This is a genomic window from Staphylococcus shinii, from assembly GCF_017583065.1.
GTDB lineage: Bacteria > Bacillota > Bacilli > Staphylococcales > Staphylococcaceae > Staphylococcus > Staphylococcus shinii.
In genome coordinates, this window is record NZ_JAGEVL010000003.1 from 1 (window position 1) to 115,343 (window position 115,343).

The following is a 115,343-nucleotide window of genomic DNA, read 5'->3' on the forward strand; positions in this document are numbered from 1 at the left end:
TCAAAACTGAATACAATATGTCAATGTTATTCCTATTTCATCTTCGTAAGAAGATGTTTCCGAATATATCCTTAGAAAGGAGGTGATCCAGCCGCACCTTCCGATACGGCTACCTTGTTACGACTTCACCCCAATCATTTGTCCCACCTTCGACGGCTAGCTCCATAAATGGTTACTCCACCGGCTTCGGGTGTTACAAACTCTCGTGGTGTGACGGGCGGTGTGTACAAGACCCGGGAACGTATTCACCGTAGCATGCTGATCTACGATTACTAGCGATTCCAGCTTCATGTAGTCGAGTTGCAGACTACAATCCGAACTGAGAACAACTTTATGGGATTTGCATGACCTCGCGGTTTAGCTGCCCTTTGTATTGTCCATTGTAGCACGTGTGTAGCCCAAATCATAAGGGGCATGATGATTTGACGTCATCCCCACCTTCCTCCGGTTTGTCACCGGCAGTCAACCTAGAGTGCCCAACTTAATGATGGCAACTAAGCTTAAGGGTTGCGCTCGTTGCGGGACTTAACCCAACATCTCACGACACGAGCTGACGACAACCATGCACCACCTGTCACTTTGTCCCCCGAAGGGGAAGGCTCTATCTCTAGAGTTTTCAAAGGATGTCAAGATTTGGTAAGGTTCTTCGCGTTGCTTCGAATTAAACCACATGCTCCACCGCTTGTGCGGGTCCCCGTCAATTCCTTTGAGTTTCAACCTTGCGGTCGTACTCCCCAGGCGGAGTGCTTAATGCGTTAGCTGCAGCACTAAGGGGCGGAAACCCCCTAACACTTAGCACTCATCGTTTACGGCGTGGACTACCAGGGTATCTAATCCTGTTTGATCCCCACGCTTTCGCACATCAGCGTCAGTTACAGACCAGAAAGTCGCCTTCGCCACTGGTGTTCCTCCATATCTCTGCGCATTTCACCGCTACACATGGAATTCCACTTTCCTCTTCTGCACTCAAGTTTCCCAGTTTCCAATGACCCTCCACGGTTGAGCCGTGGGCTTTCACATCAGACTTAAGAAACCGCCTACGCGCGCTTTACGCCCAATAATTCCGGATAACGCTTGCCACCTACGTATTACCGCGGCTGCTGGCACGTAGTTAGCCGTGGCTTTCTGATTAGGTACCGTCAAGATGTGCATAGTTACTTACACATTTGTTCTTCCCTAATAACAGAGTTTTACGAGCCGAAACCCTTCATCACTCACGCGGCGTTGCTCCGTCAGGCTTTCGCCCATTGCGGAAGATTCCCTACTGCTGCCTCCCGTAGGAGTCTGGACCGTGTCTCAGTTCCAGTGTGGCCGATCACCCTCTCAGGTCGGCTACGTATCGTTGCCTTGGTAAGCCGTTACCTTACCAACTAGCTAATACGGCGCGGGTCCATCTATAAGTGATAGCAAAACCATCTTTCACTTTAGAACCATGCGGTTCCAAATGTTATCCGGTATTAGCTCCGGTTTCCCGAAGTTATCCCAGTCTTATAGGTAGGTTACCCACGTGTTACTCACCCGTCCGCCGCTAACGTCAAAGGAGCAAGCTCCTTATCTGTTCGCTCGACTTGCATGTATTAGGCACGCCGCCAGCGTTCATCCTGAGCCAGGATCAAACTCTCCATAAATGAATTATGATGTTTGATTAGCTCATAAAATACTAATTTGTGTTATCTCTAACACTGTTTTGAACCAACGATTTAATGTTGTGTTCGGAATTAACGTTGACATATTGCAATTCAGTTTTCAATGTTCATTTCTTCAATCACAAGAAACAATTTTACTCTCTTTGACTTAGAAAGTCAAGAAGTTTTTTAAAATTATTTTTTGTATTTCATTTGTATGTTTGTCGTTTTGTTTCGTCCGACAAGTAAATACTATACACGCTTAAAAGTCTTTTAACAACGGTAAAATTTACACTTAAACACTTTTAAGGGTTATCTTATTAACCAAAAACCAAACTTTAATTTAGAAATAATGATTAATGTACCTTTTTTAACTGTTATTTCTATTAGTAAGGTATCAATATCTGTAAAAAAAGCTCTATATACATACTTTATTTTTATTTTACATTTTCTTAATTTTATTTATAAAAATAAGGCTATCCCAAAAAGGAATAGCCTTATACTCTATTTACTATGCGCTTCATGCATTGCTACATCTCTGTTCTACCCATTATAGCTTTAGATAATGTAACTTCATCTGCGTACTCTAAATCTCCACCTACAGAAAGACCTTGTGCTAAGCGCGTTACTGTAACACCTATTGGTTTTACTAATCTTGATATATACATAGCAGTGGACTCTCCCTCTAAATTGGGGTTCATCGCTAGTATCAACTCTTTAACCTCTTCGTCTTTTAAGCGCTCTATCAAACTAGGTATATTAATGTCTTCAGGTCCAATTCCGTCCATTGGCGATATAGAACCGTGCAACACATGATACAACCCTTTATATTCACGCATCTTTTCCATTGCAATAACATCTTTATCATCTTCTACTACACAGATGACAGTTCTCTCTCTTTGCTTATCTTGGCAAATATAGCATGGGTCTTGTTCTGTGATATGGCCACATACACTGCAATAAGTTAGTTCTCGTTTAACATCTACAAGTGCTTTGGCAAATTGAACAACATCGTCTTCTTTCATATCTAATACATGAAACGCCAGACGTTGAGCCGTTTTAGGTCCAATGCCTGGCAGTTTCATGAAACTGTCAATAAGTTTCGAGATTGGTTCAGGATAATGCATGCGATCACATTCCAGGAATGTTTAAGCCTTGCGTATGCTTACCTAAACGTTCTTGTGTAAGTTCGTCAGCTTTATTCATCGCTTCATTTGTAGCAGCAATCACTAAGTCTTGTAACATTTCAATGTCGTCTGGATCTACTGCTTCTTCTTTAATTTCTACGTCTAGCACTTCTTTATGGCCTGATACCGTTACAGTTACCATACCGCCACCAGCTGTACCTTGCACTTTTTCTTCTTTAAGCTTCTCTTGTTCTTCGCCCATTTTCTTTTGCATTTTTTGCATTTGTTTCATCATTTGTTGCATATTTCCGCCACCGCGCATAATTATATCCTCCTTAAAACTTTTACATCACTTTGTTGTGATTTATCTTTTGTCTCATTATACATGCCTTTTCGAACATTGTCATGTATCACTCTTCATCTATAACATTTACAGTACTTTCACCGAATAAGTCTTTTGCTTTTTGAACGACATCTACTTCCTCAGGGGTTTGAGTCGTAGTTTGTTCGTCATTTCCCGCTTCTGTTGTTGAACCAGTTTTTCTATTTTGAAGATATTCCGTTCTCACTCTCATCCATTGATCTGCTGGCACTCCAACTACTTTAACTGTTTTATCTATAATATTACAAACGACGTTTTCGATGTTCTCTCGTTTTTCATCATCTTTATTAACAATTTCACAATGAATCTCTTCTTCAAACTTGATAAGCACATGAGTCTCACTAGCTGCAACCGGTTCAGAATTTTGCAACAAGCTAACTAAAGATTTCATATCATTATTTTTTGCATGATCGACAACTTCTTGCCAATGATCTTTCAATTGTTTGATATCATCTTTATTCGCTTTATCTAAAACTTTGGCAATTTGTTGCATTGAAAAGGCATTTTTAGATTGCCCACTCTTGCTAGAAGTACGCTTTGTTTGCTGCGGTGGTGTACTTGTTGCTATTCCATTTGCTCTAATTGATTTAAGTTCATTTTCAAGTTGTTCCATTCTTTGTAGCAATACATCATTATTAGGCTCTGTTGCAACACCTGTTGTAGCAACTGTTTGAACATGCTCCGGAGTTTCTTTAATCATTTCAGCTAATTTCACTAATAACACTTCAAAATGTACGCTTTGATTCACACTGAATCGGATTGAAACAAGTGTATCGTTAATAATATCTATCATTTTATAGAGTATATCTAACTCAAAATGCATCAATGCATCATATTCAGTTTCTACATTAGAAGTTTTATTCATAATCGTATCTCTAACAAAATAAATCATATCATTAATCAAGCGATTAACTTCTTTACCTTGAGACACAAATTTATGATATGTTGCAAAGGCATTTCTTACATCACCATCTACAACTTCTCTAAACAATTCATTTAACGCATTTGCATCTACACTCCCCGTGACATTCAAAGCATCTTCTAAGGTTAAGTGTTCATCACCAAACGCAATAGCTTGATCCATAATACTTAACGCATCACGCATACCACCCTCTGAAGCTTTTGCTATAAAGTCTAATGCCGACTCATCGTAAACAATTTGTTGTTCGTCTGCTACAAATTTCAATCTCTCTACGATTTCATTTTGACTAATCGCTTTAAAATCGAACCTCTGTGACCTCGAGATAATTGTAGGCGGAATTTTGTGGGGTTCTGTTGTCGCTAATATAAAAATTGCGTGTGCTGGGGGTTCTTCTAACGTTTTAAGCAATGCATTAAACGCACCAGTCGTGAGCATGTGCACCTCATCTATGATATAAACTTTAAATTTCGATTCACTAGGTGCATATTTAACTTTATCTCTAATATTTCGAATTTCATCTACACCGTTATTACTTGCGGCATCAATTTCAATAACGTCTGAGTTTGTACCACGAGTGATACCTTTACAGATTGCACATTCATTACAAGGCTCACCATCTGTACGCTCGAGACAATTAATAGCTTTGGCAAACACTTTGGCGATACTTGTTTTCCCAGTACCTCTAGGCCCACTAAATATATAAGCATGTGATTGTTTACTTTTTGAAATCGCATTGCGTAATGTTTTAGTAACATGTTCCTGTCCTACAACATCGTCGAAACTTTGTGGTCGGAACATTCTATATAAAGCTTGATAATTCACTTTCGCACCTCCAATTACATTCATCATTCATTATAGCATTGTATTTTCCACTTTGAATATTAGTTAAAAGCTTCAGAATAAATTACATCACCTTTTGGTTGTTCAAGTAATTGATCCCATAAAAATTTAACCATAAAGTATTTCGAAGGCACATCAAATGGACTATAAATCTCAAAATCTTGCGCTTCTTCGTAACCAAATTTACCATAATACGATGGGTCACCCAATACAATAATTGTACTATAGTCTTGTGCTTTAGCACGTTCTTCAGCAGCTTGAATCAACGCTTTACCTATACCTTTGCCTCTATAATCTAATAATACAGATAATGGAGCCAATGCTAAAGCAGTATAACGGTCATCTCCATTTACAATCGTAATTTCAGATAACATGATATGACCTACGACTTCACCATCATCATTCTTAGCTACCACTTCTAATTCGTAATTATATTCAGGCGCCTTTCTCAACTTCTCCACTAATTCTTGCTCATCGTGATTTGATTCTGCCACATCTAAAAAAGCCGCTTCAATAGCATCTAAACTTGTCTCATAATCATTTTCAGTTAAAGTACTTAAGTAAATTTGCATGGCTATCCCCTCAAAACGTTTAGTTTTATTTTTAAACATTATAACATCAATAAGCGCATTTCATTTGGTCGGATACTAAAACAACTTTACAGCATTTCTTATATTTTAATATAAAAAAAGAGCGACCGCTATCAAAAGATAAGTCGCTCTTTATATATATGTATATTTGGGTTTACTTAATTTTTAAAATTAAAACCGTGAACCTTCGCTTTGAATACGTATCACAAACGTAACCAAAGTCGACAGCTAAATCTCGGCAACCCTACGGCACATACGATGATCCACTTAATGCTGCTTCCGTCAGGACCTGACATGGTTCATGGGTTCATATTGCATAGGACCGAGATCTTCAAACACTACGTGCTTTGGGCAGACTTCACAAAAACGTATCCTTAGCAAAGGAATTCAGTCTCGCGTAAAGCGGATTTCGAGTACAGGGAACCGCTACCTCCCCACCTATCACGGCAAAATATATCATACTATATTCTTCTATCTGAATGCAAGCATTAGCTTTCATTTAATAAATAGATTATTAGAAGCATTCACAAAACGGTCATCTTGTTAATTTACATTATATTTTATGACGTCTTGAGAAATCTTTAAATTTAAACTCTGTCGCTAAATGTCTAGAAATATTATATTGAAATTGTGTAGTATCTTTTAGATGTACAATTCCTCGTACAGTAGCTGTATACGCCGGGGATACATTACCAAACATCTCGTACTCCAAGTCACCGAATGCTTCAAATGTTATAGCTTTATTAGAATAACTAATATCTAATCCTAATACATTTTCTACATATTCATACAAAGACGTTTTTGCAATCTCGAACGTCAAACCTGGAATAATAGCCTCTATTAAATAATCTTCATCGATTATTTTCACTCTATCATTAATTTTTCTAGTACGAATAACGTGCCACAGGACTTTGCTTTGAGAAATATTTAACGCTTCTTTTACTCTTGGCACATCGCCTGCTGGTATTTTTTCTAAAACTTTCACTTCTGTTTCATGCTGTAACCCTAAGCCCTGTTGCACTTCTCGAAAACTCGTTAAATCTGCAAGTGGAAATTCTGTTAGGCCTTGATAGATTACAACCGATCCTTTACCACGTATTTTTTGTATCATTCCATCTCTCACTAATAAATTCAGCGCTTTACGGACAGTTTCACGTGACGCATCATAAGCTTCTACTAATTCATATTCTGACGGCAATTGTGTACCATAAGATATGCGAGATTCGATGATGTCCGTTCGTAAAGTTTCATATATTGTAATAAACTTTTTTTGTGTCATATGAGCTCACTCACTACCCTTTTATAAATTATTGTGCTACAACAATTGTACCGAAGCCATCTATCAGCCCATCAGAGATGTTGCCATGTTGTATCATCACTTGTCCTTCAATATCTAGATCCTTAGGTATAGAAACACGTTCTTTCGAAAAGTTCGCCACTACTAACCAAGTCTCATCTTTATAATGACGTTTATATATAAATAATTCGTCATCTTCCATATATAATGGTTCTATACTCCCATAAGTTATAATATCGTATTCATGGCGTAAGCGAATTAAATCCCTATAAGTATGCAAAACAGAGTAATTATCTTCAATAGCAGCTTTAACGTTGATTTGGTCAAAATTATCTGGGATGTCTATCCAAGGTGTTCCTGTAGTAAAACCTGCATTTTTCTCGTTCGTCCACTGTACAGGTGTTCGTGAGTTATCTCTAGATTTTTGACCTAATATTGTTAGTATCTCATCTTCATCATAACCAGCACGCTTCATATTATTAAAAGCGTTTAACGATTCTATATCTCTATATTGATCAATACTACCAAAACCAGGATTCGTCATACCTATTTCTTCCCCTTGATATATATACGGTGTTCCTTGCATCATATGTAATACAGTTGCCAGCATCTTAGCGCTTTGTTTGCGCAACGTTTCATTACTATCATTCCCAAAACGTGAAACAACTCGTGGTTGATCATGATTGCACCAAAAAATCGCATTCCAACCGCCGCCTTCATATATTCCCAGTTGCCATTCCATTAATATATCTTTTAATTTATGAAAGTCTAATCTTGCATTCGACCATTTTTCACCATTAACGTAATCCACTTTAAGATGATGGAAATTGAAAACACTACTCAATTCTTGACGCTCAGGAGACGTATATTTTATACAATGTTCAATTGTTGTCGAAGACATCTCACCCACAGTCATTAAGTCTTTACCACCAAAAGTATGCTCATTCATTTCATGTAAATATTCATGTACACGTGGACCGTCCGTATAGAATTCTTTACCAATTTTTTCTGAATTTTTAAATTCACCTTTTGAAATTAAATTAATAACATCGAAACGGAAGCCATCTACACCAAAATCTATCCAGTAATTGATGATATCGTATAACGCGTGCCTCACATTTGGATTATCCCAGTTCAAATCCGCTTGTGTTACATCAAACAAATGTAAATAATATTCATCTGTTTTTTCATCGTATTTCCATGCATTTCCTCCAAATTTCGATTCCCAATTTGTCGGTGGTTGTGCATCGGAGGATCTTTTAAAGAAATAGTAATCTCTAAATTCACTGTCGCTATCTGCGTATGCTTGTTTAAACCATTCGTGTTCTGTAGATGTATGATTTATTACGATATCCATCATTACCTTTAAATTACGTTTATGAGCTTCTTTAACAAGTGTTTCTAAGTCCTCTATCGTGCCGAATTTTTCATTTATTTTATAATAATTACTAATGTCATAACCATTATCGTTCATTGGAGATTCATACACAGGCGTTAACCAAATGTAGTCTATACCTAAATACTGTAAGTAATCTAACTTTTCAATGATTCCTTTCAAATCACCTTCACCGTTACCTGTCGTGTCATTAAATGATTTCGGATATATTTGATAAACTACTGACTTTCTCCAATCACTTTGACTCATAGAATTACCACCTTTACTTATATTATTTAAAGAAGAAAAACCCGCCAAGTCGTTTTAGCGAGTTTAGTTGTATTGCTTTAGAGTGCTTATTCTTCTACCATTTCTTTTGCTTTATCTTTACTAAATTTTGACAAGAACACCGTTAGAATTGCCGGAACCACCATTGCCAAGAAGGTACATACAAGGTAGATACCCCAATACTCACTTTTAATTGAGATGAAAGCAGGAACGCCACCGACGCCAACACTACCAAGCACGCGTGTTGCGCCAATGATTGCTCCTAACACACAAGATGTTGATATCGCTGCGACAAACGGATATTTCAATGGTAAATTGACACCAAATAATGCAGGTTCTGTCACTCCTAAGAAACCTGAAACACCAGAAGTCATTGCCAAACCTTGTTCTTTGCCCATTTTACGTCTTCTATAAACAAACCAAGCGCCGAACGCTGCTGACCCCTGACAAATATTAGATATCGCCAAAATCGGCCATAAGTATGTTCCACCGAGCTCACTACCCATAAGTTGGAAATCAACAGCTAAGAACATATGATGCAATCCAGTAATAACAAGCGGTGCATACAGTAAACCATAAATAGCGCCACCTAACCAACCAGCATGTTCAAAGAGGAACGTTACGCCATTTGTAATACCAGTACCTAGCCATAACGCTACAGGACCAATAACAATAAACGCTAAGAAACCTGTTATTAGTAATGCAATTGGACCAACGACTAACATTTTAATTGAATCATGAATATATTTATTTAAGAATTTTTCAATTTGCGCTAAAACATATGCTGCAAGCAAAATCGGCAACACTTGCCCTTGATAATTCAGTTGCTTAATTTCTAAACCAAAAATGTCCCATGTCGGAATGTTACCTTTTGCAATATCATACTGCGAAACAAGCTGTGGGTTCATTAAAATCAAACCTAGTACCAAACCCAATATTTGACTTCCTCCGAATACACGCATACTACTCCAACCAATTAACGCTGGTAAAAATATGAAAGCTGTACTAGCGATTACATTAATAATATTTGATATATCACCTAATTGCGGAAATTGTTCAACAAGCGGTTTCGGACCAAATAAGTCTTCCATTGTAAGTAAGTTATTAATCCCCATAAGCAAACCAGCAGTTACGATTGCTGGCAAGATTGGTATAAAGATATCTCCCAATAGCTTAATCAATCTTTGTAGAGGGTTCCCTTTCTTGGCTGCCGCCGCCTTTGCATCATCTTTGGACGATTCGCTAATCCCTGTTTCTGCTATCAATTGCTTATAGACTTCATCTACCGTTCCCGGTCCAATAACGATTTGATATTGGTTGTCCGCCTTGAACTGACCTTTCACTAAATCGTTATTACTCAGTCGGTCTTTGTCTACTTTATCATCGTCTTTTAAGACAAGTCGTAAACGTGTGACACAATGTGTTGCTGTGTCCAAATTATCTTTGCCCCCAACAGCTTCGACTATATCTTGCACATCTTTCTTTTTAACGGCCATGACACTCCACTCCCTTATCCTTTTAACATTAAAGAAATTATAACTTGTCTATACAAGTTTTGCAAAGGCTTTCATTTAAATTACACAGACTTTTCATCTCATCAATATACACCCATACAAAACTGTACCATTAACAAAAGTTTAAAGAAGCAATAAAACACTATTTGCGCACTCATCAACTAAACTGATTAACTTTTCATTTAAAGCTTAATACTTTTTGTTGGAACAGTATTTCATTTTAAATTTCACATTCGATAGTTTAATGATATGTATAATTTTCCGGACAGCTTATAACGCACAATGCATTCTAACTTAATAAGCACATCAAAAAAGACAAGTACTCAATACGATATTGAATACTTGCCTCATCTATTCATTAGTCTTGGTTTTAAAAATATAATGGCGGAGGAAGAGGGATTCGAACCCCCGCGGGCCGTTAAGCCCCTGTCGGTTTTCAAGACCGATCCCTTCAGCCGGACTTGGGTATTCCTCCAAACACAATATTCATCATATTATAGCCATTTGTAAAAGTCAATCAAAATTACAAAGTTACACTAATGTTTTTTCATTTAAATAAGAATCTACAGAATCTGCAACCGCTCTGCCTTCTTGGATTGCCCAAACAACTAAGCTTTGCCCTCTTCTAGCATCACCTGCAGCGAATATATGAGGTTGATTTGTTCTAAAATCTTTATTATCAGCTACAATTTTATTGCGTTCTGTTTGAATATTAAAAGCATGTGGCACGGTAGTTTCAGTACCTACAAAACCAATTGATAGAAGCACTAAATCCGCTGGCCAATGACGCTCAGTACCATCTACAACTACCATACCCTCGTCGGTTTCTTCGAGTATTTGTGTATAGACGCCTTTGACATTACCAATTCTATCCACGTCATAGCGCATCGTTTGCACACCGTAAGCACGTGGCTCAAAACCAAAGCGTGATTGATATTCTTTATGCGCATAATCCATTTTAAACACAGGCATTGCTAACGGCCAATACGTATTCTCATCAAATTCGATTTCTTCTGGCTGTTTTGTATATTTATTAAATTGTACGATTGATTTACAATTTTCACGCAATGCAGTAGCGACACAGTCAGCACCTGTATCTCCAGCCCCGATTACGATCACATTTTTACCTTCAGCAGAAATAGATGGTTCATCGATTTCACCGTTTAAATATTGGCCTTGTTCTGTTAAATAGTCCATCGCAAAGTGAATACCTAATCCCATTCTGCCCTCTAAAGGTAAATCTCTCGCGTTTTGGGAACCAGTACACAAGATAATAGCATCAAATTGCTCGCTAAGCGTCTCTTTGCTAATATCCACACCAATTTCTGTGTCTGTTTCAAAACGTATGCCAGATTCTTCCATCACTTTTATACGACGACGTACTACATCTTTATCTAATTTCATATTAGGTATACCATACATCAACAAACCTCCCGCTTCGTGTGCACGTTCATAGACTGTTACGTTGTACCCTAATTTATTTAATTCATCTGCAGCAGTTAAACCAGCTGGACCACTGCCTACTATAGCTACAGATTCGTCCTTACGATGCTCTGGTACTGTCGGTTTGACCCAACCATTTTCAAAAGCTTCATCTATAATCGTTCTTTCAATCCCTTTAATAGCAACTGATTCACGATTGATCTTCATTACACAAGATTGTTCACAAGGTGCTGGGCAAACACGCCCTGTAAATTCAGGGAAATTGTTCGTTTCATTCAACCGTTCATAGGCAGTTTTGAAATCTTGTCTATAGACAAGGTCGTTCCATTCTGGAATATAATTACCGATAGGACAACCAATGGTTTCTCTACCAAACGGTTCTCCAGTCTGGCAAAATGGTGTACCGCAATCCATACAACGAGCACCTTGTTGTGCCGCTTCATCTTTCGTAAATCTTTGTTGAAACGCGTCGTGATTCTTCAAACGATCAACCAAAGACAATTCATGTAATTGTTGTTTGTCATAATTCATAAACCCTTTGAATTCACCCATAATAAATCCCCCTTCTACAATTAATATACGGCAGTCAATCGTTGCTCTGGTTCTATATAAGTGCGCTTATCATTAAAAGCGTTTAATAAAGCTTGATCAAGTTCTGTTGAATTTTTCTTTTGTAAGTCGATCTTTTGCATCATTAGCTTGTAATCCTTAGGAATAACTTTAACAACTTTATCTGCAACGTACTCAAAGTTAGCCAAAATGTTTTTCGCCTTCGTACTATTTGTATACTTCACATGTTCTTCTAACATAGTTTTCAAAACATCATATTCTTCTTCTACAGTAATGAAGTCGAAATCCAAGCTATCTAATTTATTTTCTGATTTAAATTGTTCTATATTAGATGGGAAAATGTAACTCACACCGCCACTCATACCTTGGCCAAAGTTTTTACCTACATCACCTAACACCACAACTCTACCACCAGTCATATATTCAAGACCATGATCACCAATACCTTCAACAACTACTTGCACACCACTATTTCTAATACAGAAACGTTCACCAGCTTTACCACTTATAAAAGCTTTACCATGTGAAGCACCATAAAAACAAACATTACCCACGATAATTTCGTTTTCACGTTGCTGGTTCGGCGCTTTAACGATTACTTTACCACCAGATAAGCCTTTACCTACGTAATCATTAGCATCTCCCGTGTGGTGAATTGTTAAACCACTTGGTGTATAAGCCCCTAAGCTTTGTCCTGCGTGACCAATAGTCTCAGCGTAAATTGAATCTTCTGGTAACCCGTCCTTCCCATGCACTCTTGTAATCGCGCTACCAGTAATAACACCGACATCGCGTTGTTCATTTTTTAATTGATATCGCCCACTAAATGATTGGCCGTTTTCAATCGCAGCTTTAGCATCTGGGTAAAATGCTGTTAAATCAAAACCTTCATCGAGATGATGATTTTGTTCTATTTTTTTAAATCTTTCACCTTCATGTTGATATAATAACGCTTCAATATTCATCGATGCAGCTTTAGGACGGCTGCTAGCTAGATTATCTTTACGTGTTAATAAATCAGTTCTACCTACAAGTTCATCTACAGTTCTCAACCCAAGTTCAGCTAGTATTTCACGCAATTCTTCAGCAACGAAGTGCATGAAGTTGACTACATGATCAGCTTTACCATTAAATAGCGCTCTCAAATCTTGATTCTGGGTAGCGATACCTACTGGACAAGTATCCTTATGACACACACGCATCATAATACATCCAAGTACTACTAATGGCGCTGTCGCGAAGCCAAATTCCTCAGCGCCTAACGCACATGCATAAGCAACATCTTTACCTGTAAGTAACTTTCCATCGGTTTCTACTTTCACTCTTGATCTCAAACCATTCATCATTAAAGTTTGATGCGTTTCTGCTAGACCAATTTCCCATGGCACACCTGCATGTTGAATACTCGTTTTAGGTGAAGCACCTGTACCACCGTCATAACCACTAATAACAATCTTATCAGCGTATGCTTTAGCAACCCCAGCTGCAATTGTACCTACACCAGTTTTGGAAACAAGTTTCACCGTAATGTTTGCATCTTTATTTGCATTTTTTAAATCGTGTATTAATTGTGCTAAATCTTCTATTGAATAAATATCGTGATGCGGCGGTGGTGATATTAAACCTATACCTGGTGTTGAACCCCTTACTTCAGCTATCCACGGATATACTTTAGTACCTGGTAATTGTCCCCCTTCTCCTGGTTTAGCGCCTTGCGCAACTTTTATCTGAATTTCTTTAGCGTGTTGTAAGTAATCGCTCGTCACACCAAAACGACCGGATGCAACTTGTTTGATTGCACTAGAACGGTTTCGTCCTTCTTCATCGACAATATAACGTTCTGGATTTTCTCCACCTTCACCGCTATTACTTTTACCGCCCATTTGATTCATCGCTTCAGCTAATGTTTGATGCGCTTCTTCAGAAATAGAACCGTAACTCATCGCACCTGTATTGAAACGTTGAACAATAGAACTTGCAGGCTCAACCTCACTAATATCAATAGCTTCTTGCTTTTTAAATTCCATCAAATGGCGAACGTGATCGGTACGTTTGTGATTAACTTCATGTGAAAATGTTTTAAATTTTTCATAATCATTTAATCTACATGCATGTTGCAACAAATGAATAGATGTCGGATTAAAGGTGTGATGTTGACCTTGTTTACGCCATTGGAATGTACTTCCTGATTCTATATATTTATTTATAGGTGTTTGTCTTGCTTTATTTTCTTCATCTATCATATTTATAGATATACCTGAAAGCTTAGTTTGCGTACCCGTAAAATATTTTTCAACAACTTCAGAAGATAATCCTACTGCTTCAAAAATTTGTGCCCCTTGATAACTTTGAACAGTAGAAATCCCCATTTTAGCCATAACTTTTATTACGCCTTCAGATAGTGTATCCGTATATGTTTGAACATTTTCAGAAATATCCCCTTCTAAACGTTGGTTTCGTACCAACTGTTCAATTGTACGTTGTGCTAAATAAGGTACTATTGCGTTTGCACCATATCCTAACAAACAAGCAACATGATGCACTTCTCTTGTTTCTCCCGATAAAGCTACTATACTCGTACGCATGCGTAACCCTTCTCTAATTAACAACTGATGTATATGACTCACTGCTAACAGCATCGGCATAGCGTAACCATCATTTGTACTCACTAATTCACGATCATCTAATACGAGGATTTCCTTTCCTTTTTCAACAGCTTGAATCGCTTTATCTCCTAATTCATCTAAAGCTTCCTCTAAATTATTTTGATAAACCGTAGATAAATGCATAACACTAAATCTACTCTGCTCAATAACTTCTAATTGCGCTTCTGTTAACACTGGTCGTGCTAATTGAATACGATTCAACACGTCTTCATTCGGATTCAATAAATTTCCTTCGCTACCTAAATAAGATAGTTCACTTGTAACTATTTTTTCACGGTAAGCATCGATAGGCGGGTTCGTGACTTGCGCAAACAATTGTTTGAAATAATTAAATAGTGTTTCATGCTTTTCATTTAAAGCCGCAATTGGAACATCGTAACCCATTGCACCGATTGGATCTTTCTTATTTTCGACAATTTCCGTCAGATATTTATCCATTTCTTCTTTTGTATAAACGAACTGTTTTTGTAAACGTGTTAAACTTTCATCGCTCCATTCAGAATTTTTATACGATACTTTAGCTAAACCTAAATCTACCTTGAATTGATTCAACCAACTTTCATATGGATGTTCATCTGCAATACGCGCTTTCAATTCGTTATTTTCTATTACTTTGTTTTGTTTAAAATCGACTAGCAATAACTTCCCTGGGTTTAATTGACCTTTAAACGCTACATTATCTTCTGGTACATCTACCACACCGACCTCCGAGGAGAATACGATATAATTATCTTTCGTAATTGTATAGCGTCCTGGTCTCAAACCATTTCTATCCGTTAACGCCCCTATCTTATCTCCATTACAAAAGGAAATCATTGTAGGACCGTCCCACGGTTCCATCAAATAACTATAAAACTCATAGAATGAACGAACATTAGCATCATTAGCTTTATTGTATAACCAAGGTTCCGGTATCATCAGCATTGCAGCTCTCTCAGGTTCCATAGCTAATGATAAAAATTCTAACGCATTATCTACAATGGCAGAGTCACTACCATCTTCATCTACAATTTCTTTAACCTTATCTTTATCATCACCAAATATTGTTGCTATTAAATCATTTTGTCTTGCTCTCATCCAGTTCACATTACCTTTTATAGTGTTAATCTCACCATTATGCATGAGCAACCTGTTAGGATGTGCACGTTTCCAACTTGGAAAAGTATTCGTACTAAAACGCGAATGTACAAGTCCTAACTTTGAAACATAAGTTTCATGATTTAAATCTTGATATAAAGCTTTAATTTGGTCTGAGCGTAGCCAACCTTTATACACAATTGTTCTATGCGATAAGCTTGTAAAATATAAATTCAAACGCTGTTGATTAGCGTAATTTTCAATTTGTTTACGCGCTAAAAATAATTTTCTTTCTATGTGTGAAACATCATTTAACGCAACGAACACTTGTTGTATATGTGGCATCGTTTCAACTACGTGTGATGCAATTGCATTCGTATCTACAGGAACATCTCTATAACCAATGACGCTTAAACCTTCTGCTTCAAAGTGGGCCTTAAATTGTGCTTCATGTTGAGATCCAGCTATCTTCTCATTAGTAAAAAACATTCCAACTGCGTATTTACCTTCAGCCGGTAAATCAAAATCAACTTTTGTTGCAAAATATTCATATGGTACTTCCGTCATAATACCGGCACCATCGCCAGTAATACCATCTGAGCCGATCCCTCCGCGATGATCTAACCTACGTAACATTTCTAATGATTTTTCTACAATCTCGTGATTTCTCTGATTATCCATATTGGCATAAAATCCTATACCACACGCATCATGTTCTTCGCGCCCATCATATAAGCCTACTTTTTCACCATATTCAAGCATGACCCTCACCTCTTTTACGAAAATTCTGAATATTGAATTAAGTAAGTAAACTATATAGCAGTTGATTAATCTGTTCAATATATAAATTAGATGATATCATTCTAATTATTAGAATGATTTGGAATAGGAGTTATTAACTATGGAAATCAAACAATTAAAATATTTTATAGAAGTAGCTAAAAGAGAGCATTTGTCAGAGGCTGCACTAGAATTAGACATTGCGCAATCTGCTATCAGTAGACAAATCACACAACTCGAAAAAGAACTACAAGTTACATTATTTAAAAGAGAAGGTCGTAATATCCACCTTACCGACGAAGGTAAACATTTATTTACAGAAGCGACTAAGATTATCGATCAACTTGATGAAACTATACGCTTATTCCATAACCAATCCGAGTCGAATCATTTTATCATTCGCATCGGGTATGTTGAGAGCTATATTTCCCAAGTGCTAACTTTATTAATACAAGCCTTTGAAAATAAAAGCGATTCAGTAGTAGAACCCATTCTAATGGAAGAAAGTGATATACTCAATGCTTTACTCACTGATCAAATCGATATTGCGTTTACAGAGTTAACACAAACGCTCAAACAGAATTCTTCATTAAAGATTAACCCTTTATTCGAAGAGAATTTTCATATTTACGTTCCAAAAGACGATCCAATTACTATGGCAACTAATCCACCGTTAATTCAATTTTCAAACAAAATGATATACGAGCTCTATGCCTTACCTTCCAATATCAGGCAAACATTGGAAAAAGTAGTCGAAACTCCGATACGTACAGTTACTCATACACAAATCGCACAATATTTACTTAATAAAGAACGTGGATATATCATCGCACCTTCATATTATCTGCTAGATAAAAACCCACAAAAATGGGTAGATGTTTCGCTAGAACACACAGAACTGAGACGTACAATTTGCAGTGTCGTCCGCCCAGATAATCGTAAAAACGATTTACAATTAATGCTTACAACTATTGAACAATTATTAAGCCGTAGTGCGACTTACCATTAGCCTAGCGTTAAAATTACAACCTATAAATCTTTGAATTCAATAAAACTGGGGCGTATAATCACATTGTCTAAAAATAGAGAGGATTGAGTCAGCTTGAATTCAACTAAAAAAATATTGAAGCGCCCTTTTAATTGGGTTGTCTTTGTTTTTTGCATTATATTTTTAGGAGTTTTTATTTTCACTTTCATGAACGCTAAATTTTATGACATACCTATAGGTCAAATTACCAGTATTGAAAATAAATCTACATCCCAAATCACAGATGAACATCATAACAAAGATACAAAACACAAAGAACAGTTAACAATCAAAATACTCAACGGAAAATACGAAGGTAAAACAACTACCATTCAACATCAATATATTGAGTCACAAGCAGACAGCGAAGCATATTCAACTAATAACAAAGTCCTACTACATATTGATGACAAACTCAATAGCGCATATATCACGGAAAAGAAACGCGATAGCCTAATTGTTGCCATTACAGGATTATTTTTATTAACTGTATTACTAGTAGGTAGAAAAATCGGTCTACAATCTATTTTATCATTAGTAATTAATACAATAGTCGTCGTCTTAGCCATTTATATTCATAATCAATACCCTAGCATCAGTTTATTCGGTTTGATGAGTATAGGCATTTTCATTTCAACAATCCTAACTTTAATATTGGTTACAGGATGGCAATGGCGTACACTTGTTACAATCATCAGCACATTACTCGGGACTTTCATCTGCGTCGGAATCACGCAATTAGTCATACATTTCACTGATGGTTCCGGTATAAAGTTTGAAACAATGAGCTTTTTAACTTTGCCACCTAAAGAAGTATTTCTCGCTTCTGTGTTAATTGGTACCTTAGGAGCTGTAATGGATGTCGCTATAACTATCGCAAGTGGTATGGCAGAAATCTTACGCCGTACACCAGACATCAGCATGACGCGTTGGGCGATAGCTGGACGCAATATTGGGCAAGATATCATGGGCACTATGACTAATATCTTACTTTTTTCGTATTTATCAGGCAGCTTACCAATGCTACTCATTTACTTAAAAAATGCAAATACAGTTACATATACCATTTCTATGAATTGGTCACTTGAAATTTCTCGGGCAATCACAGGGGGTATTGGCATCGTACTAACAATTCCAATCACAATCTTATTGATGCAACTATGGTTTAGAATGAGAGGTGCTAATCAATGAGCGCTATTACAATTTTAGGACTAATATTATTCGTATTAATGCTTATATTCGGCGGTAAAAAGGGTCTTATTTCTTATATGACGCTATTCTTGAACTTTGTCATTCTTTTGATCGCAATTGTCATTATTATATTCGGTGCACCGATTTATCTCGTTACACTTATCTTCTGTATTATCATCGCAGCGTGTAACTTATTTATATTAAATAGTTACAACACTAAAACCAAAGCTGCGTTTTACGCGACTATTTTGACTACAGTGATACTAATCTTGGCAATTTATCTTTCTGTTTCAATCGGTGATTTACAAGGCTTTACGACAGAAGAACAAGACGAGACTTATATTTTTTCAATGAATATTGGTATCGACATGATCAAATTCATGGTCTTTACAATTGTGTTAGCAGTCATTGCAGCCGTGATTGATTTAGCGATTACCATAAGTTCTCCAATGTGCGAATTAAATGAAACGAATCCTGAATTAACTCAGAAAGAATTATTTCATTCTGGCATGCGTGTTGGTAGAGAAATATTAGCAACTTCAGCCAATACCATTTATCTGGCTTATTTTGGTGGCCAACTGACATTATTTTTCTGGTTCTTCAAACTTAATTATTCATTTGGCCATGTAATTAATTCGAAAATTTTTGCGCAAGAATTTATTTCAATTCTTTTAGGCGGGATTGCCGTTGCTATTAGCATTCCAATTACAGCTTGGCTAACTGCTATCTTAATAAAAAGACAAAATATTTCATCTTCACAAAATAATCAACAATCATAACTTGAACCTATCGGGATTAGAACATGCACTTATGCCTATGTCTCGATAGGTTTTTAATATATACAAACTTTCAAACTTGCCTCTCACTTTCCCAATCGTAAAAACCAAAACTTAAGAGCGTCTATTCAATTTATTCAATTCGCCACTGAAATATGCATTTTCCCCATGAACTACATAGTCTAGACCTTGTTCTTCTTCAACTTTATCCGCAGCAAGTTCGCTAAATAGACCAATTACTTTTGCAATAATATATGTAACTAACCCACTAAATATAATCGTTACGACTACTGCCAATATTTGAACCATTACCGCCTGTATATTACCGCCAAATAGCAAACCATTTGAAATGCCATCATTAACTTTTTGTGATTGGAATACACCCGTTAATATCGCACCGATAACACCACCGATACCATGGATTCCAAATGCATCTAAGGCATCATTATATTTTAATTTCACTTTGATATAATTAATCGCAAAATAACAACATACGCCACCTATTAATGCAATTAATATAGCGCTTGTATAATCAACAAACCCTGCTGCAGGTGTGATTGCTACTAAACCTGCTAGCATTCCAGACAACATACCGATTAAACTTGTCGTCTTTTTCATCCAATATTCTATAATCGACCAACCTAATGAGCCTGCGCTCGCTGCTAACACAGTATTAATAAATGATGTCATTGCGATATGATCAAATGTTAACGCACTCCCTACATTAAACCCATACCAACCAATCCATACGAATATGCCACCTATTAATGAAATAATAAGGTTATGCGGTGGTCGTTTATCAAAGTTTTTACCTGCACCTATCATCACTGCTAACACTAGTCCTGAAACACCGGAAGTGATATGTACTACTGTCCCACCGGCATAATCTATCGCACCAAGTTGATCAATCCAACCGCCGCCCCACACCCAATGCGCTACAGGGCTATATACTAAAATCACCCATAAAAGCACAAAAATAAGATAAGGTATAAACTTCATTTTTTCTGCAATTGAACCAGATAATATCGAAACAGCAATTGTACAAAACATCATTTGGAATAACATAAACAATCCCAGTGGCACATGTGGAGCTATTTCCGTTTGCGTATCAAATCCAACATGTTGTAACCCCAAATATGTAAAATCACCTAAGATTGTATTTCCTGAACCGAAACTCAAACTAAAACCGAGTATTACCCATGCGAATGTCACGACTATGATAGCAGACATACTTTGCATAACTGTGTTCAAAACATTTTTAGACTGCACTAAGCCTCCATAAAACAAACTCAATCCAGGGGTCATCAACCATACTAATAACGTACAAAGAAATAAAAATAATGTATCATTCATATTCATAGCACTCACTCCTTTGTAGAAGATCATACCCCCTAATAAATTGGATCGCAAAAATGCGTCACATAAAATAACATACTGTGTTAATTTATGTGACGCACACATTCACTTTTTATAAATTCTGCTTCAAAATATATACAGGTCGGCCCTCTAAAAATGATGTTCCTACGTTTTGATAGCGACATTGTTGATATAATTTTTGAGCTACTTCATTATCCGTATTTACCGTCAAATAGATTTCATTAACATCAGGAAAATATTGCCTTAAATAGTTTGGTAACGATTGAATGACTTTTTTACCATAACCATGACCTCGATAATTCGAATCAATGCTAAATGATCTGAAAAATATCGCGTTTTTATTGTTTGAATAGGGTGCAACGCCATCCCCTTCATGCAATGTAAAGAAACCAACGCATTCCGACCTCGCATTATATACCAATGTTGGGTGGCGTTCCTCATCATTAGTAGCGAGCGTAATATTTTCTTCGGGGGTTTTTGTAAACTTTCTATCTTCCGCTGTAATATTGAACTGCTTTATATCTGAAATAAGCACTTCTTCGTAAGGAACAACGTTAATAGTCTCCTGTTGATTTGATTGCGCATCAATCCATGTTAAAACTGCTGGTGCAATTTTATAGCTTTCTGATTTATGTATCCATTGCATATCTGTAATTTCTTGGTCTGGTTCAATTGAATCCCAATTTATATTTTCTGTTGTATAGTAGCAATTCAGTTCTGTTTGTGTGTTTTTCTGAGGATATGCTTCTCCAACAACCGTTTTAAGATAAACAAAAGAAGACTCTGGTAAATCAAGTCGTAATTCTTCTTGTATTTCTCTTTTTAATGCTTCTGTATGTGATTCATTCTCATCTATCTTGCCACCGGGAAAATAATATTTTTCTCTATTTCTAGCTTGAACAAGTAGTAAATACTCATTAGATTCAATCACTAAACAAACACATTTAATCATTTTTTTATCACTCCATCCCCAATATTAGCAATCTTACTATTTTTATATGAATATCGCTTATGTTATCATATTTCAATATTGTATACATCTTATATTTTAAGCAACATTAGACACTTAAACACCAATCGTAAGTTTATAAAGTGTTATAATATTAAAATAAAGGTGCATTTTTAACAATGGAGGGTTTAACCAAATGGCTAAGAAAACAAAGATCAATCGCATTTCAAATGCTGTTAATTTTGTAGGTATTGCAGTAGAAGGTTTTAATTGGTATGCCTATCAGTCAAGAAACAAAAAATTAATCTATGCTAGTATGGCAATTACTAGCGTTGGCGCAGTATTAGATTTCTATACTGCTTTAAAATCACCGCGTAAATTCGCCAAAATATTTTCAACTTTCACACTTGCAAGTACGCTATTCACAACAGCAAAACGAGTTAAATCTTTACGCAAAGAAAGTGTATAATAGAGCATTACACTTTTCATTAATATTTTGTAACTTCAATTTCGCAAGTCTTGCATTATACTAATTTATTTTAAATGCTCATATAAAAAGCTCGTATTACAGTATGAAATATATAACTGTAGTACGAGCTTTTACTATATTTATTTAGTGAATATATTTATATGATTTAACTTGTGACGCTGGAATTGTTCTATACGTAACAGTACCAGGTGCAGCAGAATAATTCATTTCAGATACAGTGATGCTACCGTTCGAATTTACTGATTCTACAAAAGCAACGTGACCATAATACCCTAAATCAGACTGTAAAATAGAACCTACTGTTGCATTATAATCAATAGTATAACCATCAGCTGCAGCACCAGTGTCCCAATTATTGGCATTCCACCAATAAGTACTGATACCTTTACCGATTTGTGCACGTTTATTAAATACATGCCAAGTACATTGGCCCCAATCATATAAGTTAGAATGATTAAATATAGGTGACTTGTAGCCTGATGATCCTGTAGAACCCGTTGAACCAGAACTGCCAGTAGATGCCGTACCTGATACTTTCAATTTTTGACCAGGATAAATATTAAAATTCGACAAACCGTTTAAGCTCATGATTTTTTGGTATGTCGTTCCATATCTCGCAGCTATTGCTGATAATGAATCACCACTTTTAACTGTATATGTTGTTGTACTTCCACTACTTGTATTTCCTGAAGTATTCGAACTACCAGTAGATGTCGTACCTGATACTTTCAATTTTTGACCAGGGTAAATATTAAAATTCGACAAACCATTTAAACTCATGATTTTTTGGTATGTCGTTCCATATCCCGCAGCTATACCTGATAGTGTGTCTCCTGATTTAACCGTGTATGTCGTCCCAGTTGATGTGTTTGAAGTTGTATTGGAGCTTGATGTTCCTGACACCTTCAATGATTGATTTGGAAAAATAACATTTGAAGTCAAATTATTCAATGACTTCAATTTGTCCACTGAAACATTAAATTTATTCGCTATTGACCATAATGAGTCACCACTCTTAACTTTATAAGTTGTAGCGGCATCTGCGTTTGTTGACGAAACTGCTGCTATGGCACTTGTGCCTATTACAGTCGCAATAATTTTTTTACGCACTTATGTAAACCTCCTAATATATCTCTATTACACTTCGTGTCTATACTCACTCTTTTATTATACAATGTAAAAATGTACATTAATATATTATTTAGATGACATTATGATTACAAACAAGAACATAAAATATAAAAATTGTAATATACAACTTATTTAGGAACGTTCAAAGGTTAATATATTTATATTATCAATACCAAAATAATCATCTAATATCGCCAAATAATTATCACTTGTCACAGTTTTCTTCACTTTTTCACCGTGCTCTGTAATAGTTAGATGGGAATTAGACAATGTTATACGGCCAGTATCAGTCGCTTTACTTACTATTAATTTTTTCACAAATATAGAACTAGGATTGTGTTGGTTATAGGTAATACCCGCTTCAAAGTCTGAAATAGTTTTAGGTACATCCATCGCTCGATATTGAATTTGCCATCCACCATCCTTATACTTACACATCTCAATGGTTTGCGTATCTATATAAGAAGCTTTGAAATAACCATTTATATCACTGATGACTTCTTGAGGATCAGATAAAGGCATAGCCTCTTTAGGTACATCCGCGTACCCAACATCTACTAAATAATTTTGTTGATTTATCGTTACCTTGAGCGCCATGTGAGACCCTATCATTGCCCATCCATCTCCCGTATTAATCGTCGCGGATATCAACTCGACGTCAAAACCTTTTCCAACCAAATAGTTTTTGAAAAGACGATTTTGTTCATAACAAAAACCTCCCCTATGTTCTTGAATAATTTTGTGGAGCATAGCCTCATCATTTAATGCAATAGGTTGCTTATTTTGAACATTTATATTTTCAAAAGGAACATGCGAAACATATTGATGAATATAATGGTTTAATGATAATAAATCATTTTGATTATATTTTTCTGTTTCAACTTCTAAATAATTTTCTAATTGACTGAAATCTGTCATTTTAATTCCCTCCGTCCACACTATCCTGTAATACACATACATTTTAATCCAATAACATTACTGAAAACAATTTTTAGATTTTAAAAAATCGATTAATTCCTGATTTTTTGCAATAATAAATACAGGGATGACAAAATGTATAGGGCATGATAAGTTTGACATTATTCGGATATACAGATAATGTATACTTTCGATACTTTTTAAATAACATCAGAAATCAACACAACTTTATACGTTCTTAAAGTTTTTCATTATAGACGTATGACTAACTATTAAAAATTCTGATTTTTCTAAAATTATAAAAAAATATATCTAGGAGGTCATCACTTGGCTAAAGAACAAGAACAACAAACGAATCCACAAGACTTACGTATACGTAGTAAAGTAATTAGTGAAGGGGTCAGTAGAACACCAAACCGTGCTTATTTACGTGCACTCGGATTTGAAGATGAAGATTTTCAAAAACCAATGATTGGAGTTGCCAGTACTTGGAGCGAAGTTACTCCATGTAACATGCATATTGATGGTCTAGCACGCGCAACAAAACAAGGCATTAGTGAAGCAGGTGCTTCGCCGTTAATTTTTAATACCATTACAGTTTCAGACGGTATCTCTATGGGGACAGATGGTATGCGTTTTTCATTACCTAGCCGTGAAATTATTGCTGATTCCATAGAAACAGTTGTTAGCGCCGAAAACCTTGATGGGGTTGTAGCTATAGGTGGCTGTGATAAGAACATGCCTGGTTGTATGATTGGAATTGCTCGCTTGAATTTACCTGCTGTATTCGTTTATGGCGGAACTATTTTACCCGGAAAATTAGATGGCAAAGATTTAGATGCCGTATCTGCATTCGAAGGCGTTGGACAATATAATAATGGAGAAATTGATAAAGAGGCATTACATAAAGTAGAATGTTCTGCGTGTCCTGGTGCTGGGGCATGTGGTGGTATGTTTACCGCTAACACGATGTCATCAGCAATTGAAGCGATGGGTATGAGTTTACCAGGGAGTGCTTCTCATCCTGCGGTTTCTACAAATAAATCTAAAGATAGTAGAGCAGCAGGAAAAGCTGTTTATAAATTACTTGAAAAAGGCATTTATCCAAAAGACATAATGACTAAAGAAGCCTTCGAAAACGCAATTACTGTTGTAATGGCATTAGGTGGTTCAACAAATGCTATTTTACACTTGCTTGCTATCGCACATACAATCGAGGTAGATTTGACACTAGATGATTTTGAGAAAATTCGTAAACGTGTACCTCATATTGCTGATCTTAGACCAAGTGGTAAGTATGTGATGGCACACCTTGACGAAGTGGGTGGCATCCCTGCTGTTATGAAATTACTACATGACAAAGGGTTAATTCATGGTGATTGCTTAACCGTAACTGGTCATACAGTAGCTGAAAATTTAGCTGAACAACCAGACCTAACTGATAATAAGGAAATCATAAATTTCGAAGAACCTAAACATGCAACTGGTCCACTTGTTATCTTGAAAGGTAACTTGGCTCCTGAAGGCGCTGTAGCAAAAATTTCTGGGCTTAGTGTCACTTATATCAAAGGACCTGCACGCGTTTTCGATTCAGAAACGAAAGCAACTAAAGCCATCCTAAATGACGAAATCAAACCTGGCGATGTAGTAGTTATTCGCTATGCAGGGCCTAAAGGCGCGCCGGGTATGCCCGAAATGCTATCTGCATCCTCTATCCTTGTAGGAAAAGGACTGGGCGAATCTGTAGCATTACTTACAGATGGAAGATTTTCTGGAGGTTCTCACGGCCTAGTGATTGGTCACGCTGCACCTGAATCTCAAGTTGGTGGACCAATGGCACTCTTAGAAGAAAATGATACAATTACCATTGATGCAGAAAAACTTGAAATTAGTTTCGATGTTTCAGAGGAAGAACTTGAACGTCGCTATCAAAATTGGGAAGTTCCACCTCTAAAAGCGACTAGAGGCACACTCGCTAAGTATGCTAAACTTGTTTCTTCAGCGTCAAAAGGCGCAATAACAGACTAAATACCATTATAATATAAGCAAAAAGGTCTTATTACAAAGTGTTTTCTAATACATTGTAATAAGACTTTTTTCTATATAATGTGCATTTATTCACAAAAAGACACTTTAGAATGCGCAATTGTTTATTTATTTTATTTTTAGCCGTTGGCGAATGATTTTTCACAACTTAGGGAATATCAAACAAAATTGAACGCAATTGTATTATATTAAACTTAACAAAACAAAGCGAGGTGAGTTACATGAGCTTTATCATTGATATCATCAAAAAAATCGTTGGTTTATTCACAGGTAAATAATTTCTAGAAATTATTTGAGAGATCGAGGCAGTCAATGTCTCGATCTCGTTTTATTTTATTTTTTATAATGTATGCTGCATTTATTCTCCTACACCACGCCATTCAAGTTTTAATATACCCATTTTAACAGCGTCAAAATATTGCCCATTAACACTTCTTGCTTGTCTAATTCTAGCTTCTTCTTGCATACCAACTTTTTGAGCAAGCTTAATCATTCTTTTATTACCTGACCATGTCGAGATTCCTAACCTATGAACAAAATCTTTCTTAAATAAATAATCAATCCATAGTTGAAATACTTCTGTCCCAATACTACTTTCCCAATAATCACTATTGTAAATAACAATACCTATTTCTAACCAATTAGTATTTTTATCTATCCAATATGAACCGACAGTACCTATGAAATTGCCATTCATCATAATTGCTAAAGTGCTTTCTACATTTGAATAGATATAGCGGTTTTTCTCTAGCTCGTTAATAAATGACGATTTATCTATTTGCGGTTCCTTGATATAAGGACCATTCCACTTTTTAGCGTTTTGTTCAATTTCTTCATATTTCCAATAGTATAAATCATTCATAATCTTTTCATTAAGCGACTCTAAAGTTCCCTTTGAAAATTTTATCACTATATCACTCCTAACTATTATGAATTAGTATACTTTAATATGACCTATAATTAAAACGCAAAAAGGAGCTAGACATAAATCAATAATTACCAATTGATTTCAGTGCCTTGCTCCCCTGCTTATAGACATTATCATTACTTTGTTAAATTTATTTTTAGAAAAACAATGTTTTAATCACACGGAATAATGATCCTAATAAATCAAATAAATCTCCAGTCATGACATTACCTCCCTTATTAAAATTCAATTTTTGTTTAAGCATCAAATTGCTCGTTACGAACTAAATCTGCTGCTAAATTATGCCAAAACTGTTGCAACTCTTCAGTAGGATGATTGGAATCAGTAGAATCTTGTCCAACAAAATCAACATGATCCCAACCGTGTTTAATTGGAGTCACTTGCCATATACCTTTTTTTACTTCATTTGTAGCTTCCGTAAAAGCTTGATTAAATGGATGTTGTGATGAAATAGTAGATACTAATCCGTCATTTTCACGCCACTCTTTTTCTGCAGCTTTACCAATTACATTACCTGTTATAGTAAATGGTAGAAACATATTAATATCTGATTTTTGATTTCCAAGCAAAGTAGGTCTTGTTGATTCTCCAGTATAAGTTTTGTAGATAATGTTAGGATTTAACGATGTGTTTTTATTTAATTTAGCGGCGCCTTCTCTAGTCAAATCATAAAAACCATTATCCTTTGTTTTCCATAACCCGCTATTTTGAACACGCTGTACATACTGAGCATATGTTTCTCCTTCTCTTTGTTTAAGCCCCCATTGGCCAAATCCAAAGTCTACTTTTGAGTTTTTATTACCTTTGAATTTTGCATAATCAAAAGCTAATTGTCTAACAAGAGCCTCATTACCTAATGCATCTGCAGCATGTGTACCATTATGCGGCGTACCTATAGTAGTAATTGAATTCACCATGTTATCGTGCTTTCCCTGGAAGAGTGGAGAAATGTTACCGCCATGTTCTTTTTGATATTCTATTTCTGCTGGGTTACCATTACGTAATAATTCCTCAAGTTGCCTTACTGTTTGACCGCCCATACTATGAGCTACTAAGTGCACTTTTTTACCTGGTTGCCAATCTTTATATACACCTTCATATGTTTTACCATAACGTTCGTGACCGTATTTTTCGGCATGGGCTGCACCATAATCTACTGTACCGCCCTTGATATAGTAATAAAGCTCTACAGCACGATCATAGTTACTACTTAATGCACCAATACTCGCTTCGTATGTTTCATAACCATTACTTTCTAAATCTTGACGAATATTTAATTTATCTCCACCCCAATAATGTGCTAATACTGATGGGTTAATATCATCAGTAAAACCATTGAAACCATGAACTAAAATGATTGGGTCTTGGTTTTTATACTGTCCTTGTTTTGCAGCTTTATTAGGTTGTTCATTCGTTTTTTCTACATTTTGTTGCGTTTGGTTCTTCGGCGTTGCTACCGCATTTTCTTTCAATGTATTTAATGCTTTGTCAGGATTATCCTTATTATCTTGTTCTGAATCATGGTCCACAGTTTGATTTGGTAATTTATCTAAGGATGTTCTCTCATTTTTATTTTCATCATTTTTAACAGGTTCATTTAATGGCGTCTGATTGTTTTCTACTACTTTGTTTTGTTTAGCGTCTTTATAATTCACATGATTTTCTTGTTGCTTTAATTTATCTTCTGCATTAAATTCTGGGTCTATTTCTACCTCTTCTTGTTCTTTCACTTTGTCTTTTGCATTAAATTCTGGATCTACTTCTGTCTTTTCCTGTTCTTTCGATTTGTCTTCTGCATTAAATTCTGGGTCTATTTTTGACTCTTCTTGCTCTTTCGCTTTGTCTTTTGCATTAAATTCTGGATCTACTTCTGTCTTTTCCTGTTCTTTCGCTTTGTCTTTCGCATTAAATTCTGGATCTACTTCTGTCTTTTCTTGTTCTTTCGCTTTGTCTTTTGCATTAAATTCTGGGTCTATTTTTGACTCTTCTTGTTCGTTCACTTTGTCTTTCGCATTAAATTCTAGATCTACTTCTGTCTTTTCTTGTTCTTTCACTTTGTCTATTGCGTTAAGTTCTGGATCTACTTCTGTCTTTTCCTGTTCTTTCACTTTGTCTTTCGCATTAAATTCTGGATCTACTTCTGTCTTTTCTTGTTCTTTCACTTTGCCTTTTGAATCGTTAACTTTATTTTCAGCGTTTTGTTGATCTTTATGTAAGCTAGTATGAGTTGCTTGATTGTCTTTTTCATCATTCATTTGTGTCTTATCATCATTAACCGGTGTATTTGTGTTGTCATTCACTAAATTTTGATGTTCATCATCTCCCAAATGATTCCCACTACTTTCTACTTGTGTGCCCGCTTCATTTTGCTTATTTTCTTCAGCAGCTTGTACAGTTCCTATATTCAAAAATAATAATGAACCAATTAAAATGGAAGAAGCGCCGACAGCAAATTTACGTATACTATATTTATTTCGTTTCTTCTCCATATCCAACACCTCTAATTTTTATGATTTTAAAACACATCTCATTTACAAAGGACAAACTAGATGAAAAAATTAATAATAAAACGCGGTATTAGTTCAAAAAATTTACCTATCAATGCTTTCATACCACTCACTCCTTCCGAAAGAAAGCGCTTACATTGTTTGAGAAAAATTTTATTTATCAAAAGAATTTCCAATCAATTGTTAAAACATCTCGATAATTAACAACAAAAACTTTCAATAAATAATTTAATTAGATTTTACTAAATAAAGTATTTTTAGTCAATAACTGATTACAATTAAATGATGCACAATAAAAAATCCCCGGAGCGTTAAGCAGCGAGGATTTTCCATAGTTATATAAATTGAGCTACGAATATCAACACAATAACTACTGGTAAAATAAATTTAATTAAGTAGTACCATGGCATAAATAATTTAAATCTATCTGTTCCAAAATGTGTTTTTAAGTCATTTTTATCTAATAATTGACCAACTACAAGCGTCGTTCCTAATGCGCCTAATGGCATTAAAATATTTGATACTAAAAAGTCCATATTATCAAATATTGTTCCAGCACCAAATTGAATGCCACTTAGGCTACTAAATGACAAAGTGGCCGGTATACTAATGATAAATACTAAAATACTTGCATAAATTGCTATAGCTTTACGTTTTGAATTATCATTTTTAGTAAAGTTTGAAACATTTAACTCAAGTAATGAAATCGATGATGTCAGTGCAGCAAATAAAAATAGAATTAAAAAGATAAAATAAAACCCTTGTCCATAGGCCATTTGATCAAATACTTGCGGTAACACTTTAAATAATAATCCAGGTCCCTCAGTAGGATTATATCCAAAAGCTGCAATAGCAGGGAATATCGCTAAGCCTGCTAAAATAGATACCAAAATATTCATTCCTACAATTGAAACAGCAGATGTCTTAATTGTCATCTCTTTTGAAGCATAGCTCGCATAGGTAATCATTCCTGTCGTTCCTAAAGATAACGTGAAAAATGACTGCCCTAGCGCAAATAATACACCTTCCATAGAAATATCTTTTAATCTAGGTTGTAATATATATTTTAAACCTTCAATCGAACCTTCTAACGAAAGTGATTTAATTACGATGATAATTAGAAAAATAAATAATAGTGGCATCATAAATTTAGAAGCTTTTTCTAACCCTTTTTCTACACCCATCATTACAATAATCATTGTTAATAGAATAAAAATACCTTGTCCCGTTATCGTTAACCATGGATTTCCTATAATTGACTCAAACTTTATACTTCCTAATGTATTATCGCTAAAAGTCACTATTTGGAAAGCTACATTCAAGATATAGATAATAATCCAACCACCTATAACACTGTAAAAGCCAAATAATATAAATACAGCTAAGTTACCATTCCATCCAATAATATTTAGCCATTTCTTTTTAGTTAATTTTTCATAAATTTTAGTCGTGTATGTTTTACCCATTTTTCCGACTGTAAATTCCATCATAAGTAATGGCAATCCAACGAAAATGGTAAATACTAAAAACATTAATAAAAATGCGCCACCGCCGTATATCCCAGCCATATACGGGAACTTCCACATGGCACCTAGCCCTATCGCGGAACCAGCACTTGCTAAAATAAACCCTGTCGAGGATTTCCACTGTGATTGTTTATTCATAAATTCTACATCCTTTATATTTTACAAAACTTTATTGCGTTAAAGCGTTTGTGTGACATAGCATCTACTATACCATTTTTCCATATTTGACTCAATATGTTTTTTCGACTACTAAAGCTACAAACTTGCCATTACAGTCATTAAGCAAATTAAAAACTTTTGAATATTTCATGACTTTTCCTACTTGCAATACTTTAAATATTAAAAATTATCTGACATTTCATTGAATAAACTGATTATTTATGTTAAAGTAGCATGTGTTTTGTGCAAGATAATCTCCTTGAAATTGAGGTATATAAAAATGAATAAACTTATCCTAATTTCTGGTCTAATGTTATTCTCATTTTTCTTTGGCGCCGGAAATTTAATATTTCCACCTATGTTGGGTTACACAGCTCAAGAAAATATGTGGGTTTCAATGACTGGATTTGCTATTACTGGTATATTACTACCTTACTTAACAGTTATTGTAGTTGCCTATATGAATGGTGGCGTAGAAAGCATCGGTAACAGAGTCCATCCGGTATTCGGTACGGTCTTTGCAATCTGTATTTATTTATCAATCGGTGCATTATACGGTATTCCTCGTGCTGCTAACGTTGCCTATGAAATTGGAACCAATCATATATTACCCGTACATAATCAATTCACTTTGATTGTGTTTTCATTAATATTTTTCCTTATTGTTTATATTATCGCTTTATATCCAAGCCGCATTATAGATAATTTAGGTAAATACTTAACGCCAATTTTAATAATTATTATCGCGCTTTTATGTATATTGGTAATAATTAACCCTGAAGGTTCAATTGGGCAAGCAAGTGGTGAATATGCTCAAACCCCACTAGTGTCAGGTATTCTACAAGGATACTTTACGATGGATTTAGTAGCCGCCCTTGCGTTTTCCGTAGTTATCGTCCAAATGTTTAAATTAAATGGCGTTGATAATCAAAAAACACTCGTCAAGCACGTGATTAAAGCAGGTTTAATATCAGCAGCTTTACTGCTCGTTATTTATTTTGCACTTGCTTATGTCGGAGCTACAACAAGTCATCCTGGATTCAAAGATGGTACAGATATTTTAACGTTTAATTCTTTACGTGTGTTTGGATCTATTGGTAATTTATTATTCGGTATTATTGTTATCCTAGCATGTTTAACTACATGTATTGGCTTAGTCAATGCCTGTGCTGCATTTGCTATGAAAAAATTACCTAAAATATCTTATAAAAAGTTCGTATTGGTATTCTCTTTACTTGGTTTTATCGTTTCAACACTAGGTTTAGAACTTATTTTACAAATCGCTGTTCCATTATTAACATTTATTTATCCAACATCGATTGTATTGGTACTGATTTCTTTAGTTAGTATTTTCATTCCATTTGAAATGAGATTTGCTTTTATCTTACCGACTATTGTGACACTCGTTATCTCAGTGCTACAAATACTAAATGATTTCAACTTATTTAAATCGCTAAATGCGTTATATCAAAAGTTACCGTTAGCTGATATTCAATTAAGTTGGTTGTTACCATTTATCATTTTAGTTATTGTCGGTTTAATTATTGATTTTTTAAAAAGAAATACTGTAAAGCCATCATAATCTTGAAAACTTTTAACTGTTAATATCTGAGACATAAGTAATAGTCTTTAGACTTTTTTTAATACTTGTGTTTTAACATAGAATTTAAAGGGAGTGAAGATATGAAATCATGTTATTGAATTCATATCTTCACTCCTTATTTTTAATATGATATCTGAGGATAATATCTATTGAATTTGTTATGATAGCTAATAATTAATTAAAGCAATATTCCATATAAATAAAAGAATGGAGTTTTAATATGAATGAATTCAAAGATTTTTTAGAGTCTATTGATAATGCATCACACAAAGAGAAAATGGAAGCTATTTTCAATTGGATTTCAGAAACATTTCCAAACCTTGAAACTACAGTAAAATGGAACCAACCAATGTACACAGATCACGGCACTTTTATCATTGCGTTTAGTAAATCAAAAGCACATTTCTCAGTAGCACCTGAACCAAAGGCATTAGCTGAATTCACTCAAAAAATAAAAGCCGCTGGTTACTCACAGACGAATAATTTATTTCGCATAAAATGGGAGCAAGATATTGACTATGCCTTATTAAAAGAAATCATCCAATACAATATCGATGATAAGACTGATTGTGCAACGTTTTGGCGAACGTAATCCAAACATTTTCAACATTTAAAAAAAGAGACCCTCTAACTTCATGAAGTAGGATCTCTAATTTACCTCAGTACAAAAGTTTTATAACTTTTGCTTACTGAGGTTATTTTTTATTTTTCTGTTGTTTGGTTATTGTCGTCATTACGATTATCTTTTATTTGATTTGGAGTATCTTCAATAGACACTTCATCGTTGCCCTTTTCTCTTTGTTCTAAAGACGTATCATCATTTGTTTCTTCATTTTGTTCGAAAGCATACGTTTTCTTTTGATTTGAAACATTTTCAAGCATCTTAGTTAAATTAAAACCGGTCATTTGGTTTAAACCTTCTTCGGCGTTAGCCATTTGGGCAATAATACCTTTTGATAATGAATTGACACCTTCACCATTTCCACCATCTAAAATACGAATATTTTCAACATTAGATAATGGCTCAGCCAACGCTCTAGCAAACTCAGGCATTGTTTTAATCATCAATTCAGCTAACATAACATCTTTATTCTCAGCAAGCGCATTCGCTCTTTCTCTTAAACCGTCAGCCTTGGCTTTCTCTTGTTCTCTGATAACTTCTGCTTCAGCTTTACCTTCTTTAAGTCGTGCTTCATAAGCAGCTTCAGCTTGCTTTATCTTAATTGTTGCATCTGTTTCTGATTGTTGACGACGCACGTCATCTTTTTGACGTTGAATATGTACATCATTCTCACGTTCCATCTGTATCAAATGTAACTCATTTTCTTTTTCGCTACGTTGAACGTTTAATTGTTTTTCTTTGATTTCTAAAGCTCTAGATTCTTTTTCTAACTGCCCTGAAGCTTCAGCTTGGGCTTGAGCTTTATTTGTTTCACTTAAAATAGCTTGTTCTTTTAAATCTTTCTCTCTACGTGAATCTGCAACATTCATTTGACGAGATATTTTTTCTTTCTCAGTTAATTCAGTATTCTCAGCAATTTTCATTTCAGTTTCGCGTGCCGCATCACTTTCGGCAATGTCAGCTTTTTTCTTAATTTTAGCAATTTCAGGTTTCCCTAAATTCTCTAGGTAGCCTTCGTTATCGCTAATGTCCGATAGCCCTAATGACGTAATAGTAAAGCCCATATTGTTAAGTTGTTCTTGAGCAACTTCGGTTACTTTATTATTAAATGCCTCTCTATCTGAATTGATTTCCTCTACTGTCATTTTAGATAATATTGCTCGTAAGTTGGTGTTCAACACTTGTGATATTTCTTCAGATACTTCATCTTTTGATTTCCCTAAGAATTGTTCAGCATATTTAACAATACCTTGTAATTGATCTGCAACTTTAACTGTAGCAACTGCTTCAGCCTCTATGCCAACACCAGCTTTGGTCCACACAACCGGCGTTTTAATTTCCAATTGGAAAGATTTCAATGATATACGTGTTGATGATTGGAACATTTTCATTCTATAACCGCCACCACGGACCACTCTCATATGACGGCCTTCATCATCTTGATAAACATTAGATTCAGTTTTTGGATTACCAATATTTGGTCCAGTAATAATTAAAGCTTCGTTGGATGGCACCGTTTTAAATCTTGCTTTCATATAAAGATACCAAACTAAACCACCAAATAGTATCAGACCTATGATAGTAGCAATACCGATTAGTACTAATAGATTCATGTCACTCGTCTCCTAATTTGTTTTATATTTTGATAAATTCTAAATAAACACTCCATATATCACTTTATTATAAATACAATAATAAGTATATATTTAAAATGAATAATCTTTAAATCTATTCAAAAACTTTTGATATTAATTTGATTGCAGACTAATATCAAAACAACAAAAAGTGAGTTTAAGGCATTTCTCATATTTTAATCTTTAACATAGTATTTGCATTAGTTTGGAATTCATAATCAACTTTTACTTCTTCTATTTTACAACCTAGCTCAGACAAATACTTTATTATATCGTCTAGCTTCTCATAACGTTCACCTTTTAAATTAACAATTGGAAAAATACGTATTTCTTTTTTAGTTACCCTTAACATTTCATTTATCGTCTGTTTATGAAAATTATAATCAAAGTGATCAGCGTACATAAATAAAAAATGCGCAGATAATAAGATATCAAATTCATTATTTTTATATGGTATCTTGGGCAATGAGGCTACTTTATATGATTTAGGATATTGTTCCATATCATAAATACAATCTGTTAATGCTTGCATTCTATACCTCTTCAAGTGGCTGATATTCTTAAAGTAACTCCAACAATAATTTGATTTTGATGATTGCATCTTCTCCATAGCGTGCTTTAAATCATCTTTCCCCTTATTGTATAATTCTGTAGCATTAAAAGTATATGCAATATCGCATGCCTCTATATTCAAACCCTTGTTTCTACCTATCGCTGTAAATGAACATGCACCAGCAGGGCAATCTAATATTTTTTTGCCTTCCAAGTCAGCTAAATGTAATCTAAACATATGTAAGTACTCTTCATACGTACGACCAATAAAAATAATCCGATCAATCTCTAGTTTCGTACTTTCTCCCTCTTCGCTCATTTATATATTCCTTGTAATTATTACATAAGTCTAATGAAATTTTTAATCATGCTTACATATAGTTTCTAATCCATTAAGCGCTACAATTTTGTAATATTTCAAAGCTCGCAGTTGTTCTTTATTAATAGGCTATATAATCAATTCTATACTCGTTCACACTAATTTTGTATCATCACCTATAACGTCCATTTGATCAACGTAGATGCATAAGCTAATCCACCGCCAAATCCAACTAATAAAACTAAATCACCTTTTTTGATTTTATTCTCTTTGACTGCTAGATCGATGGCCAACGGAATTGTAGCAGATGACGTATTGCCATAGTATTCAAGACTTTTTAATGCTTTATCTCTTGCTATACCAGATTTATCACATATAGATTCAATCATTCTAGCGTTCGCACTATGTGGTACAAACCAATCTAAATCTTCTTTCGTGTAATTGGCTTTATTCAAAGTCTGCTCAATAATTCTCGGTACATTGCCTACTGCCCATTTGTAGACACCACGGCCATTTTGGACAATAAATCCTGGATTTTCTAACGCTTCGTCAAACATTGCTTCAGATAATTCCGAACAATATAAATTATGACCTTTTTTACCATCTGAGCCGGCATCACTGGCTACAAAACTCGTTTCATCTTCACTATATTCTACTAAAAATGCACCCGCGCCATCTCCGAATAATATGCATGTGCCACGATCTTTATAGTCTGTAATCTTAGATAATGTTTCTGCTCCTATAACTAAAACTTTCTTATTTTGACCTGAAGTTATGAGACCATTTGCAATATTAAGACCATAAGTAAAACCAGCACAAGCCGCATTAATATCTATTGCACCTGCATTTTCCAACTCTAACTTAGCTTGTACATAAGAAGCGACACTTGGCGTTTTATAATCGGCTGTCAACGTTGCATTAACAATCATATCCACATCACTTAAATCGACTTGATATTTCTCTTGTAAATCCAACACTGCTTTATAACTAATATCACTTGTATACTCGTCTTCTTTTGTAATTCTTCTTTCTACGATTCCAGTTCTTTGTTGTATCCATTCATCTGACGTATCTACTATATTTTCAAAATCATGATTATCCATTATTTGTTCTGGAACGTAGGAACCCTGTGCAGTAATTTTGGCAAACGAATTCATATGATCATCCCCTTTGACTATAATAATTATATATTTCCATATTATTCATGCTACTATTTTCACAAACAAATTTAAATGATAATTTTAATTATAAATTTATAGATTTAAATAAAAAAATCATCAAAAAGCTTGCTTGATATTGCGCTCTAAGGTTTATTGTTGAAATATATTCAAAGGAGGTTTTATAATATGGGAAAATTCAATAGTTTAAATGACAAAGTTGTAGTAATTGCAGGCGGTGCAAAAAACCTTGGTGGCTTATTAAGTAAGAATTATGCTGAGCAAGGAGCCAAATTAGTGATTCATCATCACGATGAACAATCTTTGGATGAAGCTCAAGACACTCTTGCACAAGTTGAATCACTAGGCGGTGAAGGTACATTATTTTCTGGTGATTTAACACAAGTGAGTAATGTTGAATCCTTATTCCAGCACGCTCAAAATACTTTTGGAAAAATCGATATTGCTATTAACACAGTAGGAAAAGTGCTGAAAAAACCTATTGCTGATACGAGCGAAGAAGAATTTGATAACATGGCAGATATTAATGCAAAATCAGCTTATTTCTTTATAAAATACGCTGAAAAAGCTATGAATGACAACGGTAAAATTATCACGCTGGCAACTGCTTTACTTGCCGCCTATACAGGATTTTACGCTACTTATGCAGGGGGGAAATCGCCCGTAGAACATTACACACGTGCAGCATCTAAAGAATATATGGACAGAGGCATTTCTGTTAATGCTGTTGCTCCTGGACCAATGGACACACCCTTCTTCTATCCTCAAGAGAGCGAAGAAGCGGTCGCATTTCACAAATCACAAGCACTTCATAACCAACTAACAAATATTGAAGACATTGCGCCCATTATTACTTTTTTAACCACAGACGGTTGGTGGATTAATGGACAAACATTATTTGCAAATGGTGGTTATACTACGCGTTAATGTATTTAAAAATTAGGAGGTTATTAAACTATGTATTACTTTGTAGCAATCTTTAAAGATACTGAAACAGAAATACAAATCATTTCAGAAGAAAGTGTTATCGACGACAAGCGCATTACAATTCCTAATGAAAATTATGTGAATGCTTTAGCCAAAGAAATCATAGAATTATCTCATCAAAACCAGTTGTATCATAATGATATTAAACGCATCGGTTTATGTATCAATGATTATACGTTAGTAGGCTACGACACAATGGACGACTTACAAAAAGATTTAGCATCCACATTTGGCTTTGAAGCCATAATTGACAATAATTATGAACATTTATTAGCAACACTTATTAAATAATAAAAAGATTTAAATTCAAATGCAATCATTCTATAAAAAACTACAAAATGGAATTTTCACAAGTTTTTAGTATTTCTTAATTCATATGTTTTATGCTCGTCAGATATATTATAACCTTGTGTTTTAAGAAGGCAGGGGTATGAACATAACGTTTAAGTTGTGTGACCTTCCTGTCTTTTCCTTTTAGGAGGTAAAAGTATGCAAGTTAAAAAAGCAGCTGAACAATTAGACATGAGTGAACATACGCTTCGCTATTATGATAAGGCCGGGCTTTTCCCTTTTGTTTCAAGAAATCAAAATGGTTATAGAGACTTTTCAGAAGAAGACTTATATTGGATTGAATTTATAAAATGCATGAGACAGACACATATGCCTGTCTCAAAATTAAAGGAAATCGCTGAATTGTATCATCAAGGGAGTACTACCAAACAAAAGCGTAAAGAAATATTTTTAGACCATCAGCAAAATTTAATAGAACAAAAAAAGATTATTGACGAAGGTCTGCAAACACTAGAAGAAAAGTTCAAATTGTTAGAAAGTGAATAAATTCAATGTTAGAAGGAGCTATAACTTATAGCGCTAGACTTCCGCAAAATATTAAAATGCAATTATTTTCATTCTATTTAATGTTACATAGCGCTCTTAATAGTCTTCAAAAAATGCAATAATATCTTGCTCAACTTCAAGGTGACCTTCACCATGTGTCATCAAATGCTTACACATTTTGTAACCTTGAACTTCCTTTTGTTCATGTTGAATTTGGTTATAGATATAGTCGGCGCTCGTCTTATATGAAGCGTCATCTTGTTCACCATATTTAATAGTGATCGGAGCAGTGACACGATCTAAATTTGACATGACGTTTTCAACTAATAATTGAAATTTTTGGAGTGCTGGACCATAGTTTGGAATTTGTTTTAATTGCGTATCAATTTCTGCTTGACCTAGACCTAATAAGTGCCCTATACGCTGACCATAATCTTCAAGTCTACCAGAGAGTCCCGCATCACTTTTTCTGTATGGCGTTGACATAATAGCTACAGCATTAATATCACACTGTTCTGCCAGTTTCAATGACAATATGCCACCTAAAGACACACCACAGACATTTATTTGCGAATAACCTTTATCTTGTAAAAATTGATAGCCCTCTATCGCGTCATCTAACCAGTCATCTACATCATAGTCTATCAATGTCTCTAGCGTAAGCCCATGACCTTTATATGGCGGCACATAACATGTGAAACCAGCTTTGTTCAGTTTTGACGCCAACAACTTTACATCGCGAACTGTGCCTGTAAATGAGTGTAGTAATAATATAGCTTTTTCTGCTTCATGATGCTCTAAAAATATCGGATTTGGTGCTTTTATGTTTATCATCTATTGTCACTCCAAGTTTTAGTTTCCTATTGTATTGTAATTGAAAATTATCCTTTACTCAAAATTATCCGTTTATATATTAATATTCCTCGCTAAAACATAAACTCCCTTTAATACCACATATCGCCATGTCGTTATATTAAAGGGAGTTTATATTTAAATATTTACACACTTCTCTTAGTTTAATGTTATTGAGACATATTAAAAAATTGCAATTCATAGATTGCTTTATCATTATACGCATTAAAGCTATCTATTTTGCCGTTTAAATATAACTCTTGTGTTTTTCTACTAACATTATGTTGGTATGACAACTTAACGTTCAAATCAGATTCATAGCCATTATTTTGGATAGTACTTTCAATTTCAGAAAACACATCTTTATTTATTGGCAATAAATATCCTTCTTTACTAGGTAAGATGTTGACGTATTTTGTCTGTAACACGTCTTGTTCGCCTATATAAATTTCAATTTTTATATTCTTCGCAGCGCCGCCACCAAGGTTATATAGCTTTAAATAATCCTGCTCTGAATGACTATCAATACCAACGTTTTTCAATTGTAATTGATTCGTATCACGTGTAATCAAAATTTGATTAAAACCAAGTGCTGGTAAAAAGCTGATTTTCATTTGATAAAGCTGCACACTTACTGAAATAAAGTAAAACAGTGCCATAATAAAAGTTCCTAAAGAACCTACTGCTGATATAATATTTATCATTATTTTAACTCCTCCACATTTTTTTATTGAGAGGCAGGATAAATATTGTAACATATATTGAATTACAAAAAAACGAGCTACTTATAAAAGTAGCCCGTCAACTAAGAGGAGTCTGTATACATGCCAAAGGACATGTTACAGACCTGCCTCTTAATTAACATGCCCTAAGGCATGAAAATTCATTGTACAACGCTTTTGAAAACTCTGCAACTTAACTTTTAAATAAAATTATATAAATTTCTATTCTTTAACAAAATATATGATAATATTATATTTATAAAATATTTTTAACACTTATAGGAGTTTATTATGTACTTTTTAAAAGCAATTACCGTATCCTATTTTAAACGTATACGGGCGATATCACTATGCTTGTTTGCAACCATCACTTTCGTCACTATTCTACCTTCCTCAAACGTTTATGCCGCTGATTTATATAGTTCTATGTCAGAACTTATGGATGATACTGAAACAGGCACAGATTGGCAACTATCATATCGTAATAATCAAAGTAATACGTTAATTGCCGCAATACATGGTGGCAATATTGAAGCTGGTACGACAGAATTATCAACACTAACTGCTACCTTGGGTAACTATAACTATTATTCATTTCAAGGTATCCGCACATTAAATAATGCCGAACTGCACGTCACGTCAACAAACTTTGATGAACCTGTCGTCGAAGACATGCAACAAGAAGTTTCAAATTCGGTTATGATACATGGGGCGAGTGGTAGTGAACCGGCGGTTTATATTGGTGGTAGAGATGAGCAACTTAAAACATCTATAGAAAATGCATTACTTGCAAAGGGTTTCAATGTTTTAGAATCACCCTCTCACTTAGAAGGTACATCTAGTCAAAATATAGCCAATAAAAATGCTAAAGGCGCTGGTGTTCAATTAGAACTAACTTACGCACTAAGGCAGTCTTTTTTTAATAATCAGAATTTATCCATGAATTCTCGCTCTAATGAAGCAAATTGGAGTATTACAATGTATGCATTTGCTCAGGCCATTCACCAAGCAATTGAAGAAAATAACTAACTTCATCAAATATGGTTCCTTATCAAAAAAGTCGTTCATAAACACTTAATTTTTGTAATATTCTCACAAATAATAAATTATTTTTCATCATTTTTGACGATTAACTCTGTTTTTTATTAGAGTATAGTATATACTGACATAATTTATAGAAAATGAGGTTAATAATATGGATGATTTGAAAGTAAACAAAAGATTAATTATGACCCCTGGCCCCGTAAGTGTAGATCCTCGTGTCTCTCAAGCAATGTCTAATTCAATTTTAGGTCAATTCGATTATGAATTTGTAGACATAATGAATAAAACGATGGAACTCATTAGAAAATCCTTTTTAACAGACAACCAATGGTCATTCCCTATCGACGGAACAAGCCGTGCAGGTTTAGAAGCTGTTATCGCTAGTATCGTCAAACCTGGTGATACCGTACTTGTCCCAATCATTGGTAGATTCGGTTACTTGTTTACTGAATTAGTAAAACGTGCAGGTGGTATCGTACATAATATTCAAAAACCAATGGGTGAAGTTTTTGAACAAGCCGAAATCATTGAAGCTTTAGATACTGTAAAACCAAAAGTACTTGCTATTGTACATGGTGAGACTTCTACTGGTCGCTTACAACCGATTGATCAACTAGGTCACGCTTGTAAAGAACGCGGCATTTATTCAGTAGTTGATGCAGTCGCTACATATCAAGGCATGGTTATTCCAGTAGATGAGTGGGAACTAGATGCTGTCATCGGTGGTGCGCAAAAATGTTTATCCATACCTTCAGGCATTACACCAATTACATTTAACGACAGATTTAGTGAAGAAATCAATAAACGTAAACGCGTAGAACTTGGCATCCGTTCAAACGAAAGTACAGAACAAGACCACTTTATACGTAGTAATTATCTCGATTTAACACAATTACAAGATTATTGGAGTCCTAAGCGATTAAACCATCACACAGAATCAACGACGTCGATTTACGCGCTATATACTGGTCTAAAAATAGCATTGACTGAGGGCATTGAAGCGCGTGCTGCACGTCATGCATATCACCAAGAAGGCTTGAAACAAGCATTGAAAGCTTTAGGTTTAGAAATATTTGGTGATGAAACAAATGAAATGAAAATGGTCATCTGTGTTAATATTCCGGATGGTGCGGACGATAGTAAATTTAGAGAAGGCTTATTAAAAAATTACGGCATTGAGATCGCAGGATCGTTCGGTGAACTACAAGGTAAAATTTGGAGAATCGGTATCATGGGTTATGCTATTGAAAAGCAAAACATCTTAACATTCTTATCTATATTTTCACTTTACCTAGCTCATCAAGGCGTACAAAATTTAAATCCAGAAAAAGCTATCGATACACTATTAGCTTATTACGCATAAAGAAAACCAAAAGGAGAGACCTAGACATTAATCAATGTCTAGGCCTCTCCTTTTATGTGTTGTAATTACCTACTAATATGAATTAAATTGACAGTAGAAAATAGTTTTACATAAATATCATATCAACAATAATTATTAGTGATCTTCTACAACTCTATTTTTAGCAGCTGGATAACCAAAAATAAAGAATAATGCTGACATCACAATCAAAGCAATAATGCCTGAATCCCAACTTTCCGTAGCATCATGAAGATAACCAATCAAGAATGGCCCAATAGCAGCAATTAAATAGCCAACAGATTGACCAAAACCAGATAATGAAATACTGCCATCACTTGTACGTGCTCGAATTGAGAAGAAAGTCATACATAAACTGAAACAAGCACCCATCGCTAATCCTGCAATGATAATACCAATAATCAGTAGCACTAATGATTGTGTAAAGAATAAACTGAATCCTACCAAGAATAGCGCTGTAATAATCACGACTAATATACGTTGGTCTTTCAATTTAGAAGCGATGATTGGGAAGGTAAAGGTCATTGGCACTTGTGAAAATTGGTTGAGCATTAATAAATATCCTGCCGTAGAAGGATCCAATCCTCTATCCACAAGAATTGATGGTACCCAAGCCACTACGGTATAAAATACCATTGATTGAAATCCCATCGTCAACGCAACCATCCATGCCAGTTTAGATTTCGTGATAGCTACCTTTTTGGGTCTATCTTGTTGGTCCGCTATCGCCGTTGCCTTCTCTAATTGTACACCTTTTCGTGCTTTAGGTATCCACAGTATGATTGCAATAATAGCAAAAAGAATCCAAAATGATAATGACAACCTAAAACCTAATGGCGTTATTTCTGACAATGGAAAGCTTAAACCACCGCCTAAGCCTGCAGTAAAATTCATTGTTCCACTATAAATACCAGTAGCTAGACCAATTTGCATCGGGAAATACCATTTAACATAACTTGGTAACACCACATTGCCGAATGCAATAGCAACCCCAAGAATGAGTGTGCCAATTAAGAACAAAGTGAAATCTCCTGCAATACGTAAATATAGTGCAACAATGAGTAGCATCGTAGAATACAATATTGTACGAGACATGGTTAATCGAGCAGTTACTTTTGAAACGAATGGCGAAACAATTGCAAAAATAATCAGCGGTATCGTAGTCAAAATGCCTGCAACACTGTTATTAATTTCCATAACTTGTTTAATTTCATCAACTACAGGACCGACCGACGTTAATGGCGCACGTAATGTTGAAGCAATAAAAACAATTGCAAATATCACGCCCCAATTATTATTAACTTTATTGATGCGATATGGGTCAGTCATCTTATACCACCTTTCTTAATTCTCTATTTTTATATTTATAATGATGAAGCGGGACAGTAATCTAATATTTCAATTTAGATTTCCATTCCCGCCCCACAAAACGACTGACTAATTAAAAATTGTAATACAAACACAATTAACAATCAGTGTTTTATAATGTTTATTATGCATTTCAATCAAAGCAGTATCACTTTGTTCTTATTACTTTTACGATTAATTTACTACTTCTGTTGATGGCTCCAATAAAATACGTGTGCCAGCTTTACCTGCTAAAGCATCTATCGCATCATCTAATGAACAAATAATCGCCTCTTTACCCATTTCAGCAAACTGAATTGCTGCTTCTATCTTAGGTAACATACTACCAGCTGGGAATTGTCCTTCAGCAACATATTGCTTCGCTTGTTCAACAGAGATCGTTTTTAGTTTTTCTTCGTTTGGTTTTCCAAAGTTAACACATACGTTTGAAACGTCAGTTAACATTACAAATGTATCAGCATCAACTTGTTCTGCTAATTTTAAACCTGAGCGGTCTTTATCAATCACTGCTTCTACACCTTGGATATTACCATTGTCGTCTTTATAGACCGGAATACCACCACCACCCGAAGAAATAACGACTGCTTGGTCAATAAGTGACTTGATTTGATCTACACCATGAATAACTAATGGTTCTGGTGAAGGAACGACACGACGGTATCCTCTACCTGCGTCTTCTACCATTACAAAACCATGTGTTTCTTCTAAACGTTGTGCTTCTATTTCATCAAAGAATACACCAATAGGTTTAGTTGGATTATTGAATGCAGGGTCATCTTTATCTACTTCTACCATTGTCAATAACGTTACTACATTACTGTCGATATTTAAAGATTTCAAATGATTTTTTAATGATTCTTCCATCATATATCCTATAAAACCTTGTGATTCCGCATTACAAGCATTAATTGGTAAAGGCTCGACAAGGTCTTTAGCCGCTTCATTTTGTGCAATAATATTCCCTACTTGAGGCCCATTACCATGCGTAACCACAATATTGTGTCCTTGCGCTTTTAATTCAGCCATTTTTCGTGTAGCTGAATACACATTATTATATTGATTTTCGTATGACGCTTCTTGCTTTGGTTGAAGAATTGCATTGCCGCCTAAAGCTAATACTACACGTTTACTCATACGCTCCACTCCTTAAAGTTGTTGCTATAAATATGCCATACAATGTATCTTTTCCAGATGATGACCCTACTTCTAACAGTTGATTCATGTGATACATCGTTGGTTGATGTTGCAACACTAATATTTTCGAACTAAACAATCTTTTTAATGCGCTATCCAAAAAGGCTTTAGCAACTATTGTTGTTAACTGTTCTTGAATAAGCTCCTGTATAATCTCTAAATTCCCATCACATATAAAAGGCTTCATGAAATGCACAAATAGCATACCTGTTAATATATCGTCGCCTGAAGGGGTTAAACCTTGTCCTCTTCCAATCAAATAACGCAATGAAGATTCAACTGCCTTATTATCCTCTTGTTTCAATGCCTCCATTATGGACTGCATTTTCAAACAAGAAAAATCCCCCTTGTTATACTCTGAGAAATCATATGCTGTGATATTTTCGTGTAACATTGACCATAATAATGGCTTTGAATTTAGCTCAACCTTACTCGCATGTACCGCTTGATTACGCCAAACCAATTGACAATTATCGGTAATAAACATTGCATTTGCAGTTATTTTTATAGGTTGATTCACAGCAATGTTTTCTAACAGTTGTTTTTTAGTTTGATGATCTACAGTAACGCCAAACGGAAACGTACCATTTTCGTCACTACCTATAAAAATAAGGTTTTGATCTTCATTTACAATGTTGAAGCCTTTTTCAAAAATACTATGCACATAAAACGTTTGTTGCTGTCCGAGTATTTCCTGGGCAATTGGCCCTATTGAACGCACATGGAAAATCACGCTTTGAAGCCTAATTTTTCTGCATATGCCGTAATTGCTTTTTCAAAACATTCGATTGGCGGGTGTACTGTTCCAGCACCAATTTGACCGTAACCTGCAATTTTATGTGCAATACCTGTATTAATTACGGGTGTGATTCCTGTTTCTACTACTTTACGCGCATCTATGCCTAAACATGCACCTCTAAAATTCCATGTAGGGATTGCAAAGTTAGGATTTTCACCGATACAAATTTCAGTCATTTCGTTGCTGATTTCTAAAGCATCATCAAATCCACCTGTACCTACGAATCTTGTTACTGCAGGTGCAGCAATCATTGCCATACCACCAACACCGATAGTTTCAGTAATAGCAGAGTCACCAATATCCGTATTAGCATCGTCTGCAGAATAACCTGTAAAATATAAACCTTGAGGCGTATTTACTGGTGCAGTGAACCATTCGTCACCCATACCAGCAATGCGCACACCAAAATTTTCACCGTTACGGCATAATGCAGTCACAACTGTACCGTGTTCAATTGTACGTGCAGCATCCATCATAGCTTTACCTGTTGCCATCGCAATATTTAAGAAGAACTGGTCTGTATCAGCTAAGAATTGAAGCACTTCCGTACGTTTTTCTTGTTCTACATCATCTAACGCAGCGATAATTGGTGTTACCTCTTTTAGAAATGCTAATGAAGCGGCTATATTACGTTGGTGGAATTCATCCCCCATTGCAATGGCTTTCGCAATAAGCACATTGACATTCAAACCATCTTTCATTTGTTTTAAAGCTTTACTAAGTACAGGACCCAAAACATCTTTCATCCAGTGCAAGCGATTTACTACTGTTTCGTTATAAGCGCCAAAGCGTAGGACTGCACCAATACCTTCATTCATTTGACAGTAAGCTTCATTACCAGTTTCTCTATTTTCTACAACTAAGACCGGCATATTTGCTGATGTGATGCCACCCATTGGTCCAACAGCTTTAACATGATGGCACGGAATAAAGGTGATTTTATCGTTTTCTAATAACGCCCGTGCATCTTTTTCATTGTTCGCCCATCCTTCAAACAAGATAGCGCCTACACATGACCCTTGCATAGGATCTGTCATATTTTCATATTTAATCGGTGGTCCCGCGTGTAACAGTACGTGCTCTGTTAATTCAGGAATTTTTGATTTCGCTGGCACTACATCTACTAAAAACGGTGCTGCAGCAATCATTTTATCTATAACCGCTTGGTTTGCTTCATCTATTGTTTTGTAACCCATGTTATACTGTCTCTCCTTCGAAATTAATTAAATATTGGAGTACTTTCATTAGTTTTTCATTTCCACCAGCAATTGGACGCCAGTTAAACTGTACAACTTCTGCACCGCCATCTTGAATCGCTGATGTAAAACTTTGTAGGCCAATATTAATTACGCTAGGTGTCATATTGATTAAATTCATCACTTTCTCATCAACAGTTAAATCAACTTGTTCTATCTCAAAAGATTTTATTTCACGGTTTGGTTGCATCACATTACTACCAATGATGTTTAACGCTGTACGCACCATTTGATCATTCGTTTCGCATACTACAGCGCCAGCTGCTTCTAAGGTATTTATTTGTGCTTGATAATCTTGATGATCATGCTCTGTTCCAACCACAGTTGCTAATACTGCTAAAGAGCGTCCTTCTTCTTGTACTTTTTGAAGAATATTCTTAATTGTTGGCGCTAATTCATTTGCCATATCATCATGACTACCATAGCCAATGACATTATCTAACATAATGACTGCAGTTGATGGATCAGCTGATGATGTTTCTAACATTTCAATACGCTTTGTCGGATCAATCATTGGGTGTGGTCTACCTTGAGTATAAATATCATCACCTAAATCAATAATTTCATGATTTCCACCTTTGTATGAGTAACCTTCTGGCATTGCATCTGTTGAATCATCACCTAATGTATCTTTAACTAACATCGCAGCTTCAGATGCTAAAGTACCTCCAGAGTAATAACCCTTGATACCATTTTGTTTTGCGTTTAAAGTCACCGAAATATTCTCTTTCACATGTGGTTTGAATTGTGGTGTTTCATCATTTGAAAGTTGAACAGAAATACGAGCAGCCTCTTCCAATGTATACGCATGATAAATGTTTTCTTCAGTATAAGTAGGTTTTGAGCCTAAGAATAAAGTAACGACTGGTTTATCAATGTTACGTAATAGATTCAACACTTTTTCTTCTACTTCTTTAGCTGGTGGCTTAGAAATAACAGTAATCACTTTAACTTTTGGATCTGAATTTAAAGCTTTTATGCTATCTAACATTGTGATTGCACCAACTTCAGTTGATAAATCACGGCCACCTGTACCTAATGCATTCGTTACGCCTTTACCCTCTCTATCGATAATCGTTGTAACTTCTTGAATACCTGTACCTGATGCACCTACGACACCGATATCACCTTGGTTGACTGTATTAGTAAACGCGAGTGGTAAACCATGAATAATTCCCGTACCACAGTCTGGTCCCATAACTAGTAACCCTTTATCATGGGCAAGTTTTTTCAGGCGTACTTCATCTTCTTTAGCAACGTTATCACTGAACATAAAGACATTTAAATTATGGTTCAAAGCATTTTCTGCTTCCATAGCTGCATATTGTCCAGGAATAGAGATTAATGCAAGATTAGGATTATTAGCTAATTCTAACGCGCGCTTCCAGTTTGAAGCTTCATCTTGTTTTTGTGATTTTTCGTCACTTTCATTTTTACCTTTTAGTTCTGCTTCTACTTCTTGATTAACTTCTTCAACTTTAGCTTCATCATCTGTATCAACAACAATAACAATATCGTTTGGTTTCGCTTCTTCTAGCTCAGGTGTACCTAAGCCAGATGATTTGAATATATCTTTATTGGCAGGCGTGCCCATCATAATAGATACTTTATTAACACCTTCAATAGCAGATAATTTGTTTGATAGTAGCATTAATACAATTGAATCTTGATACGTATTTTCTTTAATTATTGTGTATAACATCTTATGCCTCCATTATTATTCTGCAAATCTATTTTTTCCGTGGTAGCGATCATAATGTACATCATCCGAAATTAAGTATTCATAGATGTCATCAACAATTTCTATACCATCTTCGTCATATTTTTCACTGCGCATACGCCCACGTTCACCTGGGTAGAAAATTTCGCCGTATCCTTCTGCGGCAGGCTGTGATTTAAGCTCATCTAGCATAGTTGAAATACGTGTCTTAAACTGTCCTAAGTCAGTGAAAAACGCTGGATTTATCACGATATGCAACTGACCTAAATCTCGGCCTTTGGTTAAATCTTTATACATTGATGATACATGTACACCATGAGGCACACCTAATAAACTACCGGATAGAATATCGACCATCATCATTAAGCCATATCCTTTAGGGCCAGCTACTGGAACGAGTGCATGTACATCTCTTGCGTCAGTAGTCGGCTCACCTTGTGCATCCACCGCCCACGTATCTGGGATAGATAAATGTTTTGCTCTCGCGTCAAGTACCTTCCCCCACGCTTGCACTGTCGTTGCCATATCAAATGTGATAATACGGTCGTCATTCGACGGCGCACTAAATGCAATCGGGTTAGTTCCAAAGTATGGTTCTGTACCGCCAAATGGCACTACCATTGGATCTGATTGACACATACTAATACCAACCATATTCTCTTTTGCAGCCATTTCGACGAAGTAACCAAGTGCCCCACTATGAGAAATGTGCTTCATACCAACAACTGCAACACCACTCTCTTTAGCCATTGCAATAGCTTTTTCCATTGCTTGTTTCGCAGCTTGGTGACCAGGGCCATTATCTCCTTCAAAGACTGCAGCTGAAGGACCTGTTTGTTCAAATTGATAGTTTGGATTAGCTGTTATGCCACCTTTAGCAATACGTTCTGCATAATACTCAACTCTAACAGCACCATGAGAATGGATACCCCTATGGTCTGCAAATGTAAGTACGTCTGCAACATCCATTGCAGCATTTTCATTTAATCCAGCTTTTACCAATTTATTTTTCATGAGTTCAAGTAATTGTTCTTTCGATACACGCATACGAAAACCTCCTCACTTTATAGTCAATTCCAATAAAATTTGTCTCCGTTCAGTCTATTTATTGCATTAAAAAGGAAGCTACTTGGGAGAGTAAGCTTAATCTTGAAATGTACACCATCGTACATTTCATAACGTTCCCCTTTCACTTCCTTTAGTTGTATTTAATACAGTTGTTCTGAGACTAAATAGTCATAAATACTTTTAGCCACTGGAATACCACTTTTAGCATAACGTTGTTTAACTGTTTCTTGGATTTCTCCAGGATAGTAGACTTGTTCAAATCCCTGTGCTGGTTTAATATCATGTAACTCATCAACCATTTCAGAGACTTTTTCTAAAAATAATCTTTCGTCTCCGAAATAAGCCGGATTAATTACAATATGAAACTGCCCTAATCTACGGTACTGGCTTAAATCCTTATACATTGAAGTGACATGTTGACCGAATGGCAATCCTAGGAGGCTGCCGGCTAAGATATCAACCATCATCATTAGCCCATAACCTTTAGGCCCTGCAACTGGTAATAACGCTGCTACTTCGAAGGGATCGGTTGTCGGTTCACCTTGGTTATTCACCGCCCATGTATCTGGGATTGCTTTATGTTTAGAACGCGCATCCAAGATTTTCCCCCAAGCTTGCACTGTCGTTGCCATATCGAACAAAATAGGCTCGCCTGATTGTCGTGGTGCAGCAAATGCAATAGGATTCGTGCCAAAGTATGGCTTCGTACCACCAAATGGAACAACCATCGGATCTGATTGACACACTGTAATAGCTACCATACCTCGTTTTGCAGCTTGTTCTGCAAAATAGCCAATCGCGCCACTATGTCCCATTTCTTTAACACCTACCATACCAATACCACTATTCTTAGCCATAGTGATTGCTTCTTCCATTGCTTGATATGCCACATAATGTCCTACTGCATTATCTCCAAAATAAGTTCCAGCTGAAGGACCATTTTGCGTAAATTCAAAATTAGGCTCTAAATTATAGCCTTGCTTCGAAATACGTTCTGCATAATATTGCATACGCACGGAACCATGAGAATGAATACCGCGCTCATCAGCAAATATCATAAGGTCAGCCGTTTTGTCTGCTTGTACTTCAGGAAGACCAGCTTGTGTCAATTTTCTCTTGAACAGTTCACGTAATTTATCTCTTTCAACGTATACTAACGTCTCTTCTTCCATCGTTAACAACCTTCCTTAAATTTCAATATCTCTATTAGCATCTTTTGAATAGATATATGCAAATGGTTCATCTAAACCTACTGCATATGTCGCTTGAGGCGCATAGGCACCCATAAAGATATAATCTCCTTTATCAACTGGCATCCATTCATTATCTAAATTGTACATGCCACGTCCGCTTAAGATATAAGCCCCGTGTTCTTGTACATGTGTTTCAATATAGCCATGTGACGCACCAGGCTTAAATGATAAAATATGAATATTCATATCATATGCAAGTTCTTTTGGTAAAAGATCCAAGATTTTAACTTCTTCCATACCTTCATACGGTTCTTGCACCATGTCATTAACGTTGCCAGTAACCACTTCTGGTGTATATCCTTCTAATGGTTGATAACGTTTTTTATATAAAAATACTCTACTATCATTATTTTGATTACTGTTTTCAAACGTCATAACTTGATGAGCTGGCACATATAAATAACCGCCTGCGCTTAACTCATACTTTTTATCATCTGCGTATGCATTGATATTACCGTATTCGACATAGATAAATGTTTGTACACCATTTCCACCAAAGCCTTGTTTATTGCCGCCTTGATTTTTCAAAGTAACTAAATAATCAACAAAGCGAGCACCTAACCTTGGAGATCCCATGATAGTTACATCACAATCTTCAAAACCTGGGACTACATTATTAACTAAGCCATCTGGCGTAATTACTGCATAGTTATCCTTTTTAATTACTGAACGTGTTTCTAACAATCCTTCTCTATAACCTTGATTGTGGTTTAAATAACCCATAAAAACATTACTCCTTTTCTCTTTTTGGAATTATTCTTTTCTCGTTAAAAATTATGGAACAATTCATATTAAACTGTTTTAATCCGTGCTTATTTAATACTTATTCTTCATAAGCAAGTTGATATAATACTTGTTTAAGCACCTCTATGCCTTTAACCAAATCTTCAATGTTGGTTTCTTCTGTAACATTATGACTCACACCATTAATAGATGGGACAAACAACATTGCGGTCGGTATGTATTTAGCAAAGATTTGAGAATCATGCCCTGCACCTGATGGCATCATCTTACTGTCATTAGAACCAACTACTTGTTCAGCAGCTTGTTCTACTACTTTGACTAAGCTTTCATCCATCATGGTTGGTGCTTCGTCCATCCACAAGTTAATGTCGTATTCGACACCTTCTTGTTCTGATACCGTTCTGATGCAATCATCAATTGTCTTTGCAAAATCATTTAACGCTTCTTGATTGATATGTCTACAATCAATTGAAAAAGTCACTTCCCCTGGCACTACGTTTACTGTGTTTGGAACAGGGTCAACACGACCAAAAGTAATCACTAGTGGGTCACCAATTGTTCTTGATTTATCAGTTAGCTCTGTTGCGATTTTACTGAAAGCAACTACTGCATCTCTTCTTAACCCCATCGGTGTTGTTCCCGCATGGTTTGCTTCGCCTTTTAAATTAATCGTATAACGTTTTTGTCCAACGATTCCGTTGACGACACCGATTGCTTTCTGCTCGGTTTCCAATACTTTGCCTTGTTCGATATGTACTTCAATAAATGACTTAATATAGCTATAATCATTATCTTCATTACGATAATCAAAACCAGCGTTGTTCATTGCTGCTTTAAAATTAATACCTTCGCCATCAGCAATATCATTTACGTCTTCGCTTTTAGCTAAGTTAAAGAAATTTTTACTTCCCCAAAATGCGTACGGGAAGCGGCTACCTTCTTCTTCTGCTAATGCCAAAACTTCAAGCGAACGTAGTGGTTGACCATGCTCAGCTTTCAATGATTGCATTGCAACTAACGCTGCTAATACACCAAACTGACCATCTAAATGACCACCTTCAACAACGGTATCAATATGTGAACCAGACATAATTGTCTCTTCAGGGTATTTGCTACCTTCGATACGTCCTTTTAAATTACCGACACTGTCGAAACTAGCTTCAAACCCTTCCTTTTCTAATGTATGTTTTAATTCATGTACAGCATTTGACCACTCATCTGAATATAGTAAGCGCGTAATACCGCCACCGTTCAATCCACCAAAACTGGTGAACTTTTTATCTAAAGATTCAAAAGAAGATCGTATGTCCATTAAATTCAACTCCTTTTTCATTTCATAACCAATTATAAGCGTTTACATTTTAGTTATCATTCACATTTCTAACAATAATGGTTAAGACTTTTATTCGATTTATACAAATACTTCTAAACATTTCTTTGAGATACTATAGTTAGCAAATTATATATAGGAGGATGATAGGTTTGTCTCAATATCATTCTGAAATTATAGCTGAAGATGGATTCACCTTACCTTTAACAGTTATTGAAGCAAAAAATGAGCATGTAAAAGGCGTTATCACTTATTTTCATGGAGGCGGATTAATCTGTGGAAGCCCTGACGATCTTCCACAGAGTTACATAGACTTATTAACACAAGACTTTCATCTCGTTCTAGTTTCTTATCGTCTCGCACCTGAAAGTAATATGGATACAATTATTAGCGACGCCATACTACAATATGATGCTATCAAAAAATGCTATCCGTCACTACCCTTATTTACCTTTGGCCGTTCTGCTGGTGCTTTTTTAGCAATGATTGTCGCAACACATCGTCATGTTGATGGTATTGTTGATTTTTATGGCTATTGCCGTGTACATGTACCATCTTTTTTAAGACCAAATTCACAGTACCAGACACTGTCATCTAAAATTACTCCTGAGATACTTAACCAACTGATTCAACAGCAACCATTAGTCTCTGGGCCAATGCAAGCCAGATATCCTATTTATATTCATGCACGTGGAGAAGCTAAATGGTTAGATTTTCTTGGCATTCAGACTTCAACACAAAGTGATTATAATATTTCAGCTCAGCAACTCAATCACTTTCCACCAACATTCATTGTCCATTGTATCAATGATTCAGATGTGCCATATAGCGAAAGTGAATATATCTATCAAAACGTGAAAATTTGTCATATGGAAACTTTAGAAGATAACCAACATGACTTTGATAGAACAGTAAATGAAACTAGCATTAATTTATATATGAAGGCCGTACATTTTTTAAACCAACTCATTTAATTGAAGGAGAATGTTTATAGTGAATTTACAAAATGTCTTAGATAATTTTCAAACGTTTAATAACTTTGCTCGAAACGAACGAAATGGTGGTATTAATCGTATCGCATTTACACATCCAGAGAGGTTAGCTGCATTGAAGTTTTCTATGTTATGTCAAAAAGCTGGATTAGATGTATATTTTGATTTCTTCGGAAACGTCATCGCACGTAGGGAAGGTAAAGACCCATCTTTGAAACCTGTAGTTTTAGGTTCTCACATCGATACTGTAAAAGACGGTGGCCAATATGACGGGTTACTTGGTGTACTAGCTGCTTTAGAGGTTATTGAACATTTAAATGCACATCAAATAGAAACTGACCACCCTATCATCGTTATTGCTTTTGCCTGTGAGGAGTCAACAAGATTTAACGAGGCTACGTTAGGAAGTAAATATCTAACAGGTAAAATGACTAAAAATGACATGAAACATATTAAAGACAATGAAGGTAATATACTTTACGATGTCGTCGAACCCTTATCTCAAGACATGCACGGTAAGGCCGCCTTATTTGAACGTAATCAGATTAAAGCTTTTTTAGAACTACACATTGAACAAGGCCCTATCCTTGAAAAGAACGACAAAGATATCGGTATTGTCACAGATATTGCTGCCCCTCACCGTTTCAAGTTGAGTATCCAAGGTGTTACAAGTCACTCTGGTTCAACTCCCATGCCTATGAGAATTGATGCGCTTACTGCATCATCAGAAATTATTTTAAGCATTGAATCTATAGGCCAAGCCTACCATGATCAAGGCATTGTTACGACAGTTGGTTACGCTAATGTATATCCAAATACGATGAATGCAATTCCAGGAGAAGTTACTTTGCTTATTGATATTCGTGGAAAAGACCTAGCAGTACGTGAACAAGTTGTTACAGAAATCCAACAACAAATTCAAACTATCACTCAAAAACGTAAAACAGTATATCATTTAGAAGATTTAGGCCAAGATGACCCACGAAGTTTCAACCATAAAATGGCTCAAATTACTGAACAGAGTTGTCTTCAGTCCGACTATAGTTTCCGTTATATGTATAGTGGTGCAGGACATGATGCAATGAATTTCGCACCTATTTGTCCCACGAGTATGATTTTCATTCCTTGTAAAAAAGGGATTAGTCATTCACCTGAAGAATCAGTCACTGAGCAACAAATTGCCAAAGGTATTCAAGTTTATATAAATACAACGATTGAGTTAGCTAAACTAGAAACAATATTAGAAGATTAATATATCAATTGTAATATGTTGTTTTCGTTGATTTTCTCCAAAATAATAATATAATTAACAACTAAAGTGAGTATCCTATCATACAAAGTAGGTTTCTCACTTTTTTACGTACTATATTCACAAAAAACTTTACCTGTTAAAATTAAATTTTTAACTTTAAAATAATTTTCAAAACTATACAATAATAAAGGTTGATTATGATGACGAAGATATGTTTTATCAGACATGGAGAAACAGATTGGAATACTGCTGGGAGATTACAAGGACTTACAAATACCGTTTTAAACGAGAAAGGTATCGACCAAGCAAAAGCTTGCGGTCAGTATTTAAAAGAATCACATTGGGATGTAATTCTTACAAGCCCCTTATCAAGGGCTAAAACAACTGCACAATGGATTCAACATTACTTAAATATTCCATTAATAGAAAACGACGCGTTTATCGAAGTTTCTTTTGGAGATGCTGAAGGTTTAACTTCGGAGGAGCGTATCGCCAAATTCCCTTCGCTTGTTTATCCAAATAAAGAAAGCGAAGAGGTAATCAAAGACCGCTTCCTAAAAGGTATAGACTCAGTTAGAAGTAATTACAAAGATAAAAATATTTTAATTGTTTCTCACGGGGCCTTTATTAATGCAATATTTCATTATTACTCAAATGGCAATATTGGAACCGGCATCACAAAACTGACAAACGGCAGCATGAGCACATTAAAAATTACTGAAGGTCATTATACTATTATCAATTATGACCAAACTTCACATTTGCCGATGCAAAGTTCAGGCATCTAAAATATTAAGGAAGAGAGATAGAAATCTAATTTATTAAAAATTTTTCGTTGCCCTACCTTGGCAAGATGGCTAGATTTGAAAGGGTTAATTGTTTACCTGAACTTACCCTCATGCACAAACCCACTAACTCTTAAAAGCGGAACACCTGAGTAAGTACTCATGTGTAAGAGCCACTAATTTGTAAAAGTAGAACACCTGAATAAAACTCAGGTATAAGAAGCACTAAATTAATAAGTGCTTCTTTAAAAAAGTGGCTCTTTAAATAAGCGGAACTTTAAAGAAGTGGGACTTTAACAGTTAGTATTCACTTTTCAAAATGGCATACTTTAATGTATCCCTATATTCACCGTCCACTAGTCTATTTTCTCTAAATACGCCTTCTAGCTTCATTTCTAAATTTTGTAACACCATTCTTGCCGCTATATTATTTGAATCAATAGATGCCCATACTCTATTTAATTTCAGCACTTTGAAAGCATATTTTATAATGGTTTTAGCTATATTTGTTGCGATACCGTTATTCCAATAATTCGGATGAATAATAAATTTAATTTCGGCACTTTTATTCCCTTCATCTATAGCTAATTGTATCGTCCCAATAACTTTATCAGTATCAGGATTAACTAAAACATTATAAACTAAATCCGAATCTTGGGTTATAACCTCGTCAATAAATTCCTTTGTGTCTTCATAACTTTGAACACCCCAAGTTTGATACTTATTTACTTCTGTTAAGTTATATAATTCATTTATGTCCTCTATATCTGTATCTTTTAAATCTCTAGAATAGAAATCCATATTTATCCTCCTAAAATTTTTGAAGTTAACTATTATTGTTTCTTTTTTTATATTTTTAGCTTTTGAAAATATAAAAATTAGTTTTTTACATAAAATACCATAAAAACCACGTGAATTTGCAGTAATAAATGCTTGATTTTCTACTAAATTGTTAGCCTTATAAATATTAAATCTGATTAATTTATAATTTATTTTATTTAAATCTATCTACTATCATTTTAATTTATCATAGGTGAAATACTTCTAAAAACGAAAACATTCGTGTTAGTGATTGTACGCACTAAACACGGTGGCCCTCAATTTAAACCTTATTGATGAACAACTTTAAAAACACCAACAAATCAATAATTTGTAATTATATTTGTATTAATTGATTTGTGGTATTTTCAAAATTTAAATTTATTAAAATAACCATTAATAGATATTATAACTTTATATATACACATTAGTTAAATATTAAGTTATCATTTAATAATAACTTAATGTTTCACATTTTTATTTTATCAATATATTTCAGTAAAAGTTCACCCTGATTGGTGAACTTTTACTGTTCAAATTACGTATTTTTATAAACAAGGAGGGGAAGGCATGCTAGATGAAAATGATCTATATAAACTGATTGTTGAAAAAAAGGATAGCAAAAGTCTAGAAGTCCTATACGATCGGTACGAATCATTGTTATTTAATTTGGCTTACAAAATCACACAAGACAAACAATCAAGTGAGGAAATTTTACAAGATATTTTTATGAAAATTTGGCATCAAAAAGCAATTTTTAAATCTGAAAAAGGTAAATTATCAACTTGGCTCATTACATTATGTCGTAATGGAGCAATTGATATTGTAAGAAAACGAAAAATCTCAGAAAGTGAATTCAACGAAGAATTTCAGGGATTACAACTGAGTGGCTTACCTGAATATGATTTATTAGATAAAGAATGCTCAGAACAAATCCAAAAAATGATTTCATATCTAAATAAAGATCAACAAGATATCATTGCTCTATTTTATTATAAAGGTTTAAGCCAAAAAGAAATTGCACATAAATTAAACACACCTTTAGGTACTGTAAAGAGCAGATTAAGATTATCAATACAACATTTAAATAACTACTTTAAAAACATTTCAAGAAGGGAGCGTGAAGAAAATGAACGATAAAATATATGATTATTTTAATGGCAAGTTAGACGAAAACGAAAAAGAAGAAATTGAACAAGACTTAAATTCATCTTCTGAAAGTAATGAAACTTTGGATAGCATTAATATTCTTCATGACACGCTTCCTTATAGTAATAAAGAAGTTGAACCTCCAACAGGTATGAAGCAAAGAATACTAGACGCAGTTATTAATGAAGAACATGAAAATCAACAGGATAAAACCAACGATTTCAATAAAGACGCCACACCTTTCCACAAGAATAATAGCCAAAATTCAAATGAATCTAAACAATATAAAGAAAACAATATAAAAACAAAACAAAGTGATTATAAGCAAATTAAACGTACGCCCGGCAAAAAACTTTCTATAGGAATTATGGCAGCATTATTACTGTTATCTCTAATTGGCAATGGCGTTCAATATTTTAACCACAAAGAATCACAAAAACAATCATCACCGATGATTAATACCAATGATACACACGCCATTAATTTGAAATCTATGAATGATGAAAAAACACAAGGTCAAGCTTATGTATCTAATGACAAGACTAATAATAAGTTAATGGTCGAAGCTAACGATATTGAAGCAACAAAAGGTAATGAAGTTTATCAAGTTTGGATTATTAAAAATGATAAACCATATCCAGCTGGAACATTCGCAACTACAAACAATAAGGGTATGGTCGTATTCAACTTAAATGAAATTGATGTAGACAAGAACGATACTATTGCAATCACTCTTGAACCTTCACCAAACAACCCAGAACCGAAAGGGCAAATGGTTATGGCTAGTAAAGAAGTTTAATAAAATTATCTGAAAGGATCACAAATTTATGTGATCCTTTTTTAATTTTTATACGTATATTTCTTAATTACATTTTTAATAAAACCATGATTATATTTGTACAATAAGAAACTCACTAAAAAGGTGGAGAAAAACTATGAAAATTACTATTAAAGATATCTTGTCAGTTATTGAACAAAATACAGTTGAATCTTCAAAATGTGTGAAATTGGATTCAGAAGTCGTTTGTGAAAAAGTTACTTCAATGTACCAAGATATAAGCCAAGCTACCCTCTTTATGCTAAAAGATTCAGACAACGTAACATATTATGCACAATGTGCTTGTAAAATGAATCCATTGCTTGTGGTTACCGATGCAAGCCCTTCAAAATTTAGCCATTTTGAATACAACCTACCTATTATTTTTATAACAGATTTTCCAGAAGTAGCTAATAACTTAGTCAAATTATTTTATAAAAGAGCAATTGAATATATGAATTTCATCGCTGTAACAGGCACAAATGGCAAAACAACAACTAGTCATATGATTGGTAATTTACTTACTAAACTTGATAAAAAAGTTGCCATCATAGGGACAATGGGAGTATACGACTGTAATTATAATAAGCTTAACTTTAAACACTCGACTCAAACTACACCAATGTATTTCGAAATGGCTGAGATTATAAATTATTTTTATAATGAAAATTACGATTATATCGTCTATGAAGCTACTTCTATAGCTTTGGAACAACGCCGGACAGATTTCATCAAAAATGACTTAGCCGTCTTCACCAATTTCAGTCCAGAACACCTTGAATATCACGGTACAATGACAAATTATTTAAATGCTAAACTAAGATTAAATAGCTTAAGCTCACTAAATTTAGTTAATTTAGACACGGTAGAATATCGTACTATTTTAAAAGATGAACAACATTTTTCCAGTACACAAGACGCATATTATCAATATCATATCGGTAATGACACTATTAGTATTGAGATTAATGATGATGCGTTTACTATTACACCAACCTTTAAAGGGGGACATAACTTTATAAACTTAGCTACAAGCATATTTGCTTTAGATAAATTAGGTTTTGATTCAAAGAAAATTGTAAAAGTTGCTTCAATAATTGATCCGCCACTCCATCGCTTTCAAATTATAGAAATAGATGCTTATACGATTATATTGGATTTTGCACACACTGCTTTGGCCATTAAAGAATCTATAAATAACGCTTTGAATTATAGTAAAAGTATTAATAAGAGCTTAAACACAATGGTTACAGGCATAGGTTTAAGAGGCTTAGATAAAATAAAATTGACTGTAGATACTTTGCCTAAAGGTATTCATAAGTTGATGATTGCTGCGGAACAAGTAGGCTATGAAGACCCAGAAAAAATCCTCCGTTTTATGTTTAATCATTTACCAGATTGCTATAAAACGGGCAATGTTTTGCGTGGCTCCTCACGTAAAGAGGGAATAAAGTCACTTTTACAAGCAACAGATAAAAATAATGAGATTATTTTACTTACTGGGATAAATGAACCGCAAAATTATAGAGGTAAAAAGTATGATCATGATGATCAAGAATATGCAAAACAAATATTACAAGAGTTAAAAACTTAAAAAATAACACTAAAAAAAGCCCCTTAAATCGGGACTTTTTTTATGCTTTTCTGCACATTCAAACTAACTAATCATTACTTTCATTAAATAACCTTGCTTATCGAAGAAAGCTTTATACATACCATTATTTGTTTCATAAGTCATATATGAGCCATCAGTCGTTTTGCCTTCATCTATCATATGATTCGACATATGCGCTTTTTTAAACATCTCTTTACTTACCGATTCTGGTTTCGTATCAAAAGTAATATGAATTACTTGTCCATCCTTATTCATATCGATCGTTGTGTCATAAACTGTTTTACTTGATGCAACATCCTTATCAGATGTAGCAGTATTAACTTTATAACCATCAATCATAACGTTGTCGTACTGTAATGCTCTTACAAAATCATAATCTTGAGTAAATTGCCCGTCATATGTTGTATATCCATTATAATTATAATATGGCATCATTGTTGTTTGTTCCATATGACTCATTTGCTCATTCATTGCCATGTCCTGTTGGTTCATGTTGTTATTCATTTGTCCCATTTGCTCATTCATTGCCATGTCTTGTTGATTCATGTTGTTATTCATTTGTCCCATCTGCTCGTTCATTGACATGTCTTGTTGATTCATGTTGTTATTCATTTGTCCCATCTGCTCGTTCATTGACATGTCCTGTTGATTCATGTTGTTATTCATTTGTCCCATCTGCTCGTTCATTGACATGTCTTGTTGATTCATATTGTTATTCATTTGTCCCATCTGTCCGTTCATTGACATGTCCTGTTGGTTCATGTTGTTATTTGTTGTTGTATTGGCTTGAGCTGATCCTGCTCCTAAAAATAGACTTGTCGCTAATACTGATGAAATCATTAATACTTTATTATTCATAAATCTCCACCCCTTTTTTAATATTTTATGAATGATTCTTGTTGTGTGTTTCTTCTTAATCTTACGCTTAAAAACAAAAGACTGTTTTACTGACAATAAAACTAATTGTTTTGCGTAATGCCCCCTTTTTATTCTACTTACTAAAACATACGTATTTTTACTATTATAAGTTCACTTTTTATAAAAATTATTTAAACTAAATGAAAATATTCTTCTAACGTAAGGTTAGTATTTTTCATTTTTTTCGCATCTTTTTTCCCTAAATACCTTAAATGCCACGGTTCGTACATAAATTGGGTAATGTGTTCTTTACCTTTAGGATACCGAATAATAAAGCCATAATGATGAGCGTTATCTTCCAACCATTCACTCTCTTTAGTATATTGAAACAGTTCCTTAGCTGATTCATGTAACCCTGGAGTAGCAACATCAAAAGCAAGACCAGTCTGATGTTCAGAAAATCCAGGTTTTGCGCTATATAGTTGCGCTTTTTTTAAACCATCACGTTGCACATATATATTAAACAATCGCATCTGTTTAAAATACGAACGAAAACCGCTTATAATAATCAATCGAAGCCCTTGTTTATTTGCATCATTAATCATTATCTTTAAAGCGTTTAGCGCTTTCAATTTTGGAAATGGCGTATAAAATGGAGAAATTTTATAGTCTTTATTTACGATAATATGACTATTAAAATAATACGCTCCGTTCTTTTTTATAATAGTATTATCATAGCCTTTTTGTTTTTTATTTAAGAAATAAATTATTAAGATTAAAATTACAACTAACCATGGGATTACTTTTCTCATATACTCATCCTTCTCACCACATATTTTTATAAAACATACTTCTTGTAACCTTCAGTTTACAAATCTTAGCTTTCATTTTTAAACTGAATTTACCCTAGCGCTATTTCAATTTATGTTTTAAGAACTATAAATGACTCCATATTTGCATCATTGACAGACTAATACCCCAAAATATTTCACCATTATTTGTTCAATAACATTACATTTAATAAAATGATAAATCAATTAAAAACTCAAAACATAAAATTACACATAAAAATTGAGCTTGATATTATAAACTATAAATTTCATTTATAGATAAGTATTATCAATTAAAATGATTTTTTGAGTAAAAAACTATGTACTTTAGCAAATTTTCAGCTATAATAAATTATAATAATTATAAAAAGATATTAATTATAATTAACTTCATAGTTTTGGAGGTGTATTGATTGTTTGAAAAAAACAATATATTCCAAGCTTTAAATTAGAGTCATAAAACAAAACTAAATATGCTTTTAATTATTGAAAATTTTATACATAAATATTACTTATTATAAATTTGAATGACTGAGTCCAAGCATTATTTACTGGAAAAGATCCAAATTTATTTATTTGATAATAAAAATATGGTTAAAAATAAAGGAGATTAAATTATGAATAAAAAGTTAACAGGGCTATTTGGAGCGCCTGTATCAGATAGAGAAAATAGTATGACTGCTGGTCCAAGAGGCCCTTTATTAATGCAGGACATTTATTTCCTTGAACAAATGGCACACTTTGATAGAGAAGTGATTCCAGAACGTCGAATGCATGCTAAAGGATCAGGTGCATTTGGTACATTTACAGTAACAAATGATATAACAAAATATACATGTGCAAGTATCTTTGCTGAAATCGGTAAACAAACAGAAATGTTTGCACGATTTTCAACTGTAGCAGGCGAACGTGGTGCAGGCGACGCAGAACGAGATATTAGAGGATTTGCTTTGAAGTTTTATACAGAGGAAGGTAACTGGGACTTAGTTGGTAATAATACGCCAGTATTCTTCTTTAGAGACCCTAAATTATTCCCAAGTTTAAACCACGTGGTTAAACGTAATCCAAAAACAAATATGAAAGACCCACAAGCAAATTGGGATTTCTGGACCTTATTACCAGAAGCGTTACACCAAATTACAATCTTAATGACAGATCGTGGCATTCCTAAAGGTTTTAGAAATATGCATGGCTTTGGTTCTCATACATATTCTATGTATAACGATAAAGGCGAACGTTTTTGGGTTAAATTCCATCATAGAACACAACAAGGTATAGAGAACTATTCTGCAGAAGAAGCCGAACAAGTGATAGCTAAAGATAGAGATTCTTCTCAAAGAGACTTATTTAACAACATTGAACAAGGCAATTTCCCTAAATGGAAAATGTACATCCAAGTAATGACAGAAGAACAAGCCCGTAATCATAAAGATAATCCATTTGATTTAACTAAAGTCTGGTATAAGGACGAATATCCATTGATTGAGGTTGGTGAGTTTGAATTAAATCGAAACCCTGAAAATTATTTCCAAGATGTTGAACAAGCTGCATTTGCGCCAACAAATATCGTCCCAGGTTTAGATTTCTCACCAGACAAAATGTTACAAGGTAGACTGTTTTCATATGGAGATACTCAAAGATACCGTTTAGGCGTTAACCATTGGCAAATTCCAGTTAATCAACCTAAAGGTGTTAGCATGGAAAACATATGTCCATTTAGTAGAGATGGGCAAATGCGTATCTTAGATAATAACCAAGGTGCTAGTACACATTATTATCCAAATAGTAACGGTGCATTCGAAGATCAACCGCAATACAAAAAACCAGCTTTAGATATTCAAGGGCAAGCATACGAATATGACTTTCGTGAAGATGACGATAATTATTTTGAACAACCTGGTAAATTATTCCGTTTATTGTCATATGAAGAACAACAAACATTATTTAAAAATACTGCAAATGAAATGAGTCCCGTTACAGACGCATTGAAGCACCGCCACATAAGACATTGCTATAAAGCCGATCCAGCATATGGTCAAGGTGTAGCCGAAGCTATGGGCATTGATATTAATGGAGTAGACTTAGATGTCGCGGACTAATATACAAGGAAAAGGTGATTATATGATATTAGATAACGTAAATCCAGAAGATTTATTTCCAACTGAGAAAAAAGGTCCTGCCATTTTAGGGAAAATGGAATACCCTATTAATGGTATTGTAAAAACGTATGATGCTGCATACATTGCAACAAATGAACGCCTTATCTTAAATGTAGATATGGATGGTCAATTTTACTATAGAAATATCCGTTATGACGAATTAGAAGATGTTCAATTAGATAATGATACGCTAACAATGCGTTTTAGTATTGGTACATTTCCAATTACAAATTTAAATAACAATGACGCCGAACAATTCATAAATTATATTGAAACTAAGCGTACTTAAACAAAAAAGGATGACTTCTACAAAGATTGAGTAGAAGTCATCCCTTTTTATTAAGATTAAATAAATTGCCCGGTACGTTTTTCTGAAATACCAGTTTTTTGATTGTAAATTTCTTCGCCTCTTAAAATAGTTTGCGTTACTTGCGCGCCAATTTCACGACCAATATAAGGGCTCATCTTATTTCGATATGCTAAATCTTCTGCTGTTAAAGTATATGGCGCATTCGGTTTGATTAATACAAAATCTGCATCTTTTCCAACTGCTATGCTACCTTTTGCTTTCAATCCAAAACGTTTGGCAGGTGCTGTAGCAATAATATCTGCAAATTTATTTAATGACATATTACGTTTTTGAACACCTTCATCAAATAAAATATCAACATTATTTTGTAACCCAGCTATACCGCCCCATGCTTCAAAAGCATTATCTGTATCTTTTAAGTCGGGTGTACAAGGAGAGTGATCGGAAGTAACAAATCCAATATCACCATTTAGCACGCGATTCCACATACCTTCTAAGCGTGATTTTTCTCTGATTGGCGGAGAACATTTTACGACTGGACCAATGTCATCTAATTCTTCCTTGTAGAAGTAAAGATAATGTGTACATGTTTCACATGAAATATCTACACCCTCTTGTTGAGCTTTGATAATTTCATCTACACCTTCTTCACAAGCAACATGTACAATATGTACACGACAACCAGTTTCTTTTGCAAATAAGATAATCTTACGAATTGGCTCAACTTCAGTAAATACTGGTCTACTATCGACATATGCACTTAAAGTTGTTTCACCATTAGCTTTAGCAATTTCACCTAAACGGTCAGTGATTGTTGCATTTTCAGCATGAATAGAAAGTAATTTACCAGTTTTAGCAATTTGTTTCATACCTTCATATAATGAATAATCATCCACATTTTCAAAGTCACCTTCTATTGAACGATCACCACATGTTGCTAAAAACGCTTTATATGCTACGACACCCGCTTCATCTAACTCTTGAATACCGCCGTTTAAGTTATATGGTACTAAACCGCCATAACTCGCAACATCAACTGATAATTCATCTTTACCAGCATCAAATTTTGCTTGAATAGAAGCTTGATCAGTTGTTGCAGGCACTTGATTTAAAGGCATTTCAATAAATGACGTTACGCCACCTTTTGCTGCTGCGCGTGTACCAGTAACATAACCTTCCCAGCTATCACGATAACCGCCGCCTGGTTCAGTAATATGCACATGTGCGTCTACCATTCCTGGCGATACGATTTGGTTCTGAGCGTCAATAACTTGTTCAGCTTCACCTAAATCTTGACCAATAGCAGCAATCTTGCCATCTTTAACACCGATTTCTACATTTTGCTGACTATCTTCTAAAATGACTAATCCATTTTTTAAAATTAAATCATATTTCATTATAGTTCACTCCTTCTTGTTTTTTTGAAAATAATTTAACTGAATGGTGTAAAACAATATAAACTAAACTAGATATAAAGAATCCAATAAACCATGAAAAATCAGAAATTACTTTAAATGCTGGTAAGAATCCTAGTAATGAAATAACCACGCCTACTATTGTTGCAATGTAAGCAGAAATATTAACTCTTTGTATTTTTATATCTTTATCATGTAAATCAAAATACAATTTATCAATATCAATACGACATTTAGATACTAGGTAGAAATGTACTATCATTACACCTGCAACAGGCCCAAGTATTGCACCAATAGCATTTAAGAATAAAAAGATACTATCCTCATTTTCCATCATTTTCCATGGCATAATAACAACACTTAATACAGAAGCAATAACTACGCCACGTTTATAATTAATCCATTTAGGTAACAGCGCACTTAATTGATACGCAGCTGGTATAATATTACTCGTTGCATTCGTAGAAATGGTCGTCATTAATAGCACCCCTGTCGATATCAAGATTGCCCAGAAATTACTCCATTCATTAATAATCGTTAAAATATTCCACTCTTGATGACCTAAGTAAATAGAACCACCAATAATAATAAATACACTAGCAATCGCAAATAACACATGCGCAACTACTATGCCAGAAATCTGACCAATAATTTGTGTTTTAGTAGATTTAGCATTTTGTGTAAAATCAGATACACTTGAACCTGGTCCAGCCCAAACACCTAATAAAGAGTTGAAGATTAAAATAAATGATAAAATGGCTGGATATATAATACCGTCTGTTTTCGTTGATATTTCATAGTTCATGATATTACTGAAACCACCAGCAACAGTCACACCCCATATTGCCATGCCACCAAATACAATGTAAATTAGTGGATTTAAAATAGCAGTGAATTTGTTCAGTATGTCACCACCACCAAATCCAATCGCAAAACTAATTGCCCAAAAGATTAAAAATGCAATTAATCCTGGTACTGAAATACCTAAAATCGAAACGCCGCTTCCAATATTTTCAAATCCTGGAAAAATCTTATTTAATAAAATTAATAGCGCTTGAGAACCAGCAAATGTTTGTAAACCAAACCATGCAATACCGGCTACAACACCACGTAAAACGCCAGGCAATTTAGCGCCGATGTCTCCATATGTATCACGTAATTGCATTGCGAAGGGTATACCGTATTTAGAACCGGCATATCCATTTGAAACGAGTAATAACGCAATAACAAATGAACTTAAAATCAATGCAAATATGACTTGTAATGGCGATAGACCTATTAATAGAAAACCACCTACCGCTGTATAGTTAGGTATATTATGAACAGCACCCATCCATAAAGTGAAAAAGTTGAATGCAGAATTATTTCGTTGAGCTGATGTCTTAGGCATTATATCTTTATTATAACCACGCTTTTCAAAGAAAGCTTGATTATAAGCCGCTTCATTCCCCTGTCTTTCCATCTATTTATCTCCTTTGCTTCAATAGGCTATAACTATCTTAATCAATCTTTAATTTACATTTTATTACGTATGTAAGCGTTTTTCTTTGTTAGTAATGACATATATTGAGTAGAAAGTTATATATTTCGAACAAAATATGTGTATAATAATTTTTATATAACATTATTTTTGATAAGATTTATAAAATTATAAACGTATTTACGATGTTTATAAATATACCACTTGATTAATAAATATACAAATAAACCTATATTTGTTCATAAAATATAATAGTATGACTCATAATACAAGAAGACGGAAACGGAGGATTAAACCATGACTACACTTAACGAAATTTTATCCGTTCCTCAGTTTAAAGAGTTAGAACTGATTAACAAAAACGGAGATTTATCATCAGAAGTTTCAAGCTTAGATATTACTGAAAATAATGATATTAAGCATTTTACTTCTCAAAATGCTTTTATTCTAACAACTGGCGTATTATTTCAAGACAACCAAGAAGATTTAAAAAGGTTAATTAAAGACTTGCATGATATTAATACAGCTGGTCTTGGTATAAAAGTTTCAAGGTTTTTACATGAGATAGACAAAGAAGTTATAGAATTTGCAGACAAATTGGGGTTTCCTTTAATAGAAATACCAGAAAGTTGGAATTTAGGCGAAATTACACATCAAATTTCATCTTACATTTCAGACTCAGAAACTGGAAAATTAAACTATGCATTACATATACAACAAGAATTAAATCAGCTTCTCATCAAAGGTCATAGCATTAAGACAATGATTCAACGAATGAGTAAATTACTTGGTGTACCAATCATTCTTTTCGATCCTTTTAAAGCGCCGGAAGCGTTAAGTCATCATTATGATCAAAATAAACATTTAACTAATGAGCACATCGGTTATTTTCTCAACCATTATCAACAATCAACTATCTATGATAAAAACAAACAAGTTTTTGAAAACAAAGACCATGTAATCTTCAAAGTTTTGGGATATACGTATTTCCCTTATTATTTAATGGTTTCACAAGTTAATAAATTATCGTATCCATTCAGTTTGTTAACCATTGAACAAGTAGTTAGTGTATTGAGTTTCGCACTTTACAAAAACACAAAAATCGAAGAAGCTGAACAAAATGATATTAACCGCTTTTTTGAAGCACTCGTTAATAATCAAAGCGAGCAAACACTTTCAATCAAAAAGCATAACGATTTACTGAAACGCTATAATATTTTCGATTCTGATTATTATCAAATTATCATTTGTGATATTGATTCACCGAATAGCTTAGAAAACAGTTATTATCTCAATGAAAGGTATCAACTGACATTTCGTTGGCTACAATATATGCTTACCGATCTTGATGATTATATCAGTATTTATAAAATACCAAGTACAAATCGGTTCGCTATTTTATTACAAAATCGTCACGATTATTACTATGACTATCTTAAACGTCTCCAAAACAGTTATGGAGAACATTTTGAAGGCACGATTTCTTTTGGTATTGGTAATGAAGTTACAGAGTTTACACAAATAGCTTCATCATATTTTGAAGCTAACGAGGCATTTGAAAATGGATTGTTGAATGACAAACAAAGTTTCATTTCTTATTATCATTCCAAAGATATTAAAGAACTTTTACAGTTAATACCTAAAGAGAAATTACGTCCCTTTATAAAACATACTTTAGGCCCATTGAGCTACCCTAAAACTAAGAAAGACTTAGAATTAAAACAAACATTACAAGTCTATATGGATAATCAGTGTGATATAACTAAAACTGCAGAAAAGATATATATTCATCGTAATACAGTTAAATATAGAATTAATAAATGTAGCAATTTAATTGGAGTGAATATTGAAGACCCAATGCATTCATTAAATATCCGTATCGCTTTATACGTTTCTGACACCACTCAATTTGATTAGCCTCCTATAAGGTTATCTTAACTAAAGACGTGGAGCAGAAACCAAATTTTTTAATTGTTTATCTAAGCTTGCGCTCATGCATAAGTCTCACTAAATCAAAACTAATTACAAGAGCTGAAACTCTTGCATAAGAACCACTAATTTTCAAAAGTGGAAGACCTGAGTAAAAACTCACGTGTGAGAACCACTAACTTAATAAAGCCCCCACTCCTTTAAAGAAGTGGGGGCTTTACATTATTTCAAATACCAAGTTAATGCATCTTGTTCTAATTTTTTCATAAAAGCATCTTTTCCATCACAATAACTTTGCCTATCATCAGGAAATTGTTGAGCTAATCGTTCTTTTAATTGTCCGTATTCACGTGCATTCTCTTCATGTTTACGTAAATAATCCCTTACCGCTATGTGACGGTTAATCTCATTCATATTATCCTGTTGAAATATATGCATATGATGCGTACGTGGATTTCCACCCTTTATAAAAAATCTTCTCCCTGTAATTCCATTTTCTCCCAATGAAGTATAACCCAGGCTCATCAATACTTCATTATAGTCATCAATTTTTTCTATTTTATTTACTACTACTAACATATCAATAATAGGTTTAGCCTTTAAATTTTCAACAGCAGTACTCCCAATGTGATGTATTTTAATGACTTCTTCACTTATAATAGCTTCGATGTTTGATTTCTCAATTTCAAATAAAATCGGCCACTGTTTTTGATAGTGCTGTACTTCAATTTCCATTATAGTCACCTTCCCCCAATATACTTCATCATCTCTTAAAATCTCTCTTTTCTTTTAAACTAAATTATATCTTTAAAATCGGTAGTTATAAATGTATTTTCAATTCAACTGACAAAGTCACTTTCATATTGTACTTGATGATAGCACTATTTTTTTATATCTTAAATTAAATTTAAATCTATTTATCGATTTTGATTTATTCATTATACTCATTACATTCAATCAACTTCATAATCACATTATTATTTTTTAAAAGTTATTGCTTTTAATATTAGATTTTTAAACCGAATGGTTTGCTTTGCTAACTTAAAAGGATTAAAATCTATCGTTGGGATGTTATAAAAGGAGATGTAATTGAAATGTCGGAGAATGGAATATCTAACAAAAAAAGAAATACAATCATTTTAGTTATGCTCAGTAGTGCCTTTGTTGCAATGCTTAACCAAACATTACTCAACACTGCACTGCCAGCCATCATTAATGGCTTAGAAATAACTGAAACGACTGCTCAGTGGCTCATCACAGGATTTATGCTTGTTAACGGAATTATGATTCCTACAACAGCTTTCCTCATGGACCGCTTCCATACAAGATCACTCTATATTTTTTCAATGAGTGCATTCTTACTTGGTTCTATCATAGCTGCACTTTCGCCGACATTCGGTTTACTAATGTTAGCACGAGTAATTCAAGCTATCGGTGCAGGTATCTTGTTACCATTAATGCAATTCACTGTCTTCACCCTCTTTCCAGCTGAAAAGCGTGGATTCGCCATGGGGCTTACAGGAATTGTTGCGCAATCAGCACCAGCAATCGGCCCTACTTTAACTGGCTTTCTAATAGATACATTTAGTTGGAGAGCACCATTTATCGTAGTAGCTGCAATCGCTATAATCGCATTTATTATTGGTATCATTTTTGTAGAAAGTAATAATGAAACTAAACGTACTGAATTAGATAAGACTTCAGTGATATATTCTACATTTGGTTTTGGTCTAATGCTCTACGGCTTTAGTAGCGCTGGTAACCTTGGCTTCACTTCACCAATTGTTATCATTTCATTAATAGTTGGACTTATCATTGTCGGTATCTTTGTCTTAAGACAAATTAAAATCGACAATCCATTATTAAATATGCGTGTATTTGCTAACAGAACATTTTCATTATCTGCATTCGCTTCAATGGTTCTATTTATTGGTATTGTAGGTCCTGCGTTATTGATACCTATGTATATTCAATCAGGGCTTGGCCTATCAGCAATACTTTCAGGTTTAGTCATCTTACCTGGAGCCGTGGTTAATGCGTTTATGTCTGTATATACAGGTAAAATTTATGATAAATATGGACTGAAGATATTGGCTGTCCCTGGATTTATCTTATTAATTATTATGACCATTCTGCATTGTTTCTTAACTACAGAAACACCTTATTGGTATATTGTTGTCATCTATGCAGTCAGAATGTTTGCTGTTGCGTTAATTATAATGCCGTTAAATACAATTGGTATTAATGCATTAGAAACTAAAAACATTTCACACGGTACCGCTATTATTAATTCATTAAGAATTATAGCTGGTGCGATAGGTACTGCTATTATGATTACAATTTTAACTATTGTTAGAACAAACTACGTAGAAAATACTAATGGTAGTCAAACAAAAGCTGAAGTAATGCAACATGCTACCGTACTTGGTGTAGATGCTGCATTTGCTTTCACAACAATTCTAATGATTATTGGTTTCATCCTAATGTTGATGATTCGTACTAAAAAAGAAACTATCAATAGTCGAGAATTATAACAGGAATAATTAAAGGAGCGAGTATATGCTGTTAACTTTTAACGTCATATACTCGCTCCCTTTTTGTATTTTATTAATTTATATTTAATGACAAGCTTCTATGGCTTTTTCTAAAAATAATTGAGCTGCCTTTGAAAATGTATGGTCTTTACGCCAAACCAAATTATGCTTTGCAATTAACTTTGGCTCTAGCGGAATAAACTTAAGATCACTTTCAACAGAAGTATTAATAATACTATCTAATGTAACAACGTAACCCATATTAGCTTTAACCATCCAACCAGCATTATATGCTAAGTTAAACGTACTTACTATATTTAAATCTTTATATAAATGTCCAAACCATTCTGCAAATTCATTTTCTTCAATATCGGTTTCTAATACTTGTCTTGAACATATCAAGGCCTCTTTTGACAAATCTGTTTTTGTCACGTAATCTTTTTTCGAAAAAGCATCGTCTTTTTTAGCAATCACACCCCAGTGATCAAAAGTCGGTAAATCTAATGCTTTGTACTTATTTAAATTTACAGGCTGGATAAGCAAACCAAAATCTAATAACCCTTTATCTAATCGGCTTGCAATGTCCTCTGCATTACCACTATAAATATGAAAATGCACCTTAGGATGATATGTCTGAATCTCTTTAAAAATATTTGCAATAACTTCCATGCCTTTGGTTTCACCACAACCTATATAGACGTTCCCTTCAATATTTCTATCAATCACTTTAAATTCCTCTTGTATTTTTCGAGACATTTCTATGAGTTCTTCAGCTCTATTTTTCAATAAAAGGCCTTCGTCAGTAAGATGAATATTGTGATTGCTTCGCCTAAACAGTTTCACGTCTAACTCTGTCTCTAAATCTTTGATTTGTCTAGACAAAGTTGGCTGTGTGATATGTAATGCATTTGCAGCATGTGTAATACTTTCTTCTTTTGCTATTCTTACAAAATATTGTAGTGTTTTTATTTCCATAAATTTCCTCTCTTAGTTATACAATATATGCATATCTATTTAATATAAATAAGTATTTGTCATATCTCATTTTAACTTTTAAACTGAATTTATTAAAGTTCGGGAGGAACCTATAATGAAAAATAATAAATTAGTCATACTCATTTTATCTATTGGCGTATTTGGTATTTTGAATACAGAAATGGGGTTCATAGGACTAATCCCTCAAATCGCCGCTCATTTTAACGTTAATATATCTACAGCGGGATGGCTAGTTTCCATTTTTGCAATAGGCATTGCTATTTCTGGTCCTATCATGCCTCTATTACTCTCAAAAGTAGAAAGAAAAAGAGTAATGTTGCTCGTGCTCATAATCTTTATAATCAGTAATATTGTTTCACTTTTTACAACAAGCTTTACCGTATTATTAGTAGCGAGAATAATACCAGCCATATTTCATCCTGTATATATCGCTTTAGCCTTTTCAGTTGCATCAGATTCAGTTAATCCAAAAGAAGCTCCAAAAGCTGTTGCTCGAGTGTTTATAGGTGTCTCTGCCGGAATGGTTGTGGGTGTACCAATCGTGAATTTCTTAGCAAATCAATTCAATTTGTATGTAGCATTATCATTCTTTGCGCTTGTTAATATCATTGTACTTATACTAACAATTATGTTCATTCCAAAAATGCCAGCGAAAACAGCTGTAACGTACGGAGATCAATTACGCGTCCTCAAACGACCACTAACTTGGTTGTCGATTATAGTATCTATTCTATTTAACGCAGCAATTTTTGGGGTTTATAGTTACTTTACTGATTTCTTAAATATTGTTACAGAGGCACAAGGAAATTTAATATCAGTTATGTTATTCTTGTATGGATTTTTCAATATTTTGGGTAATATTATTGCAGGAAAACTATTAACTTCGATGCCTCAAAAAGCAATATTAATGTTACCTTTGGCGTTGATTATAATATATATTGCTATGTTTTGTTTAGGAGCTTTCTCTATTCCAATGATGATTATCACTATGGTATGGGGAACATTAGCAGGCATTTCAGCAAATATAACGCAATATGTGATTACTTCAGCTGCACCAGATGCTCCTGACTTATCAAACGGCATATTTTTATCTGCAGTAAATTCTGGCACCACAATCGGAACCTTTATAGGCGGTATATTTATTGCAACTTTAGGATCTAGCTTCGTAATTTTAATTGGTATATTCGCATGTATAATTAATATTGCATTTATTTTACTTAGAAAACGAAATTTTAAGCGCTTTGAAAATAACTTATCATAATAAAAACCCCCTAGTGCAATCATTGCTGCATCAGGGGGTTAAATGTCGTATTTCTTATTTAAATTTGCATAAAAAAAAGACGAGTTATACTCGTCTTTCAGCCGTTATTATAATTTAACAACGTTAGCTGCTTGAGGACCGCGGTCGCCTTCAACGATTTCGAATTCAACAGCTTGTCCTTCTTCTAATGATTTGTAACCTTCTTGAGCGATTGCTGAGAAGTGTACGAATACGTCGTTTCCACCTTCAACTTCGATGAAACCGAAACCTTTTTCTGCATTAAACCATTTAACTGTACCGTTATTCATAATTAAATTCCTCCATATGTGCTTTTGCACGAATATTTGTAATCTGTCTTAAAAAATCAAAAGGAGTAAATTCAAAAGAATAACTCTACAAATCAATTTCACGAACTAAATTACTTAATACCTATTATAACGAGTAATCATTCATTTGTACACCCTAAACCGTAAATTAGTTTATTAATTTAATTTTTAGTAACGATATAGTGTATTGTTCTATTTATTTTTATTCTTGTATATAGATAAAACACCTAAACACGACCTTAATTTTCATAGCTCAGAACACCCTAAATAGTGCTATTCTTTAAAATCTTGAAGCATATTATTCCTTTTTCAAAACTTTAAGATCAACCAACAATTAACGAGATGATAAATAAAATAACAGATATGATGAGTGAGGACCACAAGTAAGGAGACATACGGTCTATCATTCTTTTATATTCGTGATCAGCAGCCTGCTCTTTTTTTAATTTCAAAAGTTTCATTAATAAATATAACGCTCCTACCATATTTATTAAAAATATAATAATCAATAATGTAATTGCCATAATATGTAATTCCTCCTATGCGATTGGTTCATTGTTAAGTTCTTTATTCTCTAAATATATAGAATGCCTTATATAGTAAATGACTACCATTTATCATCGTAATCAACGCAAGTACAATAAGTATAGTTTGGCTAAATATAGATATGCTAAAAACGATGAACAGCGCTAAAACAATATTAATAAAACTAGAAATTAGAAAGCCATTACCTAATTTATTTTTCTTTTGCACATTAACGCACCTTTTACTTAAGAATATATTTTTGAAAATCTAAAATTGTGTTATCTTATAATAAATAATAACACAATTTATTTTTTAAAAATATATAAAATCGACCTAAGGAGAGACATAAATTGAATCTTACCCTTAAAATTCTAGTAGGTATTATCTTTGTTAGCATAATGTCTTGGAATAATACGATACAAACACATCAAAATGTAAATAAAAAAGCACATAAAAACCAGACTGAGCCTATGAACGGAAAACAATTTCGCTTCATGCTTTTCTTAAATATCATTGTGGTTACACTTTTTTATTTACTTCTAACGTACACTTATTTTTAATAAAAACTGGATCAAATTTTAAAAATTACATAAAAGTACCCTCCCTTACAATCCGTAAAGGAGGGACATTTTCTATATTGTTTTCAGATACTCTTCGCCTTCTTTTTTATCGTAAACACCTTCTGTTTTAGCAATAAAGATTGTAGCTACTGAGTTTCCTAATACGTTAACACATGTTCTAAGCATTTCTAAAATTCTATCTACACCTATAATAAGTGCTAAACCTTGTGGATTTAATCCAACCGAACCTAATGTTGTTAATAACACTACGATTGAAGCTCCTGGCACACCAGCCATACCTTTTGATGTAAGCATCAATGTAACCATTAAGATGATTTGTTCACCAATGCTTAAGTCAACACCGTATAATTGTGCAACAAATAGCGCCGCAATAGATTGGTACATGGCCGCACCATCAAGGTTAAACGAATAACCAGTTGGTAACACAAAGGATGCGATATCTCTAGGCACGCCAAATCTTTCCATTTTTTTCATAACTGTTGGTAATACTGCTTCTGAACTTGCAGTTGAGAACGCAAGCATTAAATCATTTTTCAATAACTTGATGATTTGCGTAATCTTCACTCCACAAATTCTTGAAACAATACCTAATACAATAAAAATAAAGAAAAGCATTGCTATGACTACTGTTAAACATAATTTGAACAGTGGAATTAATGCTGATAATCCAAAAGTAATAATTGTTGTCGTAATAAATGCAAATACTGCAATTGGTGCTAATAATAATACTTTACCAATCATCCAGAATACTGCTTCTAATGCGCCACCTAAAAAGTCTTTAACAGGTTGTGCTTTTTGTCCAATAGCAGCTAACGCCAAACCGAAAAATACTGAGAAGAATATGACTGGTAAAAGTTCTCCAGATCCAAATGCTTCAACTATGTTAGTCGGAATAATATTGACAATTGTATCGATTAAATGATTTCCATATGTAGTGCCTTCTGCTGCTTTAGCAGTTGATTCATATTTTGAAATATCACCTTTAGGTAATAAATCGGGATTTAGCCCTTGACCTGGTTTAAATAAGTTACCAAATATTAATCCCATAAAAATTGCAAAACTTGTCATAATAACAAAATATAATAATGTTTTACCGCCATAGCGCCCAATCGTTTTTGTGTCTCCAACATTTGAAATAGATAGTGCTAAAGAACAAAATACAATAGGTACTACTAACATTTTAATTAAATTTATAAATACATCACCGAATGGTTGTATATAGTTAATTACATCTTTATTTCCATGTAAGATACTACCTAAAATTACCCCTAATACCAATGCTATGATAATTTGCGTCGGTAGGTTTATTCTTTTAATTACTTTCACTCTTGTTCATCCCCTTATCTAAGCTAACATTTGTATAAATGCTAGTTTTCTACAAAATACAGTTTATCACAAAGAAAATTGCACTCATATATTAAATTTACATGATTCTAAAAATTATTTATGATTTTTGTACAACTAAGCTATTATACCAGAAATTTGTGTATTTTAGTTAAAAAAGAACCACCTTTCAGCCTTATACCTATAGGAGTTTAAAGGTTATTAGCACATTAAAAGAAAGCGCTTTCTATATTATGTGCAAATTTTTCAAAAATAGCTTTTTACATACAAAATTAGAGTTATTTGTTTTAATATACGTTATTTTACAATATATCTTCATCATATATATGTTTAAATCGAACTAGAACATTTTTAACAACCATATGTTAAAACCTTTTTTACTTTTTCAAAAAAGACGACCATAACCGCCTCATTCTTTGTTAATATAAAATTATACTTTAAATATATTGCACACACCAAAAAAGATTAATGTTTCATAAAAATTTTTACAAAAAAGGAGAAGTAATAATGGCAAGACATTAATCTAGAAGTCATCCCCAAAACAAATATACTCTTATATTAGCTAATTTACCTGTTATGATGTTTTTTACCTATATGAATATTAACAACATATTAACAAACGACAGTACTACAGCTGTCTTATTATCTATCATTAGTCTAATGATTTTCTCGACGCTATATACTTTGCTTTCTACACTTTTTTTAAAAAGCATAAGAACAATTGAATGTACTTACCTTTCCAAAATTAAAAGTATCCATTTATCAATAACTTAGAATAACAACCAACTATTTTAAAAAGGAGTGTGCTATGATGCAATTTATAAATATTAATGCAGTAACAGAAAAAGGGTTAAATAAAAAGGTCAATGCGTTTTTAGAGGAAAATCCATATATTGAAATCATTAAATTCGATTATGCTATCGGCACTAGTGGTTATGGTGTAGGGATTTTATATCAAGACAAAGTGAAAATGTAATTCAGGTCACGTCTGTAAAATAGTTAGATCGTTGTGCCTATTAACGCCGAAGAACTAATTTCTAAAAAACAAAATCTCTATTAAACCTAAAATAAATAAGACTGTACCTACTGATAAGTAAAGAGCTTCAGTTTTCCCTTCTTTTTTAGTTTCAATCCAATAATTTAAGATAAGTATTAAACCTACAATGGATAAAGAATATGGAAACTTTATAAGACCTATAAAATCCAATATTGTTAATATGGAAGTTGCTATAATTAATAAAATCAATATATTAGATATAACATTTAAACCTTTCATTACAACATCCCTTTCTCAAACGTTAACATTGTTACTTTTTCCAACCCCTTTATTGACGTTGAGCCTTGTAACTTTTAACAATCAATAATTTTTCTCTGTATAAATACATGTTCTACTTCTTTTTATTCTTCTTATTTTTTTCATTTACAGAAATTATAATTGGCAACAAACCACAACAAATAACAATTATTAAAAACAAACCAATATTCATAAAAGCACTCCTTTTATATTGGTCACACCACAAATCTGTGGTGTGAGTTACATACTTCTATTCAAAAACCTTTACGTTTAATTTGTCTGTACACAAAAATACTAGCTACAATAAAGGTTACTATACCGAATAATTTTACACAAATAGAACTGAACTTTAATATTTCTATATTAAAGGCTGTTCCTATTATTGGCATAAAAAAATCGATTACAATAAGTATTAGTAAAATACCTAATATTATTTGTTGACTTTTAGGCATATTAAACACTCCAATTTATAAAATTACAATTACAAATGTAGCTGTAGCAACATCAGCACTTTATTTAAGCAACCACTTATATTGTACAATTCTAATATTATTTATAGTTTATATTTCCTATATGCATAAATTGAGTTCTTAAATGTCTTATCAACATTAAGATATGTAACAATTCTCGCATAATAACTGTGTGAATACATTATTATTTATTCTGTTGTTAAATTTCAATCTTACCAGACAGATACGCATAGAAAATAACCACTTAGAGACTTTTTATCATTTTGTTGTTAAATAATTTTATACTTATATTGCAAACTTTCGAAATTGCAGATTTACCATTAAAGAAGATAACTGTATAATGAAAATCACAAAATCTATTGCTTCATTAGTATTAAGTGCTGTTTTATTAACATCTTTTTCACCTTTAGCAAAAGCAGAAGAACAAGCTCAATCAAAGCATAATGATAATGCTCAACAAACTCAGCAAAATAATCCGAATCAACAATCTTATGACAACAAAAAAGATATACAAACGTATGTCGGAGGAACATACCTTACTAAAAAAGCAATTAAAAGTATGCTAAACAATAAGGGTAAATTGGTAGGAGCAGTTAAAAATGTTACTGGGAACCAAAAAGCAGCAGATGCTGTTTCAAAAAACTTCAACTACATTGATGCAGAACTACGACCTTTACTGAAATTAACTGAAGTTCCAGCTAATTCAGTTGCCGACGCAGTATATAGAGGATTAGTCGAAGCTGGTGTTAAAAAAGGACTTGCTGGTCAAGTTAAGGTTGCAGTAAAAGAAGGTATTAACTTACTTGTTTAGGAGTGAAAATAATGTTTGAAAATAAAGATGATATAAGATTATTATATCAAGCAGTTTCAGAACTAGCTGAAATCGTAGGACATCATCCCTACAATACAAAATCAATAAGTCTCTTATGTTTAGACTTAGGCATCACTCTAGATGAATATGAAAAAGTATTTATGGCATTTACAAGGTTGTCTAATAACAAAAATACTGATGATATGAATATTGAAGAATTTAAAGCCATACTAATTGAAAATGTAGCTAAATATGATGAAATAACAGACTCTAAAGCTTTAAGATTTATAGAAGGTTATGCTAGAAATTATATACCTGAATTATTGCCATATGCAGAAAAGTTATATCTTGATTTAAGAGTATAAAATAAGAGCTTAGCATTAATTTGCTAGGCTCTTTACAATTTAATTAATCCTCCAACGGAACATCATCAATAAACACTGGTCTATTTGTATGCTTATCAGTAACTTGTTCTATTTCCTTATCCAATTGTTCTTCATCGAAATCCCATTCACCAACATTAATGAATATAAGTGTGTCTCCCGAAATTTCTTTCTTATCAGTAAATAAAGTGTGGTATTTACCTAATAGGTCACGCGCTTTTAAACGATTACTTATCTTAATAGGTACTTCCACCATCTCAATACTCTCATTTTAGATAATGTTGTACTTACCTGTATCTGGATTCTTAACATATTCACCACGTTTAGTAACGAACTCTTTCACTTCTGTTTCTTCTCTACTGCCGCGTTAGATAATAAATGTAAAATCTCATTCGCAGCATGCACATGATTATCAATAACCTAGCTTTTAAATCCATTATCCGAAAATCTTTCTGCTATATCTCCTTTTTTCACAAGTAATTTAAAATCCACAAAAACAACCCCTTAAGCCTACGCCTAAGGGGTTTAATCATTCTATACCATTATTCCCACTCAATTGTACTTGGTGGCTTAGATGTAATATCATATACAACGCGGTTAACGTGATCTACTTCATTCACGATACGGCTTGAAATCTTTTGTAAGACTTCCCAGTCGATGCGTGCGAAGTCACTTGTCATGCCATCGATTGAGGTTACGGCACGAATACCAACTGTATGGTCATACGTACGGTAATCTCCCATAACACCTACTGATTGGATACCTGGTAACACTGTGAAATATTGCCAAATCTCACGTTCAAGACCTTCCTCACGGATAACCTGTCTTAAAATCGCATCAGATTCACGTACAATTTCAAGTTTGTCTTCAGTGATTTCTCCAAGGACACGGATACCTAAACCTGGGCCTGGGAATGGTTGTCTCCAAACTAAGTGCTCTGGAATACCTAATTCGATACCTAGTTCACGCACTTCATCTTTGAATAGTGTGTTAATAGGTTCGATTAATTGGAATTCCATATCTTCAGGTAAACCACCTACATTGTGGTGTGATTTAATTGTTTGAGCAGTTTTTGTACCTGACTCGATCACATCTGTATAAAGTGTACCTTGCGCTAAGAAATCTACACCTTTTAATTTAGAGGCTTCATCATCAAAGACATAGATAAACTCATTACCGATGATTTTACGTTTTTGTTCTGGGTCAGACACGCCTTGTAATTTACTCATGAAACGTTCTTGTGCATCTACACGAATAATATTCATGTTGAATCCTTCACCGAACTGCTCCATAACCATGTCGCCTTCACCTTTACGTAACAAGCCATGATCTACAAAGATACATGTAAGTTGATCACCAATTGCTTTGTGTAACAATACTGCTACTACAGATGAATCAACGCCACCGCTCATAGCACATAATACTCTGCGGTCGCCAACTTGATTGCGGATTTTTTCAACTTCAATTTCAATGAAGTTTTCCATTGACCATTCACCAGTACATTCACATACGCGACGTACAAAGTTACGTAATAAGTCGTTACCATATTCAGTATGACGTACTTCTGGATGGAATTGTACACCATATATACGGCGAGATTTATCTTCAATCGCTGCATAATTTGTGCTTGGGCTATCAGCAATAACTTCAAAGCCTTCTGGAATCTCAATAACTTTATCTGAATGACTCATCCAAACATTTTGTTCTTCCGGTAACCCAAAGAATAATTCATCAGTTTTAGCATTGATGATTGCTTTACCATATTCACGTTCATTGGCACGTTCAACTTTTCCGCCTAATAATTTAGTCGTCAATTGCATACCATAACAAATACCTAAAATCGGCACTCCTAAATTGTATATTTCTGGATCAATTGTGAACGAATCTTCCTCATAAACTGAGTTTGGTCCACCCGAAAGGATAATACCTTTAGGGTTCAATTGTTTTATTTCTTCCATACTAATCTCATGGTCGTGTAATTCACTATATACGCCCATTTCACGAATACGTCGTGTAATTAACTGATTGTATTGGCTACCAAAGTCTAAAACAAGTATGAGCTCTTGCTCTTTCGCCATTTCCATAACTTTAAATCTCCTTTTAACTTAGAATGAATAATTTGGTGATTCTTTTGTAATTTGAACATCATGTGGATGGCTTTCTGCTAAACCAGCAGGTCCCATGCGTGTAAATTGAGCTTCTTCTCTTAATGCTTCTAAGTTTTTAGAACCAGTATAACCCATACCAGATCTTACGCCGCCCATAAGTTGATAAATAGTGTCTTGTAGTGCACCTTTGTAAGCGATACGACCTTCAATACCTTCTGGAACGAATTTTTTAGGTGCTTTGTCTTCTTGGAAGTAACGGTCATTTGAACCACTTTCCATTGCGCCTAATGAACCCATACCTCTATATACTTTGTATTGTCTACCTTGGAACACTTCAGTTGCGCCAGGGCTTTCTTCAGTACCTGCAAGCAAGCTGCCTAACATAACTGCATGTCCACCAGCAGCTAATGCTTTAATGATATCTCCTGAGAATTTAATACCACCATCTGCAATAATTGCTTTACCATGTTTACGCGCTTCTGTAGCACAATCGTAAACGGCTGTAATTTGTGGAACACCAACACCTGCAACAACACGAGTTGTACAAATTGAACCAGGACCAATACCAACTTTAACTACGTCAGCTCCCGCTTCATATAAAGCTTTTGTACCTTCAGCTGTAGCAACATTACCTGCTATTAAAGTAACTTGTGGGAATGTTTTTTTAATATGTGCAACTTGTTCTAATACACCTTTAGAGTGGCCGTGTGCTGTATCGATAACTAATGCGTCTACACCAGCTTCAACAAGTTTTTGTGCACGGATATCAGTATCTTTGGCAATACCGATTGCTGCACCTACTAATAATCTACCATGTGCATCTTTAGCAGAATTAGGGAATTCAAGAACTTTTTCAATATCTTTAATTGTAATTAATCCTTCTAAACGGCCTTCTTTAACTAATGGAAGTTTCTCAATTTTATGTTGTTGTAATAACTTCTCTGCTTCCTCTAATGTCGTACCTACAGGAGCTGTAACAAGATTATCTTTTGTCATTACGTCTGAAATTTTAATTGAAAAGTCTTCGATAAAACGTAAATCACGGTTTGTAATAATACCAACAAATTGTCTAGTCTCTTTACTATCAACAATTGGCACACCTGAAATGCGATATTTACCCATTAATGCTTCTGCTTCAAAAACACTTTCTTCTGGAGTTAAATAAAATGGATTCGAGATGACACCATTTTCAGAACGTTTTACTTTTTGAACTTCGTCGGCTTGATCTTCAATGTTCATATTTTTATGAATAACACCAAGTCCACCTTGTCTTGCCATTGAAATTGCCATTTTTGATTCTGTAACTGTGTCCATACCTGCTGATACGATTGGAATATTCAGTTTAATACCTTCTGATAATTGAACACTTAAATCCACTTCTTTCGGTAACACATCTGATTCTGCTGGTAACAATAACACATCATCAAAAGTTAAAGATTCTTTTTCAAATTTATTTTCCCACATACTTGTACAGCCTCCTAATTAATTGTTTTATAGTTCTATTATTTCATAATTTCTGTGTCTTGTTGATGCTTTATGCCATTAAAAAAGAAATTCAAAACAATTGCTGAAATTGCACCTAGTACAATACCGTTTTGAGTTAACCATGCAAACTGCTCACCTAAAGCGTCAAAAGCTTGAGGTACCGCACTTATACCCGTTCCTAGTCCTACAGATACAGCAATAACTAACAAATTATTTTGGTTCTTAAAATTAATATTACCTAATATACTAACACCATATGCCATGACCATGCCAAACATAGCTATCATGGCTCCACCTAATACTGGTAGAGGGATCATATTTGCTAATGCACCTAGTTTAGGAATACATCCACAAATAACTAACAATATAACCATACCGTATATCACTTTATTCTTTTTCGCACCTGACAATGATACTAAGCCAACGTTTTGTGAATATGCAGTATAAGGAAATGCGTTGAAGATAGAGCCCAAGATGATAGCAATTCCTTCTGCTGTATAACCTTTACAGAAATCTTTGCGTTCCAAACGTTTACCTGTTATTTCACTTAATGCATGATATACACCGGTTGATTCTATTAAACTTACTAATGCCACTATAAAGAATACAAGTGTCGCTCCGAAGTCAAAGCTGAAAGTTGAAAATCTAAATGGTTGAGGTAACGCAAACCAATGCGCCGTACCAATTTGATTTACATCTACGATTCCTAAGAATCCAGCTAGCACTGTCCCCACGATGAGTCCGATAAGTATAGCAATAGATTTCAAAAACCCTACAGTAAAACGCTGTACGAGTAAAATGACAACCAAAGTAATGACACCTAAAATGATATTTTTAGGATCACCGTAGTCTTTAGCACCTTCACCGCCAGCCAAATAGTTCATTGCGACTGGCATTAGGTTAATCCCAATAATCGTTACCACACTTCCAGTAACAACTGGAGGGAAGAACTTCACCAAATAGGAAAAGAATGGTGCAATGATTACAACTAGAATACCTGATAAGAAGAGTGAACCATATAAGTCACCAATACCTTTAGTTTGACCAATTAAAATCATTGGTGCCACAGCAGTAAATGTACAACCTAATACAATCGGTAAACCGATACCTGTCCCTTTCCAAACTTGTAAAAACGTCGCTACACCACACATAAAGATGTCCACTGTAACTAAGAACGCAATTTGTTCAGGTGTGAAGTCTAAACTAGTTCCTACAATAATAGGTACCAATATTGCCCCCGCATACATTGCTAATAAATGCTGTAAACTTAAAATAAAAGTTTTCATGCTTCTTCGCCAACGAAAGTAACTCTATTTCCACTTAACGAAGCTACTTTGCATAATGATGAAACGGTTAAACCTGCTTGTTCCAAACGTTCTCTACCAGGTTGGAAACTTTTTTCAATTACAATACCTATGCCTACTGTTGCACCTTTAGCTTGTTGCACAATTTCATTTAAGCCTAAAGATGCATCACCGTTAGCTAAAAAGTCATCAATGATTAGTACTCGGTCATTTTCATCTAAAAACTCTTTAGACACAATCACTGTACTTGTCGTATTTTTAGTAAAAGAATGTATATCTGCTTGATAAACATCTTTCTTTAATGTGCTTGGTTTTGCTTTTTTAGCGAACAGACACGGCACACCAAAGTGCATAGCTGCCATAATCGCCGGTGCAATACCAGACGCTTCAATCGTTAAAATTTTTGTGATGCCCTCGTCCTTAAACTGCTCGTAAAAAGTTTGTCCAACATCATGCATCAGCTTGGCATCAATTTGATGATTTAAAAAACCATCTACTTTTAAAATCTTTTCGTCAATGACGACACCATCTGCTTCGACTTTCTGCTTCAACAAATCCACTCGAAAAAAACCTCCTCATTTTGTGTACAAAAAAAACCCTAAACTAACTTAGTTTCAGGATCTATGAGTGAACGTGCAATACCATAAGCAGTTATTCTCCTAGTTACAAATGATGTTTAAAGTGGTAAGATTTTACATTCATTTCCCTATTAAATATGTAAAAAATATGTTTAAAACATCGATTATGAGGAAACGGTTTAAAAAGCACAATCAAATATGTACAACTTTTCAAATCGCTTTTAATTGCTAAAGCATTGTATAGGTTACCCATAGTCATGTCGTTAATGGCAACATGGTAGAAACTTCTAAAGCCGTATCCTTTAGATTATATGAGTTAGATAAATTATTAACTGATGATAGCAAATTTTGGTACATTTTTCAATATACTTATTGAGTGTAAGCGCTTTTTAAAAGGTATCTCAGCGTATTTTCTAAAATTAAGTAAACGATACCATTTGCGTTAAAATGTAATTTGCCAGGTGTAAAACTTCGTTATATAATTAAATTGTATTCGTTTCGTTATATAAGTTACTGGGTAAACACATAATAATTAATTGAACAACGGATGGAGGAACACAAAATGTCAGAATTCACTATTGTACAAAAAAGCGAAGACCTAATAGATGCAGTCAAAAACAAGATTGCAGAAGGTTATAATGAGTCAGAAATTTCTGTTATCAGTAAAACAAAGCTTCATATCGACGAATTGCATGATTCCGAAGTAAACCTATCAGCTACAAGCGGTTCTTTCAGCGATAAAATGGCTAAAATTTTAACGGGGGAAGACGGTGAAGAAGCTGTTTTAGCCCATTATAAATTGTCAGATGATGAAATGGAGCGCTATAAGAAAGAAATCTTAGATGGCCACTACCTTGTTGTGGGTGTAAAAGATGAATCTTCACATCAAGAAGTAGAAAATGCGAATGCAGCTTATGAAAATGAAACAGTACTTCAGCATCATTATGCCGAAGAATCCAATGGACCAAAATCGTAGACGCAAAGCTTAGCAATTAAGAGTTTAGCTTACTAACATCATTCACAACTTATAAAATGACATGAGCCATCATTGGCAGTCATCTAAAATGCACTTGTAATAAACATCTTAAATAATTAATTTATTGTCGGAGCGAACCAAGCAAATCAATTCTAATTGTTGATTTCTGTGTCGCTCCTTTTTTATTATAACGTGATACTTCTGCCTATAAATTACATTACAAATTTTGCTACTATGTTATAATGAACGCAATAATTTCGGGGGTGTACATATGAAATTCAAAATTATCACATCAATCGATGATCCCTTCTTCAAATCAGCTATGAATTTGTATGATGCTAAATTTGATATCGGATTATCCGAATATGAACAAATATTCAAACAATCACTTAAAAACGAGCACACTAAAGATGATTATATTTTTTTAGTTGGCATCGAGTCAGACACTGTCGTGAGTTTGGCAACTGCGCATTATGAGGCAACAACAAACTCAGCATTTTTAATCTACTTAATCGCCAATGATCAACCGAATCACGATGAACTAATTACTGAAACACTTGCGCGTATCCAAAAAGAAATCAATATCCTATCAAACCAACTACATGAACACGACGTTAACTTTATCATGTTAGAAGTAGATAAAGAACCTGAAGAAATTTCTGAGGAAGACATACCTATCTTGGATAATAGACGCCAATTTCTATATCAACACGGATTCGAAAAACAATATGACATTAATTATTTAGCACCAAATCTTGAAGGTTATAGTGAAGGTAAACCCATGGATTTATTTATAAAAGCTAATATTGAACTAACCAAAGATATTTATGGCCCTAGTATTAAATCAAACTATATTCTCAAATATGTGTTTGCTAACAGAATCTCTAGAAGTGTTATTTATCCATTACTAGAGGAAATGGATTTACGCAAATCATAGGAACCACCACTTGAAATCACTATTAAAACAGTTTAAACTAGCATAGAGGTAAGACTGACGTTTCACTAACCGAAGACAAACGTCCGTATACATAAATCCATTAATGAAAGGACTTATTTCTATGTTAACCAAAGAATTTGCACAACGTGTTGAGCTAAGTGAAAAACAAGTCCGTAAAATCGTTCAACATTTAGAAGAACGCGGTTACCAACTTAGTAAAACAGAATATCGTGGCCGTGAAGCTACAGATTTCCAAGAAGAGGATATTGAGTTATTCCAAGATATTGCTGAAAAGGTAAAACAGACAAATAGTTACGATTTAGCTTTTGAAGAATTAGAGAAAGAAAAGGACTTTTTACAAGTATTAGTTAAAGACGATAGCAGTAATTTACCTACAGACCAAAACGTTTCTAAACTTGTAGATGATTTACGTTCTGAGATTCAAAAAATGCGTGACGAACGTCATATGCTTGGTCAAATGATTAACCAAGTCCATCAGCAACAACAAGAATTACATGAAATGCAAAACCAAATTACGTCTAAATTGGATGCTAACACTGAATCATTACAAGCCATCCAATCTTCTACTAACGAAATCAAATCAACTCAAAATGCTATTCAAGATTCTCAAAAAGAACAATCTGAATTAGCAAAATCAAATGTTGAAACTGCACATATTGCCGCTTCACAATCTATAAATGCGCAGAAAGACGACACTTTAACCGAAACTTCAACTGAATCAGTAGATACAAAACCATCTACAGATGATAAACCAGAGATTAACAAAGAAGTTAACGATAAAGCCAAAAAAGAAACATCTGACAAAGGTGTTTCAGACAGCACATCTGCCGATGCAACATCAAATGCACATATAGATGAATCTGAAATCACGCCAGTAAGTGAACAATCTACTACTGATGCACATACTGATAAGGTAGAACAATCAGATTCAACTGAAACGAAGTTAGCTACAGATGCTACTACTGCTACTGATAAAGGAAATGAATTATCAACATCAGCAACTGATGATGCAACAATTAAAGATGAAGTAACTGAAACAAGCACTCAAGATGAAACAACTACCAATACAACTTCTTACACATCAACTTCATCTGACGAAGCGCCAAAAGAACAACGTAAAGGCTTCTTTGCTCGTTTGTTTAATTTATAAAACTATCATTATTAATCTAAAGAATACCATGATCAAAATTCAGTCACCACCGAAGACAACACCATTCATTATAAGAGCGAAAATATATAATCGAGTTTTAGAACTAGATTATATATTTTCGCTTGTTTTATATCTAAATCTTCCATAATTTACCTATAAAATCCTAAAGCACCCTCTCCTTATTAATATAGTTGCACCTCTTATTTAAATCCAAGTTTTATTATCAGAAAATAAAGACATTTTAATTTCACAAATTTCTTGAGTAATTAACTTGAATATTGTTGGGTTTGCTAATATCCTTAGTATACGTATCGGATTAAAAAATTAAATTAAGAAAGTGTAGGTCTTTTTTTATGTTATTGACTATTCTTAACATCATTATCTTTGTGGCCTTCCTCATCGGATTATATATAATGGCTAGAAAACACGTTTCATTTCCAAAACGTGTATTTTCTGCTTTAGGTATTGGTATCGTTTTTGGTATCGCAGTACACTTAATCTATGGTGTGGACTCTAAAGTTACTAAACAAACTATGGATTGGTTTAGTATCGTTGGCGATGGCTACATTTCATTATTACAAATGATTGTAATGCCTTTAATATTCATTTCAATCGTTTCAGCATTCACGAAAATTAAAGTGGGAGATAAGTTTGCTAAGATTGGGGTTTATATCTTTGTATTCCTTATCGGCACCGTAGCAATATCTGCAATCATTGGGATTATCTCCGCGCTTGCATTTGGTTTAGACGCTTCTTCTATCGATTTAGGTGGCGCCGAAAGTTCAAGAGGTAGCGAACTTGCAAGTCAAGCTAAAGATATGACAGCCAATACATTACCTCAACAAATTTTACAATTATTACCTAGTAATCCATTCTTAGACTTTACTGGTCAACGTACAACTTCTACAATCGCCGTAGTTATATTTGCAGCGTTTATCGGTTTTGCATTCTTACGTGTTATGCGTAAACAACCAGAGAGTGGTAACTTACTTAAACGTGGTATCGATGCATTATACAGCTTAGTTATGGCAATCGTAACGTTCGTATTACGCTTAACACCTTATGGTATTTTAGCGATTATGACTTCTACAATTGCTACAAGTGACTTCGCGGCAATTTGGACTTTAGGTAAGTTCGTAATTGCGTCTTATGCGGCACTTATCGTAATGTATATTATTCATTTAATCATTATCTCAGGTATAGGTTTGAATCCAGTGACATTCGTTAAGAAAACTGGTGAAGTGCTATTATTCGCTTTTACTTCCCGTTCTAGCGCTGGTTCATTACCACTTAACGTTCAAACACAAAAAAATCGTCTAGGCGTACCAGATGGAATCGCAAACTTCTCTGCATCATTTGGTTTGTCAATTGGACAAAATGGTTGTGCTGGTATCTATCCAGCTATGCTTGCAGTCATGGTAGCACCAGCTGCTGGCGTGGAAGTTAACCTACAATTCATATTAGCTGTCATCGGCGTAGTAATAATCAGTTCATTTGGTGTAGCTGGTGTAGGTGGCGGAGCTACATTCGCTTCTATCATTGTGTTATCTACATTAAACTTACCAGTCGCATTAGCTGGTGTCTTAATCTCTGTCGAACCATTAATCGATATGGGTCGTACTGCATTGAATGTTAACGATTCTATGCTCGCAGGTACAGGTACAGCAAAACTTACAAACAACTTAGATCAAGACACTTATAATCAAAAAGAATATGCTGAAATCGCAAAATAATACCATATTATTTGCAACTGCTCATTCACATATTTGAACTATTTGTAAATACACTAAAAGGTCGGGATACATGCAACGTGTCCCGACCTTTTTTGCTATTCTTAACTAAAATTATTTGTTTCTCTTGAGTTCTATCATTGATTTTATATAATCAAACAAAAAAATAATAATTAAACTTAAAGGTAATGATTTTAACAGTAGGTTCACCTAAGTACCATCTGTCGTAAAGTAATGTGTCATTATGCTACATATAATAAACGCTAAAAATATAAGCCCCAATTTAAATAATATGTCTCCCACCTCTTTTAATATAATTTAGAGGGAAACATGTATTTACAAATCGTATTATATAAACCTCTGCATTCTCGTACTTCCTTAATTGTAAAAATATGTTTAGTTAAGACTTACAAACTTCTCTAAGCAAAATAAAAAAAGCTTTTCAAGCCACCACATAACTATGATGAATTGAAAAGCTATTTTTAATTAATATACTGGTTTGAAAGGACCCCATGTTATTCTGTGTTTACTGTCTAAAGGGATTGCATCAATCGATTTAGATACATCATCAAACCATTTTAGAAATGCAGGATATTTATCTAGCTTAGCCTCAGCACTATCTAGTGATACATCATGTAAATACCAAGCTTTACTTTCAAATTCATATTGAACTTGCGCATAGGCAAGCCGCGTCATATTAACACTATCATATAAACAGTTTACTTGCTTGGCTATAATAGGCGCTTGCGATACTAAACTTTGAGAAATAACCTTTTTGTAATCTTCATTATCTAAATCATTCCACATTCTCAATTGACCATCCATTTGGAAAAACATATCGATGGTAGGTTCCTTTTCGTCAAAAGAAACTAAAATGAAGATACGCTCAGCAGTGTAATCCACAGAATTAATTGCACCAACAACGAGTTTTTGTGCTAGCTTCGCCCAGTAATCTTGAGCCTCTTGAGGGGTGAGTTGACTTTTTGCTGAATAAGCACATTTATCCTGATCATCTTGAACTTCTGAATCCTTCGACTGTTTTCTAAAAATTCTATCGAACATATTCAACGTCACTACCCCCTTTCCAGAGTATGGATGGTACATTAAATACACCTATATGCTTGGGCTATTTCAAGGTGTTTTATTTTCTTATAAATCCTGATTTATTTAACTGTTCTAACATATCTAACCTTTGTTTCGAACTCATAAAGTTCGCAATTTGATTAGACCATGTTTCTGAACGTTCTCCGTTTGTACGTGCGCTATAATAATCACTAACTGTTTGGTCATATGCTTTTAATTGTTCTCTTTGAGATTCTACGTCCCTATCATATTGGTTTTGGTGGAAAACATGTTCAAATGGTAAACGAGGTTTAGGGCTTCCGTCTTCGTCATCTTCTGGAATACCAAGCGCCATACCAAATAGTGGGAAAGTGTGTTCAGGTAAGTTTAATACTTCTCTTACGCGTTCAATATCATTTCTCAGAGAACCTAAATAAACAATACCGTACCCCATATCTTCAGCTGTTGCAGCAATATTTTGAGCTACCAATGTGGCATCAATGGTACCAACGAGCAATCCTTCTGCTGATTCAAATGACGTTTCCATATCATGTTTTGATTCTTGGTTAACGATGGAATGTCTATAGTAATCCATTACAAATACAAATAAATAGCCATTTTCAACCACATAAGGTTGGCCAGATACTTCTTTCAAATCTTCTTTTACTTCTGGATCATTGATACCAATAATTGAGTATGCTTGTAAGTAACTTGAGGTTGAAGCACTTTGACCTGCTTCTATAAGTTGTTTGATATGCGATTCTAAAATAGGTTCTTTCTTAAATTTCCTAACTGAATGATGTTGCTTCAGCAAGTTATACACGTGTTCAGACATGTTTCCACTCCTCATTTCTGTAAATATATACCCATAGCATAACAAACACACATTTCCATTGCTTATATTCTGTTTACCCGATTTCCACGATATTTAAAAGGTTTAAATGAAATTATCTGTAAGTTATTATAATATTCTATTTATTAATGTAAAATTTTAAAACGTCGTCAATAAATAATGTCTTTAACCTGCAATTTTAACATTTATTATTCAGTTGCTTTTATAAAATTTAGATATACATTGCGAATTATAGAAATATGTTTTCCTTTTAGTTTTAGTGGAAAACATACTATGAAAGTTTTATTTAAGGAGGGTTTCATTTGGTTAATAAAAAACAAAAGCAATTAAATGAAGTAGAAAAAAGCAATGATGAGAAACCGATGACTACAAATAACGGTGTTAAAGTAAGTGAAGACGAAAATACTTTAACGGTTGGTGAACGCGGTCCCAGTTTATTAGAAGACTTTCATTTTAGAGAAAAAATCATGCACTTCGACCACGAACGCATACCAGAACGTATTGTGCATGCTAGAGGTTTTGGCGCGCATGGTGAATTTAAGGTATATGAAGATTTATCTAAATATACCTCAGCAGACTTTTTAACTAACCCTGATAAAACTACACCTGTCTTTGTTAGATTTTCAACTGTACAAGGTTCTAAAGGCTCACCAGACACGGTCAGAGACGTAAGAGGCTTTGCTACTAAATTCTATACAGACGAAGGTATTTTTGACCTAGTAGGTAATGACATTCCCGTATTCTTTATTCAAGACGCTATCAAATTCCCTGACCTTATCCACGCAGTAAAACCAGAACCTCACAACGAAATGCCACAAGGCGGCACAGCCCATGATACATTTTACGATTTTTTCGCTCAAAATCCTGAATCAACACATACAACTGTATGGGCAATGAGCGATCGGGGCATCCCTAAGAATTTCCGACAAATTGAAGGATTTGGCATTCATACTTTCCGTCTCGTTAATCGCGAAGGAGAATCATATTTTGTTAAATTCCATTGGAAGCCGCTACAAGGCTTAGAATCTCTAGTTTGGGATGAAGCACAAATGCTACATGGTAAAGATGTAGACTTTCACCGTAAAGATTTATACGAATCTATTGAAAAAGGCGATTATCCAGAATGGGAATTAGGTTTACAAATCATTCGTCCTGAACAAGAATTTGATTTTGATTTTGATATTTTAGATCCGACTAAAATTTGGCCAGAAGATCAGGTACCTGTTAAAATTGTTGGTAAAATGACATTGAACCAAAATGTAACCAACGTTTTTGATGAAACTGAACAAGCTGCCTTCCACCCTGGTCATATTGTACCTGGTATTGATTTTTCGAATGACCCATTATTACAAGGTCGTTTATTCTCATATACCGACACTCAAATATCTAGATTAGGTGGGCCAAACTTTAATCAAATCCCAATTAACCGTCCAGTTAACGAAGTGCACAATAATCAAAGAGATGCCATGCATCAAATGAATATTAATAAAGGCCAAGTGGCTTATCATAAAAATGCACTTAACAACAATGATCCTCATACGACGCCTAAAGAAGAAGGCGGATATGAGCATTATCAAGAAAAAGTCGAAGGTCGTAAAATCCAAAAACGTAGCGAAAGCTTTAAAGATTATTATAGCCAAGCTAAACTTTATTTAAATAGTTTAACGCAACCTGAATTTGACCACACTGTAGATGGTTTCTCATTTGAAATAGGGATGTGTGATTCTATTATGGTTAAGCAAAACGCAGTAAATCAATTAAATAAAGTAGACCGTACTTTAGCTGAGCGTGTAGCTAAAAACGTAGGTGTTGAAGTACCCGAAGTAAATGAAGAAGTAAAATCAGATGAAAAAGACAGCAAATTATCAATGGAAACGCTAGATATTCCATTAGCTGGTCACTCTGTAGCAGTAGCAGTAAATGGCGATATCAGTGCTAATACGTTGAAATCCTACGCTAAAACATTTACAGAAAACAAATTGAATTATGCGTTTGTTGGACAGCACCCTAAAGATATATCAGAAGAATTTGGTATAACGGAAACATTTGATACTGCTCATCCAACACTATTTGATAGTTTGATTGTTTTATCAGATGGTAGCGACATCCTTCCACCTGTTGAAGAATTCGCAGAACTCACGTATAAACACAATAAACCTATTGTTTTAAATCAGTCCGCATCACAAGGTTTAGCTGGCGCTAAATTAAATTTAGAAGTTCCTGGCGTTTTTGTTTCAGATGATCCCCAAACAATTGTGCAAGCATTTGAACGCAAAAGATATTGGGATAGATAACAAATAGAATATCGAATGTTATTTAAGTAATTTATATAGAAGCCCAACAAAGCATTATGCATACATTATTTGCTGAGGGTTCTATTAATACGGGACGAGAAGGAAATCAGATTTTTACTAATTGATTTCTTTCTCGTTCTTTTTCATTAATAAATTAACATATTGGATAAATACCTATTAAATTAATTATCAATGACGTCGTAGAGATGCAGTACATCTTTCATATTTTCATAAAATATCCACTACGAAAACTTTGCTATTATAATAACGAGCTATTTATTCGATATCCCTTTAGTTGAACTAATCGAAGAGGATAAAAACTTAAAAAATAACATTAAAGAAACTTATTGGGTGCGTGTTTCAATACAATCTAACAATCAACATATGAAGGGATGAACAAGTTATTAAGGACTATTCTTCCATGATTCTTTGGTGAATAATCAAAACATTTATCTAACAATCAATTAAATTTAATCGGAGCAGTCTTAAGGAAGTCTTATTTTATAGTAAGTTTTCAATTACAAATTCCGCAAAAGATAAAATATTCATAAATTCGTAATAATTCTATTTAGCCCTATCAAATCAATACTCACTAAATATATATTCATTTAAAACACACTTTTTCTCATTTTCATAGTTTAGTTGAGAATAAAAAGGCTATTTCCATACTATAGGCAGTTTTTCTAAAAATAAAACTCGTCTATTTACATGGTGTAAATTTTCACCTTGAAACATGCTTATACCGTCGATTACAGCGCAAAAATCCACTGTTTTTCTTAGTGAGCTTTCTTTGTTGACGAAAATAATGGGAAATGCAATAATAGTAAACGAAGATTAGAATTATTATAATTAAGAAATCGTAACAATTTAGCCTTATAATTCTAATTAAAATTCAGTTCAAAAAATAGGAGGATGTTTTTATGTCTTTAATAAATAAAGAAGTTTTACCATTTACAGCTAACGCTTATGATCCACAAAAGGATGAGTTTTTAGAAGTTTCAGAAGAAATTTTAAAAGGTTCTTGGAGTGTAGTTTGTTTCTACCCAGCAGACTTCTCATTCGTTTGCCCAACTGAATTAGAAGACTTACAAGGTCAATATGACAAGTTACAAGAATTAGGTGTCAATGTATACTCAGTATCAACAGATACACACTTTGTACACAAAGCTTGGCATGACCATTCAGAAGCGATTAATAAAATTCAATATACAATGGTTGGTGACCCATCTCAAACAATCACTCGCAACTTTGATGTATTAGACGAAGATTTAGGTCTTGCTCAACGTGGTACTTTCATCGTTGACCCTGACGGCGTTGTTCAAGCAGCTGAAGTAAATGCTGACGGTATCGGCCGTGACGCAAGCACGTTAGTACACAAAATCAAAGCAGCACAATACGTACGTCAACACCCAGGCGAAGTTTGCCCAGCAAAATGGGAAGAAGGTTCAGAAACATTACAACCTGGTCTTGACTTAGTAGGTAAAATCTAAGGAGGCATTGATTTAAATGCTAAATGATCAGCTTAAATCACAATTACAACAATTACTTCAATTAATGGAAGGCGATGTTGTATTAAAAGCAAGTCTTGGTACTGATGACAAGTCTAAAGAACTTAAAGAGTTATTAGATGAAGTCTCTGCAGCCTCATCTCATATTACTATAGAAGAAGCTGACTTAAAACGCACACCAAGTTTCTCAGTAAATAGACCTGGAGAGGAAACCGGCATTACTTTTGCCGGTTTGCCTATGGGTCATGAATTCAATTCACTTGTACTAGCATTATTGCAAGTAAGTGGGCGCGCACCTAAAGAAGAACAAGCCGTGATAGATCAAATCAAAGCACTAGATAAACCACTACACTTTGAAACGTATATTAGTTTAACTTGTCAAAAATGTCCTGATGTCGTTCAAGCATTAAACTTAATGAGTTTATTAAACCCTAATATCACGCATTCAATGGTAGATGGCGCTATTTTCAGAGAAGAGTCTGAAGATATCATGGCAGTACCTGCAATTTTCTTAGACGGTGAAGAATTTGGTAATGGACGTATGACAATTCAAGATATCCTTGCTAATTTAGGTAGTCAAGCAGACCCAGCAGAATTCAACGATAAAGATCCATATGACGTATTAATCGTCGGCGGTGGGCCTGCAAGTGGTAGCGCTGCTGTTTATACAGCACGTAAAGGCCTACGTACAGGGATTGTTGCTGATCGTATTGGCGGACAAGTTAATGATACAGCAACCATTGAAAACTTTGTCACTGTTAAAGAAACAGATGGCCCAAAATTTGCCTCTGCACTAGAAGATCATATAAAGCAATATGACATTGATGTAATGACAGGCATTCGCGCTAGTGAAATTGAAAAAACTGATAGTGGTATCGTTGTTTCTCTTGAAAATGGCGCACAATTAACGAGTAAAACAGTTATCATTTCAACAGGTGCACGTTGGCGCAAGCTTGAAGTACCTGGCGAAGAGGCATTAATTAACAAAGGTGTTGCATTCTGTCCACATTGTGATGGACCTTTATTTGAAAATAAAAACGTAGCCGTAGTCGGTGGCGGTAACTCAGGTGTCGAAGCAGCAATTGATTTAGCGGGTATTGTTGAGCATGTCACATTATTAGAACGTAACGCAAGCCTTAAAGCAGACAATGTTTTACAAGAGCGTTTGAACAGCTTGCCTAACGTTACTGTTATTAAAAATGCACAAACAACTGAAGTACTTGGTGAAAATGCTGTAACTGGTATTAAATACCAAGACAAATCTCTTGGTGAAGAACACACATTAGAACTTGAAGGTATTTTCGTCCAAATCGGACTATTACCAAATACTGAATGGCTTAATAATTATGTTGAATTAAATGAAGCTAATGAGATTATAATCGATCGTAAGAACGCTACAAGCATCCCTGGTATTTTTGCAGCTGGTGATGTTACTGATGATCGTAATAAACAAATTATTATCTCAATGGGCGCCGGGGCAAATGCTGCATTAAATGCCTTTGATTATATTATTAGACATTAATTGCTCTATCACAGTTATATCATGTGAATGGCTAACGAAATCATTTTTTAAAATGTGATTCTTGATTAGTCCCCCACTTAAATATAATAAAGGACTATTCCAAAAGAGTAGTATTGATAGAGATAAAAGGCTTTACTAACCAGAGCTCATGCAAAAGACCCACAAACTAAATAAATTAAGAAGTGGGAATTTAAGCTATTTCCAATATATAATTAAGGCTGGGACAATGAAAATTGTCCCAGCCTTTTATTATGCATATAGCCAGTTGTTAAAGCCCCACTCTTTGCCCTATTCACACTTAACATAAGTATGATTCCAGACAAACCTATTATCTTATGCTCTTTCATCTATTCAACCTTATCGCTGTAAAGATAAATACAACTAAATTTTATTGCGAACTATAAGTCGCTATATTGATACCTTCTATAACAATTCAAAGTTAAAATCTAATGAATATTTATAACTTTCTTATAATAAATTTATTGTTTACTCATTTTGTTCAAAAGATTGTGCGTTTATCATTTAATCATTTATTCAAATCAATAGCTCTACATGATACGCTTAAGTTATAATTTTTATAAAGCGTGTTTAAACATATACTGTATTGTTATACTCGTACGATTATTACTAAAGGAGCAATTAAAATTTATGAAAAAAATTACATTATTATCGTTAATATTAGTGCTAACTGTTGTACTCGCAGCGTGTGCAAACGATAAATCTGAAGATGACAATAGTCATAGCGAGCGACATGCGCCTAAGAATGTAAATAAAATTACTGAAGAAGATATCTTTAGCTCAGATAAAAAAGGTGAAAATTTAAGTGAAGCAGAAGTAAATAAAGCTATTAAAAAATATTTGGATGTAAACTCTGACATTATTGATAATAAGTATCTACTTCAATATAAAATAGACAAACAAATTGGTACAGATAAAAAAATTACTGATGAACAGGCTGAACGTTTATCTGATTTATCACATAATGCGGTTAAAAATGATGTAAGATTCAAGAAATTCGTAGAAGAGAATAAACTCCCACAAGGTTATCAAGAAAATGTCGACCGTATTATCAAATACTTTACTGCTTTAAATACTACAATTAAAAATGCAGATGAAGACATAGAACAATTAGATTACCAACCACAGAATGAACTTAACGTTGTGGACGTGTCTACCAAATACGCTGGAGATGTTAATGGAAAACAGCAAGATAAAATCAAGAAGTTCCTAAAAGATAAAGGTATCGAATCTGACGCTGTTGATAAATAACTAGAGCGCTTGTTAATAGATTGAAGTCAAAGCCATGTAATTATAGGTTTATGCTGTAATTATTCTATTAAATTACAATATGATTACATGGTAATATTTGTTGATACCAAAGGCTTGAACGCCATTTTTATACATAACCTTCACTTACCCTGACTTATTTCTGTAAAAAACCTTACTTAATTGTAAGGTTTTTTAACACAATATCCCTTTTTTTCTCAAAGTGACATTTGTTAAGATTAATTTAAGTTAATAAACAAATGAATAGAAGCACAGCCACTCAGTAATAATTTCTAAGGAGGCACACCTTATGGTTTTAACTATTTTAATAGGTGCAATGGCTGCTATCTTCATAGCTTTTAATCTCTTTGAGAAGAAAGAAAAATATGGTGTTGTTTCATTTAAAACAATCGCCCTTAGTGTAACTTACGTTATACTTGCCGTTGTTGTCGGCAGTTTTTTAGACAATATCAATACAATATTCCAAGGATTTCATGATAGCTTAACAGCAGCTAAAAGATATTAACCTGAACTGACAAAGTCGTAGTTCAGGTTTTTGTTTGTGTTTATTTCTCTAATTCATATGGCATACAATTTTCAATTTTGCGGTCAATGACTGTCGCTTGTGTATCATATCTTAGATAGACAAAGCAGCAACGAAGCACAACTTGATGCGCTACAATTACAATAGTTTCTAAACTATTATCTAATTCATGTTCAAAGAAATGTGTTACACGTTGTAACACGTCAGCGTAACTTTCCCCGCCTGGTGCTTTTTGAGTAAAACTATGGCGAAATGATAGATAATCCTCATCATTAAAATATTGTGCGTATTCAGGATTTTGTTCAACTTTGGCCACCATTTCCCCTTCAAACTCACCAAGCGAACGCTCTCTTAATGAAGATGTCACAGTTGCAGGAATATTATTATCAAATATCGCATTATACGTTTGTCTAGTACGTAGTAAATCTGATAGGTACACATGGTCTATTTCTTTTTTATTAAAATAGCTTTGTAATAACTGGGCAGAATGTGTCCCCTTCTCTGTTAATGGAACATCTAGTTGTCCACAAAAGTAGTTTTTGCCTTCTTTTTTATCATAATTTGATTGCGATTCACCATGTCGTACTAAATATATTTTCATATGTCTTCCTCTTCTCTTTTATAATCATTATTTTACAATTCTACCTAACAAAAATGTAATATTAAACGTCCGCACTATATTTCTATCTTATTTATTGTTATTATCCTATCTGAGGTGATATCAATGAACCAACAAATTACACAAAACAATACACAAAGCGAACGTATACTTGCTTCAATTAGTTATTTCAGTATATTTTTTGCACCTATCATCGTGCCTATTATTATTTGGATATTTGCTGATAAACCAACTTCTACACACGCAGCAAAATCACTAATTTATCATATTATAACTTATATTGGGCCTATCTTTTTAATCATTAGTATTGCTATGGGCGGTGTCGTAATTGATTCACAAAATACAACTGTAAGTGTAATAGCACTCGCGTTAGTTATACTACTATTCACCATAACTATCTGGTATACGCTTAAAAATATTTACCGTGGTATTAAAGTACTCATTTCAGATTCGTCACTTTACAATCCATAATATACACTAAGTTGGTATAGGATTAAAACACACCTTAAAAGGTACATTAACTTATCGAGCCGTATTTAAATTATGACAAAGTTCAAAACAATTTAAAATTTTGTATACTTAGACAGTAATATCTTTTATGCTTAGAGTTAAAGGAGACTGAGAATATGAGTAAAAAATTAACAATTTCTTTAATTAGTATTTTAGTTATTATTGGTTTAGCTTTCACGATATTCATGCTATTTTCTGGTCAAAAAGATACTTATTATGGCTATATGTCTGAAAGTACCACTGCAGAAAAAGTTGTCAGCGAAAAAGATGGCATAGTAACGAAAGATGTCAAACTTGAGCATGATGATGATTTCAAACCTAAAAAAGGTGATTTTGTAAAATTAGTATCTAAAGATGATGGTGAATCATTCTACAAAAAAGAAGTAGTAAAACATGATGATATCCCACACGGATTAATGATGAAAATCCATGAAATGGATATGAATCACTAATTTTATCAAAACGTGTATTTCAATAAAGCAAGACTTATTAATTCGCTTTAAAAAACGGGGTGTAACACGGAATCAAATTTAAAAATTTGATTTTGTGTCACACCCCTTAACTATGTCTTTATTTCTTCTGTTTATTTTTTCGATCTTTATAATATAATAAAGCTTCGATAATAAATACAATAATCAATGAGAAACCAAATAACGGCATCAGAATTCCCAGTACGATAAGCACGATAACCAATGGAATTGACATTGGTTTTTTAACTCTTGGTGGCAGCTTCACATTACTACCTCTCATTTTTTTAATCCATGATGTTAATCCTAGTCCAATTGCTGTCAGTAAAGCGATACATACAAGTAAATTAATCACTTTATTAGCTACGCCAAAAAGATGACCTTCATGTAATGGTATGCCCCATGTAAACCATTTGCCAATAATGCCATATTCTTCATACTTCACCTTACCTAAATCATTCCCATTATATTGATCTATATATAACGTTTGCTCGTCATAAGGTGAAACATCTAACCCTGTGACACCTGTATTACTGCCATTAGAAACTGTAAAAGCAGCTGATTCATTAGATGGATAGACAATAGAATATGGTTTATCTATACCGTTCTTTTTAGCTTCAGTAGCTACTCTATCAATCGAAATTTGATTTTTAATATCTGTTCTCGGCATTTCGCCGCCACCATGGTGAGCAGCATGACCTTCTGAAGCAGGTTGTTTATTTTCACGTGTTGCCCATGGTATTTCATTTACATCCGATTTCGGAGGATTAATAGCCAATTCTGATTGTCCTAATTCGCCAGAATTGTCCATCACATTTGCAATCTTAGCTCCCATATATCCAGACCATGGCAAACCAGTAAGCACCAATACAAATACTGGTATTGCTATAACTACACCTAAAATACCATGCCATTTTTGGAACCTTAATTTTTTATTTTTATTTGAGATTAGCTTTTTCTTAATAAGCATATAAGTCCCAGAAAGAATCATAAAAATTGTCCAACACGCAGTTAATTCTACAAGATAATTTATAAACGTGTTTTCTGTGAATAATGAACTATGTATATTTCTTACTACATTTGAGTATGTATGTTTAGCATTTTGATCTGCTACTATTTGATTATTTTGGTCTAAAAATACATACCGCTGATTTCCAGCCATATCATCTAATGTAATACGATTATTATATGGGTCATCCATCATACTTACTTTACTGATGTAAAAGCCGTCAAACTTATCTTCTACTTCATCTACAGCTTCATTTAGTGTTTGATGTGTTTTAACGGAACTATCCCCGAAAAACTCTGTTTTATATATATTATTTTCTACTTCTTGAAAAAAGAGATAACCAATGCCCGAAATAGTTAACGTAATTAATAACGGTGTTATAAATAGCGCAGCATAAAAATGCAATCTTTGTAATGGATTAAATATATTTTTCAAATTTTTTCCCCCTTCTCCTCTAATATTATAAATAAATAACAAAATTATTATGTAGATAATTTGTGAATATTTTATAAAAAATTGCATTTAATTGGTTAATCTGTTTTCAAGTTAATTGCATTATACTAACACCTTATGTTCTATAATGTGTTTAATTTTAACCATTAAAAAAGGAACGGAATTGAAACCAAATTTTGTGATTTGACTTTACATTTCCGCTCCTAATTTTGTATATGTGTCTTGATATTTGCCAACATAACATGTTGCCATTTGCATCAACCTCTAGAGAATAAATTCTCTATAATTTAATACTTAACTACTTTTACTGAACAATAAATTAAGCGATAAACCAATCAATATTGCACCCACTGTATAATCAAAAACCGCTTTTACTGTTCTATTAGCGAACAATAATTTAATATATTGGAAAATATAGACACAAAATATAAACCACAACAGAATAACGGTAGTAACAATTGCTGACAATATTGCAATCTGGGACGTTACGCCTTCCCCAGCAGTTAAAAATTGAGGTAAAATACTTATGTAATAAAGTAATGCTTTAGGGTTTAATATCGTGCTTAACAAACCTTGTCTATAAGAACTCAAATAACTAATTTTTCGAGCCTTCATATGTGAAGTAGAAAAGTTCATACCCTGACGTGCGCTAATAATACTTCTGATTCCTAAATAAATCAGATAGAATGCACCTAATATTTTAATAGTCATAAAAATATAGTACATATTTGCCAAAATAAATATGATACCGAATACCGCTAATAATGAATACAGTACATGGCCAGATGTAATACCTAAAGCAGCCATAGCACCATTGCCTTTCCCAGAAGTAATCGAATTTTTCATTACTACGAAAAAGTCTGGACCAGGTACAATAATAATCATTAAAGTAATCGTAATAAAAGCTGCAAGTCCTTCCATATCAAACACCCACCTTCATGCTTTATGGTATCAATTACAATATGTGTCTGCAACATGAATAATCTCATATTTTAACCGTCTTTTTATTGAATATATAGTCTTAACTATGATATATTAAAAATGTAGTTGGAAACCGACTACTAGTCTTTTATATTCATGAACATATTACTCTTAAGGCGACACTCATGTGTCGTCTATTTTTTATTTTTAAAATCCTTATCTCTCTTAATATAAGGATATATGCATAAAATCTAGCTCTATACTAAAGCGGACTGATTGTTGTATCAGTCCGCTTTGACAACGAGCCGCAATAACTCAATTAATCGAGAATACGCTAATCTTTATTTTTCGATCTTTTTATACTTTGTCTAGAAAAAACTATCGCATATTTACTTAGCTGGAAGTTTTATTCTGACCTTCCAAAGCACATCAAACACATTAAACACTAACATTAGTCAATAAGAGTATTACATACCTTCTTAATATTTATTAATAAAATAAACATTAACTTATTAATTTCAAACCAATCGTACTGCCTAGTATGACTATAATACAGATAATTCTTTTTATATCAGTTGACTCTTTATAAAATAGCATACCTAAAATGGCCCCTCCGACTGCACCTATGCCAGTCCATACAGCGTAAGCCGTACTCATAGGCAACTGGTTCATTGCTATGGATAACGATAAGAAACTCACTGCAAAGAAAGCTATCATCCATCCAAGCGAACTCCATTTACGACTATGCACATAAGCATTCAAAAACGTAATACCTAACATTTCAAAAACACCTGCAATAATTAATAAAATCCAAGCCATTATGAACGCCCCCCATCACTTGTTGTCACTAATTTCAAACTAATTACACCTAATAATAGTGTTATTATTAAAATAATTTTCCCTAAATTAAATGGTTGTCCAAAAAATAGAAAATCAAATAATGTCACACCGGTCGTACCAAGTCCAACAAATACTGCATAAGATGTTCCTACCGGCAATACTTTAGATGCTTCAATAAGCAGGTAAAAGCTTAAAAATATAGCAATGATAGTTAAAATCCATTCAAATACTGATGAAGCATGCGTTAAACCAATGACCCATCCAACCTCAAATATTGAAGCAATAATTATTTTCAACCAATTCATAATAAAATCCTCCTTTAAAAATAAAAAGCCTGGGAGATAGTGTTAACTACTATCTCCCAGGCTTTTATCCTTCCGTGTCACATATAAAAATGTGGCTTTCTCTCGGACCAGACCAAATCATATTATTGCGGAACCCTAGAAAGCATTTATTTAATTCAGTAAATCGTATCAAATTACATCATATTTTTCAACTATTAATCTCCAAATACTCTAATTAAAATCATTATAATTTAGAAAACGCTTAAGCACACGTTTTCATATATTTTTCACTAAATTTTTATGATTTTCTAAGCTTAAACCCTCTACATTTTACTTATTTTAATGTATAATAAGTATTAAATAATAACAATTATAATCTAGGGTGAAGTTACTGACATTTATTCTCAATTACTCTACTTTGTTACTAGATTTAAAAATTTAAAAAAGCGAGGGATTTTTATGCAACTTCTTAATTATAAGATGCACAATGACGAACTCATTGCCACAGTTTTATCAGACAAGAAACAAATATTCAAATACACATTTGACGTTACAACACCTGAATATGAAATTTTAGATGTTCTCGAAGAAATTAATGATTATGTAGACAATGGACAACACCCACTAGGCTGTTCTTTACTTAAAAACTATTCTTATGAGGACGTGAGTCACAATATTTTATAATCTAGAATACACACCAAAAAGATGAGTATAACTGTTAATTACTAATCAGTATACTCATCTTTTAATTTTTCGTTAGTATATATTGCCATACCTGTTTTTAACTTTTTGAAACCTAACTGCCTATAAAAACTTTCATACCCTGTAGTAGCGATTAGATGAACACAATATAACTCCCCTAAATACGTCAACATTTTTCGTATGATTTCTTGGCCGATACCTTGTTTTTGATGTGCAATGTTTACCATTACATCATAAATTGCTGCGTTAAAAACGCCATCCGACATCGCTCTTGCAAATCCAACAACTTTCCCCTGGTATTTTGCAATAATCACATGTGTTGCTGTATTAAAAATCGTAATAACTTTTTCTTGATCGTGACCTGTCCAACCGTTATCATGATATATTTGAATAAGTTCGTCTACATCTTTTATGTCTAGTCCATATTCATAATTAATATTCACTTCTACACCATCCAATCAAATTCACCGCATATTTATCTAATCTATATTACGATCTAATTTCGATACTGTTAGTTACTTATTATCATTTTAACACGACTAATTTATATTTAATATTTCAATTCAAATATTTAGTTTACTACTCTTAAAAAATTGGTTTGAATGATAAGGTTAATACTTAGTAATTGGTGGGTAAATATATAATAAAGAGATTTTAATAAATATAAAAACAAGGAGGGACACATCATGTGGATAGCTTCAATTGTTCTTATTATAGTTGGTATTGTGTTACTCATTTTGAATAAACGCACTTCTAAAAAAGAAGGTGTTTCTAAAAAACAAAGTTATATTAGTATTGGGATTGTATGTATTATTGTTGGTGCTTTCTATTTCGTAGGACAAATCATTAGAGTGATAGTTTCATAACAATTTAAAATAGTCCCGCTAAAAGGCTTAACATGTATGTCAAAAATATATAGAAAGCTAACCCATTAGATTAGCTTTCAGAACGCAGAAAAACCTTAGATGATAATTCACCTAAGGTTTATTTATATATATTTTTCAAAATAGCATGGATCTTTCAGACAAAAATTGACTCTTTTATCAATTGATTTATTCAACATAATAAACACTACCACTGTTTAATTTATATATTATAATCTTTTCAGTATAATATTGGCAGTGATTTGGGCCGACTCCTGCGGGAAAAGCATCAGCCGAAGACTATAGGCTAAGATAGTGCCAGCGGAAAGTATGCACAAAAACTACCAACACAGTCTGAGCCAACCCATTAGGTCAGCTCTCTTATATCTATGTTGTAGTTCAAATATATCTTTTAGCTACTACATATTAAATAAATCATTAAACGATTCTACCATTGTAGGGTGTGTGTATATGTTTTCTTTTAATACTTTATAAGATAATTTTTGATCTATTGCTAACTTAATTAAATTTATAATTTCTTCTGATTGTAAACCGTATAGAGTTGCACCTAAAATTTCTTCATTATTTTTATTAACCACTGCCTTGAACAATCCTCTAGAATCATTGTTTATTTTATGTCTAGGGATAGTATTAACAGGTATAGCATTTTCTATCACATTATATCCTTGTTCTTTCGCTTGTTCACCTGTTAATCCTACACGTGCTAATGGCGGATCTATAAATACTGTATAAGGTACGGCGCCACGATTTTCCGTAGAACGTTGACCCTCTCCAAACAATTGCTCTTTTACAATTCTAAAGTCATCCAATGAAATATATGTGAATTGCATGCCGCCTTTAACATCACCTAAAGCATAAATATTAGATGCAGTTGTTTGTAGATATTCATTCACTTTAATTTCTCCATGCTCACCAATTTTTACATCAGTATTTTGAAGGTCTAAATCAGTATTAGGTTTACGACCTGTCGCTATCAATACAGCATCTGCTGTATACTCCCCATTCGATGTATGCACAATTGTACCGTTCTCTGTATCTTCAAATTTCTTTGTATCTGCATTTAAGACGATATTTACATTTTTGTCTGCTAAATCTTTTTTCACTTCAGCGACAATATCTTTATCTTCCTTAGTCATAATATCATTGCTACGCTCTAATACAGTTACTTTTGTTCCGAAATTCGCAAACATAGCGGCAAATTCTAATGCGATATATCCACCACCAATAATTACTAGATGATTAGGCTGGGATTTTAAATTCATAATACCTTCTGAATCGTATAAATGCTGTGATGACTCTATACCTTCAATTGGTGGAATGACAGATTTCGCTCCTGTATTGATGACGATTTGTTCTGAAGTAATAGTTTCCATAACTTCATCTTGCTCATTCAATAAATTTAATTCATGATTAGATTTAAATTTAGCAGTATAATCTAATACTTCTATATTGTCATCGTCTGCTAAGTTATGATAATTCTTGTTATTTAATGCGTTTACAACATCTGTTTTTCTTGAAAATGCTGGTTCAAATGAACCATGCTCTATTCCTTCATGTACTAATGTTTTAGATGGAATACATCCTATATTGATACAAGTACCACCGTACATCTTTTTAGATTTTTCAATAACTGCTACTTTTTGACCTTGTGCAGCAGCAAATTTCGCTAGTGTTTTTCCACCTTTACCAAATCCTACAATAATTAAATCAAACTGTTTCATGAGAATCCTCCTTTAATACGTCTTTTAATACGTCTTTTATCGTAATATTTTTATAATATGCTACTAATAAGTCTTGCTCTCTTTGGTGAAATTGAAACATCGTTTGGCCTATTTCCCTGGAAATTTCACAATCACTGCCTTCATCCCCAGTAAATAGTCTACCTTCTGATTTTTCTTCATTGAATAATACAAATAAATCTGCAAGATTTACGTCATTCGTTGATTGATTTGATTGGTAACCTCCAAACTTACCACGACTGGCGTCCAAATATTGCTGTTCATTTAACTTTCTAGTAACGCGACGTAATTGTACCGGGTTGACACAAATACGTTCCGCTAATTCACCACTTGAATACCGTTCATCTGGGTGTTTCACTAAAAAGGTTAAGAGATGCACCGCGATATTAAACTCTAAATTCATAATCATCACCTTTTTAATTGTAACTTTAATAATTACATTATAACTAATCCCACTTTAACAACAAAGTTATTTGCTTACAATTACTATATTCCCAAAAAATTTCATATTAGTAATAAAGCAGGATAAAATTCTAATTATTTTCAGAATTTCACCCTGCTTCCAAACTTTTAATGCACACGTATTTGTTTGTCTATATTAATTTTGTTAGTGTTTATAGATATTACAAGATGGCAGCTCGAATACTTACGTTATGTTCTAAATATGCTTTTAAACAACTAAGCATATACACCCAGCCCTCTTTTTGTCCTAATAATTGTTCTACATCCTGGGCATCAAAATCTTTCTCTATTGTAGTAACTACTGTACTATCGTCAACGCCCTCAAATTGAATCTTTACAGGATGGTCCCCCCAAATAAATTCAATACTTTTATTTTTCTTTATTTCTTCTATCTGAATATTTAATTCTGCATTATATTCTTCATAACAGAGGGTGATGGTTTTACCTTGTTCCCATCTTGCTGAACTTGAAGAAAACCAAAAACCTCCAATTTGATTTGGATTTACAAAAGCTTCAAACACATTTTCTTTCGGCGCATTTACTTGTATTTTTGTAACAATATCCAAGTCACACATATCCTTTCTTCAAGTTAATACTAAATTTTCTCACTTCTATTGTATACATTTTACACTAACGTCACAAAATATACCTTATTACAAAATCATGAAATTACATACTACAGATTATGCATTATAAAATTATATTTATTAAGATTGTAAATATTAAATACCCTAATAGTAATGCAATTGTAAAAAACGTATCGGTCGGTATTATCCTTATTTCTGTTATAATTTCATCATCGCTACTATAAAATTAAGGAGATATCTATGAAAAATATAATCCATTCTTATTTATATTATTTGATCATGTTACTTATAGTAGGTGTCATTCTAACTTCCTTATATGTATTATATGTTTGGAAAAATGATCAATCACAAAATCAGGATTACTATAAAAGTTTTTCAGAACTTAAAGCTGATACAAAAGAAGGACGTGATTGGCAAGTTAATACAAAGACAACAAATAATAAAGATATATTAGTTACTGCCATTCATGGTGGTGGGATTGAACCGGGTACTTCTGAATTAGCAAAGATTATTTCTAAAAAAGGGGATTTTAATTTATATAGTTTTGAAGGATTATTAAAATCAAATAATGCCAAGCTGCACATTACTTCAACCAGCTTTGACGATCCTAAATTAAAAGATATGGTTTATAAGTCTAATGAGTCTATTTCAATCCATGGCATTAGAGATGAAAAAAAAGTAGTTTATATTGGTGGGAAAGATAAAGATATGTCTCAATCCATTCAAAAAGAATTAGAAAAAGAAGGATTTAATGTAGAGAAAAGCCCTAATTATGTAAATGGGGATTCCAACAACAACATCATTAATAAAAATGATACAGGGTCTGGTGTTCAATTAGAAATTTCAACAAAATATCGCAAATCTTTCTTTGACAATGGAGACTTCAATCGGAAAACGCGAGAAAATACTAATGACTATAAACAATCTATTTACGATTTTGCCGAAGCCGTTACTAAAGGTATCAAGAAACAAACCAATTAAATTTATTTCCAATAACATCGAGAAATCCTTTTATTGATAAAGGTATTTCTCGACCTTTATTTTTTCTAAATATTTTCTTTTACATTTGTCTTGCTTTTTAAAACGATAGGTATAAAATACTGTTTATTAAAATTAGTAAAGGAAATGACCTAATGAAAATATTAAATAAACCTTTGTATTTTTACCTTTTACTTTTTATAACTACAACATTAATTGGTTCATTACTTTTGTACTTACCTGTTACTGGCAAACAACCTATTGATTTTATAGATGCATTTTTCATAGCTTCCAGCGCTTTTACAGTAACCGGTTTAGTCACTGTTGATGTTTCATCACAATTCAATTGGTTTGGCGACCTTATTATAATGCTATTAATTCAAATAGGTGGTCTTGGTATCGTGACAGTCACATTATTGACCTTTATATTAATAAATAAAAAAATAAGTTTAAAGAACCGTTATCTAGCAATGGCAATGTGGAACATTGATCAACCCGGAGGTATTATACGCCTTATTCTTCAATTTGTAGTATACAGTGTCGCTATTGAAATCTTGGGAACTATATTTATTGCCCTCTCATTTGTCCCTAAATATGGGTTTGGCCAAGGCTTATTTTTAAGTATGTTTACATCAATTTCTGCATTTAACAATGCTGGTTTTGCTCTGTTCAAAGATAATTTAATGAGTACGATTAATGATCCAATTATTACTATCACCATTCCGTTACTCATTATTATGGGCGGCATCGGTCCTTTAGTGTTCTTTGATTTCATCATGTCTCAAAAATTAGTACACTTAAAATTACATTCTAAGATTGTACTAAGCACATCACTCATATTAATTATTTTAGGTTCTGTACTATTTTTCATTTTAGAATATCACGCTACATTAAACCATTTATCACTTCTGGAAAAAATAGGGGCTTCATTCTTCCAATCTGTCACAACACGTACTGCAGGATTTAACACTTTAGACATTGGACAAATCACGGCACCAACTTCAATGATGATGATGTTATTAATGTTCATTGGGGGCGCACCTATTAGTGCAGCTGGTGGTATTAAAGTAACAAGCTTGGTTTTAACTCTATTGTTCATTATCAGTACACTAAGAAACGAAACGCATCCTTCCATATTTAAACGATCTATTTCAAATCGAACTTTAAATATGGCCGTTACAATTACACTCTGTGCTACTATATTTGTCTTAAGCATCTCTCTCATAGTCAGTCTGCTTAACCCGCACACGCCCTACATGACTGTATTATTTGAAGTTATTTCAGCTTTTGGCACTGTAGGATTAAGCATGAATTTTACAATGGATTACCATACAGCTACAAAAATTATTATTATCGCAACGATGCTGATTGGAAAAATTGGGATTCTCACTTTCGTTCAATTGTTTGTTACCGAAAAGAAATCTTTATTCTATTACGCTAAAGGCAATGTACACTTATAGATTAATTCGGTAGACTAAAATAGCCTAATTACAACTAGTTATTCAAATATAATACACTGAATAGTAATTATATTTGGATACATAAAAAAAGATGATTCCCAACTTATTTTAGATGGAAATCATCTTTTTAGTTTATCCGAGATACCAGAGTCATAGTAATAATTATTTCAAACTATTATTATCTATTAAAAACTTAATTAGAATTCGATGAATTTGCTTTTTTCTTATTCATAATAATTGGGACTACGATGATTAAAACACTAACAACCAATAAAATAACTGTAATAGGAGAATGGAATAATGATAAAAATTCCCCATTGTTAATTAACAAATGTCTTCTTAATGATGTTTCCATCAAAGGACCCAACACAATTCCTAAAATTAATGAAGCAATTGAAAAATGATATATTTTCATTAAATACCCTACAATACCAAATAATAGCATAATCCAAACGTTCAATAAGTCATTGTTGGTAGCATATGCTCCAAGTAGAGAAAGTATAATAATAAAAGTCGCTATAATACTATAAGGTGCTTTTAACAATAATGTGAATACTTGAACACCCGCCCTACCTGCAACCAATGTCATGACACTTGCGAATAACATAGCTAAAAATATCGAATATAAAAGTATAGGTTGATCTGATATAAGTTGTGGTCCTGGTTGAACACCTTGTAGCACTAAAGCAGCTAATATTACAGCTGTAGTTGGACTGCCTGGTATTCCAAGAATTAGTGTAGGAATCATTGAAACACCCGCCGCAGCATTATTAGATGTTTCAGGTGCAACTACGCCTTCTGCTTTTCCTTTTCCAAATTCTTCTGGATTTTTAGCTGTTTTCATAGCTACCCCATAACTTACAAAAGAAGCTATAGAACCTCCTGTCCCTGGCAACACTCCAAGTATGCTACCTATTATCGCTGATTTTAAAGCTGTCCATTTATATACAATGAAGTCTTTAAACTTAAACACACCTTGTGATAATTTTGAATTTGCATTTAAATTTTGTGGATTACCATTGGTTATTTGTGAAAATACTTCGCCTAATGCAAAAGCTCCAATCATGATTGGAATATAGTCAATACCATTCATCAATTCTAAAGTATTAAATGTAAACCTATCTGTAGCTGTTAATGGATCTAAACCAATAGTTGAAATAAAAATACCAATAAGTCCTGATATAATAGCTTTAACCATATTACTGGTGCCTAAAGCAGAAATAACAGTCATGCCTAAAATGGCTAAAGCAAAATATTCTGAAGCATGTATCTTAAACGCAACCTCTGAAAGTATAGAAGCCAGGGAAAACATTAATATTACTGCAAATATGCCACCGAACGCTGAACTGCTAATTGCTAACCCCAAAGCTTTTTTTGATTTTCCTTGTTGAGACATGGGATAACCATCAAAAGTCGTTGCCACCGCCTCTGGCGTTCCAGGTGTATTAAATAGAATAGCGGTAACAGATCCGCCATAAGCTGAGCCAACATAAATTGTTGATAAAAACGCTATAGCGGGCAATACATCTAAAAAATATGTGAAAGGTAGTGCTAATACAATCGCCATAGAAGACCCTATACCAGGTAATGCACCTAAGAATATCCCCACTAACAGCCCTAATACGACTAACATAATATTAGTGGGTTCAATTATCGTTAAAAAAGAATCTTTCAATAAGTTTATATTCATTCATTACACCTCCATGTCTCAATATATAAAATTACTAATTTCAGAAAAAATACCAATTCCTTTTGGTAGTGGTATACTTAGTATGTTTCCAAACAGAAACGTAAAAAGTATTGGAATACCTACAGAAAAACTAATAATTTGAATCTTACTTTTTGAGCCTAATAATACTAATAGTAAAGGTGTTAAAAATAAACATGATAAGAAAAACCCCATCTTATTTAACACTAAAATAAATACCGCTATGCCTATAGTTATGATCATTATAATGAGCGCCGGTTTAGTAAATAACGCATTATGATTCGTTTTCTCTTTACTTTTCTTATATTTAACAATCTCTTTAATTAATGTATAAATAAGTAATGCAACTAGAATAAAAAGTATAAAAGTTGGTATACCTGACGCGCCAATTGGATCAACATCTCTTAAATTCTCCATATTTATTGAGTTAATTAAGAAATATCCAAATATAATTAGTAAAATGAAACAAAATAATATACTTCCCATATAATCCCCCCGTTACATGTTTAAATGCCTAAATCATCTGAAATTTCATCAAATTTTTCATACTCCTCTTCTAATTTTTTCTCAAATTCATCTGGACCTAGATAGCCCTCACCTATATCCACTAAATTATTTTTGGCATATTCTTTATATTCTTCAGTTTCATATGCCTCTTTTAATTGTTTTGTAAGCTGTTTTTTCACTGCTTCTGGTGTTCCTTTTTTAATGACAAAGCCTCTCCATGAACCAATATCTACATCTAATCCTTTTTCTTTTGTAGTAGGAACACTTTGAAATTCTTCTATTTTATTAATTCTGTCATCATTAAAAATAACTAGTGGCCTAACTTTATTAGATTTAACATAGTCTACAACGTTCACAACTTTATCTAGATATACATCTACTTCTCCGCCTAACGCTGCCGCCTTTACTTCAGATCCCGATTTATAAGGAATAAATTCACTATTTATATTGGCTTCGCTTTTAAATTTACTAGTTGCGAAGTCATCTAAACCTGTCGAACTTGTTCCACCAATCGTCAGTTTATCCTTTTTACCCTTTTCAATTAATTCATCATAATTTTTGATTGGGCTATCTTCAGCAACAGATAATACATAGATATCGCTTTGAATTTGTACTAGTGGCTCAAAATCATCTAACAATTTAACCTTTTCGCTTTTATCTAAATTATCAGCAATTACTTGGGATGGTGTAATCTCTAACACATTATAACCATCATTTTTTTGTTGATACGTGTACAACATCCCCAACAAACCGCTGCTTCCATCCTTATTCACAGGTTGAAAATTAACATCAGAGCGTTCGGAAAGAATCTGTGAATATTGCCTTACAAATGCGTCACTGGCGCTCCCTTCACCAAAAGGTATAATCATATTGATTGTTTGATTGGGATACGCTTTAATTGCTTCTTTATCTATATCGTTACCAGTATTTCCTTTTGCACTGCAGCTTGCTAATAG

The 115,343-nt window shown here is 33.8% G+C and carries 103 protein-coding genes, 1 tRNA gene, 1 rRNA gene, 1 other RNA gene and 2 riboswitches (1 of these 108 running past the window's edge); of the genes, 41 read left to right on the plus strand and 65 right to left on the minus strand.

Annotated features, from left to right (window positions below):
• Nucleotides 1–75: 75 nt before the first annotated feature.
• The 12 genes from J5E45_RS03985 to gltB all read right to left on the minus strand — a co-directional run bounded on the left by J5E45_RS03985 (nt 76) and on the right by gltB (nt 16,478).
• Nucleotides 76–1,628, minus strand: a 16S ribosomal RNA gene (locus J5E45_RS03985).
• Nucleotides 1,629–2,155: 527 nt separating this feature from the next.
• Complete coding sequence (gene recR, locus J5E45_RS03990; protein WP_101094375.1) at nt 2,156–2,752, minus strand: recombination mediator RecR; 597 nt, start codon at nt 2,750–2,752, stop codon at nt 2,156–2,158.
• A gap of 4 nt (nt 2,753–2,756) precedes the next feature.
• Nucleotides 2,757–3,074: a YbaB/EbfC family nucleoid-associated protein gene (locus tag J5E45_RS03995; RefSeq protein WP_002484224.1), complete on the minus strand. Its 318-nt coding sequence runs from the start codon at nt 3,072–3,074 to the stop codon at nt 2,757–2,759.
• Between the two features lie 88 nt (nt 3,075–3,162).
• Nucleotides 3,163–4,878 (minus strand): DNA polymerase III subunit gamma/tau, encoded by a 1,716-nt coding sequence (gene dnaX, locus J5E45_RS04000; protein ID WP_039068520.1) that lies wholly within the window; start codon nt 4,876–4,878, stop codon nt 3,163–3,165.
• A 59-nt stretch (nt 4,879–4,937) separates the two neighbouring features.
• Nucleotides 4,938–5,468 carry a GNAT family N-acetyltransferase gene (locus tag J5E45_RS04005; protein WP_039068519.1) on the minus strand — a complete coding sequence of 177 codons (531 nt, stop codon included), beginning with the start codon at nt 5,466–5,468 and terminating at the stop codon, nt 4,938–4,940.
• 195 nt (nt 5,469–5,663) lie between these two features.
• Nucleotides 5,664–5,933, minus strand: an RNA gene (gene ffs, locus J5E45_RS04010) — signal recognition particle sRNA large type.
• Nucleotides 5,934–6,039: 106 nt separating this feature from the next.
• Nucleotides 6,040–6,765 carry a trehalose operon repressor gene (gene treR, locus J5E45_RS04015; RefSeq protein ID WP_208181625.1) on the minus strand — a complete coding sequence of 242 codons (726 nt, stop codon included), beginning with the start codon at nt 6,763–6,765 and terminating at the stop codon, nt 6,040–6,042.
• A 28-nt stretch (nt 6,766–6,793) separates the two neighbouring features.
• Nucleotides 6,794–8,428: an alpha,alpha-phosphotrehalase gene (gene treC, locus J5E45_RS04020; protein WP_208181627.1), complete on the minus strand. Its 1,635-nt coding sequence runs from the start codon at nt 8,426–8,428 to the stop codon at nt 6,794–6,796.
• Between the two features lie 86 nt (nt 8,429–8,514).
• Nucleotides 8,515–9,942, minus strand: coding sequence for a PTS system trehalose-specific EIIBC component (gene treP / locus J5E45_RS04025; RefSeq protein ID WP_208181633.1), 1,428 nt, complete (start codon nt 9,940–9,942; stop codon nt 8,515–8,517).
• A gap of 400 nt (nt 9,943–10,342) precedes the next feature.
• Nucleotides 10,343–10,435 (minus strand) — tRNA-Ser (locus J5E45_RS04030).
• Nucleotides 10,436–10,491: 56 nt separating this feature from the next.
• Entirely contained in the window at nt 10,492–11,955 is a 1,464-nt protein-coding gene (locus J5E45_RS04035; RefSeq protein WP_039068514.1) for a glutamate synthase subunit beta, read from the minus strand.
• Nucleotides 11,956–11,975: 20 nt separating this feature from the next.
• Nucleotides 11,976–16,478, minus strand: a complete 4,503-nt coding sequence (gene gltB / locus J5E45_RS04040) for a glutamate synthase large subunit (protein WP_208181635.1) — start codon at nt 16,476–16,478, stop codon at nt 11,976–11,978.
• Nucleotides 16,479–16,617: 139 nt separating this feature from the next.
• Here gltB and gltC point away from each other — a divergent pair, with 139 nt between their 5' ends.
• The 3 genes from gltC to J5E45_RS04055 all read left to right on the plus strand — a co-directional run bounded on the left by gltC (nt 16,618) and on the right by J5E45_RS04055 (nt 19,493).
• Entirely contained in the window at nt 16,618–17,505 is an 888-nt protein-coding gene (gltC, locus tag J5E45_RS04045) for a glutamate biosynthesis transcriptional regulator GltC (RefSeq protein ID WP_208181636.1), read from the plus strand.
• A gap of 93 nt (nt 17,506–17,598) precedes the next feature.
• Nucleotides 17,599–18,714 (plus strand): YibE/F family protein, encoded by a 1,116-nt coding sequence (locus tag J5E45_RS04050; RefSeq protein ID WP_069793403.1) that lies wholly within the window; start codon nt 17,599–17,601, stop codon nt 18,712–18,714.
• A complete protein-coding gene (locus tag J5E45_RS04055; protein ID WP_039068509.1) occupies nt 18,711–19,493 on the plus strand; it encodes a YibE/F family protein in 783 nt (260 codons plus the stop codon). Before J5E45_RS04050 ends, J5E45_RS04055 begins: the two co-directional genes overlap by 4 nt.
• A gap of 111 nt (nt 19,494–19,604) precedes the next feature.
• Here the strand turns inward: J5E45_RS04055 and J5E45_RS04060 are convergent, their stop codons facing one another.
• Nucleotides 19,605–20,849: an ammonium transporter gene (locus J5E45_RS04060; protein WP_119585747.1), complete on the minus strand. Its 1,245-nt coding sequence runs from the start codon at nt 20,847–20,849 to the stop codon at nt 19,605–19,607.
• A 109-nt stretch (nt 20,850–20,958) separates the two neighbouring features.
• Nucleotides 20,959–21,819 (minus strand): GNAT family N-acetyltransferase, encoded by an 861-nt coding sequence (locus tag J5E45_RS04065; protein ID WP_208181638.1) that lies wholly within the window; start codon nt 21,817–21,819, stop codon nt 20,959–20,961.
• 193 nt (nt 21,820–22,012) lie between these two features.
• Here J5E45_RS04065 and J5E45_RS04070 point away from each other — a divergent pair, with 193 nt between their 5' ends.
• A complete protein-coding gene (locus tag J5E45_RS04070) occupies nt 22,013–22,285 on the plus strand; it encodes a hypothetical protein (RefSeq protein ID WP_208181639.1) in 273 nt (90 codons plus the stop codon).
• A 144-nt stretch (nt 22,286–22,429) separates the two neighbouring features.
• On the opposite strand, the gene J5E45_RS04075 is transcribed toward J5E45_RS04070, so the two are convergent.
• Nucleotides 22,430–23,416, minus strand: coding sequence for a LysM peptidoglycan-binding domain-containing protein (locus J5E45_RS04075; RefSeq protein ID WP_208181640.1), 987 nt, complete (start codon nt 23,414–23,416; stop codon nt 22,430–22,432).
• A gap of 153 nt (nt 23,417–23,569) precedes the next feature.
• The gene (locus tag J5E45_RS04080) at nt 23,570–24,355 is read right to left on the minus strand and encodes an arylamine N-acetyltransferase family protein (protein WP_208181641.1); all 786 of its coding nucleotides are present in this window, start codon (nt 24,353–24,355) and stop codon (nt 23,570–23,572) included.
• A gap of 327 nt (nt 24,356–24,682) precedes the next feature.
• Here J5E45_RS04080 and ilvD point away from each other — a divergent pair, with 327 nt between their 5' ends.
• Nucleotides 24,683–26,383 (plus strand): dihydroxy-acid dehydratase, encoded by a 1,701-nt coding sequence (gene ilvD / locus J5E45_RS04085; RefSeq protein WP_039068502.1) that lies wholly within the window; start codon nt 24,683–24,685, stop codon nt 26,381–26,383.
• 376 nt (nt 26,384–26,759) lie between these two features.
• On the opposite strand, the gene J5E45_RS04090 is transcribed toward ilvD, so the two are convergent.
• From J5E45_RS04090 to J5E45_RS04100, 3 genes are all read right to left on the minus strand, one after another.
• A complete protein-coding gene (locus J5E45_RS04090) occupies nt 26,760–27,311 on the minus strand; it encodes a GNAT family N-acetyltransferase (RefSeq protein WP_039068500.1) in 552 nt (183 codons plus the stop codon).
• Nucleotides 27,312–27,565: 254 nt separating this feature from the next.
• The gene (gene lip, locus J5E45_RS04095; protein ID WP_208181645.1) at nt 27,566–29,818 is read right to left on the minus strand and encodes a YSIRK-targeted triacylglycerol lipase; all 2,253 of its coding nucleotides are present in this window, start codon (nt 29,816–29,818) and stop codon (nt 27,566–27,568) included.
• Nucleotides 29,819–30,171: 353 nt separating this feature from the next.
• On the minus strand, nt 30,172–31,500 hold the full coding sequence (locus tag J5E45_RS04100) for a sodium-dependent transporter (protein ID WP_119585737.1): 1,329 nt from the start codon (nt 31,498–31,500) through the stop codon (nt 30,172–30,174).
• Between the two features lie 301 nt (nt 31,501–31,801).
• Here J5E45_RS04100 and brnQ point away from each other — a divergent pair, with 301 nt between their 5' ends.
• Together brnQ and J5E45_RS04110 are read left to right on the plus strand one after the other, a co-directional pair.
• Nucleotides 31,802–33,103 carry a branched-chain amino acid transport system II carrier protein gene (gene brnQ / locus J5E45_RS04105; protein WP_039068494.1) on the plus strand — a complete coding sequence of 434 codons (1,302 nt, stop codon included), beginning with the start codon at nt 31,802–31,804 and terminating at the stop codon, nt 33,101–33,103.
• A gap of 241 nt (nt 33,104–33,344) precedes the next feature.
• On the plus strand, nt 33,345–33,716 hold the full coding sequence (locus J5E45_RS04110; RefSeq protein ID WP_069792918.1) for an iron chaperone: 372 nt from the start codon (nt 33,345–33,347) through the stop codon (nt 33,714–33,716).
• 110 nt (nt 33,717–33,826) lie between these two features.
• Here J5E45_RS04110 and J5E45_RS04115 read toward each other — a convergent pair whose 3' ends face one another.
• The 3 genes from J5E45_RS04115 to J5E45_RS04125 form a co-directional block, all read right to left on the minus strand.
• The gene (locus tag J5E45_RS04115; protein WP_069792919.1) at nt 33,827–35,359 is read right to left on the minus strand and encodes a flotillin family protein; all 1,533 of its coding nucleotides are present in this window, start codon (nt 35,357–35,359) and stop codon (nt 33,827–33,829) included.
• Nucleotides 35,360–35,549: 190 nt separating this feature from the next.
• The gene (locus tag J5E45_RS04120) at nt 35,550–36,251 is read right to left on the minus strand and encodes a class I SAM-dependent methyltransferase (RefSeq protein WP_208181647.1); all 702 of its coding nucleotides are present in this window, start codon (nt 36,249–36,251) and stop codon (nt 35,550–35,552) included.
• A gap of 176 nt (nt 36,252–36,427) precedes the next feature.
• A complete protein-coding gene (locus J5E45_RS04125) occupies nt 36,428–37,408 on the minus strand; it encodes a ketoacyl-ACP synthase III (RefSeq protein WP_039068490.1) in 981 nt (326 codons plus the stop codon).
• A 189-nt stretch (nt 37,409–37,597) separates the two neighbouring features.
• On the opposite strand from J5E45_RS04125, the gene J5E45_RS04130 reads away from it, so the two are divergent.
• The 3 genes from J5E45_RS04130 (at nt 37,598) to J5E45_RS04140 (ending at nt 39,253) form a co-directional block, all read left to right on the plus strand.
• Nucleotides 37,598–38,356, plus strand: coding sequence for an SDR family oxidoreductase (locus J5E45_RS04130; RefSeq protein ID WP_069792921.1), 759 nt, complete (start codon nt 37,598–37,600; stop codon nt 38,354–38,356).
• 30 nt (nt 38,357–38,386) lie between these two features.
• The gene (locus J5E45_RS04135) at nt 38,387–38,707 is read left to right on the plus strand and encodes a hypothetical protein (RefSeq protein ID WP_101050888.1); all 321 of its coding nucleotides are present in this window, start codon (nt 38,387–38,389) and stop codon (nt 38,705–38,707) included.
• 198 nt (nt 38,708–38,905) lie between these two features.
• Entirely contained in the window at nt 38,906–39,253 is a 348-nt protein-coding gene (locus J5E45_RS04140; RefSeq protein WP_039068487.1) for a MerR family transcriptional regulator, read from the plus strand.
• Between the two features lie 96 nt (nt 39,254–39,349).
• Here J5E45_RS04140 and J5E45_RS04145 read toward each other — a convergent pair whose 3' ends face one another.
• Nucleotides 39,350–40,087, minus strand: coding sequence for an alpha/beta hydrolase (locus J5E45_RS04145; protein ID WP_069792923.1), 738 nt, complete (start codon nt 40,085–40,087; stop codon nt 39,350–39,352).
• A 188-nt stretch (nt 40,088–40,275) separates the two neighbouring features.
• Nucleotides 40,276–40,809, minus strand: coding sequence for a hypothetical protein (locus J5E45_RS04150; RefSeq protein ID WP_069792924.1), 534 nt, complete (start codon nt 40,807–40,809; stop codon nt 40,276–40,278).
• A gap of 309 nt (nt 40,810–41,118) precedes the next feature.
• On the opposite strand from J5E45_RS04150, the gene J5E45_RS04155 reads away from it, so the two are divergent.
• Complete coding sequence (locus J5E45_RS04155) at nt 41,119–41,856, plus strand: poly-gamma-glutamate hydrolase family protein (protein WP_052253440.1); 738 nt, start codon at nt 41,119–41,121, stop codon at nt 41,854–41,856.
• Between the two features lie 166 nt (nt 41,857–42,022).
• Nucleotides 42,023–43,234, plus strand: a complete 1,212-nt coding sequence (locus J5E45_RS04160) for a pyridoxal-phosphate-dependent aminotransferase family protein (RefSeq protein WP_069792925.1) — start codon at nt 42,023–42,025, stop codon at nt 43,232–43,234.
• 135 nt (nt 43,235–43,369) lie between these two features.
• Here the strand turns inward: J5E45_RS04160 and J5E45_RS04165 are convergent, their stop codons facing one another.
• The 9 genes from J5E45_RS04165 to allC form a co-directional block, all read right to left on the minus strand.
• A complete protein-coding gene (locus J5E45_RS04165) occupies nt 43,370–44,581 on the minus strand; it encodes a CynX/NimT family MFS transporter (protein ID WP_069792926.1) in 1,212 nt (403 codons plus the stop codon).
• Between the two features lie 213 nt (nt 44,582–44,794).
• Complete coding sequence (gene arcC / locus J5E45_RS04170) at nt 44,795–45,754, minus strand: carbamate kinase (RefSeq protein ID WP_039068480.1); 960 nt, start codon at nt 45,752–45,754, stop codon at nt 44,795–44,797.
• Complete coding sequence (locus J5E45_RS14475) at nt 45,747–46,547, minus strand: oxamate carbamoyltransferase subunit AllH family protein (protein ID WP_208181648.1); 801 nt, start codon at nt 46,545–46,547, stop codon at nt 45,747–45,749. The genes arcC and J5E45_RS14475 overlap by 8 nt, the downstream gene beginning before the upstream one ends.
• Nucleotides 46,544–47,809 (minus strand): YlbE family protein, encoded by a 1,266-nt coding sequence (locus tag J5E45_RS04180; protein ID WP_039068477.1) that lies wholly within the window; start codon nt 47,807–47,809, stop codon nt 46,544–46,546. Before J5E45_RS04180 ends, J5E45_RS14475 begins: the two co-directional genes overlap by 4 nt.
• 1 nt (nt 47,810) lies before the next feature.
• Complete coding sequence (locus tag J5E45_RS04185) at nt 47,811–49,571, minus strand: acyl-CoA synthetase FdrA (protein ID WP_208181650.1); 1,761 nt, start codon at nt 49,569–49,571, stop codon at nt 47,811–47,813.
• A 15-nt stretch (nt 49,572–49,586) separates the two neighbouring features.
• Nucleotides 49,587–50,636 carry an ureidoglycolate dehydrogenase gene (gene allD / locus J5E45_RS04190; protein WP_039068475.1) on the minus strand — a complete coding sequence of 350 codons (1,050 nt, stop codon included), beginning with the start codon at nt 50,634–50,636 and terminating at the stop codon, nt 49,587–49,589.
• A gap of 161 nt (nt 50,637–50,797) precedes the next feature.
• On the minus strand, nt 50,798–51,829 hold the full coding sequence (gene allD / locus J5E45_RS04195) for an ureidoglycolate dehydrogenase (RefSeq protein ID WP_039068474.1): 1,032 nt from the start codon (nt 51,827–51,829) through the stop codon (nt 50,798–50,800).
• 15 nt (nt 51,830–51,844) lie between these two features.
• Complete coding sequence (gene allE / locus J5E45_RS04200; protein ID WP_039068471.1) at nt 51,845–52,633, minus strand: (S)-ureidoglycine aminohydrolase; 789 nt, start codon at nt 52,631–52,633, stop codon at nt 51,845–51,847.
• 100 nt (nt 52,634–52,733) lie between these two features.
• Nucleotides 52,734–53,966, minus strand: coding sequence for an allantoate deiminase (gene allC, locus J5E45_RS04205; protein WP_107548869.1), 1,233 nt, complete (start codon nt 53,964–53,966; stop codon nt 52,734–52,736).
• 161 nt (nt 53,967–54,127) lie between these two features.
• On the opposite strand from allC, the gene J5E45_RS04210 reads away from it, so the two are divergent.
• From J5E45_RS04210 to J5E45_RS04220, 3 genes are all read left to right on the plus strand, one after another.
• Nucleotides 54,128–54,958 (plus strand): alpha/beta hydrolase, encoded by an 831-nt coding sequence (locus J5E45_RS04210; protein WP_237282787.1) that lies wholly within the window; start codon nt 54,128–54,130, stop codon nt 54,956–54,958.
• A 19-nt stretch (nt 54,959–54,977) separates the two neighbouring features.
• Nucleotides 54,978–56,228, plus strand: coding sequence for an allantoate amidohydrolase (locus tag J5E45_RS04215; protein WP_208181653.1), 1,251 nt, complete (start codon nt 54,978–54,980; stop codon nt 56,226–56,228).
• A 200-nt stretch (nt 56,229–56,428) separates the two neighbouring features.
• A complete protein-coding gene (locus J5E45_RS04220; RefSeq protein WP_208181655.1) occupies nt 56,429–57,016 on the plus strand; it encodes a histidine phosphatase family protein in 588 nt (195 codons plus the stop codon).
• Between the two features lie 297 nt (nt 57,017–57,313).
• Here J5E45_RS04220 and J5E45_RS04225 read toward each other — a convergent pair whose 3' ends face one another.
• Complete coding sequence (locus J5E45_RS04225) at nt 57,314–57,814, minus strand: GNAT family N-acetyltransferase (RefSeq protein ID WP_208181656.1); 501 nt, start codon at nt 57,812–57,814, stop codon at nt 57,314–57,316.
• A 588-nt stretch (nt 57,815–58,402) separates the two neighbouring features.
• Between J5E45_RS04225 and J5E45_RS04230 the strand changes: the two genes are divergently transcribed.
• The 3 genes from J5E45_RS04230 to J5E45_RS04240 all read left to right on the plus strand — a co-directional run bounded on the left by J5E45_RS04230 (nt 58,403) and on the right by J5E45_RS04240 (nt 61,392).
• On the plus strand, nt 58,403–58,972 hold the full coding sequence (locus J5E45_RS04230; protein WP_039068464.1) for an RNA polymerase sigma factor: 570 nt from the start codon (nt 58,403–58,405) through the stop codon (nt 58,970–58,972).
• On the plus strand, nt 58,962–59,780 hold the full coding sequence (locus tag J5E45_RS04235; RefSeq protein WP_039068463.1) for an anti-sigma factor: 819 nt from the start codon (nt 58,962–58,964) through the stop codon (nt 59,778–59,780). Before J5E45_RS04230 ends, J5E45_RS04235 begins: the two co-directional genes overlap by 11 nt.
• Nucleotides 59,781–59,916: 136 nt before the next feature.
• Nucleotides 59,917–61,392, plus strand: a complete 1,476-nt coding sequence (locus J5E45_RS04240; RefSeq protein ID WP_069792932.1) for a Mur ligase family protein — start codon at nt 59,917–59,919, stop codon at nt 61,390–61,392.
• A gap of 63 nt (nt 61,393–61,455) precedes the next feature.
• Here J5E45_RS04240 and isaB read toward each other — a convergent pair whose 3' ends face one another.
• Entirely contained in the window at nt 61,456–62,271 is an 816-nt protein-coding gene (isaB, locus tag J5E45_RS04245; protein WP_081325014.1) for an immunodominant staphylococcal antigen IsaB family protein, read from the minus strand.
• Between the two features lie 191 nt (nt 62,272–62,462).
• Nucleotides 62,463–63,083, minus strand: coding sequence for a M15 family metallopeptidase (locus J5E45_RS04250; protein ID WP_069792933.1), 621 nt, complete (start codon nt 63,081–63,083; stop codon nt 62,463–62,465).
• A gap of 635 nt (nt 63,084–63,718) precedes the next feature.
• Here J5E45_RS04250 and J5E45_RS04255 point away from each other — a divergent pair.
• Together J5E45_RS04255 and J5E45_RS04260 are read left to right on the plus strand one after the other, a co-directional pair.
• Nucleotides 63,719–65,200, plus strand: coding sequence for a catalase (locus tag J5E45_RS04255; protein ID WP_208181658.1), 1,482 nt, complete (start codon nt 63,719–63,721; stop codon nt 65,198–65,200).
• A gap of 22 nt (nt 65,201–65,222) precedes the next feature.
• Entirely contained in the window at nt 65,223–65,549 is a 327-nt protein-coding gene (locus J5E45_RS04260; RefSeq protein ID WP_039068523.1) for a PH domain-containing protein, read from the plus strand.
• A gap of 56 nt (nt 65,550–65,605) precedes the next feature.
• On the opposite strand, the gene allB is transcribed toward J5E45_RS04260, so the two are convergent.
• A complete protein-coding gene (allB, locus tag J5E45_RS04265) occupies nt 65,606–66,967 on the minus strand; it encodes an allantoinase AllB (protein ID WP_119586148.1) in 1,362 nt (453 codons plus the stop codon).
• Complete coding sequence (allW, locus tag J5E45_RS04270) at nt 66,957–68,447, minus strand: allantoin permease (protein ID WP_119586150.1); 1,491 nt, start codon at nt 68,445–68,447, stop codon at nt 66,957–66,959. The genes allB and allW overlap by 11 nt, the downstream gene beginning before the upstream one ends.
• Nucleotides 68,448–68,762: 315 nt before the next feature.
• Between allW and J5E45_RS04275 the strand changes: the two genes are divergently transcribed.
• Nucleotides 68,763–70,382 carry a PucR family transcriptional regulator gene (locus J5E45_RS04275; RefSeq protein WP_069792935.1) on the plus strand — a complete coding sequence of 540 codons (1,620 nt, stop codon included), beginning with the start codon at nt 68,763–68,765 and terminating at the stop codon, nt 70,380–70,382.
• A gap of 234 nt (nt 70,383–70,616) precedes the next feature.
• Here the strand turns inward: J5E45_RS04275 and J5E45_RS04280 are convergent, their stop codons facing one another.
• Nucleotides 70,617–71,129, minus strand: coding sequence for a GrpB family protein (locus J5E45_RS04280; RefSeq protein WP_101094399.1), 513 nt, complete (start codon nt 71,127–71,129; stop codon nt 70,617–70,619).
• 359 nt (nt 71,130–71,488) lie between these two features.
• Here J5E45_RS04280 and J5E45_RS04285 point away from each other — a divergent pair, with 359 nt between their 5' ends.
• Nucleotides 71,489–72,928, plus strand: coding sequence for an MDR family MFS transporter (locus tag J5E45_RS04285; RefSeq protein ID WP_208181660.1), 1,440 nt, complete (start codon nt 71,489–71,491; stop codon nt 72,926–72,928).
• An 84-nt stretch (nt 72,929–73,012) separates the two neighbouring features.
• Here the strand turns inward: J5E45_RS04285 and J5E45_RS04290 are convergent, their stop codons facing one another.
• The gene (locus tag J5E45_RS04290) at nt 73,013–73,903 is read right to left on the minus strand and encodes a LysR family transcriptional regulator (protein WP_208181661.1); all 891 of its coding nucleotides are present in this window, start codon (nt 73,901–73,903) and stop codon (nt 73,013–73,015) included.
• Nucleotides 73,904–74,018: 115 nt separating this feature from the next.
• On the opposite strand from J5E45_RS04290, the gene J5E45_RS04295 reads away from it, so the two are divergent.
• Nucleotides 74,019–75,185: an MFS transporter gene (locus J5E45_RS04295; RefSeq protein WP_208181663.1), complete on the plus strand. Its 1,167-nt coding sequence runs from the start codon at nt 74,019–74,021 to the stop codon at nt 75,183–75,185.
• 107 nt (nt 75,186–75,292) lie between these two features.
• Here J5E45_RS04295 and cspD read toward each other — a convergent pair whose 3' ends face one another.
• From cspD to J5E45_RS04315, 4 genes are all read right to left on the minus strand, one after another.
• The gene (gene cspD, locus J5E45_RS04300) at nt 75,293–75,493 is read right to left on the minus strand and encodes a cold-shock protein CspD (protein ID WP_011303913.1); all 201 of its coding nucleotides are present in this window, start codon (nt 75,491–75,493) and stop codon (nt 75,293–75,295) included.
• Nucleotides 75,494–75,834: 341 nt separating this feature from the next.
• Entirely contained in the window at nt 75,835–76,035 is a 201-nt protein-coding gene (locus tag J5E45_RS04305; protein ID WP_208181665.1) for a DUF5453 family protein, read from the minus strand.
• 43 nt (nt 76,036–76,078) lie between these two features.
• On the minus strand, nt 76,079–76,264 hold the full coding sequence (locus J5E45_RS04310; RefSeq protein WP_119586158.1) for a hypothetical protein: 186 nt from the start codon (nt 76,262–76,264) through the stop codon (nt 76,079–76,081).
• Between the two features lie 404 nt (nt 76,265–76,668).
• Nucleotides 76,669–77,943 (minus strand): dicarboxylate/amino acid:cation symporter, encoded by a 1,275-nt coding sequence (locus J5E45_RS04315; RefSeq protein WP_039068447.1) that lies wholly within the window; start codon nt 77,941–77,943, stop codon nt 76,669–76,671.
• Between the two features lie 826 nt (nt 77,944–78,769).
• Here J5E45_RS04315 and J5E45_RS04320 point away from each other — a divergent pair.
• The gene (locus tag J5E45_RS04320) at nt 78,770–78,937 is read left to right on the plus strand and encodes a hypothetical protein (RefSeq protein ID WP_180948515.1); all 168 of its coding nucleotides are present in this window, start codon (nt 78,770–78,772) and stop codon (nt 78,935–78,937) included.
• Nucleotides 78,938–78,991: 54 nt separating this feature from the next.
• Here the strand turns inward: J5E45_RS04320 and J5E45_RS04325 are convergent, their stop codons facing one another.
• Both J5E45_RS04325 and J5E45_RS04330 read right to left on the minus strand, forming a co-directional pair.
• Nucleotides 78,992–79,237: a hypothetical protein gene (locus J5E45_RS04325; protein ID WP_039068446.1), complete on the minus strand. Its 246-nt coding sequence runs from the start codon at nt 79,235–79,237 to the stop codon at nt 78,992–78,994.
• Between the two features lie 272 nt (nt 79,238–79,509).
• Nucleotides 79,510–79,707, minus strand: coding sequence for a hypothetical protein (locus tag J5E45_RS04330; RefSeq protein ID WP_069792941.1), 198 nt, complete (start codon nt 79,705–79,707; stop codon nt 79,510–79,512).
• 358 nt (nt 79,708–80,065) lie between these two features.
• Here J5E45_RS04330 and J5E45_RS04335 point away from each other — a divergent pair, with 358 nt between their 5' ends.
• Nucleotides 80,066–80,536: a hypothetical protein gene (locus J5E45_RS04335; protein WP_069792942.1), complete on the plus strand. Its 471-nt coding sequence runs from the start codon at nt 80,066–80,068 to the stop codon at nt 80,534–80,536.
• An 11-nt stretch (nt 80,537–80,547) separates the two neighbouring features.
• Nucleotides 80,548–80,901: a hypothetical protein gene (locus J5E45_RS04340; RefSeq protein WP_039068443.1), complete on the plus strand. Its 354-nt coding sequence runs from the start codon at nt 80,548–80,550 to the stop codon at nt 80,899–80,901.
• A 43-nt stretch (nt 80,902–80,944) separates the two neighbouring features.
• On the opposite strand, the gene J5E45_RS04345 is transcribed toward J5E45_RS04340, so the two are convergent.
• The 5 genes from J5E45_RS04345 to xpt form a co-directional block, all read right to left on the minus strand.
• The gene (locus J5E45_RS04345) at nt 80,945–81,175 is read right to left on the minus strand and encodes a terminase small subunit (protein WP_107548532.1); all 231 of its coding nucleotides are present in this window, start codon (nt 81,173–81,175) and stop codon (nt 80,945–80,947) included.
• Between the two features lie 286 nt (nt 81,176–81,461).
• Nucleotides 81,462–83,003: a glutamine-hydrolyzing GMP synthase gene (gene guaA / locus J5E45_RS04350; RefSeq protein ID WP_017723341.1), complete on the minus strand. Its 1,542-nt coding sequence runs from the start codon at nt 83,001–83,003 to the stop codon at nt 81,462–81,464.
• A 21-nt stretch (nt 83,004–83,024) separates the two neighbouring features.
• On the minus strand, nt 83,025–84,491 hold the full coding sequence (gene guaB / locus J5E45_RS04355) for an IMP dehydrogenase (protein ID WP_039068442.1): 1,467 nt from the start codon (nt 84,489–84,491) through the stop codon (nt 83,025–83,027).
• Between the two features lie 38 nt (nt 84,492–84,529).
• The gene (gene pbuX, locus J5E45_RS04360; protein WP_069792944.1) at nt 84,530–85,798 is read right to left on the minus strand and encodes a xanthine permease PbuX; all 1,269 of its coding nucleotides are present in this window, start codon (nt 85,796–85,798) and stop codon (nt 84,530–84,532) included.
• On the minus strand, nt 85,795–86,376 hold the full coding sequence (xpt, locus tag J5E45_RS04365; protein ID WP_039068440.1) for a xanthine phosphoribosyltransferase: 582 nt from the start codon (nt 86,374–86,376) through the stop codon (nt 85,795–85,797). Before xpt ends, pbuX begins: the two co-directional genes overlap by 4 nt.
• Nucleotides 86,377–86,626: 250 nt before the next feature.
• A riboswitch (purine riboswitch) is annotated at nt 86,627–86,729 on the minus strand.
• A 227-nt stretch (nt 86,730–86,956) separates the two neighbouring features.
• On the opposite strand from xpt, the gene J5E45_RS04370 reads away from it, so the two are divergent.
• The 4 genes from J5E45_RS04370 to J5E45_RS04385 all read left to right on the plus strand — a co-directional run bounded on the left by J5E45_RS04370 (nt 86,957) and on the right by J5E45_RS04385 (nt 91,211).
• The gene (locus tag J5E45_RS04370; protein WP_039068439.1) at nt 86,957–87,370 is read left to right on the plus strand and encodes a general stress protein; all 414 of its coding nucleotides are present in this window, start codon (nt 86,957–86,959) and stop codon (nt 87,368–87,370) included.
• A gap of 271 nt (nt 87,371–87,641) precedes the next feature.
• On the plus strand, nt 87,642–88,307 hold the full coding sequence (locus J5E45_RS04375; RefSeq protein ID WP_101050969.1) for a hypothetical protein: 666 nt from the start codon (nt 87,642–87,644) through the stop codon (nt 88,305–88,307).
• A 121-nt stretch (nt 88,308–88,428) separates the two neighbouring features.
• Nucleotides 88,429–89,478 carry a hypothetical protein gene (locus J5E45_RS04380; protein WP_069792945.1) on the plus strand — a complete coding sequence of 350 codons (1,050 nt, stop codon included), beginning with the start codon at nt 88,429–88,431 and terminating at the stop codon, nt 89,476–89,478.
• A 353-nt stretch (nt 89,479–89,831) separates the two neighbouring features.
• On the plus strand, nt 89,832–91,211 hold the full coding sequence (locus J5E45_RS04385) for an L-cystine transporter (RefSeq protein WP_039068436.1): 1,380 nt from the start codon (nt 89,832–89,834) through the stop codon (nt 91,209–91,211).
• A 483-nt stretch (nt 91,212–91,694) separates the two neighbouring features.
• On the opposite strand, the gene J5E45_RS04390 is transcribed toward J5E45_RS04385, so the two are convergent.
• Together J5E45_RS04390 and nfsA are read right to left on the minus strand one after the other, a co-directional pair.
• Nucleotides 91,695–92,270, minus strand: coding sequence for a hypothetical protein (locus J5E45_RS04390; RefSeq protein ID WP_039068522.1), 576 nt, complete (start codon nt 92,268–92,270; stop codon nt 91,695–91,697).
• A gap of 79 nt (nt 92,271–92,349) precedes the next feature.
• Complete coding sequence (nfsA, locus tag J5E45_RS04395; RefSeq protein WP_039068435.1) at nt 92,350–93,105, minus strand: oxygen-insensitive NADPH nitroreductase; 756 nt, start codon at nt 93,103–93,105, stop codon at nt 92,350–92,352.
• A gap of 320 nt (nt 93,106–93,425) precedes the next feature.
• Between nfsA and J5E45_RS04400 the strand changes: the two genes are divergently transcribed.
• The 5 genes from J5E45_RS04400 to J5E45_RS04420 all read left to right on the plus strand — a co-directional run bounded on the left by J5E45_RS04400 (nt 93,426) and on the right by J5E45_RS04420 (nt 100,239).
• The gene (locus tag J5E45_RS04400) at nt 93,426–95,417 is read left to right on the plus strand and encodes a catalase (protein ID WP_208181666.1); all 1,992 of its coding nucleotides are present in this window, start codon (nt 93,426–93,428) and stop codon (nt 95,415–95,417) included.
• Between the two features lie 920 nt (nt 95,418–96,337).
• Complete coding sequence (ahpC, locus tag J5E45_RS04405) at nt 96,338–96,907, plus strand: alkyl hydroperoxide reductase subunit C (RefSeq protein ID WP_069792947.1); 570 nt, start codon at nt 96,338–96,340, stop codon at nt 96,905–96,907.
• Between the two features lie 16 nt (nt 96,908–96,923).
• The gene (gene ahpF, locus J5E45_RS04410; RefSeq protein ID WP_039069254.1) at nt 96,924–98,447 is read left to right on the plus strand and encodes an alkyl hydroperoxide reductase subunit F; all 1,524 of its coding nucleotides are present in this window, start codon (nt 96,924–96,926) and stop codon (nt 98,445–98,447) included.
• Between the two features lie 648 nt (nt 98,448–99,095).
• Nucleotides 99,096–99,716: an NDxxF motif lipoprotein gene (locus J5E45_RS04415; protein ID WP_208181668.1), complete on the plus strand. Its 621-nt coding sequence runs from the start codon at nt 99,096–99,098 to the stop codon at nt 99,714–99,716.
• A 307-nt stretch (nt 99,717–100,023) separates the two neighbouring features.
• Nucleotides 100,024–100,239, plus strand: coding sequence for a hypothetical protein (locus J5E45_RS04420; protein WP_017723360.1), 216 nt, complete (start codon nt 100,024–100,026; stop codon nt 100,237–100,239).
• A 40-nt stretch (nt 100,240–100,279) separates the two neighbouring features.
• On the opposite strand, the gene J5E45_RS04425 is transcribed toward J5E45_RS04420, so the two are convergent.
• Nucleotides 100,280–100,858, minus strand: coding sequence for a histidine phosphatase family protein (locus J5E45_RS04425; RefSeq protein WP_208181669.1), 579 nt, complete (start codon nt 100,856–100,858; stop codon nt 100,280–100,282).
• A gap of 123 nt (nt 100,859–100,981) precedes the next feature.
• Here J5E45_RS04425 and J5E45_RS04430 point away from each other — a divergent pair, with 123 nt between their 5' ends.
• Both J5E45_RS04430 and J5E45_RS04435 read left to right on the plus strand, forming a co-directional pair.
• Nucleotides 100,982–101,347, plus strand: coding sequence for a DUF4870 domain-containing protein (locus J5E45_RS04430; RefSeq protein ID WP_101050976.1), 366 nt, complete (start codon nt 100,982–100,984; stop codon nt 101,345–101,347).
• A gap of 155 nt (nt 101,348–101,502) precedes the next feature.
• Entirely contained in the window at nt 101,503–101,838 is a 336-nt protein-coding gene (locus J5E45_RS04435) for a DUF4889 domain-containing protein (RefSeq protein ID WP_039069249.1), read from the plus strand.
• Between the two features lie 118 nt (nt 101,839–101,956).
• On the opposite strand, the gene J5E45_RS04440 is transcribed toward J5E45_RS04435, so the two are convergent.
• The 4 genes from J5E45_RS04440 to J5E45_RS04455 all read right to left on the minus strand — a co-directional run bounded on the left by J5E45_RS04440 (nt 101,957) and on the right by J5E45_RS04455 (nt 105,381).
• Nucleotides 101,957–103,297, minus strand: a complete 1,341-nt coding sequence (locus tag J5E45_RS04440; protein ID WP_069792950.1) for a PepSY-associated TM helix domain-containing protein — start codon at nt 103,295–103,297, stop codon at nt 101,957–101,959.
• Nucleotides 103,298–103,609: 312 nt separating this feature from the next.
• Entirely contained in the window at nt 103,610–104,236 is a 627-nt protein-coding gene (locus J5E45_RS04445) for a LysE family translocator (RefSeq protein ID WP_039069247.1), read from the minus strand.
• Nucleotides 104,237–104,740: 504 nt separating this feature from the next.
• Nucleotides 104,741–105,055, minus strand: a complete 315-nt coding sequence (locus J5E45_RS04450) for a DMT family transporter (protein ID WP_039069245.1) — start codon at nt 105,053–105,055, stop codon at nt 104,741–104,743.
• The gene (locus J5E45_RS04455; RefSeq protein ID WP_039069244.1) at nt 105,055–105,381 is read right to left on the minus strand and encodes a DMT family transporter; all 327 of its coding nucleotides are present in this window, start codon (nt 105,379–105,381) and stop codon (nt 105,055–105,057) included. The genes J5E45_RS04450 and J5E45_RS04455 overlap by 1 nt, the downstream gene beginning before the upstream one ends.
• 51 nt (nt 105,382–105,432) lie before the next feature.
• Nucleotides 105,433–105,531: riboswitch (guanidine-I (ykkC/yxkD leader) on the minus strand.
• Between the two features lie 288 nt (nt 105,532–105,819).
• Here J5E45_RS04455 and J5E45_RS04460 point away from each other — a divergent pair.
• Nucleotides 105,820–106,044 (plus strand): hypothetical protein, encoded by a 225-nt coding sequence (locus J5E45_RS04460; RefSeq protein ID WP_039069243.1) that lies wholly within the window; start codon nt 105,820–105,822, stop codon nt 106,042–106,044.
• 41 nt (nt 106,045–106,085) lie between these two features.
• Here the strand turns inward: J5E45_RS04460 and J5E45_RS04465 are convergent, their stop codons facing one another.
• Nucleotides 106,086–106,505 (minus strand): GNAT family N-acetyltransferase, encoded by a 420-nt coding sequence (locus J5E45_RS04465; protein ID WP_119584985.1) that lies wholly within the window; start codon nt 106,503–106,505, stop codon nt 106,086–106,088.
• A 243-nt stretch (nt 106,506–106,748) separates the two neighbouring features.
• On the opposite strand from J5E45_RS04465, the gene J5E45_RS04470 reads away from it, so the two are divergent.
• Entirely contained in the window at nt 106,749–106,928 is a 180-nt protein-coding gene (locus tag J5E45_RS04470) for a hypothetical protein (protein ID WP_039069241.1), read from the plus strand.
• 416 nt (nt 106,929–107,344) lie between these two features.
• Here J5E45_RS04470 and merA read toward each other — a convergent pair whose 3' ends face one another.
• The 3 genes from merA to J5E45_RS04485 form a co-directional block, all read right to left on the minus strand.
• The gene (merA, locus tag J5E45_RS04475) at nt 107,345–108,667 is read right to left on the minus strand and encodes a hypothiocyanous acid reductase MerA (RefSeq protein ID WP_208181671.1); all 1,323 of its coding nucleotides are present in this window, start codon (nt 108,665–108,667) and stop codon (nt 107,345–107,347) included.
• Nucleotides 108,654–109,088, minus strand: a complete 435-nt coding sequence (hypR, locus tag J5E45_RS04480) for a redox-sensitive transcriptional regulator HypR (protein WP_069792953.1) — start codon at nt 109,086–109,088, stop codon at nt 108,654–108,656. The genes merA and hypR overlap by 14 nt, the downstream gene beginning before the upstream one ends.
• Before the next feature lie 220 nt (nt 109,089–109,308).
• Nucleotides 109,309–109,722 (minus strand): SRPBCC domain-containing protein, encoded by a 414-nt coding sequence (locus J5E45_RS04485; protein ID WP_318756500.1) that lies wholly within the window; start codon nt 109,720–109,722, stop codon nt 109,309–109,311.
• Nucleotides 109,723–109,974: 252 nt separating this feature from the next.
• On the opposite strand from J5E45_RS04485, the gene J5E45_RS04490 reads away from it, so the two are divergent.
• Nucleotides 109,975–110,715: a poly-gamma-glutamate hydrolase family protein gene (locus tag J5E45_RS04490; RefSeq protein WP_069792954.1), complete on the plus strand. Its 741-nt coding sequence runs from the start codon at nt 109,975–109,977 to the stop codon at nt 110,713–110,715.
• Between the two features lie 152 nt (nt 110,716–110,867).
• Nucleotides 110,868–112,172: a TrkH family potassium uptake protein gene (locus tag J5E45_RS04495; RefSeq protein ID WP_208181672.1), complete on the plus strand. Its 1,305-nt coding sequence runs from the start codon at nt 110,868–110,870 to the stop codon at nt 112,170–112,172.
• Nucleotides 112,173–112,365: 193 nt separating this feature from the next.
• On the opposite strand, the gene J5E45_RS04500 is transcribed toward J5E45_RS04495, so the two are convergent.
• The 3 genes in view from J5E45_RS04500 to J5E45_RS04510 are tightly spaced (at most 20 nt apart) and all read right to left on the minus strand, a layout consistent with a single transcriptional unit that may run on beyond the window.
• Nucleotides 112,366–113,862 carry a tripartite tricarboxylate transporter permease gene (locus J5E45_RS04500; protein ID WP_069792956.1) on the minus strand — a complete coding sequence of 499 codons (1,497 nt, stop codon included), beginning with the start codon at nt 113,860–113,862 and terminating at the stop codon, nt 112,366–112,368.
• An 18-nt stretch (nt 113,863–113,880) separates the two neighbouring features.
• On the minus strand, nt 113,881–114,366 hold the full coding sequence (locus J5E45_RS04505) for a tripartite tricarboxylate transporter TctB family protein (protein WP_069792957.1): 486 nt from the start codon (nt 114,364–114,366) through the stop codon (nt 113,881–113,883).
• Nucleotides 114,367–114,386: 20 nt separating this feature from the next.
• On the minus strand, nt 114,387–115,343 hold the 3' portion of the coding sequence (locus tag J5E45_RS04510) for a Bug family tripartite tricarboxylate transporter substrate binding protein (RefSeq protein ID WP_069792958.1). The gene runs 42 nt beyond the window's last position; the window shows 957 of its 999 coding nt (coding positions 43–999); its start codon lies beyond the right edge, outside the window; it ends in the stop codon at nt 114,387–114,389.

Excerpts from the sequence above, each read along its gene's own strand:
- gltB (WP_208181635.1), bottom strand. The coding sequence starts at position 16,478 with ATGCTTGAATATGGTGAAAAAGTAGGCTTATATGATGGGCGCGAAGAA.
- J5E45_RS04060 (WP_119585747.1), bottom strand. The coding sequence starts at position 20,849 with ATGAATATGAATGATACATTATTTTTATTTCTTTGTACGTTATTAGTA.
- J5E45_RS04345 (WP_107548532.1), bottom strand. The coding sequence starts at position 81,175 with ATGGTGGAAGTACCTATTAAGATAAGTAATCGTTTAAAAGCGCGTGAC.
- J5E45_RS04135 (WP_101050888.1), top strand. The coding sequence starts at position 38,387 with ATGTATTACTTTGTAGCAATCTTTAAAGATACTGAAACAGAAATACAA.
- treR (WP_208181625.1), bottom strand. The coding sequence starts at position 6,765 with ATGACACAAAAAAAGTTTATTACAATATATGAAACTTTACGAACGGAC.
- J5E45_RS04210 (WP_237282787.1), top strand. The coding sequence starts at position 54,128 with ATGATAGGTTTGTCTCAATATCATTCTGAAATTATAGCTGAAGATGGA.
- J5E45_RS04450 (WP_039069245.1), bottom strand. The coding sequence starts at position 105,055 with ATGGCTTGGATTTTATTAATTATTGCAGGTGTTTTTGAAATGTTAGGT.
- J5E45_RS04250 (WP_069792933.1), bottom strand. The coding sequence starts at position 63,083 with ATGAGAAAAGTAATCCCATGGTTAGTTGTAATTTTAATCTTAATAATT.
- J5E45_RS04055 (WP_039068509.1), top strand. The coding sequence starts at position 18,711 with ATGAGCGCTATTACAATTTTAGGACTAATATTATTCGTATTAATGCTT.
- J5E45_RS03995 (WP_002484224.1), bottom strand. The coding sequence starts at position 3,074 with ATGCGCGGTGGCGGAAATATGCAACAAATGATGAAACAAATGCAAAAA.
- J5E45_RS04330 (WP_069792941.1), bottom strand. The coding sequence starts at position 79,707 with ATGCCTAAAAGTCAACAAATAATATTAGGTATTTTACTAATACTTATT.
- brnQ (WP_039068494.1), top strand. The coding sequence starts at position 31,802 with ATGAATAAACTTATCCTAATTTCTGGTCTAATGTTATTCTCATTTTTC.
- J5E45_RS04240 (WP_069792932.1), top strand. The coding sequence starts at position 59,917 with ATGAAAATTACTATTAAAGATATCTTGTCAGTTATTGAACAAAATACA.
- J5E45_RS04390 (WP_039068522.1), bottom strand. The coding sequence starts at position 92,270 with ATGTTCGATAGAATTTTTAGAAAACAGTCGAAGGATTCAGAAGTTCAA.
- J5E45_RS04140 (WP_039068487.1), top strand. The coding sequence starts at position 38,906 with ATGCAAGTTAAAAAAGCAGCTGAACAATTAGACATGAGTGAACATACG.
- J5E45_RS04320 (WP_180948515.1), top strand. The coding sequence starts at position 78,770 with ATGATGCAATTTATAAATATTAATGCAGTAACAGAAAAAGGGTTAAAT.
- J5E45_RS04230 (WP_039068464.1), top strand. The coding sequence starts at position 58,403 with ATGCTAGATGAAAATGATCTATATAAACTGATTGTTGAAAAAAAGGAT.
- J5E45_RS04295 (WP_208181663.1), top strand. The coding sequence starts at position 74,019 with ATGAAAAATAATAAATTAGTCATACTCATTTTATCTATTGGCGTATTT.
- nfsA (WP_039068435.1), bottom strand. The coding sequence starts at position 93,105 with ATGTCTGAACACGTGTATAACTTGCTGAAGCAACATCATTCAGTTAGG.
- allB (WP_119586148.1), bottom strand. The coding sequence starts at position 66,967 with ATGAAATATGATTTAATTTTAAAAAATGGATTAGTCATTTTAGAAGAT.
- ahpF (WP_039069254.1), top strand. The coding sequence starts at position 96,924 with ATGCTAAATGATCAGCTTAAATCACAATTACAACAATTACTTCAATTA.
- allD (WP_039068474.1), bottom strand. The coding sequence starts at position 51,829 with ATGGAAGAAGAGACGTTAGTATACGTTGAAAGAGATAAATTACGTGAA.
- J5E45_RS04035 (WP_039068514.1), bottom strand. The coding sequence starts at position 11,955 with ATGGGTGAATTCAAAGGGTTTATGAATTATGACAAACAACAATTACAT.
- J5E45_RS04260 (WP_039068523.1), top strand. The coding sequence starts at position 65,223 with ATGATATTAGATAACGTAAATCCAGAAGATTTATTTCCAACTGAGAAA.
- J5E45_RS04305 (WP_208181665.1), bottom strand. The coding sequence starts at position 76,035 with ATGGCAATTACATTATTGATTATTATATTTTTAATAAATATGGTAGGA.
- J5E45_RS04280 (WP_101094399.1), bottom strand. The coding sequence starts at position 71,129 with ATGGAAATTGAAGTACAGCACTATCAAAAACAGTGGCCGATTTTATTT.
- J5E45_RS04165 (WP_069792926.1), bottom strand. The coding sequence starts at position 44,581 with ATGACTGACCCATATCGCATCAATAAAGTTAATAATAATTGGGGCGTG.
- J5E45_RS04335 (WP_069792942.1), top strand. The coding sequence starts at position 80,066 with ATGAAAATCACAAAATCTATTGCTTCATTAGTATTAAGTGCTGTTTTA.
- J5E45_RS04290 (WP_208181661.1), bottom strand. The coding sequence starts at position 73,903 with ATGGAAATAAAAACACTACAATATTTTGTAAGAATAGCAAAAGAAGAA.
- J5E45_RS04460 (WP_039069243.1), top strand. The coding sequence starts at position 105,820 with ATGCAACTTCTTAATTATAAGATGCACAATGACGAACTCATTGCCACA.
- recR (WP_101094375.1), bottom strand. The coding sequence starts at position 2,752 with ATGCATTATCCTGAACCAATCTCGAAACTTATTGACAGTTTCATGAAA.
- J5E45_RS04325 (WP_039068446.1), bottom strand. The coding sequence starts at position 79,237 with ATGAAAGGTTTAAATGTTATATCTAATATATTGATTTTATTAATTATA.
- merA (WP_208181671.1), bottom strand. The coding sequence starts at position 108,667 with ATGAAACAGTTTGATTTAATTATTGTAGGATTTGGTAAAGGTGGAAAA.
- J5E45_RS04445 (WP_039069247.1), bottom strand. The coding sequence starts at position 104,236 with ATGGAAGGACTTGCAGCTTTTATTACGATTACTTTAATGATTATTATT.
- J5E45_RS04100 (WP_119585737.1), bottom strand. The coding sequence starts at position 31,500 with ATGAATAAACAATCACAGTGGAAATCCTCGACAGGGTTTATTTTAGCA.
- cspD (WP_011303913.1), bottom strand. The coding sequence starts at position 75,493 with ATGAATAACGGTACAGTTAAATGGTTTAATGCAGAAAAAGGTTTCGGT.
- allC (WP_107548869.1), bottom strand. The coding sequence starts at position 53,966 with ATGGACATACGATCTTCTTTTGAATCTTTAGATAAAAAGTTCACCAGT.
- treP (WP_208181633.1), bottom strand. The coding sequence starts at position 9,942 with ATGGCCGTTAAAAAGAAAGATGTGCAAGATATAGTCGAAGCTGTTGGG.
- J5E45_RS04485 (WP_318756500.1), bottom strand. The coding sequence starts at position 109,722 with ATGTGTGACTTGGATATTGTTACAAAAATACAAGTAAATGCGCCGAAA.
- J5E45_RS04120 (WP_208181647.1), bottom strand. The coding sequence starts at position 36,251 with ATGAGCGAAGAGGGAGAAAGTACGAAACTAGAGATTGATCGGATTATT.
- gltC (WP_208181636.1), top strand. The coding sequence starts at position 16,618 with ATGGAAATCAAACAATTAAAATATTTTATAGAAGTAGCTAAAAGAGAG.
- J5E45_RS04385 (WP_039068436.1), top strand. The coding sequence starts at position 89,832 with ATGTTATTGACTATTCTTAACATCATTATCTTTGTGGCCTTCCTCATC.
- J5E45_RS04185 (WP_208181650.1), bottom strand. The coding sequence starts at position 49,571 with ATGTTATACACAATAATTAAAGAAAATACGTATCAAGATTCAATTGTA.
- treC (WP_208181627.1), bottom strand. The coding sequence starts at position 8,428 with ATGAGTCAAAGTGATTGGAGAAAGTCAGTAGTTTATCAAATATATCCG.
- J5E45_RS04110 (WP_069792918.1), top strand. The coding sequence starts at position 33,345 with ATGAATGAATTCAAAGATTTTTTAGAGTCTATTGATAATGCATCACAC.
- J5E45_RS04470 (WP_039069241.1), top strand. The coding sequence starts at position 106,749 with ATGTGGATAGCTTCAATTGTTCTTATTATAGTTGGTATTGTGTTACTC.
- J5E45_RS04380 (WP_069792945.1), top strand. The coding sequence starts at position 88,429 with ATGTTAACCAAAGAATTTGCACAACGTGTTGAGCTAAGTGAAAAACAA.
- J5E45_RS04125 (WP_039068490.1), bottom strand. The coding sequence starts at position 37,408 with ATGAATTCGTTTGCCAAAATTACTGCACAGGGTTCCTACGTTCCAGAA.
- guaB (WP_039068442.1), bottom strand. The coding sequence starts at position 84,491 with ATGTGGGAAAATAAATTTGAAAAAGAATCTTTAACTTTTGATGATGTG.
- isaB (WP_081325014.1), bottom strand. The coding sequence starts at position 62,271 with ATGAATAATAAAGTATTAATGATTTCATCAGTATTAGCGACAAGTCTA.
- J5E45_RS04435 (WP_039069249.1), top strand. The coding sequence starts at position 101,503 with ATGAGTAAAAAATTAACAATTTCTTTAATTAGTATTTTAGTTATTATT.
- J5E45_RS04160 (WP_069792925.1), top strand. The coding sequence starts at position 42,023 with ATGGATGATTTGAAAGTAAACAAAAGATTAATTATGACCCCTGGCCCC.
- J5E45_RS04080 (WP_208181641.1), bottom strand. The coding sequence starts at position 24,355 with ATGACAGATTTCAGTCAATTAGAAAATTATTTAGAAGTTGAAACAGAA.
- J5E45_RS04495 (WP_208181672.1), top strand. The coding sequence starts at position 110,868 with ATGAAAATATTAAATAAACCTTTGTATTTTTACCTTTTACTTTTTATA.
- J5E45_RS04500 (WP_069792956.1), bottom strand. The coding sequence starts at position 113,862 with ATGAATATAAACTTATTGAAAGATTCTTTTTTAACGATAATTGAACCC.
- allW (WP_119586150.1), bottom strand. The coding sequence starts at position 68,447 with ATGGAAAGACAGGGGAATGAAGCGGCTTATAATCAAGCTTTCTTTGAA.
- J5E45_RS04375 (WP_101050969.1), top strand. The coding sequence starts at position 87,642 with ATGAAATTCAAAATTATCACATCAATCGATGATCCCTTCTTCAAATCA.
- J5E45_RS04370 (WP_039068439.1), top strand. The coding sequence starts at position 86,957 with ATGTCAGAATTCACTATTGTACAAAAAAGCGAAGACCTAATAGATGCA.
- J5E45_RS04505 (WP_069792957.1), bottom strand. The coding sequence starts at position 114,366 with ATGGGAAGTATATTATTTTGTTTCATTTTACTAATTATATTTGGATAT.
- J5E45_RS04255 (WP_208181658.1), top strand. The coding sequence starts at position 63,719 with ATGAATAAAAAGTTAACAGGGCTATTTGGAGCGCCTGTATCAGATAGA.
- arcC (WP_039068480.1), bottom strand. The coding sequence starts at position 45,754 with ATGAGTAAACGTGTAGTATTAGCTTTAGGCGGCAATGCAATTCTTCAA.
- allD (WP_039068475.1), bottom strand. The coding sequence starts at position 50,636 with ATGCGTGTATCGAAAGAACAATTACTTGAACTCATGAAAAATAAATTG.
- J5E45_RS04220 (WP_208181655.1), top strand. The coding sequence starts at position 56,429 with ATGACGAAGATATGTTTTATCAGACATGGAGAAACAGATTGGAATACT.
- J5E45_RS04005 (WP_039068519.1), bottom strand. The coding sequence starts at position 5,468 with ATGCAAATTTACTTAAGTACTTTAACTGAAAATGATTATGAGACAAGT.
- J5E45_RS04180 (WP_039068477.1), bottom strand. The coding sequence starts at position 47,809 with ATGGGTTACAAAACAATAGATGAAGCAAACCAAGCGGTTATAGATAAA.
- J5E45_RS04150 (WP_069792924.1), bottom strand. The coding sequence starts at position 40,809 with ATGATAAATATTATATCAGCAGTAGGTTCTTTAGGAACTTTTATTATG.
- J5E45_RS04415 (WP_208181668.1), top strand. The coding sequence starts at position 99,096 with ATGAAAAAAATTACATTATTATCGTTAATATTAGTGCTAACTGTTGTA.
- ahpC (WP_069792947.1), top strand. The coding sequence starts at position 96,338 with ATGTCTTTAATAAATAAAGAAGTTTTACCATTTACAGCTAACGCTTAT.
- J5E45_RS04130 (WP_069792921.1), top strand. The coding sequence starts at position 37,598 with ATGGGAAAATTCAATAGTTTAAATGACAAAGTTGTAGTAATTGCAGGC.
- lip (WP_208181645.1), bottom strand. The coding sequence starts at position 29,818 with ATGGAGAAGAAACGAAATAAATATAGTATACGTAAATTTGCTGTCGGC.
- J5E45_RS04065 (WP_208181638.1), bottom strand. The coding sequence starts at position 21,819 with ATGATTAAATGTGTTTGTTTAGTGATTGAATCTAATGAGTATTTACTA.
- J5E45_RS04145 (WP_069792923.1), bottom strand. The coding sequence starts at position 40,087 with ATGATAAACATAAAAGCACCAAATCCGATATTTTTAGAGCATCATGAA.
- J5E45_RS04275 (WP_069792935.1), top strand. The coding sequence starts at position 68,763 with ATGACTACACTTAACGAAATTTTATCCGTTCCTCAGTTTAAAGAGTTA.
- J5E45_RS04070 (WP_208181639.1), top strand. The coding sequence starts at position 22,013 with ATGGCTAAGAAAACAAAGATCAATCGCATTTCAAATGCTGTTAATTTT.
- J5E45_RS04425 (WP_208181669.1), bottom strand. The coding sequence starts at position 100,858 with ATGAAAATATATTTAGTACGACATGGTGAATCGCAATCAAATTATGAT.
- J5E45_RS04455 (WP_039069244.1), bottom strand. The coding sequence starts at position 105,381 with ATGAATTGGTTGAAAATAATTATTGCTTCAATATTTGAGGTTGGATGG.
- J5E45_RS04420 (WP_017723360.1), top strand. The coding sequence starts at position 100,024 with ATGGTTTTAACTATTTTAATAGGTGCAATGGCTGCTATCTTCATAGCT.
- J5E45_RS04490 (WP_069792954.1), top strand. The coding sequence starts at position 109,975 with ATGAAAAATATAATCCATTCTTATTTATATTATTTGATCATGTTACTT.
- J5E45_RS04115 (WP_069792919.1), bottom strand. The coding sequence starts at position 35,359 with ATGAATCTATTAGTACTAATCGGTATTGCTACTATCATAGGTCTGATA.
- J5E45_RS04225 (WP_208181656.1), bottom strand. The coding sequence starts at position 57,814 with ATGGATTTCTATTCTAGAGATTTAAAAGATACAGATATAGAGGACATA.
- pbuX (WP_069792944.1), bottom strand. The coding sequence starts at position 85,798 with ATGAAAACTTTTATTTTAAGTTTACAGCATTTATTAGCAATGTATGCG.
- J5E45_RS04235 (WP_039068463.1), top strand. The coding sequence starts at position 58,962 with ATGAACGATAAAATATATGATTATTTTAATGGCAAGTTAGACGAAAAC.
- J5E45_RS04285 (WP_208181660.1), top strand. The coding sequence starts at position 71,489 with ATGTCGGAGAATGGAATATCTAACAAAAAAAGAAATACAATCATTTTA.
- J5E45_RS04340 (WP_039068443.1), top strand. The coding sequence starts at position 80,548 with ATGTTTGAAAATAAAGATGATATAAGATTATTATATCAAGCAGTTTCA.
- J5E45_RS04430 (WP_101050976.1), top strand. The coding sequence starts at position 100,982 with ATGAACCAACAAATTACACAAAACAATACACAAAGCGAACGTATACTT.
- guaA (WP_017723341.1), bottom strand. The coding sequence starts at position 83,003 with ATGGAAATGGCGAAAGAGCAAGAGCTCATACTTGTTTTAGACTTTGGT.
- allE (WP_039068471.1), bottom strand. The coding sequence starts at position 52,633 with ATGGGTTATTTAAACCACAATCAAGGTTATAGAGAAGGATTGTTAGAA.
- hypR (WP_069792953.1), bottom strand. The coding sequence starts at position 109,088 with ATGAATTTAGAGTTTAATATCGCGGTGCATCTCTTAACCTTTTTAGTG.
- J5E45_RS04155 (WP_052253440.1), top strand. The coding sequence starts at position 41,119 with ATGTACTTTTTAAAAGCAATTACCGTATCCTATTTTAAACGTATACGG.